We start from the raw sequence: 115,343 nt of genomic DNA, 5'->3' as shown, positions 1-115,343 counted from the left end.
ACTACAACGATGTTCTGGTATTTGTCGTGCTCTGATACAAAATTCGCCAGATCTGTTAAACTGCGCAATACCGCGTGAAAGGCTCGCAATCCCCCGGCACGACTCGAACTAAGCTGAGATAAAGCGGGATTTCCGAAATGGATTTCTCCCATCCATTGTCCCCGCGTAATTGTTCGCCCAGTGGATAACACCGTAGGTTTAAAAGGATATTTTATCAAACCTAAACGTAATACAGGATCACCACCTAAAGAAGACGGAATCGTATCAATATCCCACTGCCGTGTAAAGCGGATTTCCCACCAGGTCCACCAACGCCGGAGTTCGGATTTTTCTCGGTCCATCTCGGATATCGTGACCGGATTGAGTCCTAGGTTGCGTACATTATCAATAATGGGTCCCAAAGCTTGAACCGTGGCTTCACGGTTTCCACCAGCATCATGCATCACGACTATGGCGCCGGGATGCGCTAATTGAACCACATCATGTTCAATCGTTTGTGCCGTTTTTCCTGTTTTCCAATCATCAGGCGCAATGGTCCACAAAACACGCCGCAACCCTAGGCGTCGAGCGATTATCCATGTCATCAAATTGTGATGTCCCCATGGAGGACGATAAGACACCGGGCGTACACCCGCAATGGACTCTATCGTATCTAATCCATGCTGGATTTCACGGTATACGTTCCATGGCCAAAATAAATACATGGACCGGTGTTGATAGCCATGTAATCCAATTTCATGACCATCGCGAACCATTTCGTGTAGTAACTCGGGATAATGTCGGGCACGCTCCGCTACCACAAAAAATGTCGCATGAGCATTATGATTCCGGAGGACTTCAAGAATTTTTGGAGTATCTGGACCCGGACCATCATCAAAAGTCAATGCGATTTGATGATGATCACGGGTACCCAACATGGCTTTCCATTGTAAATGGTGCCAAATAAGATCAGGCACCAGGTAGAAGATTACCCATAGAAATACAATGACTCCAAGAATTCCCCACATACAGCTTCTCCTTCATCCACGGTTTTAGCTTTGTATTTTCTCTTTTAACGGGAAAGATGCGTAAAAAGAACCCATAATTAATAAAATGACTGCTGAAGCCACAAACGGTAACCAAATTCGTACGGAAAAGAGGCGGGTTCCGACAATAGGGCCGACCGACATTCCCAACCCTTCAACGGTCATAAAGACGCCCCATAGCCACCCTTCAATTTCTTTAGGAATCAATCCGGCTAAAAAGGCGTTCCATGACGGCAGAATCATCGCGTAAGACAAACCTAGTATGCCCCCGAAAATAGTAAGTTCAAAGAATTGCCGAAAGAAAGCAATCCCCAACAACGCGATACCCGCAATAAAAAAACCTCCTACTAAAGGAACGCGTAATCCAAAACGATCTGTAATTTTCCCCATAGGTACCAAAAGCAACACGGTAAAAGCACCACTTCCGAGAAGTAATTCCGCGAATTGTAAATGACTTAAGTGTAAAATGCGTGTGGTAAAAGGCTGCAAAATCGGAAGCATGAGGCCTAAAGTCATATTTTGCACAAACGTTCCGGGAATTACCCAACGAAACCGCCATAAGGTGTGCCATAAATGTCGAGCTTTCGGTTGATGGTGATGCACTTGAATCAACCGCGGATCCGCTATCCAAATGGTTACAGCAAAAGCAACCACATCCGCTGCAATTAAGACTAAAAAGGCTGTCCGGTCTCGCCCGCCTAAGACAAAATTGATGAGTACAGGACCTAATCCGGAGCCAGTTAGCCATGCTGCAAAGACCAATCCCATCATGGATGCCCGTCGTTCGGGCTCTGTAAGACGATTTGTGCCAGTAACCACCGCGGGCCAGTGAGTTGCTGTACCCACGCCTAATAAGGCAACAAACACAATAATCATGGCCGGATGCTTCGTATTCATTGCCCCAATCAAAGATAGACATTCAATCGCCAAACCCATGGTCAAAACACGAGGCACCCCAATATGATCGACAAGCCATCCCGCTGGGCCACGAAAAACTGTATCTAAAAAATAATGGCTCGATAAGGCCCATCCAACGATGGTCAAGGAAGCGCCTAAAGGCCCTGTGACATAGGCAGGCAACAACGAAATGATTAATGCCCCTCGTGCAAATTCAGCGAGTCCCAATGCAATTAACAATAAAGACTGAGGAAGCGACAAATGATTACGCTGGAGCATTGGCTTCCTCAGTTCGCAAGGCTAAATAGATATGTTTTGCCACAATTTGAGCCGCATCGGGATGACCTAAACTTCTTGCTTGGTGGGCCATGGCCTTAAGTTCCCATGGATGTTCTAACAAATGCGTAACAATCTCCCCCAAATCCTCTTCCGTGTGCGCCCTTCGGCCTGCACCATTTCGCACCAAAAATTCCGCATTAGCATCTTCTTGACCCGGGATGGGACGATAAATGACTGTAGGTAGTCCCCGGCATAACGATTCGGTAGTTGTTAGTCCTCCTGCTTTACTAATTAGGAGCGATGATATCGCCATTAGTTCGTGGACGTTATTAACATAGCCCAATACCACCATCGGATTACGGGCCTCTTGTTCGTATTGTTTAGCTAATGTCAAGCGCAATTCTTCGTGTCCCGCAATCACAATCGTCGTATGCCTTGCCGGAACATGATCAAGAATCTTTAAAACTTGAATGTATTCCGCAATGGGCATATACGCGCCACCCATAAACAAGATAATGGGTATATTGTCATCGATATGGAGGCTTTGCCGGACCGCATGCTCGTCAACAGTTTCTTGAAAACGTTCATCAACAGGAATACCCGATACAATAATTTTACTAGGATCAATATGACGATCTAATAATTCCTGGCGCATATCTTCACTACCGACAAAATACATATCGACTGCCGGGTGTATCCATTGTGTATGCACACTGTAATCGGTCATAACCACGTAGTTAATGGCATCAAGTTTACCTTGCTGTTTAAGTGTCGAGACGACACCCGCGGCAGTGGGATATGTGGAAACAATAAGTTTGGGCGGCATATCTTTTAACGCCGAATAAAACCGTTTGATGCCAATGTGGTTAATCATGCGCTGAGTTCTCGACAACGGATCAATATTCTGTGTTGAGGTATAAAACCACCGCCATAATGATGGCGCACGCCTAACGCTGGTTAAATAACCCCACCGGATTAGATTATCGAGGCCAGGGTTTACAAAACGGTAATAATCCAAAATCCCTAACCGTAATTGACTATCCATCATCAATAATTGCAAAGCAATAGCCTTTGCCGCACGTAAATGGCCATCCCCGTATCTGGCCGCCAATATCATTATTTCGGGATGGAGGCTCAAAGTTGCATCATGGTGGTTTGCTAACCAGTCAATCCAGTCGGCAGACTGTTTAACATCTGTGCCTGAAGCGGGCACCATGTCCATCCATTCACCTCCAGCCTGCGCTCGTAAGCGACATAATGTGTTCCATCTCAAATGTACGATACCATGGACGCCAAAAAGTGGCTAGTCTGCCACAAACTCGATAGCATTTCCATAGAATATGTGTATGCGGCTTCTTGACCCAGGTTGTCAGCCATTTTCTCCCGCCATCATGCTCAACAATACGGATTTTTTCGACTCTCCTATAACGTCATCATGTTTTTCTCCCTTGATACTTTCGCGTGCGGTCCCAAATTTCATATACTACCACAAATATTTAACAGATTCCTAACATCCCCTATCGGTGCAAGGACCTAACAGCTACAAAAGACTTTTTCTTCACATATTCTCGGCCTAATAGTGGGGCAGAGTCTCTCCCATAAAAATATTTCTATACACTAAAATGAAAATAAAATGAGGTGTGCGATTGCGAATGATGATGGCCAGGCAGTACGATATGCCGGTACGCAATTTGGAAGTCATATGGAAGGCGGTAAACATCAGAGCATGAATGCAGTCATACAAGGAGAATGGGCAGAGATCACTGTGCGCCATTCACGATTTATCAGCCGCGCATTTTCCTGTCCTTCTTCAACAACGTTTGAGCAAATCCTTCGTTATGCCATAGAACACTGGCCGAAAGCCACTCATTATGTCTGGGCCTATGTGATCAGGCCCGGGGAGGAGCGAATGACCGATGATGGTGAACCGACAGGTACCGCTGGTCCCCCGACACTTAACCTGATTCAAAAGCGCCATTTGATTCAAACCGCAATTGTCACTGTCCGCTACTTCGGCGGCACCAAGTTAGGCACGGGGGGCTTGGTTCATGCCTATCAAGACGCTGCCGCCAACGCATTGTCCCATGCCCTATTGGGCCACGAAGAAGAAGTAGTAACTGTCATTCTTGATATTCCATATTCCGAATGGGGGCGGACGGAAAATTACCTTATGACAAAAAATATTTCGTACAGTGCTGATTTTCGAGGCGATGTTCACGTGCAGTGTGAGATCCCCATCGCGATATCAACCTCCGTCCTTAACACATTACGCAATGATCTGGCTCCCCATCTGCGTGTCCATCAAACCAAACAACAAAAAGCCATTGTTCCCAACATCATCTGAACACAAAATATTGGACAGTGTGCCAATATTTATTGATTATGATACTTATCCGGAGCCAATAGCTGTTCACACGCTTGTTTTTTATCAGTGGCCTGTATGACTGCAGAAATCACCGCAACGCCGCTAATCCCGGTGCGCCAAACCTGATCAACGTTATTTTGATTTATACCGCCAATAGCTACCACAGGAGCCATCTCATTGGCGACTTGAGTCAATTGTTTCGTTTGGTCTACTCCTAAGGGTTTTCCAGCATCACTTTTGCTTAATGTTGCAAATACTGGTCCCAGTCCGAAGTAGTCAGGAGGACAATTTTTGGCCCCCAAAATCTCTTCCAAGGAACTGACAGATAATCCAACATGCATTAACGGTGCGAGTTTGCGCACAATTTTCACCGGCATATCATCTTGTCCGACATGAACACCATCGGCTTCTAAGGCTAAAGCAACATCAACACGATCATTAACAATAAATGTTAAACCAAATTGCTGGCAGAGTTTTTTTACAACCTGTCCGTAATCCAATAATTCTCGGGTTGTAGCCGACTTCCCCCGCAATTGAATGACGCTTGCTCCTCCCTGTGCCATTTGCTGAATGTTATACGGTAAGGATTCAAGCGACATTTGCAGAGGATCGATGAGCACATGTAACTGAAGATTCATAGACGATTCCCCGGAAAATGCCATAATGGACCATGTCCATGGCCCAAAGATGGAGCCTCTGAAATTGCTTGAGTCACATAGTTCTTAGCTTGGATTACGGACTGGGACACATCGTGACCTTGGGCAAGACCCGCAGCAATCGCACTAGATAATGTACAGCCGGTACCGTGAGTATTCACCGTATTTAGCCGGGGCGCTTCGAGCCATAATTCTTCATGCTCAGACAAGAGCAAGTCATTGGCAGGATATCCCTCGAGATGTCCTCCCTTAACGAGCACATAAGGAACACCATATTGGAGCAATGCCGTTCCAGCACTACGCATATCTTCAGGAGAACGAATCATCCGACCCGTTAACGCTTCCGCTTCAGGAAGATTTGGTGTAATAACGGTAGCAAGTGGGAGCAATTGTTCACGCATTTGATTTTCCGCCCCAGGACTTAACAACGATGTCCCTCCCTTGGCGCGCATGACGGGATCTAAAATGACCGGAATGTTTGGATAATGGCGCAATCGATCGACAACCGCATCAATTATTTCCGCAGAAAAGAGCATGCCAATTTTTATGGCGTCTACTCCTAAGTCGCGAATTACGACATCAATTTGTTGTGCGACAATGTCGGGATCAATCGCGACAATTCGATATACCCCCATCGTGTCTTGAACCGTCACCGCTGTAATCGCTGACATGCCATATACTGAAAAAGCGGAAAATGTTTTTAAATCGGCTTGAATACCGGCTCCTCCTCCGGAGTCCGATCCCGCAATAGTTAGAGCTCTGGCAACCATTAGACGTGACCTCCTTGAGCCAATCGGCCAAAGGCAGCCCAAAACGGATCAATCCGCGGGTGCTCCAACGGTATTCGTTTGCCCTGCTTTTCCCGCCACATGCCTTCTGAGGCATCACGCATTTCGCCAATGACCGATACGTCAATATGACGTGCTGCCAATGCAGCCATTACCTTATCAACTGCATGAGGTTTCACGGTTAACAGTAATGTGCCTTCACTAATCGAAATCAAGGGATCAATTCCTGTTAAATTGCAAATGGCTTGTGTCTCAGGCCGGACAATAATCTTATCGTCTTGCAAAACAACGCCGAGATTCGACGCTTCGGCAATTTCGTAGACTCCCCCTATCACCCCACATTCGGTAGCGTCATGCATGGCGGTCACACCTTCTGCACGAACCCCTTGTTCCGCTGCAATTCGAGCGTCTTCTACCACGGTCATTTGATCAAACAGCGCATCGGCTTGTTTCCAAATGTCCTCTCCAACCTGTTGTCGGATATAATCGGGAAAAGTTGCCGCAAAAAGACCGGTGGCTTCAATGGCTGCCCCTTTGGTGCACAATACCATATCGCCCTTTTCCGCCATACCGGTGGTTATATAACGCTCTTCCGGACCGATACTCATCACGGTAGCGCCTCCCACCATGGGATATGCGCAGCCTTCATAACGAGCTGTGTGTCCGGAGATAATGGCAATTCCCAGTTGTTGGCACGTACGAGCAAAGGCTGTCCACAGCTTCTCAAATTCGGCTGTGGTGATACTCAAAGGAAGATTCAAATCCACAGTCATTAATGAAGGCGGCAAGCCTGATGTAGCCGCGTCCGAGGCCAGAATATGGACGGCAAACCATGCAGCCCGTTCCCAGCCATAAGCGGGTACAATAAAGACTGGATCAGTTGTTGTCGCCATCACCGTGCCCGGGGCAACTCGGGTAATCGCAATGTCCACACCGGACTGTGGTCCGACAAGCACTTCAGGTCTTTTCTCGCCTAAATTCGGATAAACATAATCCCGAAATGCTTCCGGCGATATTTTTCCAATAATCGGCAGTTCTGAGCTTGGCAAAAACAGCCCTCCTTTAACGCGCGAAAAACAAGACATTCTTAATAACACCTCGAATGCCTTGTTCCTGTGTCATTAATAATATAGTGTTATCATATCACCAATTTCGTGGAACCTATTTTTGATTTTCCAAAGTCGAGTCATTCACTCAAAACAGGATAAGTCCCCAACCGTCTAAACCATTCCAAGTCAGACAGGCCACTTTCCCAAGCCTGATCGAGGCTTGGGGCATCTCCCACAACATCAATCCAAAAGCGGTATGCAAATGGTGCGCCAGGTCTTGGCCGCGATTCGACCTTCGAGAGATTTAGCCCAAATTTCTTATACCATAGCAAATAATTCACTAAAGCCCCTGGTTTATCTGGTAAATCAAACACCGCACTTGTCTTCATCCGATTCAATGGGGATGTGAGATGAATCGGTCGCTGACTCAATAGCCAAAATCGTGTACGGTTATCCGGATGATCCTGAATTCCTCGTCGTACAATATTGAGGCCATAAATTTCAGCAGCTCTGGGACTAGCAATTGCTCCAATATCTTCTCTCCGGGATTCTAACAATTCCTTGGCGCTGCCAGCAGTGTCTAACGCCACTTCTACTATAAGTCCATGCTCACGGCAAAACATTTGACTCTGCATTAAGGCTTGGGGATGAGAACGAACCTTTTTAATACGGGACAAATCGGAATGGCCATACGCCATTAATGCCAATTCAACGGGTTGAACCGCCTCAGCCCAAATGGACAGGGTTGAGGCGGTTAGTAAATCTAACACATCGTAGACAGGTCCACGGTAGGCATTTTCAATGGGCAATAACCCCACCGCATTGGGATTGTCTTGCAATGCCTGGAATGTCTCGGCAAACGTAGGAAACCCTTGAGGAATCGCATGGGGCCAATGCGACAGAATGGCCGCCTCACTAAAGGCGCCCGGAGACCCCTGATAATAAATGACTGTTCCGTCAATCATGCAGTCGCCACATCCGTGTCATATACCGGAACACCCGAAGACCGAGAATAGTCCCGAAAGGCGGTCAGCACTTTAGCCGTTATGGGGCCCACATGGCCCGTGCCAATGACACGTCCGTCACACATCACAGCCGGAATTACTTCCGCAGCCGTTCCAGTTAAGAAACATTCATCGGCCGTATATAAGTCATGCAATGTGATGTTTTCTTCCCGGCAAGTTATCCCCATCTCTCGCGCTAAAGCGATCACAACCTGGCGGGTTATTCCATTAAGAATTCCTGCATAGGTTGGGGGAGTAATCAAGACCCCTTGGCGAACAATAAAAATATTGTCGCCCGTTCCTTCCACCACGTAACCCTGGTGATTAAGCAGTACGACTTCGGGAAGTCCGCGCAAATTAGCCTCAATCTTGGCCAAAATATTATTTAAGTAATTTAAAGATTTTATGGAGGGATTTAAAACATCCGTAGCCGGACGCCTCGTCGATACCGCCGCTAATTCTAAGCCACGTTGATAAAGTTCCTCGGGATATAATTTAATGCGATCAGCGATAATAATGACGCTGGGCTGAGAACATTTCGTTGGATCCAAACCTAAATCCCCCGGACCGCGGGATACGACTAGACGAATATAGGCATCTGTCAGACCGTTCTCGCGAACGGTCTGACAGACAGCTTCTGCAAGTTCTTCGCGTGTATAGGGAATATCTAATAGGATACTTTTCGCGGAATCAAATAAACGGTCTAAGTGTTCTTCTAATTTAAATACACGGCCTTCGTAGGCCCGAATGCCTTCAAAGATGCCGTCCCCATAAAGAAACCCATGATCGAATACGGACACACGTGCTTCCGCGGCGGGTACCATGGCCCCGTTGAAGAAGATTTTTAGTTCACTCATTGTGCGCGCCTCCTGTATATGCATCTCTTGCGATATCCCATCTTAACCTTCTAGCACCATCGACAATGGTTGCCCAGCAGGGACCATGGGAAATACATGCTCATCTTTGGGGACCATTACTTCCAACAATACCGGGCCATTAATGGACTCCATAATGCGCAAAGCTTCGTCTAACGCCTCTTCAGAATTCACACTAAATCCATGAATACCGAAGGACTCAGCTAATCGGACAAAATCGGGATTCACCAAGTCCACACCAATACGGCGTTTGCCATGAAAAAGATCTTGCCATTGCCGTACCATACCGTGACCCTCATTGTTCAAAACAATCATCCAGATAGGAATGTTGTATTGAACGACGGTAGCTAACTCTTGGAGATTCATTTGGAAGCTCCCATCTCCAGCAATTAAAATGACGCGATTATTGCCTGCAGCAAATTGCGCACCCATAGCGGCTGGAAACCCATATCCCATGGTTCCCGCACCACCCGAGGTAAGAAACGTGCGAGGCTTTTCCCGGCGGAGAAAGAGCGCTCCCCACATTTGATGTTGTCCCACCTCGGTTACCACAATGTCATCGGGTCGTAAATGACGGTTGATGACCTGCATCACCGCGGGAGAGGCAATGGTGCCTTCGGGCGCCGGATTAATCCGTAACGGGTGAGACGCTTTCCACTGATTAATAGTATCCCACCATTCAGAATGCGTCGTATTCGGTACGATTTTCAGCATTTTCGGTAAAACGCGCCGTAAATCTCCATGAATAGCAACGTTGGGCCGAACCAACTTGCTTAATTCGGCGGCATCCACATCGACATGAATAATCCGTGCGTTAGGCGCAAACTCATCTAGTTTACCTGTGACCCGATCATCAAATCGCGCCCCTAGCGCAATAACTAAATCGGCATGTTGCATAGCATTGTTAGCATACCAGGTCCCATGCATGCCTAACATCCCCAATGCCTTGGGATGTGTACTAGGAAAGGCTCCGATGCCCATTAAGGTGTGTGCAACCGGGCAATCATAAGTTTCTGCAAATTGCATGACATAATCTTGCGTGCCACTAGAGACGACTCCTCCACCCACATACAGTAACGGCCGAGAAGCCGAACGCAAATAGGACTTCGCTCGTGCCCATGTAATCGGCTTTTCTTCCCATTCGATTTCAGATGCGTTGGTTGCAGGCAATCCCTTCCATTCCGGGCATTGCATGAATTGAATATTTTTCGGGAACTCGACAACAACTGGCCCCGGACGTCCGCTACGCGCCGTCTCCCATGCTTGCAGCAGAACATCGGCCACTTCTTGGGGTTCCGTAATACGCCAACTGTGTTTAACAACGGGCATCGTCATACTAAACAAGTCAGCTTCTTGAAAAGCATCAGTCCCGATTAACGTTGTCGGTACTTGCCCTAAAACCAGGACTATCGGCACGGAATCCGTCATAGCCGTGACCAGTCCGGTAATGACATTGGTGCCGCCAGGTCCAGAGGTTGCCAAAACGATAGCCGGTTTTCCTGTTACTCGTGCATAGCCGTCCGCTGCATGGATGGATGCCGCTTCATGGCGAGAAACCACAAATTCAATGGGATCATTTTGACGTGTCGCTAACGCGTCAACCAACGGCAAAATTGCACCACCAGGAACTCCAAACACAACCGTGGTACCTAATCGTGATAACACTTCCCAGGTTAATTCTGCTCCAGTCATGATATCTTCCTCCTTTGCCAAATGTGTTCAAGACGTTGTATGACCGAATCGGTAAATTCTTCGGTGCTGGCACTCCCTCCCAAGTCAGGCGTATGTGGTCCTTCCGCCAAGCTTTCAGCCACCGCTGATTCAATCAACTGTTGGGCTTCTGTCTCTGACCAACTCCACCCTACGAGATAGGCTAGGGATAACATTGCACCTGTCGGATTGGCGATACCTTTTCCCGCAATGTCCGGTGCCGAGCCGTGTACCGGCTCAAATAGCCCCCGTGTTCCAGGCGTGCCAGCCACGGATGACGAACCGAGAAGTCCTAATGAACCCACTAAGCCTCCCGCCAAGTCGCTAAGGATATCGCCAAACAAGTTTTCCGTCACGATGACTTGGTACCGGTCGGGGTTCAAAACTAAATCCATAGCGGCGGCATCAACATAACGGTGAACAACCGGCACATCGGGAAATTGCTTGGACAATTCATCAGTCACTTCACGCCATACCCGTGAGCTTTCTAAAACATTAGCCTTATCAACAGATGTTAAGGTCAGGTGATGGTCTCGTGCATACTCAAAAGCCAATTTGATAATGCGCCACATTTCCGAGCGCCGATATTGCAAGGTGTCAATCACTTCGAGATCGCCCGGCAAAAACCGGCGCCCTCGGGGCTCACCAAAATACAATCCTCCCGTGAGTTCCCGAAAAATGATGCCATCAACATGGGTCTTGCGTAATGGCGAAAGATGCTCTAACCCTTTAAAAATGTGATAGGGACGCAAATTTGCCCATAATCCCATGTATTGACGCATCGCGAGGAGACCAGCCTCAGGTCTTTTGGGGGCCTGATCCCATTTGGGTCCACCGACGGCTCCTAACAACACTGCGGAGGATTTGTCGATAGCCCGTTGCGTTTTTTCTGGAAATGGATCCCCATAAGCATCTATCGCAGATCCGCCAATATCGGCGCGTTCGATTTCAACAACCCATCCCCCAATTTCAGCCACCCTCTCGAGCACTTGTAATGCAGCGCCTGTCACTTCTGGTCCGATACCGTCTCCCGCCAAAACTAAAAGTTGGTGATTCGCCATAGTATCCTCCTAAATACGCTCTGTTTTTATGCCACGACATTTTGGGCCCGCTCAAAGAGATAAGCTAAGGCCTCATGAAGCGCCACAGCGGTGGCCTTCATCACATCACTATCTGCGGCTTGACCCCGGGTTTCGCAATCATATCCATGAATTTCGACACGTACTGAGGCGAGTCCCGCTTCTCCAGGTGAAATCGGTGCCAGATGATAAGAAGTTAATTGCACATGATCCAGCGACAAGGCACGAGAAAAAGCTTGAAAGAGAGCATGTACAGGCCCATCGCCACTCCCAGAGTCCTCTCGAATTTCTTGGCCAACGCGGACGGAAACATAGGCCACAGGTCGATTATGACTTCCTGTACTGACTTGCCAATGAACTAATTCCGTATGCCGTGATCGGCGAACTTGCCCGACTTCTTCTTGCCAGATTGCTTCCAAGTCCTGATCGTTAATATCATTCTTCAGTTCTCCTAACGCTTTCACGCGCTGCTGGATCTGGTCGATTTGGCTGGGAGTGGCATGAAGTCCTAATTCTTCTAAACGTTGACGCAACGCATGACGACCTGAATGCTTGCCTAACACAAGTTTGGTCATACCCCAACCGACGGCTTCAGGCGTTAAGATTTCATAAGTAGAACGATCTTTTAACATGCCATCTTGGTGAATACCGGATTCATGGCGAAAGGCGTTCTTGCCCACAATGGCTTTATTGGGCTGTACCGGCATTCCCGTTAACTGACTTACTAACTGACTTGCCCGGTAGATTTCTTGTGTCTTGATGTGATGTTGGACATGATATTGGTCCTGTCTCGCGGTTAACGTCATGACAACTTCTTCTAAAGAGGCATTCCCCGCCCTCTCACCAATTCCGTTAACCGCCACTTCTACCTGCCGACATCCTGCTTCAATTCCCGACAAGGAATTCGCAACGGCCAAGCCCAAATCATCGTGACAATGAACAGACAATGTAATGCGAGGATCAGCTATGGCCTTTCTGAGATGCGTGATGAGCTGAAAATATTCACGAGGGGTGGTATACCCTACGGTATCAGGGAAATTGAGTGTGGTCGCTCCCGCGTCCACTGCTAATTGCCCCGCTTGCACCAAAAATTCGACTTGGGACCGGGTGGCATCTTCGCATGAAAATTCCACGTCGTCCACATACATACGGGCAACCCGCACCATCTGGTCAATGCGTTCTAGCACCTGTTCGGGCGTCATCCGTAATTTCGCTTGCATATGAATCGGGGAGGTTGCAATAAAAACATGAATCCTGGCTTTATCTGCTTTTTCTAGTGCTCGTGCAGCTTGCTCGATGTCCTGACGGTTACACCGGGCCAATGCTGTAATGGTAGGGCCTTTAATATTTTCCGCAATCCGCGACACCGCTTCGAAATCGCCTGGAGAGGCTTGCGGAAAACCCGCCTCCAAATAATCCACGCCTAAACGCGCCAATTGTTCAGCAATCGCTAATTTTTCTTGGGTACTTAACGCCACACCAGGGGATTGTTCTCCATCTCGTAAGGTTGTATCAAATATCCTGACAGTATCTGTCATGGTTTGACCTCCTTTTGAACCCTATCCTCCTCTACTACTGACGGTTTCAACCACGACATCATCGAACGCAAGTCGCGTCCGACGGTTTCGATGGGATGTTCACGGGCATCTTGTCGCATCCGGTTGAACTCCGGGCGTCCTTTGGCATTTTCGGACATCCAACGTTCCGCAAAGGTTCCATCCTGAATGTCTTTCAGAACCTGAGCCATTTCTTGCTTCGTCTCCTGCGTTACAATCCGTGGTCCCACACTTAACCCGCCATATTCCGCCGTATCGGAAACCGAATACCACATGGCTCCCATGCCGCCTTCATAAATTAGATCAACAATCAATTTCAATTCATGTAGGGTTTCAAAATAGGCAATTTCGGGCTGATATCCCGCTTCTACTAATGTCTCAAATCCGGCTTGGATGAGTTGGGACACTCCGCCACACAACACCGTTTGTTCACCAAATAAATCTGTTTCAGTTTCCTCAGCAAAGGTGGTCTGAATCACTCCGGCGCGTGTAGCTCCAATGCCCTTCGCATAAGCCAGAGCGATATCAAGAGCGTGACCCGTCGCATCTTGTTCCACGGCCACGAGTGCCGGAGTTCCCTGCCCTTCAACATATAACCTTCGGACCAAATGTCCTGGCGCTTTGGGCGCAACCATAAAAACGTCAACATCATTAGGTGGAACAATTTGTTGAAACCGGATAGCAAATCCATGCGCAAAGGCTAAGGCCTTACCTGGTTTGAGTCCTGGTTTAATGCATTCCTCATATAAGGGCCCTTGTAAATGATCTGGCGTTAAAATCTGAATGACATCAGCGGCCTGGGCTGCATCTTTAACATCCATGGTTTGAAATCCTTGCTCATTCGCCCGGTCGCGGGATCGTCCCGGCCGAATTCCAATAATCACGTTCACACCAGACTCGCGTAAGTTTAATGCATGGGCATGGCCCTGACTCCCATATCCGATGACTGCAACGGTTTTACCGGTTAACCACCTCAGATCGGCGTTGTCGTCGTAATATAATTTTGCGTTCATGATTCCATCCTCCTCGAGTGTGGTAGACTGATTTTTTTGGCATTTTGTCACTAATCTTAAGTGTCAAACAACTTGGAAATAGTGCGAAAACATGGGCATGATTGTCTTCAATCCACTGTTCTATGGCATGCCTTGGCCCTGCGACTGTGTAATATCCCGCGTGGGAATCAATGGGTGTCGCGGATACTAAAGGAACATGCGCCGGCTTTTGTGTCGGCACTGCAGCAACAAGCACTGTATGGTAACTATTTTTAACAATAAAGGTGCGGGTCACATCTTGATGCCGGGTCATTTGCCGACGAATCCATTGCGCTCGTTCGTGCGTGCCTGCAATCCCGATCATAACAGTTAGTCGTGATGTGTCCCGGTCCTTTTTAATGGTCATTTGTTCAATATCTACGTTCCGTTGTCCAAGCATTAACAGCAACCGTTGAATTGCGCCTGGCTTATCTTGCAATTCCACACCGATAAATGGATTCATAAGTGCAAACCCCCTTACATCTCAAATAAAAAATCCCTTTCGCCGTGACGGCTGAAAGGGACGCGGTTGCGTGGTACCACCCTTACTTCTCCTCTTCGTTCAAAGAGGACTCGTGCGACTGATAACGGAATTCATCCGGCTTCGTCTACCTCCGGTCAGTGCCGGTCTCGGGAAGCATGCTCAGGGGTGAGACAATAATCCGGCCAAAGCCCGAGCTTCCACCGTCCTCGGTTCGCTGTCAGTGGTTAACGGATTATAATTCCCCGTCATAGCAGAAACTTTTCTCTGGGTAACACAAAAAGACCCAGAGCAAGTTCAACTACTGCCGAACCTGCCACGGGTCTTTTATCCCCATGGTGTAGCTCCTAAAAGGAGCCTGTACCGCTTGGTCCTTCCCACTACTATGGGCGGATCCCTAGGTACACTCCGACGAAAAATGTTATACAAGCACTATACCATTCGTGATAAAAATAACAAGTGCTAAATGCCGAATTTTACATAATTTTTTTCGACTAAATTCGTCAACCTTGCACTGTTATTTCTCTATCATTGTTATGATGTCAATTCAAAACATAGTACATTATCAAATACTCTTCCGAAACATTTCGATGGCTTGTTCTACGTCTTGCACGTGTCCATGCTCAAGACCATGTAAAATCGTGTGTAAGAACTTCACTTGTCGGTAAAACCATCTATGGCCTTCCGAATCGATTTGATGAGCATAAGCAGCCAATTCATCTTTTTCCCACTGGGCAGGAATGCCTGCTAAATCGTATGCAGGATCTCCCACAGTCATGTCACCAAAATCGATAATGCCTTTGATTAATCCATTCTCCGCAATGATATGTTCTGGGGTCAGATCTCCATGAATCAGGGATACCGGCCATGAAAGTTGGGAGATATCATAAAGAAATTGTTCAAAATAATGGCTAGTGCGCCGCTGTTCTTTAATACTGAGCAAAGGATAAATTTTTTCTTGGGTATCCCGGTATAAAAGGTCAAAGCGCTTTGCCCATCGATGGCGATGATGATTGATAACCATTTTTTGAGGCAGATATGTATGCTGATGCAATGTGCGCAAAAACTGTGCCAATTGTTGAATTACCTGATTCGTGGGTTTGGTTCGCCGCAGATCCTTCCCTGAAATGAATGGATAAACTCCTAAAGCCCCGGATGTTTTGATGTAATGAGGAATGTCTAATGGAAGTGATAGGGTATGGAGTTTTGCCATTTCATACTGTAAATGCGTTTGGGACCACGGATTCTTGGGAACTCTAATGACCATCTCTGAGGACGTAAGGTAAATTCTGTAATCCCATCCTTCGCTGAATAACGTAATCTGACCACTGATTTGTGGATACATTTGTGTCAGATATTGTTCCACCAATAATTTCGTTTGCAATCCCCATATTTTGGACTCCACGCCAAAAACCCCCTCGAGATCTTTCTCTCCAGAATCATATGCATTCATTGATTTCTTGGCCATACAGTCCTATTATGACAATATGAACACGCATTCAGTTGGTACGGAATTAAATATTGAGCATGTTCTGACAGAACGATACGAACAATGTCATGCAGGTTATCCTTCGTGTTTTTATCAATACGATGTCAAATGGCCTGGGTCGGATCTAACCACTCCTTTGGATGCGGTTAAGGATGGTTGGTATATCCGCACCAATGATGGAGACGAATTTCTGGGCCTCGGCATTGCCAAACAATGGGACTTTTCAAGTCTTTCGGCTTTACAGTCATTTGATCGTGAGAGATTGAGCCTCATCGAAATGGGCTTGCGGCCCAACACACTCATAGCCGGAGGATGGTCTTTTAGTTCATCTCGGGTTCACGATGACTTATGGGATGCCTTTAGCTTTTCTCATTGGACAGTGCCAGCTCTTTTTATCCAAAAAACTGCAAATGGCGTTTTTGCACAGCTTACGCTGTTTATTGATCGCAATCAATCATTGAACGAAATTCTTGATTATTATGCAAGAATTTTTGACAGCGTTACGCACCCAATTTCTACGCAGTCCCTTAAACCAATCAGGTCTCAGTCTTATCCCTCAGCCCAAGAATGGATAAAACGCGTTGAGGATGCCATTACGACCTTAAAGTCGGGCCATCTATCCAAATTAGTTTTAGCTAGGCGTGTGGACACCACTTTTGCCACATCCCCCAATGTGGGGAATATTCTAAAACGATTACAATATCACAACCCTTCCACTACAATTTTTGCCATAAAATCACAAGGACATACGTTTTTAGGGGCGACTCCTGAACGTTTAATTGCTGTGCACAATCATCATCTGCGCACTATGGCGTTGGCGGGTACGGTACCGCGCGGTAAAACAACCGAAGATGATCGGGCTCAAATCGCTTTATTGTTATCCAGTGAGAAAGATCAGCGGGAACACGCAACAGTTGTCACACGCATTACCGATACCCTGAGCCCGTATGCTGATTTAACAATGCCAAAACGACCACAAGTTCTCACGCTGTCTAATGTCCACCATTTGTGGACCCCTATCGAGGGCCAATTGCGAGAAGACGCCAGCCTATTATCCTTGGCGACTCTTCTCCATCCTACCCCAGCAGTAGGCGGTGAGCCACGGGAAGCGGCTATCGAATGGCTGCAAAAATATGAAGGATTAAACCGAGGTTGGTATGCCGGCGGTGTCGGCTTGATGGATTTGCAGGGAAATGGAAGCATTTGGGTTGCTCTGCGTTCCGCCTTAATTCGAGATCGCACAGCGCATTGTTACGCGGGATGTGGCATAATGCAAGACTCGATTGCTGAACGCGAACTGGCTGAATCGGAATGGAAATTGCAAGCTATGTTAAACGCTTTAGGGGTGAACGACTAATGTCTCAAATTCATGACGTGACCCAATATTTATCGTCTTTTGTCAATGCTCTTTTTGCTAGCGGAGTTACCGACGCGGTTATCTGCCCGGGTTCTCGATCAACACCCCTAGCTTTGGCTCTTCAGCGACAGGGGAACATCACTCCCTATGTTTTAATGGACGAACGATCGGCGGCTTTTTTTGCTTTAGGCATGGCCAAAGTCAGTGGCAAAGCCGTGGTTCTAGTGTCCACGTCAGGAACAGCAGCCGCCAATTTTATGCCAGCGGTTGTTGAGGCCTATTGGTCACATATTCCCCTAATCATATTAACCGCCGATCGTCCTCCTGAACTACGTGATTCAGGTGCTAGCCAAACCATCGACCAGGTACGCCTATATGGCAGCCATGTGAAATGGTTTCAAGACATGCCCATTACTAATGGTGACGCGGCCCTCGACCGTTTTGCAGCTATTACGGCAGAACGGGCTGTCTATTATGCCTTAACCCAGCCTCGCGGACCCGTTCATCTTAACTTTCCGTTTCGAGAACCGTTACTGATTGAAAATACCGTTAGCCAATCCACTATTATGCCGACACCGCGAGTGATTCCCAGTATTGGATCACCTCATCCGGTCTTCATTCAGGATGTGGTCCAGTCTCTGGTATCTTATCGCCAAGGACTTATTTTGGTGGGAGCTGGATTGATGCGTCCTGCTTTGGAACAGATCTTGCGATTGTCTGAAAAGCTAAAGTGGCCAATTTTTGCTGATCCATTATCCAATATCCGGGGCCTAGATCCACACATCATCGGCACTTATGATGCTTTTTTGCGAAATCGCACCGACTTACCAATTATTGACTGTGTCATCCGATTAGGAGCACCAATGACCTCGAAGGCATTAAATCTCTATATCGAAAACAGCCACGTAATTATTGTGGACGGCGAAAATAGTTACAGAGAACCCCAATTACAGCCCGGCCAAGTTATTGAGGGCGATCTGAACGAGGTTCTTATGGCCCTTAATCGACAACTGGAATCGATACCGCTCTCATCCGATTCACGCTGGTACACATTTTGGATGCAAAAACATCACGAGATGTTGACCCGTATTGAAAACACAATGCGAACCCTGTCTGAAAGTGCGGAGCCATTTCTGTACTATCATCTAAATCAGTGGCTCACTCCTCTGGCTCCGGTAGACGTTTTTGTCAGTAATAGTATGCCTGTACGTGATCTTGATACATTTACCCAAAATCCTGATGAATCCATACAATTCTGGGCAAATCGGGGAGCCAATGGCATTGATGGCATTATATCCACCACTATGGGGATTGCAGCCATAAAATCACAAGCCGTCTTGATAACTGGAGATTTAGCATTTTATCACGATATGAATGGCTTATTTGCAGCCAAAAAATATCATTTGGACGTCTTGATCATTGTGATAAATAATGATGGAGGCGGGATTTTTTCTTTCCTTCCTCAAAGCCGTCTCAATCATGAGGAATTTGAAACTTTATTTGGCACTCCCCATGGTCTAACATTCGAGCATGCAGCACTTTTATATGGAGCTCACTACCGTCTTGCCAAGACCCGTGATCAACTTCAAAGGACCTTCTCGGAATTAGTATCCCTTAAGGGTTTGCGCATTTTAGAATGGCAAACCGCTGGTCGGCCAGAGAATGTGGTCATGCATTATGAATTCTGGAAAGATTAAGAGCCATATTCCAGATAACTTCAGATAAGAAACGCTGGCAAAAAGGCAAGAGAAGCAAAAGATCCCGAAGAAGGTTAGAAAAATGGTAAACCAAACGTCGCAAACGCTAGTGATAAATCATAACCGTGTCTACCATATTTCTATGGCAGGAAATCCGGCCTTACCTGTCCTCTTATTATTACATGGTTTTACCGGAAGTCATGCATCCTGGGATGATCTGCTCCCCGATCTAACACAGATGTTCAGGGTTGTCATGCCCGATTTGCCCGGCCATGGCCAAAGTTTCTATTCCTCAGATCCTCATGATATGTCTCTTCACATAACAGCGGGCGATCTCCAAAAGATTTTGGAGCGATTAGGAATTACCAAGGCGGGTGTGTTAGGTTATTCAATGGGAGGACGACTTGCCTTACATCTCCCACTATACGCTCCAAACCTGGTCGATTTTCTTGTCGTAGAAAGTGCTACAGCTGGCATTGATAATCTTTCTGAGCGGATCCTTCGCAAACAACAAGATGAGCAATTGGCTTCATACATTGAAACCCGAGGCCTTGATTGGTTTGTACCCTATTGGAGCCACATTCCCTTATTTGCCAGTCAAAAGACATTACCGATTGCGGTCTTAGACCACCAAGAAGAAATTCGGTTTGGTCAGGATCCTTATGGGTTGGCTCAAAGCCTAAGGGCCGCAGGGACTGGCCATCAAGCATCCTTATGGCCGATTTTGCCCTATTACCGAGCTCCCACACTCATTGTGACAGGCCAAAAGGATGAAAAATACCAGAGTATTGGTCAAAAACTTCATCATACAATGCCAAACAGTCAATGGGTGAATATCGCCCATGCTGGGCACACCGTTCACTTAGAACAACCCGAATCTTTTTTGTCGGCAATTAAACATTTTTACTTAACAACTTTATCGAGGTGATTAATATGTCAATTCAGTGGACCCTAAAAAAAGAGTATTCCGATGTCTTATTAGAAGAATATGAAGGCATAGCCAAAATTACCATTAACCGTCCAGAAGTTCGTAATGCGTTTCGTCCTCAGACTCTTTTTCAACTATCCGATGCCTTTAATATTGTCCGTGATGACCCCAACATCGGTGTGGCCATTCTTACTGGGCAAGGGGACAAGGCATTTTGTTCAGGAGGAGACCAGCGCATTCGCGGTGAAGGTGGATATGTGGATGATGAAGGCGTCGCCCGGCTTAACGTACTCGATTTGCAAAAACAAATTCGGGCTTTGCCTAAACCTGTTATCGCGATGGTTAAGGGTTATGCTATAGGCGGTGGACATGTTCTTCATATTGTCTGCGACTTAACGATTGCAGCCGATAATGCGGTTTTTGGACAAACAGGTCCCAAAGTGGGGAGTTTTGATGCAGGCTATGGGGCCACTTTGCTGGCTCGGATTGTTGGCCACAAAAAGGCCCGCGAGATCTGGTACTTATGCCGGCAATATTCCGCACAAGAGGCGTTAGATATGGGGCTCGTAAATACGGTCGTCCCGTTGGAACGCGTTGAAGAAGAAACGGTACAATGGGCCAAGGAAATCTTAGAAAAGAGCCCGATTGCTATCCGGTTCCTCAAGTCAGCCTTTAATGCCGACACAGACGGATTAGCTGGTTTACAAGAATTAGCGGGTAATGCTACCATGCTTTACTATATGACCGAGGAGGCTAAAGAAGGGAAAAACGCGTTTTTAGAAAAACGGAAACCCGATTTTTCTAAATTTCCGCGTTTACCCTAACCCATGGTAATGAACCTCATTCCTGATTGGCTATCAATGCGCGCCCAGCTCACTCCTGACCGTTTGGCCTTAACCAATGGTCAGGAGCACTGGACATTCGTACAATTGGATCAACTTGTTCGCCGATTGACTACCAGGCTCTCGCATTTAGGTCTCGCCGAAGGCGCGCGAGTAGCTATCTTGGCAGAGTCCTCAATGCCCATTGTGGCTGTGATTCACGCATTAACAAGGCTGCATGCCGTATTGGTTCCGCTCAATCCCCGTCTGATGCCGACCGATCTAGAGATATTGTTGAACGATGCCGAACCGCAAATCGTGATTGGCTCATCCGCGATGGCGCCATCATTTTCTCACACCATTACGCCTGAAGAATTATGGGATCATCTAGACGATGAACCATTGGCCGAATCCTCTCCCATCAATCTGGACCAAGTGCAATGTTTAATGTACACATCTGGAACCACAGGGAAGCCCAAAGGCGCTTTATTATCGTATGGCAACATTTTTTATAGTGCCAGCTTTAGTGCCATACATAATGGCACTTTAGCTTCGGACCTCTGGTTACATGTGATGCCTTTATATCATATAGGCGGTCTGTCCATCGTTTTTCGCAGTGTAATCACCGGAACTGGTATCGTTCTGCTTCCTCGTTTTGATACCGACGAGGTCTTTGAAATGATGAGTCGTTATCCAATATCCTTAATGTCTTTAGTTCCCACTATGCTTTACCGACTCTTGTCGGTCAACCAATCTTTCCCTCCTAGTTTACGATTAATCTTGCTCGGGGGGGCACCACCTGCTCCGAGCCTCATTGATGAGGCTCTGACCCGCCAGTTGCCGGTTGTGCAAACGTATGGATTAACAGAAACGAGTTCTCAAATCGCCACCCAACTCGTTCATGAATCGCGCATTCACAAAAATGCAGGCCATGCCATTTACCCAACCGACGTGGCCATATTATTCGATAATCACGTAACCCATGAGCCTCATCAAACCGGGGAGATTGTCGTCAAAGGTCCGACGGTGTTTCAGGGCTATTGGCGTGATCCGGCTCAAACGAAGGGAACATTTTGGCAAGATTGGCTGAAAACCGGTGATGTTGGATTTCTCGATGAAAATGGATATATTCACGTCATAGACCGACAAAAAGATCTCATTATTCGCGGGGGAGAAAATATTTCGCCCACCGAAATTGAAAGGGCTTTTCTAGCTCACCCGAAAGTCTTAGATGCGGGCGTATTAGCCATGGAGGACGCGGAATGGGGACAGGTCCCCCTGATCATGTTAGTGACAACGGCCCCTATCACGTTAGCAGAATGTAAAACGTGGGCTCATTCACAATTATCGTCTATCAAGCGGCCTGTTAAATATTATCATGCTAAAACGCTACCACGAACCGCAAGCGGCAAATTACGACGCATAGAACTCCGTCAAATGTGGCAAAGCGGGGCGTTTCATGAAATATTATGATATTTAATATCGATTAATATCGAATTAAGCGAGGGTATTAGCCATGACATGGCAGCAGTTTCTCAAAGTTAGTCGCCCGCCGACGCTGATGGCAACGGTTGTTCCGTTGTTGGTTGGGGGAGCTTTGGCTCTCAAATCTCACCATTTTGTTTTGTGGGCATGGCTTGATATTTTTCTCATCGCGCTGATTATGCAAATTGGCGCCAATATGCTAAATGAGTATTTCGATTATAAACGAGGCTTAGATGATCACGAGTCACTTGGCATCGGTGGAATTATCGTCACCGGAGAAGTCCGCCCTGAAACCGTGTGGTATTCAGCATTAATCATTTATGGTATCGCCTTGATCCTTGGCCTTATTCTTGTCGCCTTTAGAGGTCCCATATTGTTGGCGATGGGTTTAATGGGAATCATTGCCGGATTTTTATACACAGGCACATCCCATCCTATTTCGTCGACACCTTTTGGAGAGGTATTGGTCACGATTATTATGGGGCCGATTGAAGTACTCTCGACGCAATATGCAGCTGCAGATATTATGACCCGTCAAGGCGTTTTATTATCGATTCCCGTGGGCATCTCCGTCGCCACTATTCTTCTCGCTAACAATTTGCGTGATTATGCTAAGGACCGGAATCATGGACGAAGAACCCTTCCCATTGTTCTTGGTCAACAAGGAGGTTACTTCGCGCTCAACATCATGATTGCCATCATCTTAGGATGGATTACGGTGATGGTTTTCTTTGGTTCATTGCCCATCAGTGCGCTTTTAGTCTGGTTGGCTCTTCCTATCGTGGTAAAAAGTCTCACCGCATTGCACAAGCCGGAAGTCTTACCGAAAGCCGTCCCATTAATAGGGCGCATTCATGTGCTTATTGGCATTTTATTAACCATTGGGATATTGTGGTGAACAAAGGAAAACAAAGGAGCAGATAAATGGCAAACAACAATTCGTCTCAACTGGCCAGTTTAAAACTCAATGTGATGATTATGCGCATCGCCTTTCTCATTGCCTTTCTACTTGGTCTGGGCAGTTTATTCAACATTTTTCAGTTTACGGCAACTACGCTAGACGTCCACATCGCTGCCGGGATTATTGTGGCAATTGTCATGTGGTTTTTAGCTATTTCTTTGAGCCGGGCCAAACAACGCGGAAGCGGCGCCATGTGGGCTGCCGCTATTCTCATTGTCATCGGAGGGTTTATTGGTCTCTTTTTCTCCATAAAGAGTAATGCGCTGGGAATTGCCCATTTAGTGATTATGATTGTCGCGATGGGTCTTGCCGAAATGGGTTCGTCTCTGGCCAAGAAGACCTCATAAGGCGTTAACCATATTGATGGATGAGATGAGTGAGCTCGGGGGGCATTTCTCCGGGCTCACACTGCTTTAAGGTGTTTGCATTGGCTAGTGTATCAATCTGCAGCACACCGCCCGGCAAATGCGATATTGGAACCGAGCCTGGAGGAATGTTGGGTCCTCCAAATTCATCCGGATTTATATGATCTTTTGCCAGTTGTTTCAACATTCCCGCGCTGTAAGATACCGGATTGCCGGGAAAGGGCGTCAATGGTGTAAACACATTGTTGCGAGTTCCTAGGGCTTGATCGACCAGATGAGGGTCAACCGCTAAGGCCGCCCGCATGGGCGCAATCGCGTCCACAGGCGTAAACCAATCCATTCCCTTATGAATCGAAAAGTCTTTCATCGGCAAGGGTTTCATATTGATAACGACCGTCGTTTGTGGTGTCCCTGCCTCCACACGAAGTTTAAACGCGTGAATATCACTTTCGTATTCCCCTTGCCATCCCGTGACATGGGCTTCTGTAATATTTTGACCCAGTGACGTTGTTTGCGGAATAAATAGCCCGCCCACCGTAAGCAGTGCAGCGACCCCGATGATAAAACCCATGCTTTGTGTATTCACAAAATTTCGCGGAATCCCTTCGCTTTGAAGGTCAACACAAGATGACATACTCATCAAATGTCATCTTGGAATCCCGCTCCTCCTTTCATCCTGTACCAAAATTGTGCGTTGTAAAAGGCGAACGACAAGTCTTTTCATATCACACGATAATTTGTCCCGCCTCAACCGCTCATAAAACTCCAGCTACTTCATAGAAATTAGTCCATTATCATAGTAATGGACTAATCATCTTCAAAATGCCGTTTCTCACGTTACGTAAACTCTATCATGTGAAAAAACTTCCCAAAATTTTGGGATTAGACCCAATAACCACGTCTAGTACTCTTCATCGATTGAGCCGATCATTCGTAACGACTATGTCATAAAAATTATAACATGACAATAGACCATGCAACGCTTCCCATGATTTGGTTTCTTGCGTCTCCTGGACCAATGACGCGTGTGAGATAGTTTGTTGAATCGATGGACTCTTCCATAGACACCGTGCTGCACAGTACGTAGTCAAATTAAATGGATCCTTAAGGAGTTTGATGCGGCCTAGCCTACTCACCAAAGCCTCTACGCGGTCAGGCTTTTTTCGGAGGCAAATAAAAAAACCCGCAATCGCTTGCGGTGTCATAAAATGGCTGGGGAGGCAGGACTCGAACCTGCGAATGCGGGATCCAAAGTCCCGTGCCTTACCAACTTGGCGACTCCCCAATATGAATTGAATAATGGTGGAGCTTAGCGGGATCGAACCGCTGACCTCCTGCGTGCAAAGCAGGCGCTCTCCCAGCTGAGCTAAAGCCCCGACACTGGAGCGGGTGATGGGAATCGAACCCACGTAATCAGCTTGGAAGGCTGAGGCTCTACCATTGAGCTACACCCGCATATCTGGCAGGCCAGGAGGGACTCGAACCCCCAACCCGCGGATTTGGAGTCCGCTGCTCTACCAATTCGAGCTACTGGCCTAATTTTGGTGGGCCATGAAGGATTCGAACCTTCGACACTCCGCTTAAAAGGCGGATGCTCTAACCAGCTGAGCTAATGGCCCAATTTGGTGACCCCAGCGGGATTCGAACCCGCGTTACCACCTTGAAAGGGTGATGTCCTAGGCCTCTAGACCATGGGGTCTTTGGTGGAGATGAGGGGAATCGAACCCCTGACCTCTTGAATGCCATTCAAGCGCTCTCCCAACTGAGCTACATCCCCATTTGCCACTGTCCACTGCGAACCGCGCTTTCTTATTATAAAGACCTCATGGTCTTCGGTCAAGACTTTTCTTTCGGCTCGTTTGTTGGCGTCGCAACAAAAGCAATTTTATCATCCCCATGGTCTATGGTCAACATTCAACCAGCGGCTACGCGATTTTTTCCTTGACGTTTTGCTGCATACATTGCGCGGTCCGCTGCAGCAAATAATTCCTCTGCGGTCATCGGCGGACGGAATTCCGCCGCCCCAACACTTATTGTTGCGCCAATCATAGAATCTTTCCAGGCAAACTTTCCATCCATTTCGCGACGAATACGTTCGCCCACGCGAACCGCTTCGTCCAAGGCCGTTTCCGGTAAAATAATCACAAACTCATCGCCTGCATAACGGCAGGCCGTGTCCCGATCACGAATACTTCGGCGAATAACGTTCGCCAACATTTGGAGATGCGTGTCACCAGCAACATGTCCATATCGATCGTTAATTTGTTTTAGGCTATCTGAGTCGATCAGAAGAAGAGACAACGACGTATTTGTTGCTACTGCGTAGTCGACTGCGGAACGCAAAACGAGGGAAAAATGACGAGAATTACCGAGATTAGTGAGATAGTCGGTTAAAGCAATCGACTCGGTTTTTTGGTACAATTGGGCATTTTGAATAGCTATAGCGGCTTGCGAGGCTACAGACGACACAAACTCCATATGGTCGTCATCATAATCGATGCGATATGATTGCACCGACATGGCTCCGATTATCCGCCCTTCATACATTAACGGCGAAAAAATCGCACTTTTGGGAACGCGGAACGATCCCGTCAGTTGCGAGGCTCCCATATTATCTCGCAGTAATAAGGGTTCATTCCGTAATAAGACCTGTTCCGTCGGTGTTCCAGGGCCAATCGCGAGAACTTCTGGAGGATATTCTTTCCCCTCATCAAATAAATATTGCATCAGAATATGGCCGGGATCATTGGGTATCGTTAAAGCCACAAAAAAGAATCGGTTTCAAGTTCGTCAGCCACGGCTTGATGCAAGGAGCGCAAGAGTGTCCCCATTTCTAAGTTGCGGTTAACAATCCGCCCGACACGCTCCAAAACTGCCAGTAGTCTCCCCCGTTTGAGAGAATTGGCTTGCGCGCTTTCAAAACGAATTTGATTCACGACCATATCCGCAAGTCCTTCAAGAATAACGCGATGATCAATTAAAGGATTCTTTTTTCGTATACCAGCAAAAGCTAAAACTCCAATAATTTGATCGCCGTCCTTTAAAGGAATCAAAGCTAATTCCCGATAGCCACGGGCTAACAGACCATGTCCCACCTTGACCGCCTCGTGGCTGGATAAATTTTTAAAATACGTAATCTCTAAAGATGTTAACGCGGACAGTTCATAGCTTTCGCGGGGATCCCATTCCCCTTCGGTATTTAATCCGATTTGGGCAATCAATTTGAGTTTTCCTGATGCGGTCCATTTGGCTGCATAACCCGCTTCGGTATCGAGGAGTTGGAGTCCTGTTTGTAAAATCGTCTGTACCACGGCTGGTAAGCTTGACAGTTTAACGACCGACTCCTGCAAACTTTTTAAGGCTTGAATTTGTTCCATGGGCAAACTACTGTTATACAGTGCACGTAGTGTTTGCCGCAGTGACAAGCCTAAGGCAGTAGCCGTGATGCCTAAAAAGCCAAGGATTAATTCCCGCCACCAAAATTGCCAATTGTCCCAACCATGAGACGCTAACGCATAGGCAATTAAGATGCCGAGAGTTCCCCATGTGGCCCAAAGAATAGAAGAATAAACCGCCAAGAATAATAAATCAAGGGTATATAACAAAAACCCTTGACTAGCAAATCCGCCGGTAACGTGAATTCCCACCGATATAAGAACAACATCGATGGGAATCATCACCATATTAAATCGGCTAAGCATATTCTTGTTGTGACGGCCTTGTCGCACAATTAAAGACGTTGCCCAATATAATCCCACGATAATCCAAACAATCCATCTAAATGGCATGGTCACAGCAAATATTGCTGCTAACGTCCATTCTAACGAACGAGACGCCCATATCACGTCATCGGTATCAAAACGTTGCCATATTGAACCTTCGCGCATCGTTATCTCCCAGTACAGTCCAATTTATCCTGTACTGTTCGCGATCTGATTAAAAAAATCCTTTTAAATTGTGAAGAATTTTATGCCAACTGTTACTTAATTTGGGCGCTCAGGCAATATTCTCACATCTGCATAACCTCGAAATGGCATTTTGACTTTGGTGATAGCGCCAATATCATTCACTAACAAGTCCGGGACTTCCCGAATGATTTTAGCTGTGACCGTATTGCCTATTAGCCAATAAAAATCTCCTAAATCAATCCAGTCATCAATCCAGCATTCAAAATGTGCGACAGCGTTAGCCCATAGAGGCACTCCCGTATGTTCGCCATAAACAATCTCATTGAGTCCTAGTTTCTCCGGAGTCTGGGCTCCTTGCAGAAAACGTATTAACAAATCTTTTTGGTCTGCGGCCACTAACGACAGACCTATGCGGCGTCCGCGTTGAACAATTACTGCTCCTTCCATTTCTTTGGCCATAGCAATACCCATACGCGGAGGTTTATGCGACATAGGGCTAATCCAGCACCCATTATGCATATGACTTTTTTCTCCATCCGATGTGGAAATGATAAACGTTCCACGACGCCGAAAATCATAAACCGGTTCTGTCCAGTCAAACTTCGCGCCTGTATCCATTCACATCTCCTTCCTATGTTTTAGAACTCGTTCTTATATCATTGGGGAATATCTTGATAAGCCCACGGTGTGATAGTTCGCACATCCATCCCACGACTTTCAACGCGTCCTCCCACCATAATAACCGATGTAGTTGGACCAAATAGCAAATGACCAAACTGTTGATAACCTTGAGGGGATAACCGCGCTTCCAAAACTCCCGTTTCATCTAGAACAGAAAAAAATACGACAGTCTTCCCACTCCGTGTTGGCGGACGATGAGGGCGAATTAATAATCCTACACAACGAGCAAAACGTCCAGTTTTCATCTGGCGTATATCTGACGTCGACAGAAATCCTTGACGGCGAAGATATTTGCGCCACGGTGCCATCCATTGCTGATGTTGTCCAAACCCGCAATATTGATAGTCCCATGCATTTTGTGTGGTCAAAGAAGGCGGGTGAACCGGTTTGACATGACGTGCCCTTAAATAGAGACCCTGCGGTAACAATAAATCCTCTATTAAAACATCCCGGGGAACATTGAGGCTATCCCACGCGCCAATATGAATGGTTATTGTCGCTTGAGCCACCGTTAATCCCATATCAAGCAATTGTCGTGGTGAATGAAATCCTTCTTTTGGCCGGTTACTGACAATTCGCTTAGCTAAATTCAATCCTATATGCTTAATAAACCCAAGCCCGATTCGCAAAGCCTTTTCTCCCACTTTTGTGACGCCGACATCACTCTGATTAATATCAATAGGATAAATTTCAATGCCACGACGCCTAGCTTCTACCAAAAGCACATCAATAGGATAATAACCGAGTGGCTCCGCATTAAGTAATCCCATAAAATACTCTGTAGGATAATGCCTTAAAAGATAAGCCGTACGGTACGCCGTTTCCGCAAAAGCTGTGGCATGTGCTTCATTAAATCCATAACTGGCATATCCCACAATTTGTTGAAACACCGCCTCAGCAACATTTATTGGCACACCTCGTTGTTGGGCTTTTGCTTTGAATTTTTGTCCGAGTTCTTGCATATCTTCAACCGACCGGGCATGAGTCATCACCCGTCTTAAGGCATCGGCTTCTCCGGGAGTAAATCCGGCTAAAGTGCTCGCAATGGCAATCACTTGTTCTTGAAAAAGCACAACACCATACGTTTTAGACAAAATCGGTTCCAATGCTGGATGCAAATAGGTTACAGGTTCTCGCCCTTGTCTTCGGGCAATAAAGGGATCCACCATATTCCCCTTAATAGGTCCCGGCCGAATTAATGCAAGACTCGCGACAATATCCTCCCAACGATCAGGCTGCAATCTGAGAGCTAATGACCGTTGAGCTGGACTTTCAAGTTGAAAAACCCCAATTCCCTCTCCTTGTTGCAATTGTTCATAGGTCTTTACGTCATGTAATGGAATCGCATCATAAGAAAAATCCGGTGTATCTTGCAAGATAGTTTGTGTTGCAATATCAATAGCCGTAAAAGTTCTCAATCCCAATAAATCTAATTTCAGCAGTCCTAATGTCTCCACATCACGTTTATCAAATTGAATAATTTGTACACCTTTTTGCGAGATTTCGCGCGGGCTAATGGCGGATAACGGCCGATCACTAATCACAACACCTCCTAAATGCGTTCCAATATGACGAGGTAACCCTTCAATTTTTGCTGCCCATTGCAAGAGAGTTTGGAGTTTAGAGTGTTCTGGATATTGTCTCAGCTCAGGAATCTCATTCCAATGAGCAATAATATGGGATAGAGAGCCTTCGGGAAGTGATTTCGCCACGCGGTCTAACTCTTCAGTGGGAAATCCTAAGACTTTTCCCACTTCACGCAGAGCCGAACGTTGACGAAAAGTTTGATACGTGGCCACCCGCGCCACATGTTCTTCTCCATATCGGCTGTGAACATACGCAATCACCTGATCCCGGTAACGCGCATCGAAATCTATATCAATATCTGGCATTTCTTGACGTTCCGGACTCATAAATCGTTCAAATAATAAATTGCGAGAAAATGCATCAACCTCTGTAATTCCTAAACAATACGCGACGACAGAATCAGCAGCCGATCCACGTCCCGCAAATCGAATGTGATGTTCTCTGGCAAAACGCGTAACATCCCAGACCACAAGAAAATATTCGGTAAACCCTGAGGCCTCAATAATTTTTAGTTCGTGTTCAATACGTGGCCATACTTTCGTAAGGCGATCCTTATATCGCCATTGGGCACCTTTTTTGACTAATGTCCTAAGATATTCCTGAGCACTCACATTTGAGGGCAAGGCAAAATGAGGGGCATAACGCTGGTTTAAAATATTGGGTGTTTCTAAGCGTTCCGCTAATTGTAACGTATTAGATAAGGCTTGGGGCCAACGACTTAATGCCGTTTCTATTGCCGACCATGGCTTAATATAATTTTCGGCATTTAAATATCGTGATGGATCAATCTCTTCAATCTTTTGCCCAAGTCGGATACATGTCAATAAATCAAAAGTCCCAAAATCTTTTTTCTCCGCATAGTGAGCAGCAGAAGTTGCTATAGTCGGGATTTTTTTCCAGGCAGACAAATCCGTTAACGCATGAAAAAAAGCACCGTCACCAGGAAGATAATTAGCAGCCATTTCAATAAATAGATTAGATTTTCCAAAAATCGCTGCCAATCGTTCAAGAATCGCAGGCATTTGCGCCTTCTGTTGTTTAAACCATGCCTGTCCCAAAATTCCTCGGCGATCTCCCGTTAAAGCCACAAGCCCTGCCCCATAATGCTCCAACATGTCCCAGCTGACACGAGGATTCAAGCGGGGCGATGTAAGATGAGCCTCTGATAATAACGACACTAAAGCGGAATAGCCCTCTGTGTTTGGCACAAGCAAAACGAGACGTCCCAGGTTCTCTACCTCAACTTCTGCGCCGACTATAGCTCGAATTCCGAACTGTTTCGCTTCGTTTAAAAATGTCACAATGCCGGATATGCGGTGCGTATCTGTTAGAGCAATAGTCGTAATATTTTCTGCGGCCGCTTGCCTAATCAAATCACGCGGTAATGATGCCCCTTCGAGAAATGAAAAGGCCGAATGTACATGCAAGTGTGCTCCCGGACGCGTCAATGTCATGATGGTCAAGTCCTCTTGATCCTAGGTATTATGCTTATTGACTTTATTGAAGAGCCATTGCCTGCAGTTTTTTAATGAGGGGCAACGCACGAGTGTAAAGATGATCCAAAGGAGAATTTTTTCGAATACGAAAAACATGATGACCGATACGAATAGGAGCTGAATGCGTCGTGGCTGTTGGAAAGACAATAACCTTCCCCATAAGAGTTACACCGCCTTTCTAATCGTAAACACGATAAATCCACCATTGATTACTTTGAGGGTAACAGACTAATTCATAAACTCCTTGATTCTCCGTCAACACTCTCCAAAACCAAAGTTCAGGTTCTCCACGCCACCACTCCGAAACATCTCGCCAATAATCAATAATGCGAATAATTTTATGAAATTGACCGTGCCACCAGAACCGGTAAGGCACACGATCTTTTAGTTCGACTTTAACCAGAGATTTTGGTTGATCTTCTAATCCCGAATAAGTTCCATTCATAACAAAACCTCGTAAATTCCTTCTTAAACTATCGGCAACTATCGGTGGTAAAGCCTCGTCTTTCTTAGCTTGAATGATCCAGAACCAGGTCTAATTTAGCCGATTGAGTTTTTAGTTCTTCCCGACGACAGTACGGCGCCAGGGATCCCAATATTGCAGTAATTGATCACGTCGGGAAATAGGCGATAAGCCAGGTATCATTTCTATATGGTGTGTCGGAATAGAGCCCCACCACATTAACTGGTCCGAATCTAAAGCCTCGGGATGATGGGCTTCCAACGTCACACGTTCCAGATAAACGGAAGGAAGACGCAAAACGAGAGACAAAAAACGCGTCACGACTTGCTGAATATTTTGAGTAGGCAAAGGCCATTTACGTTCTCGAACTTCGATCCCTTGATCACCTTGCCAGATAATACGAAAATACCGGCTGCCTTGATGATTTTTTTGAAGAATCTCTCCCACTTTCGATGCCAAGTCGCGAATTAATTCTAGAAATCCCTGCTGAAGAGGTTCTTCAAAACCCATTGTGACACGAATAGGTTCCCGAGATTTATAAAAAGCCAATGAGAACGAGTTCTTCTGCTCTTGCAAAAGCTGATGGGCATGGGGAACATCTCCGACTTTGTCCCATCCACGTCGTTTCCATTCCTGGATTGTTCGCATAGGCAGAAGAGGAAACCATTTTAAAGGTATTTCTTCCCACATTTTCTCAGTATTCTGTAATGGAAGAACATAGGCAATTTGTGCATCCTCTTGCCATCGTTCCACCCACTGCGGATATTTTTCCCCAAATAAGGAAATCCACCGCGAAAGCAACGGGTGAATAGATATTCCCATTCGAATACGTAAGGCCCACCGTGGTACTAACTCTTTAATTAATTGACGCCATTCATCATAACGGATTTCCGGTTGTTGCCAATAACCTTCTCGGACATCTTCCAGTCGGTAAGAAATCGTGTGTTGTTCCAGCCAAGATGATAGGTAATTATAAGTCTGTTGATAATCTTCAGGGCGCCAAGGGATCCATTTAGCTTGAGGATAATGCCATTTAATTTCTTCAACCGGCATGTTGGGTTGAATTCCCAGATCCCATCCTTGTCTATCGACATCAAATACAACATGATCACGGACGACAATATAAGGTTCTTGAAGGATATGGCCAGACCGGACAATATGTCCTAAATACCAATAAATAATCATCTTGATCTCTCCATGGAACATTTGTTCGCTTTTCTGCTTTTATTATACCCACCCCATCGGGGTTTATCAATCAAAAAGGGTCTGGAACTTTTCGTCAAAGTTCCAGACCCTCGAAAAATAGCAGCATCACCGGGAAGACTGTGTAGATGACCATTGGGGAGGACGTTTTTCTTGAAAGGCTGTAATCCCCTCACGGGAATCTTCAGACATGGCAACGAGTGATACCATATTTTTAAGATATTCAACGGCTTTATGATATTCCAGATCCTGAGCTTGGCTCCATGCTTCTTTGCCCATTCGTGTAATCAACGGGCTACCTAGACTAATCATCTCGGCCATCTCCATGGCCTGACGCTGTACTTCGCCAAAAGGAACTACCGCATTGCAAAATCCCCATTGATTCATTTCGTCTGTCCTCACCAAACGTCCTGTCAGAGCCAGTTCTAACGTTCTCCTGGGCCCAATCAGCCGGGATATTGGGGCCATAACAACCATGGGAAACAAGCCAATTTTCACTTCCGGCAAACCAAAATACCCATCTTCAGCCGCAATGACAAAATCTGCCGCTGCTGCTAGTCCCATGCCGCCAGCTAATGTATAACCAAATGTAGCAGCAATAACCGGCACAGGCACCTGGTGAATGGTTTCGATTAACGTGGCCATTAAAGAAAAATAATGACGAACTGCCTCTACGGTTTTGAGTGTGGCCACTTCATTCAAATCAGCTCCAGCACAAAAGGCTTTTTCTCCTTGCGCACTGAGAATAATGACACGAACTTCCGGGTCTTGCCCCAATGACGAAAATGCGTGAATCAGGTCTTGAATCGTTTCGCGGTTCAAGGCATTACGGACTTCCGGGCGATTTAAAATGATTTTAGCAATGGATTTCCGCTCAATTTGGATGTTCATCCCGGTATCATCCCTTCTTCATCAAATAGCTTTAAGAAAACTCACAACAACTAATTTTTCGCATTCACCGGTACCATTTTGCCGCCAGCATGAAAAACTTTAGACGGCACATCATGCCCTAACTTTTCCACCAAAAACTGCGTCGTGGACAGTAATTGCGGTAAATCAATTCCTGTGGAAATACCCATTTCTGTCAGACAATAAACGCTATCTTCCGTGGATAAATTTCCTCCCGCTCCGGGCGAAAACGGGGAACCACCGATGCCTCCCAACGCCGTTTCAAATCGTGATGCCCCACTGCCGATTGCTGCCAATAAATTGGCCAGGGCCGTTCCTCGTGTATCATGAAAATGCAAAGCCAATTGAATTCCAGGCAATTTCTGCTGAAATGCTTGCACTATTTGCGCCACTTGTTTGGGATTGGCTACCCCTACGGTATCTCCTAAAGCGATTTCTGCAATACCGAGGTCTTGTAAACGTTCTGCCAATTCTAATACCGAAGACAACGGGACAATACCCTCATATGGACAACCAAAAGCCGTGACAATAACCGCAGACACCGTAATTCCGTAAGGTCGAGCCATGGCACAAATATCATGAAAGCCCTTAAGAGATTCATGAATTGAGCGATGCACATTTTTTTGATTATGGGTTTCGCTCGCCGATACAAAAACAGTCATTTCATCAGGTTTCGTCGCAATAGCCCGTTCTGCTCCTTTGGGATTAGGAACTAACACGGAATAAACAACTCCTGGTTTGCGTTCGATAGATGTCATGACCTGTTCCGCATCAGCCATTTGTGGAAGCCACTTCGGACTAACAAATGATGTAACTTCGATCCGGGGTACACCCGCTTGCGCTAATTGATTGACCAACCGGACTTTATCTTCCGTATTTAAAATAACGTGTTCTGCTTGAAGCCCATCTCGAGGCGATACATCCCGAAACCATACAAACTCCGGTTCTTTCCATTGCCATGCCATCTGTTTGCACCTCTTTTCTTAAACGGGATTTACCGGATGCCGACGCATGCTAAAGTCCCGGGACTTATTTTGATATAAATGAAATCGCCGGATAAGTTCGTCTCGAAGATTATGTGGATCAATGACATCATCCACAATCAATTCCGATGCCAATCGCAAGATGTCAATGTCCTGACGATAGGCCTCTTGTTGAGCCCGAATAAACGCTTGGCGTTCTTCACCTTCTAGCTCCTGAATTTTATTGTAGTAAACTGCATTCACAGCAGCTTCCGGCCCCATCACAGCAATTTGAGCTGTCGGTAAGGCTAAGACCGCATCGGCGCCAAAAGCGGGGCCAGCCATGGCGTATAGTCCCGCTCCATAAGCCTTACGAACAATCACGCTAATCTTAGGCACAGTAGCCTCAGACACGGCGGCAATAAATTTTGCACCGTGACGAATAATCCCTTGTCGCTCAACCTTGGTTCCAATCATAAATCCCGGTACATCCGCCAAAAACAGCAGTGGAATATTAAAGGCATCGGCTAAATTGATAAACCGCGCGGCTTTATCGGCGGAATCCACAAATAATACTCCGCCTTTGACCTTGGACTGGTTAGCCACAATGGCAATCGGTTCTCCATGAAGGCGGGCGAATCCTACAATAATTTCGGGAGCAAAGAGGGGTTTAATGGGAAACCAACTGCCTTCGTCTACCAAGCCCCAAATGACTTGGTGCATATCAAATGGAACATTTTGATTCGTTGGAATCACCTGATCCCAATTTGTGGGCACGGGATCTTTCGGCGAACGAATGGGAGGTTTTTCCGTATAATGATTCGGAAAATACGATAAATATTGCTTGCCCCATAAGATGGCCTGCTCTTCATCCGCCGCCAATAAATCGCCATTTCCGCTCACCGAACAGTGCATACGAGCGCCACCCATTTCTTCCAGGCTGACTTTTTCTCCTATAACCATTTCAGCCATGCGCGGCGATCCCAGATACATCGAAGCATTTTTATCCACCATAATGACGACATCAGTGAATGCGGGAATATACGCTCCTCCTGCGGCCGAAGGGCCAAATAGCAAGCAAATCTGGGGAACTCGTCCAGACAATTTAACCTGATTATAAAAGATTCGTCCCGCTCCTCGCCGCCCCGGAAACATTTCCACTTGATCGGTAATCCGGGCGCCTGCCGAATCTACAAGATAAAAAATCGGACAATTCATATCCATGGCTTTTTCTTGAATACGGAGGATTTTTTCAACGGTTCTCGCTCCCCATGAGCCCGCCTTCACCGTGGGATCATTCGCCATTACCACAACAGGGCGGCCTTCAATAGTCCCCATCACGGTTACCACACCATCGGCCGCTAGGTCGTCATCCGCTAGCGCATTGGCAAACAATCCGTCTTCTACGTAGCCGGGATCGAGCAACAGATCGAGCCGTTGGCGCACGGATAATTTATGAGCGGCACTGAGTCGTTCATGATATTTAGGAGGTCCTCCGGCTAACGCTTTTTGCCGTGCTTGCGCCAATTCATCAGCTGTCACAATATCTTCCGCCTTTCACGCAATGACCTTCTGCATTGTCATCCTAAAGGCAGGACAACCACATCAAGGTCTTGACTCTTTTTAATGATGCAGGGCTTAAGAACCTTAGGGGTTAAAAGAATAGTCCCGGTTCTTGAGATCACATCTCATCTTCTAAAATAATCAAGGGATCACTTTCATTAACAAAATCGCCCTCGTGAACAACCACGTCTTTTACGCGTCCACCTATTTCCGCTTCAATGGGGATTTCCATTTTCATTGATTCAAGACGGACCACTTCCTGTCCCGGTGTAATCATGTCTCCTGGTGCAACGAGAATTTTGAAAACGGTTCCAGCTAAACTTGCCACAATCTTTGTCATCTGTTCAATTCCCCTTTATTTCCGATATATTTTTCTGAAAACCACCCATGAAGCGCAGTAATGGGCTGAAATCCCCTATCCGACCATATTCCATCTGTTACAGCTTCCCCACGCCAATACCACATATTTTGGTCATCGCATCTTAGGGCCAAGCCTGGCGATGGTTGAATGATTTCTTGGTCCCATAGGCCCACGGGGCCTAAAATTAACGCATGCCACAATAAAATCCTTGGTCCGCTCTGATAAGCCCAAAATCCCGGTATTGGAGAGGAGCGATAAACAAATACCTGGTTGCCTTTGTGCCGATAAGGCACGTGGTTCATCCAACGGACAAAATATGGCCCTCCTACCGTGTATGCGATATCCCATGCTTGCCAGGCTTCAATCGCCGCCTCCACAGCCCGGTGAGAAAAGAGCCACCTGCGGCCAAAAGCAGTGGCACTCAAGGCCCAAGGATTAGGAAAACGGGTTGGAACTCTTTGCCCATAAATAGATTCTGGCGTGAGAGGCATGCAAGGACCCGGACGGTCAACGGAAAATGTGCTTCCCCCTATCCATCCGGCTAAAATATCGCCCCAACATGAGGGGAGAAACGAAAAATGACTTGTCCGTGTCCAGTAGCGAAGACGGTTCTCACTTAACTGAGCTATCCATTGTTCAAGCGCTATCAACCCTTGTGAAGATTCTGTTGGCATTACCCTTTAAGCTCCAATTGGCGGGCAATCACAATCCGCTGAATTTCGGATGTCCCTTCTCCAATTTCCAGAAGTTTAGCATCCCGCATAAAGCGTTCTACGGGGAAGTCATGCATATACCCTGCTCCACCATGAATTTGTACCGCTTGTAAAGCGGCCCGCATCGCCGTTTCGGAAGCAAATAATTTGGCCATGGCGGCTTCTTTGGCATAAGGCCGATGTTGATCTTTTAACCAAGCCGCTTTGAGAACCATCATCCGGGCTAGCTCTACCTCCATGGCCATATCAGCCAGCTTAAACTGAATCGCCTGGAAATGATCCAAAGTTTTTCCAAATTGCTTGCGCTGACGACTGTAACTTAATGATGCATCTAAACATGCTTGAGCCACCCCGACACTCAAGGCGCCAATGCTAATGCGGCCCCCGTCCAATATATCGAGAAATTGGTGAAAACCTTTACCCACTTCACCCAACACATTTTCTTCAGGAATTTCGACATTGTCCATGTATACTTCGCAGGTTTCACTCGAGCGCATACCCATTTTCTTATAGTTTGCCGTAACCTTAAGCCCCGGAATTCCTTGAGGAATAATAAAAGCCGAGATTTGTCTTTGTTCCCGGTCCGTTCGTGCTGTGGCCACGATATAGCCAGCGTGTTTCGCATTCGTGATGAAAATTTTTGTTCCGGAAATATGATAAACATTTCCATCTTTCTTCGCAAAAGTTTGGGTACCGCCCGCATCCGAACCGGCCTCCGGCTCTGTTAAACCAAAAGCCGCCAAAAATTCCCCTTGAATGGCCGGCACAAGATATTTTTCCTTTTGTTGAGATGTTCCAAAATATGCAATGGGTGAACAGCCCAAAGACACGTGAGCCGCAAATCCGAGTCCCAAAGACGCATCCACGCGACCGATTTCTTCGACTGCCAACGCATAGCTAATAGTACTTGCGCCTGAACCCCCCCACTCTTCAGAAAATGGCAAGCCGTAAAACCCTAACTTGCCCATTTCTTGCATGATATCCCAGGGAAACTCTCCCGTTTCATCCCGTTCATCAGCTCCGGGGCGAACCCTTTCATTGGCAAATTCTCTCACAGTATTCTGAATCATCTGTTCATCCGTTGTTAAATCCCAATTCACATGGACTTCTCCTTTATAGGTCAATTTCAAATTCATTCTACCGCGAATTCCCTGTGAACGACTATAATTGAAGTCAATCTAACAAATTGTCAGATACTAAACGTACATAGTCACAGGTTAGCTTTTTAACATAGCAAATTTGTAAACGGAGGAATGGTATGCTGACTGCACCCGAATTACGCGCCCTCAAAGGACAAAGACCTTCAGTGTGGATTACAGCTTATGATGTCGTACAAGCGCAAGTCGCCGAAGAAGCTCGAGTTGATGTCATTCTCGTAGGCGATTCTTTAGGTATGACAACAATGGGCTATGATTCCACAATCCCAGTAACCCTTAATGATATGATCCATCACGCGACCATGGTTCGGCGCGGCGCCCCAAACACCATGATGATTGTCGATTTCCCGTTTTTAACCTATCCCGACGTTCCAACAGCATTGAGAAATGCGGGACGCATTATGCAAGAAACTTTGGCAAATGGCGTGAAATTAGAAGGCGGTCATGAAATTATTGATGTGGTTGATGCCCTCATCCGGGAAAAAATCCCGGTCATTGGCCACTTAGGATTAACACCCCAGAGTATTCATACTATGGGCGGCTATAAAGTCCAAGCTAAGACGTCTGCGAGCATTGAACGTCTTCTTCGCGATGCCAAAGAACTCAGTGACCATGGCGTCAGCGCTATCGTTTTGGAAGGAATTCCTGACCGCGTGGCAGCGTTTGTAACGCAACACATTGAGGCGCCTACTATTGGCATTGGCGCGGGTTCACAGGTTGATGGACAAGTCCTGGTTTTTCATGACTGTCTTGGATTGAGTCCTAGTCTGCCCAAATTTGCAAGACCCTTTGCTCATGTTCGCGACGCGATGATCCAGGGATTACAAAATTACCGCCAAGCCGTAATGGAGAAATCTTTTCCCAGCGACAGCGAAACCTATCATATACCAGATAGCGAATGGGACAAGTTTGTTGAGGAATATGGACGATGAGATTAGCTATTATTGGCACGGGAGCTATGGCTCGCTATTACGCCAAAGTCTTTGATATTTTAGATCCTGTTATGGTGGGCCGTCACGGCGGCCCTTTTCTTCTCAAACAAGGCGACCAAATAACCCGGATGACGCCTCGATTTTTGTCGTGGCATGATGCCCACGTCTCCTTATTCGACGTGATCATTTTAGCGGTAAAATGGCCCGCGATGCCTCTTGTAAAACAATTTTTGCGAGACGCTCGCCAAGAATTACTAGTCATCTCACTCATGAATGGCATGGGTCAAGAAGAGGCTCTAATCCCTCCCCTCGCACCAGAGCAATTGATGGTTGGCGTTACCACCGATGCAGTGACCGCGTATTGGGATAATCAAGCACAGCTTCCTGCTGCCCGCGTCAGTGCCGTTGGTCAAACGATCCTGCCTTTGTTGCCTCATCCTTTGCTACCGTTGTGGCAAAAACAATTACAACGCCTGAATCTCACATCTTCTTGGAAATTCTTTTCATCTCAGGCAGTATTACGGGAGCGATGGATTAAACTCATTGCCAATAGTGTCATCAATCCTCTTACGGCTTTGGCCAATGTCACCAATGGTGACCTGCCCCAGCTTCCCTTATGGTCCTTGTCTACCGCACTAATCCACGAAGCAACCCATGTCGCCCAAGCTATAGGATTGTCTATTGATGATGACTTGTCTTCCCGTCTATTGCAACTTTGTCAAGCTACTGCCACTAATAAGTCTTCGATGTTGCAAGACATCGAACAGCATAAAGTCACCGAAATCGATGCCATTAATGGCTATATTGTGCGGATGGGCCATGATCATGCCATCGATGTCTCAACCCATCAAGCGCTTGTTCATTTAATTCACACGTTAAGTCAACAAAAATGACACAATTCCCCAGGCCAAAGACATCTGATGGGTCAGACTTAGTGGGATACGTCCATGGATTGAAAAAATCATCACGGTAAAAAGTCATAGAATCTAGACGCGACCATGGATAGGACAAACAACTCGACATCGATCTAAAACCCGTGATATTCCAAAGGAAAAGAGAAAAATGAAATGTTTCTCGACATTTTAAATCATCACGGCAATTCATGACGATGTTCAACATTGCCGGTATAGGCATAAAAACCCCTTGAAAGGAGGTCAAAGCGCGGCGTATTGTCTCAAAAAAAGCAGGCGTAATTCGCCGCGCTCTATTTATGATGACATCTCGAGATCGTCAAACCGAACCACCTTTATGGAGGATTGAGGCTATTGGTATTGAACCGGTTCCCGAAAAAGACCGGTATGGCGGAGCTCCTCAACTATTTTGGGTATGGTTCGCGGGAAATCTTTCGTTTGCTTATTTGGTTATTGGTGCCGTTATTTGGACCTTCGGGCTGTCACTTTGGCAGAGCGTTTTGGCCTTAATATTGGGTTTATCCACGTACTGGATTATCGGATATCTGGGACTTCCCGGACAGCGAACGGGCATCCCGACTATGGCATACTCTGCGCGCTATTTTGGGGCTCATGGCAACCGATTTATGGCCATTATCTCGTGGATTAACATGTTAGGTTGGGAGACCGTGGTTCTCGTTATCGCCACCTATGCCATGGAAACGATTTTCAAGTTACTTTTCGGAATCCCAACGACCATCTTCTGGCTACTATTGTCCTTGATACTCTCAGCCGCTCTAGAGTTAACCATCGCATTTTTCGGCCATGCCTTGATTGAGAGATTTCAGCAATGGTTCTCCTATATTTTTGGCGTATTGACCCTTTTCGTCCTCATGGCATTTATCCCGCATGTCAAATGGCATGTGATTGCCGCCAAGGCGCCTGGACCATGGCTTGACAGCTTTCTTCCAGCGGTCACGATTGTCGTTGCAGCGAGTGTCCTGTCTTGGGTCACAACGGCATCTGATTATACACGTCATTTGCCAAAAACCATACCACCCCAAAAAGTTGTCCGTGCGGCAGCATGGGGCTCAATTGTTTCGACGGGATTAATGATGTTTGCAGGGCTCTTGCTCAGCCAAAGTGCTCCCAACTTATCTTCCGCTGTTAATCCCATTGCGTTATTACTAAAATGGATGCCAGCGTGGGCGGAAATTCCCTACTTGCTCGTGACCACAATTGGCATTATCGCTGGTGGTATCCTTGATGCGTATTCATCCGGATTAAGCTTATTGGCTGCTGGGGTCAAAGTGCCTCGTTCTCGTACGATTGGTGTTGATGCCATCGTCTCTATTGGTGCCAGTCTTTATGTCTTGTTGGTTTCTCAGCAATTTCTCTTTTCCTTTGAAGCATTTTTAAGTCTTATTGCAGGATTCTTGGCACCTTGGGCCGCCATTGCCTTAATGAACGTTTCCCATGCCCCCAGGGCATCCGCCACAGCGGCAATGATCTCATGGATTTTGGGAGCAGGCATTGCCCTTTCTACGACGTCCACGGCCATTTTTACAGGTCCCTTGGCTTTGGATATTTTTCGTACGTCATCATTGGGATACTTCCTGGGCTTTTCCGTCACTTTAGTCGTTTACTGGACGTGGAGCACGCTACATCCACCCATTGAAGCGACTACGTAATCCTCACAATCAATGGTTCTGGCGTATTGGTGTGTTTGCAGTGGGAATTAAATCCATGCCGCAAACATGGAAAAATGGCCAAACGACTTTCAGCTTACACAATAATTACTTGGCTGCCACCGCGAAGAGGGGATCATCTTGATTGATGGCTAACGAAGTGGCTGTAAACAATACCAATCCGTCTTGGGGCACTAGCACCTCTTCTATAAGGGTACCGTACGCGTCTTTGATAGTTCCGCCAATATCGCCTCGGCGGACATTTTGACCTGGCTGAATATTCCGATAGAATAATCCTTGATGCCGTGAGCGTATCCAGACAAATTGACGCATAATTTGAGCAGGCGGAAATGTCATAACCGGCGTATCAACAAAACCTAGAGTAGCCATTAAGTTATTCAATCCGCGTAAATGTATGGACACCGCATTTTCATCAAGCTGACCTACTTGGCCAGCTTCTGTTAAGATAGCCGGGATCCCCATTTGGGATGCTGCAGCATAGCTGCCTCCCACCACCGAATCCGATTCTAAAATTATGGGAATGCCAAAGGCTTCAGCCATAGCCCGCGAGATCTTGACAACCGCATCGCTTCCTCCACCAGAATAGATCGTAAAAGGAATGAGGGCTTCATGAATATCGCCACCGTGAAGATCGACCCAATAATCGGCTGTTTCGGCGACTTGAGTCACTACATGGGCTATACGTTCAGAGACTGTTCCATCAGCTTTACCAGGGAATACCCGATTGAGATTTTTCCCATCAAGTGGAACAATATATTGCGTCTTTTCATAGAAGGCCGGCGGATTAGTGATATGAATTACCACGACACGACCATGAAGTTTTGACGGGTCAAGCTGCTGGGCAAATCGGATCGACGCCTCAATTCCTGGATATTCACCGCCATGTACGCCGCCTGTCACCAGTAATGTCGGGCCATCTTTTTCCCCTTCAATCCGCGTATAAGGTAGGGCAATATCGGTTCCAGGCACAGGAAGTTTATCTTGCGTTTTTCTCATTATTTTCATTACCGTCGTCACAATACGACCCTCCAAAGTATTGGTTCTCTGTTTATGTTTCTTAACTTTTTATCAATTCCTTCTCGTGTAAAACAATTATTTCCCAAAACGCAGCAATCACATTAACAAATTCAGATTTATGATGATACCTTGGTTATTAAATGGTCAAGTATCTCTCTGGTCGGATAATTCTTCTGCATTAGAGCGTTATTGTTAGATTTTTAGTATCAAATAGTGTATCAAAACTAAAAATCCGCGGTTTTTTGTTACAAAATACAAAATTTATTTAAAAACTTTCCGTATTATTTAAGAAAGCTTCCCCATATTTTACATTCTTTGCCATGGAGGTGTTTTATGAATAAACGCTCTCAAAAACGACGATTTAATGCGCTGGTGAATAACCCCGTGATGGAAGATTATGCGTTGCGGTATGCGCCCCAGTCCTTTCGCCGCTGGAGTGAATTTGCCGTGGCCAGTTCCGCCTTAGGTGGGATTGCCTACTTAGCCGACTTTGCGATTGGCGGCTCTATTACCTTAAGTTATGGCTTTACCAACGCCTTGACGGCGATTCTGGTTGTGGCGGTAATCATTTTTCTCACGGGGATTCCCATCGCCTATTATGCGGCCCGCGATAACATTGATATGGATTTGCTCACGCGCGGCGCGGGGTTTGGCTACTATGGATCCACCTTAACCTCGCTCGTGTATGCCTCGTTTACCTTTATTTATTTCTCGTTAGAAGGATCGGTCATGTCCCAGGCGATTACGGCCTACTTTGGCATTCCGTTGGCCGTCAGTTATGTCCTGGCCTCCCTGCTCATTATTCCCCTGGTCATCTATGGCATGACCTTTTTGTCGAAGCTGCAAGTGTGGACCCAACCCGTCTGGTTGGCGCTCTTAATTCTGCCGCTGATGGTCCTCGCCACCAAAGATCCCCACGCCTTTGTCCACTGGACCCATTTTGCAGGGAGCGCGGGCCGTGCCGGCTTCAATGCCTTGCTCTTCGGGTCTGCCGCCGGGGTCGTGTTGTCCTTGATTGCGCAAATTGGCGAACAAGTCGATTACCTCCGCTTTATGCCGAATCTGACCGCGCAAAACCGGCGGGCGTGGTGGTGGGCGGTCATGCTGGCCGGGCCGGGGTGGGTCGTGTTAGGCGCGGCCAAACAAATTGGGGGATCGGTACTCGCGTCGTATATTGCTCCGCAAGTGGGCCCGGTCAAAGCCGATGAACCGATTCAAATGTATTTGCATGCGTTGCATTTGTGGATTCCCAATGTCGCCATGGCGTTAACCCTTGGGACCTTTTTCGTCCTCCTTTCGCAAATCAAAATTAATGTCACCAATGCCTATTCGGGATCCCTGTCGTGGTCCAACTTCTTTTCGCGGATTTTTCATGTCCATCCTGGCCGCGTGGTCTGGCTGGTGCTGAATGTGGGGATTGCCCTGACCTTGATGGAACTCGGTGTCTTTGGCTTTTTGGGCAGTATTTTAGGGTTTTATTCCAACGTGGCGGTGGCGTGGATTGGCGCCGTCGTGGCGGATTTGGTGATTAATAAGCCGCTGTTGAAGCTGAGTCCGAGCTATATCGAATTTAAACGGGGCCACTTGTATAATTTTAATCCGGTGGGATTCGGATCCATGGTCATCGCCTCCGCCGTGTCGATTGCGGCCTATTTTGGCCTCTTTGGCAAGGTCCTGAGCGCGTTCTCCCCCTTCTTATCGCTCGGGCTCGCCTTCGTCCTGTCCCCGATTATTGCCCTTCTCACGCACGGCAAATATTACATTGCCCGCACCAGCCCCACGATTCCCGAGAGTCCCGACGGCGTGGCCTGTGCCGTGTGTGACTTTCGCTTTGAAGCGCACGATATGGTGGACTGTCCCCATCACGCAGGCACCGTGTGTTCGTTATGTTGCAGTTTGGAAGCCGACTGTCATGACCGCTGCAAAGTTCCCGGGAGCTATATTCACATCGCCCCCGCTATGCAGGAAAATATGAGCCCTCGCGTCTAAATAGAAGCCATGTCTTTATCTCGTAACGTGCCTAAGAGACTCACAAACATCAACCATCCATCAATCAATAAGATATGTCGCAAAGTAATTCTATTAGCCAACGCCGCCGATTTCCCGAAGTATTCATGTCTTTCGTATTATATGACCGCCTTGGTTACCCAGGCGGTCATCCTTTAAAGAGTATAGATTACAGCACTCAACTGCTCATGCGACCTTGCGAAATCCAAAGATATAGTGCTTCCTGAAGAGGGATTTAAAGACAACGCCAGTAATGGAGAGAACGCCTTATTTCAAAATATCAATAACTTAAAGGCAAAACCGAAGCCGCTAGCTCCCCATGTTGTTACAAAAAAAGACGCCAAACAATCAGCGCCGAAAGTTTGATATACCTTATGAATTCAAAGCAAAACGTTAACCGCATAAATTTTGGCGGGAGTATGTAGGAATCGAACCTACCGCTGACCCCTAAGGCCAGCCATTGGATTTGAAGTCCATGGAAGGCACCAAGCCCCCAACTACCCCCGAACCTTTACCATCATACGCAAAGCCTATTTTTTTGTCAAAAGGTCGAATCCTTCCTAATTCCTGTTTTTGAGGGCTTTTTCGCTAAGCACTAAGAAGATGACAAATACGGTTCGACCCAATCCGTTGATGTCGGAGGATAGAGACCAGTCGACAGATATCGTTCTCCTGAATCCGGAAAAATTACCGCGATTCGCTTCCCATGAAACAATCCTTGTTCCAAAAGATGTTTACATGCCCAATAAGCCGCTCCTGACGACAAACCTACGACGAGTCCTTCAGTACGCGCAAGCTCTTGTGCCGATGAGATGGCCGCATCATCGGGAACATCGACAATCCGAGTAATCACAGAAGTATCAAGAACTTGGGGAATAAAGCCCGCACCAATCCCTTGAATCTTATGACTCCCCGCCGGTTTGCCATTTAACACGGCGGATCCTTCAGGTTCCACGGCCACAATCTCGATATGAGGATTCACCCTCTTAAGATAACGACCTGTCCCAGTAATCGTCCCACCCGTGCCGACACCAGCCACAAAAACATCAACATCGTGATGCATTTGTTCCCAGATTTCCGGTCCTGTCGTTAATTCATGAATGTTGGGATTGGCTGGGTTTTCATGTTGTCGTAACATGAGCGCATTAGGCAGCATCTGTTCAAGTTGTTTAGCACGTTTGATCGCACCGGCCGTTTTTTCTTCCCGGGGAGTCTCAACAATTGTGGCACCATAGGCCCAAAAGAGCTGTTTCCTTTCAGAGCTTTGCCCCTCAGGCATAAAAACCACCAATCGTAAGTGTTCCATAGCACAAACCATGGCTAAAGCAATACCCGTATTACCTGAAGTCGCCTCAATAATGACCGTATCTGATGTCACTTTTCCACTGTCGATCGCATCTTTCAATAATGACCATGCCGTGCGATCTTTTATCGATCCTCCCGGATTGAAGGACTCTAATTTGGCCCAGACTTCAGCCCCATAATTTTGCAATGATTTTATTTCAACCATAGGGGTATTCCCTATCAAATGCGCAATATCCGCCACACTAACCGTCTCCCCCAAAAAATACTAACGTGAAAACCGTCTATGACTACACGCTAGACGTTTTTATCAAAAAAGCCCTCAGTCATGATCAAAATGATCATGAAGAAGGCTGAATAATTTTTGAAACAAATTATTGTTCTTGAGGCGGTTCGGGCTCTTTCGTCACCGCTTGAACAGGATATTCGGTCGGTTGCGGAGCTTTGGGCTCTTGTACTTGACTATTCATGGATTGTTTGAATTCACGAATGCTTTTACCTAATCCTGATCCGATTTCCGGTAACCGCTTGGGTCCAAAAATTAATAGCGCCACCACAAGCAATACAATAATATGCATCGGAGATAATAGATCCATCGTGGACTCCTTTCTTAAACCGAGCCATCAATTCCGTATAACACATTATAACACGAACGAGCCCTAAACATGCTTTAAGTTTCGCCGTTTTACAATAACTTCATGCGCTGCCATTTCCCAAGAGGTATCTAAGGGCGGCAACTCTACAGGCTTCCCTTCCCGCCATTCTAGCGCCCATGTCAATAAAAGATCGGTTAAATGGGGATTTTTGGGCAATAATGACCCATGAAGATAGGTACCAATCACATGGCCTTGGAAAGCACCTTCGGTACCGTCCTCCCCGTTGTTGCCATGACCTAACTGGACATGAGCCAACGGTTTGGCCTTCTCTCCTAAAAATGTCTGCCCACCATGATTTTCAAACCCGACCAAGGTATTGGGCGTCAGAGGCAATACCGTTTCACAAACCACATCACCAATAGATCGTGTTGTTCCCGCTTTGGTGACCACGTCTAAATAACCCAGACCAACCAAAACCTGACCATCAGCAGTGCGGTATTCATGACCCAATAATTGATACGCACCACACACTGCTAACATAGGCAATCCTTGGGACAATGCTTCGGATAATGAGTCTTTGCGACATAGAAAATCTTCATAAATTTTGGCTTGATGGGAGTCTTCACCGCCTCCCATAAAAACAATATCAACGTGTCGCCAATCTAAGGTTTCACCGATTTCCACGTTAATTATGTGAAAGCCAATTTGACGCTTTTGTGCCCGGTACTGTAACGCTAAAACATTGCCCCGATCCCCGTACAAATTCATGTGTTGAGGATATAAATGTGCTAAAGTGATGTCCACGATTTCGTCTCCGTTCTATTTTTCTTTCTGGAAAATTTTTCACGGCAGGGCTACCGCGTTATTCCATAAATGGCCGATAATGCCTTCACCAGTCGGTCCGAATCTTTTGGACGTTTAACCGCAATACGTATTGCTGGTTGATCTAATCCCTTAAAGGTTCTCGCATCGCGTACTAAAATACCCTGCGTGATTAATCCCTTGATGATATCATCACAGGATTGCAGTTTAGGAAAAAGCAGAAAATAATTGGCCTGTGCTGCATCATCGACCCTGCCAAATGGTTGTAATAAGTCTTGTAATCGCTGCTTTTCCTTGTGAATCCATGACCTGGTTAACTCAAAATACGTTTGATCATGCAAACTCGCCACAGCCATTTCTTGTGCGACCAACGATACATGCCAGGAATACGTGTGCTGAGAGATCTTGGCGATGACATCTTCTTGTCCCACTAAAAATCCGATGCGAAGACCTGCTAATCCATAAAATTTTGTCAAAGACCCTAAGACGACAAGATGATCCGATTGTATGGCTTCTTGCATCACGCTGTGATGATGCCAATTTTCAACGAATTCAATAAAGGCCTCATCAACCACCATGATGTGGCCATGACCATAAGCCCACTCTTTATATTGCTGGAGGTCTTTCTCCGAAAGAAGATGCCCTGTCGGATTGGCAGGATTCGCTATAAACAGCATCCCCGGTCCAGATGACAAGTCCTTTGGACCTGTAACATAGCTGACATTCTGACCATGCAATAATGCACGCGTTTCATATTCACTAAAGGCCGGGATTTTTATCAGAACGTGATGCGGATGATAGGCCTGAAAAAGCAGTTCAATGGCTTCCATCGCACCAGCTGTCACAATCAAATTTCTCGTGTCTACTCTAAGATGCCGGGCCAATTGTTCACTTACCTGGCTTTTGCGCCAATCGGGATACCGATCCAAACGGTCAATCAACGACGGCCACAATAGGCGGGCCCTAGGACCAGGACCGTATGGTGAGATGCTGCTCGATAAATCTAAAAAATTTTTTTCTGCCCACGTGGTGGCATCATAAATAGCCCAGTCCCCGCCATGCACTCTTTTACTACCTCCATAATCCAATGCCCACACTCAAAGAAAGGAGTTCTGTAAAGATAACGGTGGCTCCTAGCACATCGCCATTTAACCCGTTAAACAGCCGTCGCCAATATTCTAGAAATAGTGTGTCTGATACCGCAATGATCCCAAGGCCTAAGATACCCTTCCATCCCCAAAAGCCGGCAACAATAGCTAGTGTGATAATCGTTGCAATCACCGCACCGCGGGCATTGACGTGGTCTTGGGTCCATTTAGCTAATCGACTTTCGGATGACGCGGGAATTCGCGCTAAACCCACGGCAATGGCGGTACGGCTAAGAACAGGAGCCATAAACACAACAAGTCTTGCATCTGGCATCATCTCTAATTGCACCCACAACCCGATAAAAGCAGCAACCGCCAGCACCACCCACAGGACCCCAATGGTTCCAATCCGGGAATCCTTGCGTGCTTGGTCCCGTTTGTCTGCCCTGGCCGCCCACCCATCGAACACATCAGCCCACCCATCCCAATGCAGGCCACCAGTCAAAATGATCTCCGTTGTCAAGGCACCCACAGCTCGTAACGAGATAGGGAGTTCGGGAAATAATTGGAGCCATATCATCCACAGAGCGCCAAATAACGCTCCAACCACAGGAAACCATGCCAGCGCCCACGTTCTCGATGTCCACTCCGATTCTCCTGACAACGGAATGCGGGTGAGAATGCTTAACGCATCAAATAATCCGGTTATGACAACCACCTACCCGTCATTAACACGGCCAAAAACGCAAACACTAATGATACAACTAAAGCCACCCGCATAATGATCGAAACTGCATGAATTATCATGGGCACCGTTAAAGGTTTTGTTCCCCGGCCTATTTTAGGCCGCAAAGAAACCATTCCTTGATAAGTATTAATGCCGCCTAAACTAACTCCAAGAGCTCCGGCCATAGCCGCTTCAGAAATTCCACTGTTGGGGCTGGGATGGCGTCTGCCATCAGTTCGCATAATTTGATAGGAGTCGCGAAATCGCCCATCGACTCCTGCTGTAATGGCAATGGCCCAACCGGAAATCCGCGCAGGAATCCAATTCAACCAATCGTCGGTACGTGCCGCAAACCATCCCAAATCTTTATATTGCGCATTGTTATATCCGATCATCGAATCCATCGTATTGACAGCTTTATACAACCATAACCCCGCGGGTCCTGCTAAAAACGTAAAAAACAAGGGAGCCACAATGCTGTCACAAGTATTTTCTGCCACCGATTCAATCGTCGCCCGAATAATTTCACTTTGATTCAATTTTTCTGTATCTCGTCCAACAATCATCGAAAGATAATAGCGAGCTTCGTCCCAACGACTTTGTGCCAAGGGGCGGTAGACGGCCAGCGCTGCTTCCGCGAGTCCGCGTATCGCAATCCCCCAATATGTCAATAAAACAATCAAGGCCCGAAATAACCAGATCGACAAAATATGGGCAATCACTAATAATGCCGTTACCAAACCTGTTACCCCAATCATGACGATAATCGCTAATATTGTGCCAGCAAGGCGTAATTGCCGAGGCGTATGAGCGACATGGCGTGCGAGACTTTCTAATCCATCAACAGCATGTCCTATCAATCGCACAGGATGATAAGGCCACGGTGGGTCACCGAATAGTATGTCAAGCACGACGCCTAAAAGAATCCAGGGAGTCTGACTAGCCCCGAACCAAGCGAAGAAGAGCTGAGAGGTCGACATGTTCAGCCATCACCTCTTTCCATTGATTAATAACCACATCAAAAGGGTTCTCGGTCATAACCCCTCGACCGCCCAAGAGATGAATAACGGTATGACGAAATGCTGTATTGTGAAAAATTCCATGCAAATATGTTCCCCAAATTCTACCAGAGGAACTCACTAAGCCGTCGGTATATCCGTCTAATGCCACCAGTGGGGTAAACGAAGGATCAGCAGATTGTACTACCGTGGTCTCACCCATGTGCTGTTCATAGCCCGACACCATTTGATTTTTCCAAGGGCGGGCAATCCCAGTCCCGTGCACTTGTTTTGTGATCTTGTCGGGACCTAAAACCGTACGAATAGGTAACAACCCCAAGCCAGAGTCACCCTTCACCATCCCTTCGATACCCAGCGGGTCATCCACCGTTTGTCCCATTATTTGGAATCCGCCGCAGATACCTGCCACCATCGTTCCGTGATTTGCCCAATGTTTTATACTGTCAGCCCATCCGCTCTCTTTCACCCAGGCTAAATCCGCTAAGGTATTTTTGCTTCCGGGAATAATGATCATATCCGGACGCGAAGGAGGTGGTGTCGAGGAAAACAGTAAATTGACGGCAGGTTCAAACCGGAAAGGATCAAAATCGGTAAAGTTGCTCATATAGGGCAAACGGACCACCCAGATGGTGATCTGATTTTTCGGAGTTATGTGCTCTCGGACCCCTAAACTATCTTCTTCGGGAAAAGCCAAATCAACATAGGGAATAACCCCAAGTACGGGGACAGCCGTAAGCTCTTCCAATATACGAATGCCATCATCGAATAAGGTGAGATCCCCGCGAAATTTATTGACAATCAGCCCTTTTAACCGGTGACGTGCAAAGGCAGGCAGGAGCTTTGTTGTACCGTATAAGCTTGCAAAAATTCCGCCGCGATCAATATCACCCACGAGAATCACAGATGCATTAGCATACTCGGCCATACGTATGTTCGATAAATCGGTATGCATTAAATTCAGTTCCACGGGACTTCCCGCACCTTCGATGATAATAACATCATATTGCTGCGCCAGCTCATCATAAGCTTGCTGAACGATTTTGAAGAGTTCATCCCGGTTATCCCGGAAATGGCGACTTTCATAGGGGCCTTGTACTTGTCCCCGGACAATTAATTGGGAACGGGACGTCGTTTCAGGTTTGAGAAGAATAGGATTCATTTCCACGCGTGGCGATAGCCCGGCGCTCCACGCCTGAATGGCTTGGGCATAAGACATTTCGTGCCCATCGGCCGTAATGAAAGCATTCAAGGACATATTTTGTGCCTTAAAAGGAGCGACCCGGATGCCTTGATCAGCAAGAAGACGGCATAGTCCTGCCACAACCCAGGTTTTGCCGACATGAGAACTTGTTCCCAAAATGCTTAAAGCCCTGGCAGTCATGGGCATGCTCCTTTAAGCCACATGGGGAGTCCCGCCACCACCAGAATGACGCCTTTAGCGCAAGACGATGCCACTTGATTAAATTTCCCGAGTGCCCGGACAAAATCTTGTGTAAATAAGTTCAAATCCAATATACCAAGTCCGGTTTCTTCACTTACAATCACAGTGTCTGCAGAGCGGTGGTGGATCTTGACTAAAAGATCTTCCCAAGTCTTCATGATAGTATGCAGGGAATTTGTTGACGACCATAACCCATAATCATTGCTCGCATGGCGATTTTTAACTGGCTCATCGCCACGATCATCAAGCATATTGCGCACAATATATGGACCAACGCCATCCCAAAGCACACCGTGATCACCAGGTAATGCCAAAATCCGATGGATGGGATTTACGGGTTCAGTCCACACCGTCCATTGTGGCGGTCGTCTCATTTGATGTTCTTTAATTTTTTCGTGCACCGTGGCATCATTCAACGCGTGATAAGATTCATCAAGCGTAGCAATATAATCAACATCGCGGTAGCCTAACGTCTTTGCCATAAAGTCCTCAGCCCATGCACTTTTACCTGAGCTGTTTCCACCGATTACTAGCCACAAGGGCATTATATGACTCCAATCTTTAACCGTTTGAATTCATTATAATAATAAGCGAGCAGTGATTCATCAGGAATCTAAAATCTAAATATACCTGATTTGTTGATATAACGTCATCGAGTATCAATGAACCGGTGCACACGATATCGCGTCTGGTTAGCGTTTAGGATGAATTCCCCTATTCATGATATGAACCCACAAAAAACCCTTCTCATGAGAAGGGTTTTACAGCAGGCGATTCCGTTTTATTTTTTAGCCAGATTCCAAATATATGCCGAAACATTACGAGATTCTGAACTAGACAATGAACCGGGATTAGTCGCAGGCATATTATGGGCTACAAACGCCTCCAATGCTGTTTCCGTGCCAAACCGCGAGACCACGGTGGGGGAAGCCGCCAACTTCGGACCTTGACTCGTTCCCGCTCCCGCTTTTCCATGGCAAGACTGGCATGTGGAGGCATACAGTTTTGCGCCTTGCGCAAGACTCACCCCTGACGCATCGTTATGAGTGGTCGTGTGCCCACTCGATGGATTATTAACTTTCCGATTCACCGTTTTGGTGGCGTGACGCGTATTCGATTCGGTTTTACGTGCCCCGTGATGACCTTGATGTGCGGGAGAACTAGACTGGCTCCCGCACCCACCGAGAAAACCCGAAAAGATTGCGGACAACACCAAAAGGGTTACAAGTGGCTTTTTCATGATTCTCCCCCTTTGCTTGTATGGCTAGCGTAGCCGCCTTCTTAAAGACTTATGCACTCAAATGAACATCTCCTGGTGAAATATAAATCCCGGGCAGTTGATTCGAATCGGTTTATCAAATCCGTTATAATAGTGCCAATACGCGGCATATTCGGCGTTCAAATCCTTGGTGATGGGTCTTTTGTTATGATCCTCTCAAGGATTTCAGCTGGCGATCACGAAGAACACTGCCGAATGATATTTGGCACCAAGAACAAACGAGGAAAGAGCCTCCACGCAAAGAAAGGTAGGACCTGAATGGAAGACAAGGCAGAATTGAACTTCGGACTGGACAATGAGTTAAAATCGCAAATTGATACCCAACATCTTACAGAGGGTGCCTTATTTGGAACGGTTCCGCAGAAGGTCCTCAACCCCGATGACACCAGGCAACTGGAAAGGCTGGGGTGGGTAAAACGTGATTACCGTGATCAACCCGTGATGGAACCGCCCCAAGCCACACTCGATTGGGATCATTTAAGTGAACGTCACCGTGATGAAGTCCTCCACGCCCTCAGTCGTCGTCTTCTTGGGAGGACACCTTGGGTAGACAATCAACATGCGATTTTAGAAGAACTGATCGATTCGATTTGGGAGCAACGCCAGGAGGAAATTCGTGTACTACTAAATGCATGGGCATTCGCAGCGGCATGGGCAGGACATCCTGATCATAACGATCGGGTGGTAGAAAGTCGACAGACCTTCTACTTTTATTCAGCATCCATGCGCGATGCCGCGGAGAAAGCTGTAGAATTAGCCGTTACCGCTCCGGATGATGATGACGAATTTTGGAAATATATACAGGCTTTAGGGGACTAAGTCCCTAATGGCCCTAGGTATTTAGCCATAAAAACTTCTGCCACCATTTTTCCGTCAATAACAAATTGATTAGGACGCATGGCCTCTATCACAAATCCGTGGCGTTGGTAGAAATGTAGAGCTGGACCATTGGTTTCAAAAACGGAAATCGCTATTTTGGCGATTTCATGCTGCCGCGCCCACAGCTCAAGGACTTTAATCAGTCCCGATCCTCGTCCTTGACCACGAAATCCCTGACGAAGAACCATGCCCATGGTAGCCACGTGCCGATTTTTCGTGAATGTGCCCCGGATTGCTTCCAGTGTGCCAACCACACGGTTATCGACTACCGCTACCAAAATTAGCTGAATCGCCGGATTACGATTTTGTAAAATGTGACGTTGCTGTTCGAGGGTGTAGTACTCTCCTTCATTGGCAATATATTGCCCTTCCGTCCCGACTTCCTTTATGACGGTGATAATATCTAATGCGTCCTCTACAGTCGCTTCTCGAATCACATAGGGGCGAGAAGCGCGGTCAAAAAATGTTACGGCGTCGACGGCCATATGTTGTTAATCTCCTTCTATGCTGTCTGACGCTTGTTTCGCCGCGGTGTCCACAATATCCTTCTTTACATTCTCCACAATAATGGGAATGCCGATAATGTCTTGGCCGTGACCGCCTCGGTGAACTGCCTACAAATTCTATGCTCTTAATCCATGCCAAAGGAATTAAATAAGAATGGGATGTCCCATGCCGGTTCCATCGTCCCCAAACACGGATGCCGTAAGCCTCCCACTGAATGTGACTAGCATAAAAAGTTTTGTCATTCCCTAGCTTCATCACATATTCTATACGCATACACACAGGATGAACGGCGCCGCGAAAATCTATACTAATTCACCATGGCATGAGACATCACTTGTAAAAACCGTCGTAATATTTTGCCCATGGGAACAATATCCACTAAGAAACTATCATGACCCCAGGGAGAATGTAGTGTTTCAAAGCGCACATTAATCCCTGCCTCTCGAAGGATATTGGCATGTTGCCTTATCTCGTCATAGGGATACAATTGATCACTGGTTATACCTACCATCCATACAGGCACATTTCGGAGTTTTGACAGATCTCCTTCACGCAAATCAAACCGGTCCATGGCTTCAGTAATTCGAATATACGTATTCGCATCAAACCGTCGGACTAACTTTTGTCCTTGATATCGCAGATACGACGTAATTTGGAATTCATCGCGTTCCGGTGTCTGATATAATCGGCCAAACTTTGTATCCATAGATTTGGGGCTCTGATAGGAAATCATATCCGCCATCCGCGCCAGGGCCAATCCTTGACTCGGATAGGCACCAGTCAAATAATAGTTGCCATCATTAAAAAAAGGATCTGACATGATAGCTTGACGCCCCACCGTATGAAAGGCAATCGCCCAGGGTGAATGCCAAATAGGGGATCCAATAGTCAAAATACCTCGAAGGGTCTCCGGATACAGCATGGCGTAGGCATACGCCATCATACCACCCATAGAACCACCAATTACCAGGGGTTTGTCACGGTCGCCTAATATAGCATCTATCAGAATTTTAGCGGCACGGGCCATATCGAATAAGGAGAGTTTAGGAAAACGCCCTCCATAAGGATGTCCATCTTCCGCAGGAGAATGCGGTCCTGTGGACCCCATGGCTCCTCCCAACACATTTAAAGAAATAACATGATATTGGTGTAGGTCAATGGGCTTCCCAAATCCAACTAAGTTATCCCACCAGCCTGCATTATCTTGATAGGTATGACGGGTCACATGACTGTCGCCAGTTAAGGCATGAAAAATAATGATCGGGGTCCCCTTTCCGATTTGTCCCCATTCTTCAAAGGCGATGAGTAATTCAGGCAACACTTCGCCACTATCTAACCGGAAAGGATCCGATATTCGTAAAAACTGTAGGCGTGGCCATGGAAATCCTTGACTTAATTGCCAAGGCCATATAGGATACGGATATTTTGTCATTTTCATAGACACTATGCTAACAAATTGGCGTTAGAAACCAAAGCCTTGCCTACAAAAAATCTTGACAAGGAATATCTCACCCTTTAGAATTTGTATAAAATTTCATAGTATTAGCGATGACTGAGACTAAGGATTGCCTCTTACGCCCAGCGAACGGTGATTAGTGTAAGGCCGTCGTAAAGCAGTCTGTCCCATCTCATGAGTTCCCAACCAGACGGTTCCCTCCCGTTATCGAGGCATGAGATACACACTCGGGTGAGGGTTGAGTGTGTAACTAAGGTGGTACCGCGACTCCCGTTCGTCCTTAGGACAATGGGATTTTTTGTTTTCTAAACAGTGTGCACGGTATGACCTATTTTTCATCAGATAACCTTCGGGAATCTTGGAGTGGAAAGGCAGGAAAAACGGATGTCCAAAAAAATTGTTGTGGTAGGACCGGGAAATATTGCACATGCTATTGTTTCAAGATGGCTACGCGTCGCACATGCTGATATCTATGTATTAGCCCGTTCCAAGACATATTTAACTAAAGGTTGGAGTGCTGAAGAACAAAAGGTTGTGACATTTGATCCGCAAGTGGTTATTGATGCCGATTTAGTCGTCTTGGCCGTGAAACCTAAGGATATGATCGCGACCATTGCTCAATTGAAACCCTTTATTTCTCCATCCACAACCGTGTTGTCGGTCGCTGCAGGCATTGCCATTGCCCAAATTCGCCAATTATTGCCGGACCAAGGTATTGTTCGCACCATGCCAAACATCTGTTCAGAAATCGGCACCTCAGTAACTGGCATTAGTTTCGATCAGGTATCCGAAGAGCGTAAAGAATGGATTTTATCACTTTTGAATTTATTAGGGCATGTTGTGGAAATGCCCGAACACCTGTTAAATCCCATGACGGCCTTGTATGGAAGTGGCCCGGCTTACGTCTACGTATTCTTACAATCCATTATTCAGGCTGCGGAAGATCTTGGAATCCCTGCCGATCAAGCCCGTGAACTGGCTGCGTACATGGTACAAGGTGCTTCACAATTAGCCTTAGTGGACAGCAATAAAAGTTTGCAACAATTGGTAGAACAAGTTGTTTCTCCAGGTGGAACAACAGAAGCCATGTTGAAAGTTCTGGATCAATCCGGGTGGCAGGATATCATGCATCAAGCCCTCAAAGCGGCCGGCGAGAGAGCCACCCAATTGGGCAGCATCCCTACCCGTGCTTAGACTTGACTCGTAATGGCCGTTGCCAAGGCACCTTGCAATCCCGAATCCTTTCCGAGTTTCGCCAAATTTATGGAAACAGCTTGAAACAAATCTTTCATACTATAGTCCGCCGTAAATGTTTTGATGGTGTCCAACCAGTTAGGTTGGTTCACCACTACACCTCCCCCAAGGATTAAAGCTTGAGGATTAAAAAGATTCACGAGATATGACAATCCTAATCCCAAATATTTCCCGGCCTCAAAAAGAATGGATTGACAGGTCTCATCACCTTGTCGTGCTCCCTCAAATACGGCGGACGTATTTATTACCGAAAGACTTTTCAGATATGGGCTGTGGTTGGCTTGTTCTAATGCAGCCTTTTGTATAGCTGTTCCCGAAGCTAATGTTTCCAGGCAACCATGACGGCCGCAACGGCATAACGGACCATCAGGTTTCAAAATAATATGGCCGAGTTCCCCTGCGTTGCCTTGAATTCCAGCATAACGAGATCCATTAGCTACGATACCAGCACCAATTCCCGTCGACACGGTAACGTAAACAAAATGCTGTAGACCCTGTCCTGCCCCAAAAAGCCATTCACCAATAGCTGCTGCGGTCGCATCATTTTCTACCGCGGTGGGACGTCCCGTGCGAAGTGTTAATCCAGCTTGTAAATCTAGACCTTCCCAGGAGGGCAAATTCGCTGTTTTTAACAACTTTCCGCCATCGAGGGGCCCAGGCGACCCGACTCCCACACAGGATATCGATTCTAACGAAATATGTGCTCGATGACACAGCTGTTGAATTTCCTCGGCAATGGCATCTAATGCATCACTACCCGAATGCAAATCTGCTGTTACTAGGCGACTTTCAAATAAAATTTTCCCTGTCTCGGTTCCAATGCCTATCGCAATTTTGGTGCCGCCAATATCGACACCCGCAAAATATGCCAACAGGAAACCTCCTTAATTAAGCAACCAAAAACGGCTGCATAACGACGTTGCGTATTCTTAAAGTGTGAACTGCTTCCAAGGTCTGATTATTTCATCATCTATAATGGGGCAAGTTGCCAATCCCTGCAAGGACTACTAAAATGATTAAAAGATGAACAGCCTACATACCGAGCCCATTGTCTTCACAAGTTCAGGCACACATCGCAACACCACTAATAAAGGAGCGTTGTCATGACCCCCACGGAGTTAGATTTATTATCCATTAACACAATTCGAACTTTAGCAATCGATGCCGTTGAAAAGGCCAAATCTGGCCATCCCGGTTTACCTATGGGTGCTGCGCCCATGGCTTATGTTTTATGGACAAAATTTCTTAAACATAATCCCCACAATCCGCAATGGTTAAACCGTGATCGATTTATTTTGTCGGCCGGGCACGGTTCCATGTTACTGTATGCTCTCCTGCATTTAACCGGATATGACTTGTCTTTGGACGAGCTGAAGCATTTTCGCCAATTAGGATCAAAAACACCTGGCCATCCTGAATATGGTCACACCCCAGGGGTTGAAACCACTACCGGACCGTTAGGACAAGGATTTGCCACAGGTGTCGGAATGGCGATGGCCGAACGGTATTTAGCAGCCCGTTATAATCGCCCAGACTTTCCTATCATAGACCACTATACTTATGCCATTGTATCTGACGGCGACTTGATGGAAGGCATCAGTTCAGAAGCTGGATCTCTAGCTGGCCACTTAAAATTGAACAAATTAATCTACTTGTACGATGATAACCATATTTCTATTGAAGGCAGTACGGATATTGCTTTCTCCGAGAATGTGTTAGAACGCTTTGATGCCTACGGTTGGTACACTGATCGCGTTGAAGACGGTACTGATGTTAACGCTATCGAACAAGCCATTAAGCGCGCCCAACAACAAGATCGTCCGTCTTTAATTGCTGTACGAACCCACATTGGTTACGGCAGTCCCCACAAGCAAGACAAAGCTTCAGCTCACGGCTCACCTCTTGGTGAAGACGAAGTTAAACTCACTAAGGAAGCCTATGGTTGGCCAGAAGACAAGACATTTTATATTCCTGATGAAGCTTTGAAACATTTCCGCGAAGCCGTGCCCAAGGGCGAACAAGAAGAAGCTCGGTGGAACCAACTGTTTTCCGCCTATCAAGAACGTTTTCCGGAATTAGCTCGCGAGTTAACGCAAGCGTTTGATCATATTCTTCCTGAAAATATTTTTGAAGATTTGCCCTCTTTCAATCCGGGTGAAATGATTGAAACCCGCGCAGCATCTGGAAAAGTTATTAATGCAATTGCACCTCATTTTCCCAACTTAATCGGAGGCTCAGCAGACCTCGGCCCCTCGAACAACACCACGATTAAAGATGGTGGCGATTTCTCGGCGGAAAATCCTAGCGGCCGTAATTTACACTTCGGTGTGCGCGAACATGCGATGGGCGCCGCATTAAACGGTATGTCACTGCATGGCGGATTACGCGTGTATGGAGGAACCTTCTTAATCTTTAGCGATTACATGAAACCGGCGATACGGTTGTCCAGTCTTATGCATCAGCCAGTCATTTATATTTTGACCCATGATTCTATCGGGTTAGGAGAAGACGGTCCTACCCACCAGCCTATCGAGCAATTAGCGGCCTTACGGGCCATGCCCAATATTCTGGTTATTCGTCCCGCGGATGCCAATGAAACCAAAGAAGCATGGAAAGTCGCATTAACCACGACGGATAAACCCATTGCCTTGGCACTCACACGCCAAAAAGTTGCCACGCTGCCTGCAGACAAAACCGCCTCATTACGACAGGGCGGATATATCTTAGCAGAAAACTCGCCCCATCCCGAACTTATTCTTATGGCCACGGGTTCCGAAGTGGGCATTGCTTATGCCGCCTATGAAAAACTCGCTCAAGAAGGCGTCTCAGTTCGCGTTGTCAGTTTACCCTCATGGGAATTATTTGCTACCCAGTCCAAAGATTATCAGGACCATGTTTTACCACCTCATGTTACCAAACGCATCGCCATTGAAGCCGCGTCTGCCTTTGGTTGGGAACGTTTTGTGGGCGCAGAGGGCAAAATTATTGCCATGACAACTTTCGGGGCATCCGGCAAAATTGAGGACCTTATGGAGCACTTCGGCTTTACCACACAACACATTGTCGACGAAGCGCATCAGTTACTGCACCGTTAAACTAAGGGGGATGGTTATGACCACAGCAATTCATCGTCTCAACGAGTTGGGACAAAGTATATGGTATGACAACATTCGGCGCGGCATAATTGATTCCGGAGAACTAGCCCATCTCATCGCTCAAGGAATATCGGGCGTGACCTCTAACCCAACGATTTTTGAAAAGGCCATTAATGGGTCCAACGATTATGATGATGCCTTAAGAAAATTGGTGGCAGAACGCAAATCCCTCCAGGAAATTTATGACACTCTCGTGCTCGAAGATATTGCCCGGGGAGCCGATTTATTACGACCGGTTTATGAAAGGACCCATGGTGTCGATGGTTATATTAGCGTGGAAGTCCCGCCGACAATGGCCCAAGACACTGATAAAACTATCGAAGAAGCGCGGCGCCTCTTTCACACATTGGCACGGCCCAATGTGATGATTAAGGTTCCGGCAACTCCCGAAGGAATTCCTGCTATCCGACAATTGTTGTCTGAAGGCATCAATATCAATGTGACCCTGATTTTTAGTCTTGATGCTTATGAAAAAGTCATGGATGCCTATTTAGCCGGACTGGAAGATCGTTTAGCTCAAGGTCAACCGATTGATCGTATTGCATCTGTGGCCAGCTTTTTTGTTAGTCGGGTCGATACTTTAGTCGATCGTTTAATAAAGGAAAAGGGATTACCGGAATCCTTATTGGGGAAAGCAGCCGTCGCCAATGCGAAACTGGCCTATGAATTATTCTTACAATACTTCAATAGTTCCCGCTTTGAGGCCTTAAAGCAGCACGGGGCCATGGTTCAAAGGCCATTATGGGCATCCACCAGTACCAAAAATCCTGCCTATCCCGATTTATTATATGTTGACACGTTAATCGGGCCGGACACGGTTAATACCTTACCCCCACAAACAGTTTCGGCTGTTCTCGATCATGTTAAAGTTGCGCGCACTGTCGATAAAGATCTTGATGAAGCTCATCGCGTTATTCGGGAACTCGAGTCCCACGGCATATCGATGAAAGCTGTCACTGACCAACTTTTGCAAGAAGGTGTCGACAGCTTCTCCGCCTCATTTGTTACCCTATTTCAAGGTCTTCGCCGCAAGCGGGCTGAAATTACCGGGGAAACTGAACCATTTGATTGGAATCAAGACATTCTTCGGGCGACGGCTTCGGAAAGCGTGTCCCATCTGAATCAAGAAAAAGCTGTGCAACGGGTATGGCAGCACGATGCTTCCTTATGGAAATCAGAACCGGAGCATCAGGCCATTATAAAGAATGCGTTGGGATGGCTCTTAGTCCCAGAAGCCGTAGCCAAAGACGCCAAGAATCTCAAAGCATTTGCTCAACAGTTAATCGATGAAGGTTATACCGACGTTGTTGTGCTTGGAATGGGCGGAAGCAGTTTAATCTCCGATGTGCTCCGGCACATCTTCCCAGCCCCAGCCCCCTATTTAAAATTGCAGATTCTCGATTCGACCAACCCAGACGCTGTGCTTGCTTTGAAAAACAACTTACCATTGGCCACAACCGTCTTTATTGTTGCCAGTAAGTCAGGCACGACCACTGAACCTCAGGAATATTTCCGTTACTTCTGGGAAGCCGTCAGCGAGGTCAGCAGCAAACCGGGAGAACATTTCATTGCCATTACCGATCCGGGTACGGCTCTCGTATCCGAAGCCGAACACTATCAGTTTCGTAAAATCTTTCTCAATCCCGCAGATATTGGCGGACGCTATTCAGCCTTATCGTGGTTTGGCATGGTTCCTGCCGCCTTATCTGGCGTCGATATCGATGCCCTCTTGTTAAATGCGCAGGAGATGCAGCAAATGTGTAAGGTGGACGACGTCGTAGAAAATCCTGGCGCACTCTTAGGCGCTTTGATGGGCTCGTTTGCTAACAACGGGCGGGACAAAATGACCCTGCTCATGCCCAAAGCACTCAGTGCTTTCTCTGACTGGATTGAACAATTACTTGCCGAGTCCACCGGTAAAGAAGGCAAAGGCCTATTACCTATTGCACACGAACCGTGGTTACCCGTTGAAGACTATTCGTCAGACCGGTTGTTTATTGCTTATCAATTTGATAGCGAACCGGATAACGAATTAATGGACCACGTTAATGAGCTACGCAAGTATGGTCATCCTGTTATTATTTTGCCTATGGCTAACCGCATTTCCTTGGGCGGTGAATTATTTAGATGGGAATTTGCCACGGCCATTGCCGGGTCAGTCCTAGGAATTGACGCGTTTGATCAACCCAATGTCCAGGAAAGCAAGGATAATACCAAACGGGTTCTTAAGCAGTTTGAGACCGAAAAAGTGTTACCAGCTGTGACAGAACTTGGCCAACTTGACCAAATGCACTGGTCTGCTGCGAATTTGTCAACGACGCAATCATCACTCGGTGATGTACTCAAATCGCTATTAAATACCCATCACGACGGCGATTACGTTGCCATCATGGCTTATGTCAATCCCACCGAAGAAAATTGGTCGCAGTTACAGGAAGTACGCGCAATTATTGGTCGACATTGGAAGCTTCCTACAACGTTGGGATTCGGTCCCCGCTTTCTCCATAGCACGGGACAACTTCATAAAGGCGGGAACGACCATGGTCTCTTTATCCAACTCGTTGCGATGAAAGGTGAACAAGTGTTGATTCCTGGGGAACCTTTTGATTTCCTCACCTTAATGCAGGCGCAAGCCATTGGAGACTATGAAGCGCTCCAGACTCATGGAAGACGGGTTGTCCGCATTTTGATTGATGGGGAATTGTCTGCAGGATTGGCACAACTCGCCGAATTTCTTCAAACCATTAGCGTAAAGTGAGGCGATGAATATGAAAATCGGCATGATTGGATTGGGACGGATGGGTGGAAATATGGTAAAGCGGTTATTGCTAGGCGGCCACAAAGTGGTCGCCTACGACCGCAATCCTGAAGCCGTCAAGGAGTTACAGGAACAAAATGATGTCCAAGGCGCTGCGTCAATTCCTGAACTGGTTCAGTTATTAGAACCGCGGCGCGTCGTATGGATGATGGTGCCAGCGGGTGATCCCACAGAGCAGACCCTCGAAACATTACTCAGTCTCTTATCTCCTGGCGACATTATTATTGACGGGGGAAATTCCAATTTCCGCGATTCGATGCGGCGCGCCAAACTCTGTCGCGCCCAGCAAATTGAATTCATTGATTCCGGAACCAGTGGCGGGATTTGGGGACTGGCTAACGGCTATTGCCTTATGGTCGGCGGAGAAGATGACGCGGTCCACTATTGCGAGCCGGTGTTTAAAACATTAGCTCCCGAAAATGGCTATCTTCACACGGGACCCGTTGGTTCGGGCCATTTTGTTAAGATGGTTCATAACGGCATAGAATACGGCTTGTTGCAAGCGTACGGAGAAGGATTCGAAATTCTAAAGGAAAGCCAGTTTCCTTTAGATCTTCCCGCTATCGCCGCTTTGTGGAATCACGGTAGTGTCGTGCGCTCGTGGCTTTTGGAACTGCTCGAACAGGCTTATGCTCAAAATCCTGATTTAAAGAATATCCGCGGTTATATTGAAGATTCCGGGGAAGGCCGATGGACGGTGGAAGAAGCCATCAATGAGAACGTTCCGGCTCCTGTCATTACCGCCTCATTGTATGCCCGGTTTGCATCACGACAAGAAGAATCCTATGGTGCCAAAGTCATCGCCGCTTTACGAAACGCCTTTGGTGGTCATCCTGTAAAAACCGAATAATTTCGCGCGCGAAAGGATTGAATGCCCTCATGACCGATGCTCACAATGTGACAAATCCGCTACGCGAAGGGCTCGTAGAAAGCCGTCGTCCCCAACCTTTCACCATGATTATTTTTGGTGCAGCAGGTGATTTAGCTCATCGCAAATTATTTCCGGCTCTGTATAATCTCATGGTCGACCATTGGCTCCCGCATCAGGTCAATGTTGTAGGATTTTCTCGACAACCCTTTGAGGATGATGCCTTTCGTGCTGAAGTGGAACAATCTATCAAACAATTTTCTCGGCAGCCCCTTGACCCAAATATTTTTCAACACTTTGCAAAAGGCATGCACTATATTACCGCTAATTTCAACGATCCGGAAGCCTATGTCGAGTTGCGCAATGTCTTAAATCACTTGAATGAGGAACAGCATTTACCAGGAAATTATCTCTTTTATTTAGCCACCCCACCGGCATTTTACCCGATTATTGCGGAACAAATTGGTCGAGTGGGTCTTAATGTCTCGCCCAGTCCCAACGGATGGGTCCGGATTATCGTTGAAAAGCCTTTTGGCCATGATCTTGCCTCCGCTTTAGAACTGAATGCGCAACTGCACAAAGTCTTCGAGGAAAAACAAATTTTCCGTATTGACCATTATCTCGGAAAAGAGACCGTGCAAAATATCTTAGTCTTTCGATTTGCCAATGGAATATTCGAGCCCCTATGGAATCGCCAATATATTGACCACGTACAAATTACCGTGGCGGAATCACTCGGCATTGAAGGACGTGGAACGTATTATGACACAGCAGGAGCCCTACGAGACATTGTCCAAAATCACATGATGCAACTCTTAGCCATGATTGCCATGGAACCGCCCGTGGCGTTTGAGGCCGATGCCGTCCGTGATGAAAAAGTCAAAGTTTTGCGGGCCATTCGGCCCCTATCCACCCGGGATATAGCTATGCACACCGTTAGGGCCCAATATGACGAAGGCTATATTGAAGGAATCAAAGTGCCTGGATTCTTAGATGAACCGGATATTCCTTCTGATAGCCGGACCGAAACCTATATTGCCATGCGCCTTCTCATCGATAATTGGCGGTGGGCCGGAGTCCCCTTCTATTTACGCACCGGCAAACGTCTCGCCAAACGGGCCACGGAAATTGCCATTCAGTTCAAAAAGGCTCCGCACCGGTTCTTTAGTCAAACCGCTACACCCGATTTAGAACCCAACTTACTCACCTTAAAAATTCAACCCGACGAAGGCATTGCACTCCGCTTTGGCGCTAAAGTGCCAGGACCGATAGTACGCATTCGCACCGTCAACATGGATTTTCTTTACGGAACATCGTTTGCCGATCAGGCTCCGGAAGCCTATGAGCGTTTGTTGTTAGATGCGATGATTGGGGATTCCACGTTGTTCACCCGAAAAGATGAAGTCGAAGCCGCGTGGACCCTCGTCAATTCGATTCTTAACGGCTGGGCCCGTGCTAAAGGTCCGATCCCGACCTATGAGGCGGGTACATGGGGGCCTCCCGAGGCCGACGAATTGATCGCGCGCGACGGATTTCGTTGGCGTCGACCGTAAAATTTTCAATGTGGGGGAATTCTTGTGGAGAGTCAAACACTGCACTGGGATCATCCAAATATCAAAGGGCCTGAGCTTTTAGAACTGTTGCGGACTTCTGTCCCGCAGTCATTGGGAGGCGTAATTCCGGTGACAGCGACCGTTCTGACCTTAGGACTCTATGTGAAGGGAATCCCAACAACGGACTGGATCGGCTTTGCCGGAAAAATAGCCCGGGTACATCCTGCGCGTGTTTTAATTATTAATCCCCTATCTGCGGACGGAGATGAAACTTCTACCCAAGTAGACGCTCAGATTTCCGCGACCATTACGTACCGCAGGCCCAATGACCCGCCCATTTTATTTTCGGAGTGTGTGCAAATGAATCTGAAAGGAGGCTTAGCCAACCACTGGATTGATTTGGTTCAGTCTTTGATCAAATCCGATCTCCCAGCCTATCTCTTGTGGCTCGGCGTTCCTCCCCTACCCGGATTTCGTTGGGATCTTTTGAGTACCGGGTTTACGCATTTGGTCATCGATACAGAACAGACGGGTCTCGGTCCATGGAAAACAGCGATTCTCACAGGAAAACCGTTGGGCATGCTAGTGGATGACCTTTATTGGCAACGCCTGGGCTTATGGCGTGCCCATTGGGCTAACTTAACAGATTATCCCGAAGGGCTATGGACCCTGACGCATCCTGATAAAATCGTGATTGAGTGGCCAATATCCAAGGCTACAGGCTGGCGGTTATTAGTGGGATGGCTTATGGACCGGTTGCACTGGCAGGTTGTCGATGTTGAACCCTCTTATATGACTGTAACAACCGAGCAGGGAAATATTGTGCCGATCGAAATCCACAACGCCGATGATCCTGCATTTTCCTTTTATCATGGCCCATATATCTTATCCTCGCAAGAAATCGAGGATGAACTGCAATCAAAACTTCACCAGGGGTCGGATGTGTTATATGAGATGGTCGATCCCTGTAATCTTGCCGATCCGGTTACCGACGTGGTCAAGTTACTCAACCGCGGTCACGACCAATTATTCGATCAAGCCTTGACAGCGTTAATTCTAAATGAGCGGGTATAGACTATTTCTATCATGTGCACGCCATAATGCTAACGTATAATTTGTTAAAGGGAGATTATATGACGATGTCACGAGGCCAAATCCATATTTCCTCTTCTCTTGAGGAGGTTGTTGCCAATCTTACGGGTTGGCTCATAGAAGAAGCACATCATGCCATTTTAGATCACGGGCGTTTTCGTCTTGCCCTATCAGGAGGCAGCACGCCTAAAGCGCTCTATTCCTATCTCGCCCAGGAATCGTATCAAAATCAAATCGATTGGTCACGGACAGAAATCTTCTTTAGTGATGAGCGCGACGTTCCTCCGACTCATCCGGATAGTAATTACCAAATGGCTAATAAGGCTTTATTAGCCCATCTAAAAACGCCCCCGTGGGCTGTTCACCGCTGGTATACGGAATATTCTCCACCTTTGGCTTTAGCCGATTATAGGACTCACCTCACAGAAAATGGCACTACATCCTATCCCCCATCATTGGATGTGATCTTGCTCGGACTAGGACCAGAAGGACACACGGCTTCATTGTTTCCCGACCAACCTGTCCTTCTAAGCCATGATATTGTCGCTCATGTTTTTGTACCTAGCCACCAATCCTGGCGTTATACCTTTACCCTTCCGCTTATTAATCAAGCACACCGGGTAGCGTTTTTAGTAACAGGAGAAAGCAAACAGGCGATTATTTCCAATCTATTTTTAGAACACGGTGATGTCCCCGCGGCACACGTAAAGCCTGTGCATGGTGAACTGCACTGGTTTCTTGATAAGGCTAGTGCTAAAGCGATATCTAAGTCTTAAACAGACAGGGTTTTCCGTGACGCGATCCTTGAAATTAGCACTTTGGGCCTACAAAATTTTTTTCGGGAACAAAGAGCGTGTATAGCGAAGGCGTCGTTCATATTCTTGGTCGTCTGGCACCACAGCCCAACGCACCATGGCGAGGTTGTTCGCTATCAATGGAGAAAAGGGAACTGGAACCGATTGCAGCATTTTTCGCGACTCTATAAAACGAAGAAATGACTCTACCCAATTATTCTTGGGTCGTAGAGAAATTTGGATCGTTCGTCGATCAATATGATCGAAGTGCATAAGTCACCGCCTTAACTATAGACTCCCGCAATTCTTTAGCCCACATTTGCATCCGAAACACATTTTTCATTACATCCTCTCACATTACATTATAGGCTGATGGCTTTAATAGTGATGAGATGAAATCACGAAGGCCAATAGCCGCCTTTCTCACTCTAGAAAGTGAAAACCCGAGCCATTGCCTTGACTTGTTCCCTCACATTGTGACTCACGCAGACGACTGGACTGGGGCATGGAACAAGGGCTGAGGTTTTCTGAGGACGCTCAAGTTGACGGCTTTAAATCATATCCATTATTCATGGTAAAAAAGTGGGCAGGAATTCTCCCGAAAAATTCTGATATTCTTCAAGTGCCGCAATTTCCACGGTGCGGCGCGATTTTAAAGGGGGGTCAGATGTGAAACAATGGTGGAACACCTGGACAAAAAAACTCTTCGCCAAATTGAGGGATCCAAAAGGAAATGTCTTTATCGAAAATGGCATTTGGAGTATCATCGTGTGATTAACGTTATCGGGGCACAACAAATCTACCAGTTAACAGAAGTGCTTGAGATTAAGGGAGCAACGCGGCGGGGCCAACCACCAGATGAAAATCCGTTAGTCATCGAGCCCCTTCCCCCAGTGTCATTGAATGCCACAATAGCCCAATGGGTTGCATGACGTGCATTAGGTAGATATGCCATTACATCGACCGATCTTCATGCGTTTAGGCTAGAAAGCCTTTCGGGGATCTCACCCCCAAACGCCATGGTCTCCGAGAGAGGGGCAACGTAACAACAGGCATTACCCCCTATCCTTCCTGCTTGCTTAACTTAGCATGTCCGGCTTTCGCCCACCGGGGCGTTTTGAGAAACGCATGATCCCACAACAGGTGCTCGGGGTGACGCACACGAGCCCACATGCGATTAATCAACAAGGAACTCTCCATCAGTCGCATAAAAACGTCTGAAATCCAGTTGTTTTGGGTGAATTCTGGGTGACTCCACTGGTCTCGGAGCCTAAAATAATGAGAAATGCTGTCCTGTTCACTCTCAGACAAAAGCTCACGCCGATATGCCCAATCGCGCAAATGTCCCTTAGACCGGGGAAAGGGATTTCCATTCACAAAAATCTTAAGGTTCTCGGCTTTATGGGAATATTTTTTCAAAAGTTTGTGTGCATTATTCCACAATATGTTGTATGTCGTGGGGCTTTGGTCAAATTCTTGAAATGCCACCCGTTGCCCTGTTCGCGTCGTCAATTCCAATGTAACTGGTGACGTTAAGGATTCAAGAAAGAGATATTTTAGGCTCGTTTCCAAGGCCATGACTGCATGATGTTGAGACATGGCAAAGAATTCCCAATCCAAATATCCGTAAACATAAAGTTTGACAGCGCGATTGAAAACAGACCAGATTGATTGCGGGACGAATTGCAACAGTCGAAGGTGCTGAATGTCATCAAACAAGTCTTCTACGGTCACGGGCATACTGTCACCGTCTCTGAAACGCCCAACGGCGCGCACCTCAGAGCACGGAGAAACATTCGAAGGATATGACGGGATAGACCACTCGCGCCATCCAAACTCGGCCCACTGGCGTAATTCTTCTGTTCTCCAGTCGCGAACTAAAACTTTCGCCTTATGGTTTAATAAATCCGTAACATCCTTGACAAGCCAACCAACTAGTGCCCCGTCAAATTTCTGGTGAACATTATACACACTAAAAGTCCAGACCAAATAAGCGAAATTGGGGCCACTGGTCCCCAAAAAATTCTCACCCCCTTCAACGAGCACATGGTCTATCCATTCGGGCAATGGGGCCCATTCGACCTCCCACCGAGAATGCTTCTGTCCCAACTCAAACCACAATACCCGTTTCTCGCCAAATTTTGCTATATGCAAACGGGCTGGTGTGTGTTGTCCCACGACCCACCGCAATGCCAGATCATCTTCCCACGACTCCAGATTGCGGCTAGCTTGCGGCAGTTTCATTACCTGCTCGCGATATGTGGTAAGTGCCAATATTAGCGCGTCCCACGAGTCCTTACTTCCTAATGAGGCCATGTGACATAGCTCCTACCCCACGAAAAGTCCATTGCACTGTCAAATGATTTTTTCGTCACCACGATGCGTAATTCCTGCTAGCACGCTTGCGGTTGAGGACAAATCATTCGACATGATCCGTCTTGGGGTGGATTGATGGCCTGTTACGGGACGAATTGTTTTATGTCTGCCGGGGCAAGGGGGCGTGGGGGCAACGATCAGCCGATCAGCGTCTCGTCCGCATCTCGTTTGACCCAGGCTTTCATCGCAATGGGGGTCTCCATGCACTCCACCGCTCCCTTGTGACCGGTGTGGCAACGGGTCTTTGATGCCGTCCAAGATATTCGGCGCAGTGGATCTGCCGCCTGAGATTTGGCGTGGGTGGCGTGTGGGAGACTGGATGGCTACTGAGAAGCAACGTTGAGGATCGGATTCCCCCGTCTGTTTTAATGAGATGGCACGATGTTTGAACTGGCCATTTACGTTTGTCGTGGTATTATGAGTCATGCAATTCCTGTTTATCAAAACCGTGTGGAACGGAAGGCACTAGCTGGGGTTGCCGGAGTGCAACCCCCTCAGTCAGGCAGGGAGTCAGTTTTGTGTTTAAGATGGAGGTGTCGTTCCTGCACTGGGGTCCGGGAACCATTTGGCTTGATAGTGTGACAAAATCTCGTAGTAAATCAAAAAGGAGTTAAGAACTCAATGCGTTCTGAATTTCAAAGACCCCGTGGCACCCAAGACATTCTGCCGCCCACATCCTACCGGATGGAACAGATCCGGCGTATTGCCATTGATACGGCGGCTAAATTTGGTTATGACCTCATTGAAACCCCGATATTTGAACAAACCCCGGTTTTTCTGCGCGTGGGAGAATCCACCGACATTGTCCAGCACGAACGGTATTCGTTTACCGATGCCGGGGGTATCGATCTCACGTTGCGCCCGGAGGGAACGGCGGCGATTGCCAGAGCTTACGTCGAACACGGCATGTTTAATCAACCCCAGCCGGTCAGGATGTGCTATTACGGCCCGATGTTTCGGCGGGAACGGCCCCAGGCGCTGCGTTACCGGCAGCACACGCAGTTCGGGGCAGAACTTTATGGTTCGAGCCAACCGGAAGCCGATGCCGAAGTCATTTTGTTGGCCTGTGACGTCGTCGAGCAAGTCGGCTTAAAAAATCCTCTCATCCGGCTCAATTCGATTGGTTGTTCCCAGTGCCGCCCTGCTTACCGGCAGCGTTTGATTGCGTATTATCAAGGACGGCAAACAGAACTCTGTGAAGATTGTCAAACACGCATTCACACGAATCCTTTGCGCCTTCTCGATTGCAAAATTGATGTAGCGATTAGGCAAGAAGCCCCGGATATTCAAGATTATTGGTGTGAAGACTGCCGTACGCATTATCAGCAGTTGACCCGGTTGTTAACCGAAGCGGGGCGTCAGGTCATTCGCGATCCCTTCTTAGTTCGGGGATTAGACTATTATACCCGGACCGTTTTCGAAATTGGTCATCCCTCTTTAGGCAACCAAACCGCTTTATTTGGCGGCGGACGGTATGATGGGTTAGCCACCACCCTAGATGGCCCCGAAGTGACCCCGGCTGTGGGATTTGGTATGGGAATTGAACGCATATTATCTGCGGTGGAAGAGCAGTTTCCGCTGCCAGCCAAGCGCTCTGTCTATGTGGCGCATCTTCCGGGATTTGAGGAGGCCGCATTTGTTTTGGCGGAAAACCTCCGGCGGCAAGGACTGAGTGCGGAACCAGATTTGTTGCGCCGCAGTCTCAAAGCCCAATTACGGGATGCGAACCGTCGCAGCACGGTGGTTGTAATTGTCGGTGGCAGAGAATGGGAACAAGGACAAATCGCGGTAAAGCGTCTTGGGGAAAGTGAACAACTGACGCTACATCAAGATCAGTTGAGCGAGTTTTTGCGCCAAGAATTAACCCAAAACCCATGAACAAGAATGTTTATGTTGGGCCGCACACATTATGTTGCGGCTCAGCTTGGGGTTTATCCGAGTTAGCGTTGGGATAACGGAATGAAAGGTGAGGAACGCTGTTAGCAGGAAAAACCACAACCTATCGCGATGCCATGCTCGCCTGTGCCGATCTACACGTGGCCCGTGATCACGCCATCCAACAAGGTCATCAGGTCATAGCGGATGCCTTGTCTCATCGCATCGAAGGCGCCCTGCGCGAGAAACGGCGACAAGTGACGTTATTGGCTCCCCACATCGCCCAAGATCCTGCTGTTCTTGGTGGGACTCCCGTGCTTTTGAACACCCGATTACCCGCGTGGATCATTCTGGCACGTCTGGCTGCTGGCGAAACGCTGGCCAACATCCAACAAGATTTTCCTTATGTAACGCAAAATGATATTCGTGATGTGTTGCAAGTGGCAGCGAATGTCTTGCGAGGGGATGATGTGTGAAATTACTGCCGCATGCCAATTTTGCATGGAACGGATGGTTCGTTCTAGGCCAGTTGGTAATCACCACCGAGAGAGATCTTGGGGAAGATATATACCGAGTGATTCCATATCTATGATCCCTCTGTCCGAGTGTGTTCAGTAAATCCCGCAATCGTTGATACCCCTATGTATCCCCGATAGGCGAGCCATGGGAACCCTTTTGGGAATCCCCCGGAGCGGACACGGTGGTCCCCCCGGCCCGGAACGTGATCGCCACGGTCCATCCCGCATCTGGCGATGGGGTGACGGTCACATGATCGAGGAGTTCCACCACCACATCGCGTCGCACATCAAAGGGCACGGCCTGCCAATCGGTGCCCCAGGTGTCCCGTAATCGGGCCGCCATCGCCGCCCAGGTTTCCGTGGGATCTGGAGGCGCGGGAGCATCCGCCAACCCCGTCCAGTGAGCTTCTTCCTGTTTGAGCGCGTGAAGTTCCTGTTCGGCGTCCGCCGCCTCAATCAAGCCTTGGCGGACAAAGTGCAAAATTTGTCGGCGTGCCCGAGCAATGCGCCGTCGTTCTCGGGCAATCTGGTCGGGCGAGGGAATCGCAGGATCGGGGCGTGCAGAGGTCAGGTGCGAGGGCCATTGGGTGGGGTCTCCCAAGATTTGGGCGACCGCTGACCACACGGCCTCGTCCAAATCACGCCCCGAGACCCACGGGAGCGTGCAGGCTGGTTCCACGGCCTCCCCAAATTTCCGGGGATAGCGATGAGGGCAAAAATAGTAGGGATACGTACTATGCCGATAGGTTCGCATATTGGTACTGAGCGCGTGGCCGCACAACCCACACACGGCGAGCCGGCGCAAGAGCATAGGAAACGTTTGTCGCCCTTTCCAAAATTTTTGGTAGCGTTGTCGCACTGCCCGGGCTTCCAACCAGGTCGCCTGATCGACTAAGGGGGGCACATCCAGCGCAATCCACTCGTCCGATCCCGTATCCTGGCGGGAGTGCGGAGCATCATACCGATGGACATACGCAACCCCCATATACGCCGGATTGCGCAAAATTTTGCTTACGGTATCGCGCCACCACACGCGTCCGCGAGGGGGCGGAATGTGTCGGTCGGCTAAAATCTGGGCAATCTGCCCCGTGCTCCGATGCTCTTCAACGGCCAGTCGATAAATTTCTTGCACGACCGGGGCCGTAACCGGGTCTGGAGTAAGCGTCTTGGTCTCTTTATCATACTGATAGCCATACCGTTGCATGCCCGCCACCAGGTGCCCTTGCTCCGCTTTGGCAATCCAACCCCGGCGGGCCCGTTCGCGAATTTTTTCGCGTTCAAACTCAGCAATGGCCCCCCGCAACGAATAAAACAAGCGTCCTTCCGGGGTATCCTGCCAGGCAAAGTTCACAAATTCGAGGGTCACGCCCGCCCGTTCAAATTCTTCGGTCAGCACTAATTGATGCACCAGTTTGCGGGACAAGCGATCTGGATCAAGAATCACAATCCGGGACACCTGCCCGGCGGCCACGGCAGCTCGGAGGGCCATCAATTGGGGACGGTCCAGGTCGGCTCCGCTTTCCCCCCCGTCCACGAATTCCTGCACCGGTTCCGTGACCGACCCCAGATGGTGGCGACACGCCGCCACTTGCGCAGCCAAACTCGCCCCATGTTGAGCTTGTTCTTCGGTGCTAACCCGAGCATAAATGGCAATCATGAGGACACCTGGCGGGACGATGACGGGGCAGCCGGAGCCGGAGTCTGCCGCAGATGATCGTGCCACGCGGCAGCCACTCGTTCCCGCGCCCATTGAATCCGTTGCGTGTCGGGGGCATTCGTCCAGACAATGTGCATGGCTTGACGCATAAACCTATTCCTCCTGTGATCAGGGATTGGCCACGCAGAACGTGGCGAGTGGAATGCTTCACGAGAGATCGTTGGCGTCCGGCATCCAGGCGGTGGCGAGAATCTCCCACAAGGCTTCGGGGGCCATCGGGGTCTGCACCCGAACCACATCCCGCCCGTCTCCCGCGCGAAAGATGGCATCCCCTTTGCCCAGCAAGTTTTCGGCCCCGGGTTCATCCAAAATGACTTGCGACGCGGACGTGCTGGCCACAGACAAGGCACATCGCGCGGGCAAGTTGGCCTTGAGCGTCGACGAAATCGTTTCGGCCAAGGGGTGTTGGGTCGCAATCCACAGAAACAACCCCGCTCCCCGTGCCTTTTGCCCCAACCGGCCAATATTGCGTTCCAAGTCTTTGAGCGTGTCTTTGTCCAATTGGTCTTTAAGATCTTTGTACTCATCCACCACGAGCAATCGATACGGCAAGGTGCGATGTCCCTGTCGCCGGGCTTCGGCTAAATCACTCACACCCCAGTCCCGAAATTGCACGTACCGGCGTTCTTGTTCTTCAGCCCAATCGCCCACCAGCCCCACCACTTGGTCGGGAGTGGTCAACGTCGCATCGACATGGGGCACCGTGTCGGCCCACGGAAACTGCGATCCCGCCTTGGGGTCCACCAACGTCAGGCGTAAATCGCGAGGAGGCACGGTCAGCATGAGACTGGCTAACCAGGCAACGAGGGCGGTAGTTTTGCCGCCCCCCGTCATGCCCCCCACCAGTAAATGCGGCCATGTGGCCGCATCACTCCACACCACCTGGCCATCGGGCGTCACCCCGATACACACGGGCAATGCCATCTCGATCAAGTGGTCTCGCACCTTCCGAGGGGTGCGAGCACACGCCGTCACCACATCCACGAACCGTCGATCCGGGCGGGGGCGTTCAATGGCGATGACCCCGGGTTTCCCCGTGACATAATGGGTGCGTAACGGGACGTGTCCATGCCCCAATTGTCCGGCCAAATCCGAGGCCACCGCCGGACTTAAGACCCGGGCGGCTAAGGTGGGGGTAGGACGCACTTCCACGACATCCAGGGCCAGCCCCCGTTGCCCCCCAACCGCCACGGTATCGGGAATGCCCAATTGGGCCAGTACCTGTACCACTTCCTCGGCCCGACGAGAGGGTAAAGGCCCTGCCAAGACGGGGAGCGTGCGTCGTGCAATCGGACGCAATACGCGCCACGGCAAGCCTTCGGCTCCCCACCGCGCATCCTCGGGCACATCCCCATCATCGGAAGGCGCAGGCGGGACTCTCGATGCCATGGTGTTCGAGAGGCCCCGCCCGTCTCCCCCAAGAATCCGAGGATGCACGACTCCTTCCGCATTGACCACCCAGTCTCCGGGAATGCCTGCGTGGTGGAGCGCGATTTCCGCCCATTGCGTCGCCCACTGCACCCAGGCCTGCATGGTGGAAGCGTCGAATCCTTGAGGCCATGATGGGTGAATCCCCTGAGCATCCGTAATCACCGTCATGCGCCGGAGAGGGGCCCCATCGGGCCCGGTCATCCAGATGGCATCTCCGAGGCTTTGGGCAAACCCGGCATCGAGCACCCGGGCCGCCGCCCGGTAAAGGGAATCTCCCGATGGCCCATCCCCCGTGCGGCCCCGCCACGTTTGTTGATACCGCCGAAGGACATCGGTGATGCCGGCGGGATGATGCTGGAGCAGAGCCCACGTCATGACAGGCCATCGCCAAACCATCCAATCGCCCCACGTCTGCCAAGACCGTACCGGACGTGGGGTGTGATAGAGCCACGCCACCGTGCCTGCCAAGATCCAGAGACCCAGCACGCCGGTCAGCGTGGCTAACCCAATGCCTTCGATGGAAGCCCACACCCCCTGACCCCTCCACGGCATCCCGGATAGGCTTGGCTGCCCGGGTTTCGATGGAGAGGGGGCGTGCAAGGGAGACCATAACGCCTGCCACGCCGCGGCTCCGTGCCACGGGATGGCAGGCACCCAATGATGGGATGCCAAAAGGGTCCACGCCACGAGGAGCATGACTCCAAAAATAATCCACGCCCAAATCATGGAATCCCTCCTTGTTCTACCCACAAAAAAAGCCTCTCGGTGTCCTCCCCAAATGACGCGGGACACCGAGAGGGGTTGTGCATATGCTTCTCATCGAGGACATCATATTCCATGCGAATCGCCAAGGCGTGGGGGCGCGCCCCATTTCTCGCAACCGCAAGCCATGCCCCCCCACGCTGAGGAGAGCCATCCGCGCGGGGGGCAGACCGGTGTATACTCTTTATGACATGAAAAATGTCCGGTGGCCGGACATTCCGCAGAACAGAATCAGGACTTGTTTCCGATTGAACCATTGCACTAAGGAGGGATGGGATGTTACCAACCGTTGTCCAAGTCTATGCGATTCACAATACGTTAATTGTTCAGTTTGATGACGGGAAGATCGTGCAATGGGATGCCGGGCCTCTGCGGAAATTGGGAGGGGTCTTTGCTCGGCTTCGGGATGACGCGATATTTTTCAATGAATTAACGGTCCTCAATGGAACGGTCGCGTGGAGCCGAGATTTCGATCCCGAACACTGTCTAGATCTGGATCCCCTCCGCATTTATTACGCAGGACAAGATATTACGGCCATAGCTTCTGATTAACGGGGATCACCGTACCATGCTCCGATGCACACGGCGCCAATGCCACCCCGCCAGAACCAGCGCAAACAGCGTGCTTCCTCGCACAATCCAGGGCGTCCAATGCAAGAAGCCCAGCCCCACGATGCTTAACCAGGGTACGCCCCCGATGCCCATCATCAAGGGCACACTACACACTCCCACCCCGCAGGTCGTCCCTAAGAGGGTCAAGACTCCCGTCGTGGACGTAGTAGGCCCTATCCACGTCCATCGGGAAGGTCGCACCCATGCGGTTCCCCGAGGAATTGGCAAAACCAGCCACGCCCCGCCATTCAGCAGGCCCACCATCCCCCAACGCATCAAATGGCCCCACGGCCAGGAACCCTGCATGATCTGGTGTCCCCACCACCACCCGATCACCCCGCACCCCAGCAATCCGGTCCCTATCGCAATGCGCCACGCTCGGGGCGGAATTCGTTGTAGCAGGAACATGGGCATCACCCCCTGTAAGCGAAAGTCCCAACCCATTCATCAACTTACAACACATCCGGTGTCTGATTGACAAACCGTTGAACCGCATCGGCGTAATGCCGGTGATGAATGTCGTCCGCGTCTCCAATGAGGTTCACCGTTCGCACGGCATCCGCATCATGATGTCCCGGAATCACCATATCCACGAGAACACATCCTGATGGCGGGGTGCCACACGCGGCTTCGATAGCCCGGCGGGTCAACGCCAATGTATGCCACGGCAATCGGTGAGCATCAACGCTCCAGAGCACACGAGGCATCACGGATCATCCTTTCTTTGGGTATCTCGGGGATTGTTGCTTCCCCGTGGGATCCTTCCTAATCAAATCCCGCCAGACAAGTGACCTCATCTGGCGGGTCCAATCGGATTCCCGAGAAAACTGCTAAATCCTACGGTAGGGCGTGCGTTACCCGTCACCTGGATACCTCGTCACCCGATACCTGTCATGCGGGAGGGATCGACCTGATCGAGTCGAGCGAAAGTCTCCTGTACGCCGGAGACGATGCGAAGGGAATCGAGACTGGGCCAAGGGCAACCCCTGGCCCTGGGGACTGGCTCTCCGCCCACAAAACCCAGGCTCCAGGGCCCGGGGCTCCCAGGGGATTAGGAATCCCCCTCGTCATCCCCCGCCATATATTTTGAGGCTGCGGGGAAATCCACCACAATTTGCTCATTCGCTTGATCAATCCGTCGAGACAGCCGGGTCACTCGCCGTTCTAACCGTTCGGCCTCCCGTTGATACCACGTGGGATCATATTGTGCCACCTCAAGCAAATCCGTGGCATCACGCAGGAGATGGCGGGTCATCGCCCGGGTCACTCGGGGGCGTTTGCCCAAATCTTTGTATTCGCTAATGGTTTGTCGCCAATCTTTTGCCAATTGAATGGCTTCCAACAAGGACAATGCTTGGCCATCCCATTGGAGCACGTGGGCGAGATTCGCTGCCGCCATCACCCGATCCAACTGGCGAAAATCCTCGCGGGCTTTCGCAATGCGCGTGGTGTACTCATCCACCGAGATATCGGGAGCATTGGGCGTTTCCCCCTTGGCCACCACCACGACCGCCGCCCGGTCCCGGGCTCCGACTAGATCCCGAATCCGTTGTTGGATCACAGCCCGCAAAGGCACGGCATCTGCTAAGGTTAATCGCATCATCCCATCATCTCCTTTCGGATGGTCGTCACGGGAAGGGTATTTGAGAGGCTTCCTATCCATTATATCCCGGAAGCCCGTTTTGTCCGGATCCTTACGCGATTACTCAGCATCACCCCCCACGTCCGGAGCCAAGGTTCTCCATTCCGTTCCGCAGTTTCGACATCGCCACTGTCGCCACTGGTTGATGTGCCCCAACAACACCGGGGACCCCGAACACACGGGACAGAATTCGGCTCCGCACGATAGACATTGCCACCGTCGATACCCTGCGGTTTCATGCACCACGACCATTTCTGTCCCACACACAGGACAAGGATGCGGGATCTCCATCGAGACAGGTCACCTCCCAGTGTTTGTCAGAAACCCAAGCCACATGGGATGCCTAGGCCCGAAAACATCTGGCCATATACCCATTACTTGTGATAGAGCGGATGTTGATACAATACCCGGCCCCCGGCACTTTCCGTTATTTGCACAATGCAATCATCGAGAACGTGAACGCCCCCCCAGTGACCGGTCATTATAAAGCAGAATAGGGATTTTGGAATCAGGACCCGCAGATCGTCCAATATATCCCGTGACATCATTCGTTTCGTGCCAATCGGCCCCCGTCACGGTATCTCCGTAGGCCAAACGCACCCGAATACGGTGCAACCGACACCTTTCTAAGACCTCGATGACTTCCATCGGGGTATCCTCTTGATATGCCGTCCCGTTGACGATGCGCATAGCGGGCCTCCTTCTTGCCCTAATGGGCTATCATAATGATCAAACGGAAAGGGGGAAAGAGCTTGACGATAAAACCTATTTCCTACCAACCCGAAACGTTAGCCAGCGCATGGAGTCGCGTCATCACCGGGGAAACATCCTCCCATGTGGTCATTGGGAATTTCCTCGATGATTGGCGCCGTGACCCCGATATCTCCGGGCGCACTCGGCTCATTCAGCACCCCATCCCGGACTCGGAGAACCCGGAATTGCATCGATGGAGCGCGTTTGTCGCGGCCCTCGTGGAGTATCTCACCGTGCGAGATGGCATCCCCACGCCGTTGTGGGTGTTTGCCGATCAATGGACTCTGCCGGAACCCTGGTTTCTCAATCCGTACTGGAAATTGCGGGCCTGGCAACTCATCATGACGCCGCCGCCTTGGAAGCGCCGCCGCATTTTTGGAGGGGATGAAACCACGATGATCGGCAGAGTCTGAATCGGGCACTGGGGGCATCACACCCATCGTGATTCCCCAGTGCCGCTCACCCGAAGGATATCCGCCAACCCCCCGTATCATTCTCCTTGTGTCAGAAAAAGCATCTTCGAGGGGCTGCCAGGGGTTATCTGCCGGCCCGGATGTCTCCGGACAAGTGCGTCAGAATATCCCGATATCGGGCATCAAAATCCGCTTCGGCTTCGGGCAACGTGGCAAAATAGTGCCCCAAAAATACGGATCCCGAGGCACTTGCGTATTGCAAAACCAGGTCACATACCGTTGCGGATGGTGAGGCGACAATTCCGCCAGCACGAGGGTTACATGCGCATCCCGAGGATGGGGACATTGGCGCAAAATTTTCATCATCACTCCTCCTTGTCTAATGGGAAACACCTGACCACAAAAAATCCCGCAACCGTAACTCCCACGCGAGGGCACAGGACGGGCACAACGTCACCCACCATCCCCGCACGGCTTGACGCATGCCAGCCTGTCCACACCGAGCACAAATCTTTTGAGATCGATACCGGGCCGCCCGCACACTGCGGTGCCACGCCGCCCGATATTCCGGAGCATCGCACGGCAGGGTCCATGTCACGTCCAAACTCCCCCAACGATCTTGGAGATTGGTAATGGTCGGGGGCGGGGCGGCATACTGCATCGCCAGCGTGTGGCCCCGTTGGCACACCGCCACGATAAGACGCGCCCACCCCGGTCCCCACATGCAACCTCCGCCATTCACGAGCATCGCTCCCCCAAACTGATGGGGGTAGCGGGCTACCAGATCCCGCCAGGCATCCGCACACGGGACACGACAACAAGGATCTCCCCTTACCGGATCGGGGGGGCCGTGCTGGGCATCGAGCCCACGGGTATCGCTCATGGCATTAAGCCGCCAACGGCAGGGCTTCCAACGCCGATTCGCCCACTTCAACGAGAATATCATCCAACTCTCCGGTTAAGGAATTAGCCGAAACGCCCGCCGGTAGTGCCGGGGCTGCTGGGAAGAAGTTCGGCAAATTCGATGGCAAGGCCAATTCGGTTTGCCAGGTGGCGACTTGTTTCATCGTGGACATCACCTCGTCCACGTATCCGGTCATCGTTAACCCATCGTTCGCTTGATAACACGATGCATAATAGGGACCCGTGGGACACGGAACGATATTCAGAGCCACCGATGCTTGCGGCCACGAGGCGTTATAGGCCACATACGGGGTGACGTATCCCGGCCCGCCATAATACGCTGCCGTTGCCAAAAGCCAATTGCCCGTGGCCCGCTCGTTTTGGGCCAGGAGTTCCGCCCCGAGAATCAAGTTTTCCCCCGGATTGGCCCGGGCTCCGGGATACCATCCGGGCAGGTGTTGCGCCGTACCCGGCTCCAGTTGCATCAAGCCATACGCTCCCGAGGGCGATCCCGCGTTGGGAATCCCCCCGGATTCGTGCAACATGATAGCCGCCAGCAGGATCGGGGGCACCTTGGCTTGTTGGGCCGCGATCAGAATATCATCCCACCATCGCCAGACCCGCCCTTCCGCGTTCGCGGGTAACGCATAATGCGCCGCGGCTGTGGCGGTAGCCGATAAAGCGGTTTGCGATTCCCAGTCCCTCCACCATTGGGCCGATGGGATTAATTGCACGAAGAGCCACGGAAGCAACAGAATGAGCAACGCCCACCATCGGCGGTGGGAGGAACGTCGGGGGTGCCATTGGATCTGCACGCTATGAAATTGCTCGCTCCCGTGCATGCCCATCATTACGCCCCCTCTTCGGATGACTCGGCCACGGACAAAGACCAGACGATCCGCCACGTGAGTCCCGGAAATCCATGCGCTTGCAAAAACTCCCGGATGGCCGCCTCTCCCGTTGCCACCACGGATACCGGGATGGGCACGAACACTTCCAACCCATCCATCGCTGCCGTCCACACACAGACCCGGGGATCACTGTCCGGCGTCATCGGTCTCACCTCCTTTGAGTTTGTCTTGTCCCGATGCCCCGTCTCCCGGGTCATCCGCTGAGGACAAAGACCAGACCACTTGCCACGATTTCCCCGGAAACCCATGTTGTTGCAAAAACGCCCGCACCTCGGAATCGCCTGCTCCCAACAGGGATAAAGAAACAGGGACTACCACGTCAAGTCCCTCCGTGGTCGGGGTCAACACTCCCGTCCACAAAATCCCCTGAGGACCGATTTTCATGATGAACCCTCCTTTGGCATAATGTCTATCATCGGGGCCATTACAGTCCGCCATCCGTCACCCGCCGCCCCCGCGTGCGATACCACCGCTCTTCTTCGGGAGGCACCTTCGCGTGCACTTGCGTCCAGGCATCCCACTGGCCATCCCGCATCCGAAACAGAATTTGTTGGGCGGGGAGCACGGTTAAGGCGTCCGCCACCCGTTGCGGCATGTGCAGGGCTTGCGTGACCGCCTGCACTTGTTGGGATTCCAGTTTCAAAAACGCTTTCATGGGACAAGCGTTCCACATCCCCTGCCCCGTGGGAGTGTCCCACAGAGCTTGCGGTTGATTGGTGGCTAAGGCCAAAGCCCCATTCCATTTCCGAATCGTCGTGGCCAAATCGACAATGGCCGGCCCCAACACGGATTGACTCAACAAGCGTTGCCCCTCATCCGCTAAAATCACGGTCCAATCTCCGCGCATTTTTCGGATGCGGAGCCATCCCCATGTCGTCTGCATAATGAGCCAATACCGCGCGGCAGTCGCGGGGGGCAGATCCGCTTGACCCCACCCCCCTTGCGTGCCAATGTTCCCGAGATGCCACACCACCAGAGACCCGGGCATCGTAGGCCATTCCCCTGTGGCGTTTCCCAAGACTTGTTGATCGGCTCCCCGCCAGTAGGTCCACAAGCGGGTTAAGGCATCCTGCGCCGCCGGGGAATCATGATTCGTGAGGGCATCCCACACCTCCGCCATCGTTGGGGTAGGACCCGCGTCGTCCCATGTGGCTGGGTCATCCAACAATGCTCCCCGAGCGGCCCACACTTGTAAAATGGCCTGTTGCACGGTGGCGTCGGTGCGAGCATCCCAGCCTCCCAACATGCGTAACAAGGTACTGGCGGTGCGCAACATCATGGGCATCCGAAAGCGGTCGGTGGGAGGATGCCCCGTGCGAGGAGGCAAGGCAAAGGGATTGGGCAAGGTTCCCGCTTGGGTGTCGGACAAGTCAATCCATGTGCCTCCGATGGCATCACACAACGCGGCATACTCCCCATCCACGTCGAAAATGACGAGCCCCCACCCTTGGGCGAGCCACCCTTGCACCAAGGTTTTGAGCCAAAAACTTTTCCCGTTGCCCGTCGCCCCCACGACGAGCAAATTCGCCGCCAACCCGCTGACATCTTGATAAAAATCGCAAAACACCGGTTGGTTTTGCGGCGTGTGCCCCACGTAAATGCCCCGCTCGGGGTCATCGCTCACGTGCCCCCACCCTGGCCAAATCATTTGTGCAACGCGATCTGCGGGCACAATCCGGGGATTCCACCAGGGAGTGGAAGACGGAGATTCGCTTATCCACCGCATCCATCCCGCGGGAGCATCGGACGAGTTCCCCACGCCTCCATGCCAAATCCGTCGCAGGGCTTGCATTTGTTCCCAGGTTAACGGGGCGACTTGCACCCCCAACGATTCCCACCGCGCTTTAATCATTGCCACATCTTCGGCCAACGCATCGGGGGTACTGGTGACCACCACCACGCCATCCATCGTGACCAAAGTGTCCGCGGCAAAAATCACGCGATCCCGCAAGAGGCGCAAGCCTTGCAGGGTCATCCATTCCTCGCGACGGGGGCCTAATTCGGTGGTGCCCCGATCTCGCACGGCCCATTCCAACCGCCGAATCTTGCGTTCTAAATCCCCGTTGAGCACCAACCCGTTCGGTTCGGTGCGCCAAAACCACGTCACCAGTGGCCACGCTCCCGGGCGCAGGGGGCCCAAGATTTGCACCAGTTGATCCCCGGTCAACCGCGACGGCCACGTCTGCACACTCCAGGCTTGATGGGCCACGGTCAATGCCCCCCCACGAAAGATCACGCCTTGGGGGGTTTCCACCCATTCTCCCCCGACCCAATCCTGATCGGGGGGCGTAAATTCGTGCTGCTTGTCCCGGTCTTCCCACCAGGCCCGCACGGTATGCCACAACGACACGATTCTTACCTCCTTCGGGAAAAGGGAGTCACCCGGGTTCGCGGGGATTGAGATGGCCCCCCGCTCCGGGGAGATGGTTCTTGGCGCCGAATGAGGGCGGGGCCTTGCACGCGATCCAGGACCATCGCTTGCCACGTGGCGTAATCTTGCGCAGGATGTCCGAGACTGGTCATCATCCGTTCGGCCACGTGCGCTGTCACCCAATGCCATTCTCCCGGCCCCGCAAGGCTGGCCCACGCCTGTTCCACCGCCAAGAAATGCGGCACAACGGGATCTCGCTGGGTTCCGGGCCGACTGAGCCGTACCCACACGAAACTGGCAATGCTTTGGGGCCCCGCGTGTTCGGCCCACCATTGCCATCGGCGCTGCAAAACCGGAGACAACCGCTCCGGGGGGATAGCCCGCATCCCGGGTCCCTGCACACTGCCCAAATCAATCTCGCATTGATGCCAAGCGGCGGCTCGTATCACCGCACCAGTGCGTTGATGCCATGCGGATAAGTCCGCAGGATCTAAAAACGCGATGGGAGGGATGGTGAGCACGGCCATCCCCCAAACCCGGTCCCCATCAATCCAAAACGGATCGGACCGTTGAAACGCAGGCACCGACCAAGGACCCCCAGGCCAAACCGTCCACACATGAGGAGATCGTCGATACCGGCGACGCAATTGCCATTGGTGGGGGCCGTCAATCGCCCCCCACGCCAATAGCCCTCCGGTCACAATGAGTCCTCCCAATCCCCCCCATGTCGTGGCATGGAATGCACTGGTAACGATCAAGAGTCCTAACGTGATCCCCGCGCCCCCGCCTAACAGGGTCAAAAACGTGGTCCACGTGAGTTGTCCAATGAGGTGGGCATCCACCCGAGGATCGAGATCGGGGATCTCAATCTCTGGCATCTCATGATCCGCCATGTGATCCCCTCCTTGAGGATGTTGTGGGGTCATGCGGGGGAGTCAGGGAAGAAGCGGGAGGTTCCGATGAGGCATCGCCTCCAAACCAGCGATCCACCGTCCACACTCCTTGGCGATAGGCTTCTCGCAATCCTTGGCGGGTGCGTTGGGGCGTTGACGAGTTGCTCCCGGTGTGTTCCCGTAAAACCGTCTGCCATGATGATGGTATTGCCGTGGGACGAGGAACATCCTCGGGCCACGGGCGCGTCCCGCTAAGCCATTCTTGCAATCGCTGACGGGCCGCCGCCACTCGGCGTTGCCCCCACGCAGCATCGGATTCCCCGTCTTGGCGAGTGACCTGGGATGCTGTGTCCTCCGCAGCCCGTTCCCACCATACTTGATAATCGGCAGGGGGCGCGGTGGCCACTCGCACATCCGCCCCCTCGGTCCAGACCAGCGGAACCTGATCCACGGGAGCGTTTTGTGGGTTTTGCTGCCACTCTCGGAGCAACCGGTCTACGCGCCGGGTGACCCACGCGGACTGTTGCGAGAGGGGCACCTGTTGGGCTGTGGCTTCTTGCCACGCCTGTTCCATCGCGGCCTCCCGCCGCGCCGTGGCTTCGAGATTTTGCGCTAGAGTTTGCATCGTTTTGCGGGCATCTTCCGGCGACGAGGTCGTGTGCTCCCATACGTGGGGAATCTCTCCGACTCGCCACCCATCCTGCACCCCTCCCCCCCCTACCTGATCGGGTGAGATGGTGGGCAAGGGATTCCATTCGGGACGTGTGGTGGACCCCCATTGAGCCCCTTGGGCTTGCGCTTGATCGGTTGCGGTCCATCCTCGAGTGGAGAGCCAGGCATCCGCCCTCTCGTGGCGTTGTTCTCCCCACGCCGTCAGTCGCTCTCCGGTTCGCGCCATCCGAGAACCCATGGAAGCCGGAGACCACGTGGCGGACCGACTCAAAATTTGTCCCACTCCGGCGGACACATCGGCCACGTGATGTTGCCATTCGCTCCACCACGCCACGACACTGATTTCCATTTCCCGGCCCCACAACCGGAGCGGAACGAGAACCCACCGCCATCCCGCTACTAACCCGACTCCGGTGACGAGACCCGATAACCAGGGAGTGAGACCTGTTAATGCCACCGGGGTTCCCAAGGGCCCATGATGACTGCCTCCGTCCAGAGCCACGATCACCGTCACCCAGACCCATGTCGCAGCTTGAAGCGCGAGCACTCGCAACGTTAACCCCGCCATGCGCCGTGTGGTGTCCATTGACCAGGGATCTAGGGCAATGACCCACACCCATAAAGGGCTCAGTCCCAGCCATAACGTCCCGAGCAAAAGCATTAAGGTCCAGAGAGCTTGAATCGTGGTTAATGCCACGGTCAGGGTCACTCCGATATGGAACACTCCGTATAACCAAGACCCCACAGCCCCCAGCAAGGACAAGTTGCCCCCCGCCACCCCCGTCAGCGTGGCCAGGCTATGGGCAATGCCTCCCATCACCGCAACAGTGACCGGAAATCCCAACAAGAGCGGAGCTTTATCGAGGTACGCGAATCCATGGGTGCCCGATAATCCCCACAACGCTCCCCACAACCAAAAGGGATTGGTGAGCCACTGCGTGCTGGCCGAGGCGGATAATCCGATCATGTGCCCAATCGCGGGAATGAGACTCCGCACGCTCACCAGATGCCACCACTGCGTTACCATCCAGGGCACCGCGCGAGGCGTGACAAACAAGATGCCTCCCGTGAGAAAGGGCATGCCCAAGGTGGTCAGGGTCAATGGTTTGCGCCCCGCCATCAGACGGGCAATGCCTCCCAAGACCCCTAAGACCCAGATCATGCCCACCAACACCGCCCACGCCGGAGACCATCCTAACGTGATGGGCACCGCAGACCCCACGGCTCCTGGAGTCCACAAGCTATACGCTAACGTGGCGTGGGGGGACGTTTTCGCCAAGGCCATCAGTGTCCGCGAGGAACTTCCGGAGAGTTGAAGCCACGCCGCCAGATCTTGGAGCATGATGCCCCATTGCATCCCAAACTGCATGGCTAACCACAACGTTGCCGGGAGCGCAAAGAGCCACATATTGACGGTGTGATCCAATCCGTTAAACCCGCCCTGAATCCCCTGGCTGACCGCTGATGTAATCGCTGATAAAATTTTTCCGCTCGTGCCCCTCACCTCGTTTGGCGTCCGGTTTGTGTCATGATGATGGAGTGGGATGCCCCCACGCCATAGTTGCCTCTCCCGCTGAACCGGGCCACTCAATAGCCTGCCACTCGGGGCCTCCCACCCCTTCCCACCCCAACGGCTCATCGGGCAACATCACGTCTCCGATCCCCGGAGCCCCCGAAGCATGACGCCACGCGAGAATGGTGCCTTGGGGCACCGGGGGGCGCATCAGTCCGGAGACCACACAAATGGGCCAACAGTCTCCGACCGGAGGAGGCATGATCCCCCCATCCACGACAATGATGGTATCCAGAGGAAGTCGTTGCCATAAGGTGCGCCACCGGTCGGCTTCCCGAGGAATTTTCACCGGTAATGCCATAGCCCACAAGGTCAACGTGTCACGCTGGACGACTTGCGGAGGGGCACACCATGGTTGCCCCGCAATCCATTGCGCATCCCACCCCAACCCCGGACGAATGGGGGGCGTGCCTCCCGGAAAAAACACCTTGAGCAACCCGGGATGTTGTAAGTGACCATCTAAGACCAACACCATCTGGCCCCGAGCCGCGAGACTGCGGGCGAGAGCCACCGCTGTGGTGGTACTGCCCCCCCGCCGTTTATCGCTCCACACCCAATACCGGAGAGGTTCTGTGGAAGCCCGGCTCACCGGGGTGGGAGACGCGCGCCCCGCAAATGCTCCCCGAAACGTGGTGAGGTGCGACGGGGGACTTTCCGGTGCGGACAATCCGGATGCTCCGCGAGGACGAGAAGGCGGTATAGACGGGGGCGGTTCCGGGGGGGTGCCCCGTGATGGAGACTCCGAAACCGTTGGGGGAGTCAAGCGGGAATCAGCAGCAGGCGATGCTTCCGTCACGGGGCGCACCCGACGCGGAGGGGCCACTGGGGCGGTGTGATCCCAATGGTGGGGAGCACTCCGCCGCCATGGGGTGGGAATGACCCGCGGCAATGGCAACGCCGGGTTTCCGAGATCATCTCCTGTGGGAGATGCGGCTCCCGATTCGGGGGACGCTTCTTCGTTGACGAGATCCGAATCCTCGGACGGGATTTCGGGGGTCTCGGGGGATACCCCGAGACCTTCCACCACCTTCACGGAGTCATCGGTCGGTTCCTTCACCACACGTGGAGATGATGGCTCAAGTCTTTCGGCACCGTCTGCCCCCACCGCCCCGGATAATCCATCGGGAGTCCCGTTGACGGAAGGCGTGCTCACGGGAACTTCGCCCTGACGTGCAGACGCCGCGGCATCGAATGATGCATCTCCCGCATCACACATCCCCGGAGTCTCCACCAACTGCCCGGTCGCACTATCCGGCACGGGCTCGGAAGGGTGGTCCGATAAGGAATGGTCGGATGCCTCTAGTGGGGTCGATGCCTCGGGGAGACGATGGCTGACCTCCCAAATGTGTTGGCGCAAGGCCGCCACTTCGTGGGCTGATTGTTCGACCCGTGCTTGCGCTGCGGCGAGTTCTTGCTTCCGCAAGTTTTCCAACGCCCGTTCGAGTTCCCATTTTTCCGCTTGTAGCCGAGCTTCTTCCGCCGCGGCTTGAGCTGCCGCTTCTTCAGCCCGCCGTTTGGCGGCTTCTTGGGCTTCAAGATCCCGTTGGCGAGCGGCTTGTTCCTGGGCAATCGCATCCATCCGGGTGCGTGTGGCTTCCCGAACCACGTGCGCTGCTTCGGGGGATAAGCCTTTCACCCGACTGGTGGGGGCCGAGCTTTTGGCATTCTTCGCTTGACGCCACGCTCGCTCCCACGTGGTGGGGTCTCCCGTCACCAAGCTACTGCCCACCGCGACCGGTCCCAAAGTCGCCCACATCTGTCGTTGCCATTCCGCCCCGGACAAACTGTCTGTCGTGCGGCGCCAAGCACACCACCACTCGTGGTGATCCACTCGGACGCGCGCTGCATCCGGAGGGAGTAATGCGGCTAAAGCCCGGGCCACATCTTGGGGAGCGCCCTCCCAATCATCGGGCGTATGGACGACCCCTAACACCCACGGTCCGGTTCCAGTTTGCCGAGCCCACCACACCGCCCCAACATCTCCCGTTAAACAGAGGGTGTCGGCATCCCAAGCCCCCGGAGTATCCAGAGGCCACAGCATGGGGTTGCCCACCGGCCACGCTAACCGCAACGGGGTCTCCGGATCCCAGGGCGTATCCTCTAAGAGCACTTGGGTTCCGTGGGTGGCCAACACCCGACAGGCTTTTTCCCATTGATCTCGTACCTCGGGCACCGTGGGCAGCATGGCTCCAGGAATTTGCAGGGTCTCGGGCCACAGCTGCACCCGTTCGGCCATTTGTACCACGGCCATGGGGGTGCGAAACGCCGTTTCCTGGGCTTCGCGAGCCACGGTATCGGTTATGCGACAAATCCACGCCATTTTTGCGTCACCTCCCCATTCTGCTCCTGGGCTATAACCAATGGATGCCCCGATACACGACCCAACTCGTGACCGCCACCAGCAGACCGACCTGGGGCATCCACCACACCATCATGCCTAAAATCGCCCACCGCACCACATCTTCGGGCCACGTCCCCACCGTAATGTTGGGGATGGGACTATGCACCCAGATCCGGATCGGCCAAAACCACTGGACTCCCGAGGTGTTCCAGGTATCCACGAGCATGTGACTGAGATACCCCGCCCCCCACCCCCAGAGGCCGTCGGATCCCCACCATCGCCAGAGAGCTAAGGCCCATGCGGGATGTCCCACGCCTACCGCCAAGGCCCACACGCCGTGGGCCCCCAGGTCTCCTGCCATCGGAATCAGGAGTAACGTGACCGCCCACAGGAGCACCGAATGCCACAGTCCTCGGTGACGCCACCACCCTGTCCCCTGACCCCATCGGGCCAAGGTACGCCATCCGGGAATCCGGCGCGTGAGCAAGGCTTCCGGATGATCCAAATCCGGAGCCAGTCCTCCGAGCCCTCCCCATACCAGTAATGCCGGGGTGATGGGGTGATGGGTGATGGCGGCGACGCTGGCAGCCGCGGCGACTCCAGCGACAATGTGCGTGTGCCCGGTCATGCGGATCCCCCGTGAGGGAGAGTCCATCGGGCACTCCACCGCACCAATCCGGTAATCAACGTCGTCCATTCGCCTCCCGCCAGCAATCCCACCAGCACAATCCCCACGGCAATGACCATCACCTGTCGCCAGACCGGGGGGAGCGTTTGTCCCCATCCCGATGGGAAACTCTCTGAGGCTCCTTGGTAATGTCGCCACAACGTGCGGAGCAATTGCCCCATGCCCCACGCAATGACGCCCAACCCCATCACCCCAATGACAAAATTCGCCAGACGCACAACAATGATGAGCATGGTCTGCCTCCTTGGAGGGATGATCCTCGTGGGATGCCACCCTCACGCCCCCGTCTGTCGCGGAATGTATGATCCTGCTACGCAGGGGGAACCCCCTCCGCCGTCTAGGGCGTGTTTTGTAAGTGACTGCCAATGGTGTTGCCCGCATTTGCCCCAATGTGCAACAGACCATTGACGATACTTACCCAATCGCCGTTCAGAAAAATGCCCGCCAACACAATGCCCCCGAGAATATCGAGGCCTGCGGACACAACAGGGGGCATTTGGGTGATCCCGCTCCCAAGAATCCCGTGCTTATACCCCAAATCCTTACCTCGGTAATGCGTTATGAGCACCTGCACAAAACGCCAAATCCCCAACGCAATAATGACAAACCCCATAATGCCCAAAACCCATCCCAGTCCTTGAATGAGGACTTGCCCGAACGCTGTGTTCGCGGGGTTCGTGGTCGGAACGTTGGGCACCGTAAATCCCCCGCCAGTGCCGTTGGTGCCTCCGCTTGCAAACCACATGGAAAATCACTCCTTTTCTTGTTCTGTGAGCCTGATTGGTGTGAAGCCAAGCGCGAAACCGAGTTACGATTTTTTCGTGGTTGAGGCGTGGGATGAATGAGTCGAAGACGATGGGGTTCCGTTCGATGACGGAGACGATGGCGTGGACGCCATCGTCCCGGTTCCTCCGGTGTACCAGATCGCCGGAGCCCGCGTGGTCATGGGAGCCAACACCAACGTTTGCCCCACCAAGCTGGCCCCCACGCCCACCGGAACGGCCAACACCACCACCTCATCGGTTTGCGGATTCGGGGTGCCCGGAGGGGCTAACACCTCTAAGACGGGTACTCGCGCCCCCAAGAGTTCTCCGGCGCTGGCCGACCCGACACTAGTGCGATAAACGGCCACTCGCCCCCCCGCCACGACGCCCGTGGCCGCGCCTTCTTGCAGAGTCACGGGTAAGGCCACAATACCGGGGGGCAGGTGAAATCCCGCGCGATTGCCAGCGGGTAATGGCACCCCGGCCGGGAGCGGAGTCCGGGACTCAAACCCTACTGCTTGCGAAGGCGTCAGCAAATGCTCTTGCTGAGCCCACGAGGCCGGAACCGACTCAGACGCAATCACCGATGTTGTGACCGGAGTATTGGCCGGTAAGGGGTCTCGCAACACCGCCACGGTCACTTGATGGGGAGGCTTCGCGGCAGCCCCGGCTATGACGAGTCCCCCTACTGCTAACCCTCCTGCTAATGCCAATCGGACAATTTTGGTATTCATGCGTCGGGATAGCTCCCTGTATGGGGCCATCCCATCCCTCCTTTGTTTTGAAATTATGGGGTGCCCGGCTAGGGCACCATCGTCCCCCCAGGATTCATGCCCATGCCTCCCATCCCACCTCCGGCACTACCGCTCGATGACTGGCGTTGCACGGAGATGCTGTTTCCAAGATTGATGGTCGCGACTTGGGATGATCCCAAGGGCACTTGAATGCCCCACACGGGAGGTGGATTCATCACCATCGCCACCGTAAAACTATCGGCACTGGATTGAGCCACCCCCAAGTCAATCACCCCATTTTGGGCCAATGCCGAGGACACCGGAATGCCCACCCAGGTAGCTCCATTCGTTGCCGAGCACGTGGCCGGAACTCCGGGCACCGGGACACAATTCGTTACCGAGGATGCCGTGCTCATTTCACTGAGGGCGGCTTGTTCGAGGTCTTGTGTAAATTGGGAGGCATTGACTTGCAATGATGTGGAGGACTCGGTGGCGTAACTGTAGGCCACCGCTGTGCGCACCGCCGAGGTCAACGCCACGTGAAGCTGAGATTCCACGCTTTCCCACCGGGCCGCCACGCTAGTAATAAATGTGGCGGCCCCCACCGCCGCACTAAACCCCACCGCCACCAGCCAGATGGCCACCCCGTCCGCGCGCCACGACCGCCTTCGCATTCCGAACAAGCCTAGAGCGAACGGCATTCCACATCCCTCCTTGTGCGTAGGTTATCCCTGAAATCCGGGCGGGGTTTGGCAACTCGTACTCAAATCCACGGTCGGGGCCAAACTCACAGCCTGGCGTGTGGCGGTTAACGTAATGGTGGAAGATCCGTTCGAGGTCTGCTGCCCCAACCAAAATGGCACCGACACTTGCGCTTCCACCGTCACGAGTTGCCCGTAGCCGGTGTAGCTGAATGTCGTCGCCGGTAAGGTATGGATTTGCGAGGCCACCGTGGACAAGGGATACACTCCCACCGCCCGATTCCAGGCTTGCATCGCGGGCGCATCCCAACATCCATCGGATGCCACCGATTCCACCGCCGCGTGCACCGCTTGTTGTAATTCGATATCCACCAAGAGTATCCGGGCGGCCCACACCACAGCGGTCATAAACACCACGACAATGAAAAACGCCAGCAGATTTGGAATGCTCACGCTTCCTCCCGCAGACCTCCAGTCCCTAGGCCTGGGGACTGGTACAGGATGCGTTGCCCGCTGGCAAAGTCGCTTGGGCATTGTAATACGCATCGCTTGTCACCACCGCCCGTCCTTGCATGGTAATGGGCATCGTCGGAATGCCCATCCATCCGCCAATTTGTACTGGCACGTCTACCGTCACGACCATGGCCGGATCATAGCCACTGGTCAGTCCCGATCCCCCCGATGACACAAACAATACCTGGTGGGTAATCGGAGATCCCTGCGGAGTGGTGAGGGACACCGTGACCGACCGTCCACTAGGCAGAGTGATGGCTTGCAAATCGGTTTGGACGACTTGCGTCACTGCCGATGTCCAACACCCATACGCCGCCACGCCTTGTGCGGCGTCATAGGCCGCCGTTTGAGCGACTTCCCACCCGCGTCCCACTTGCACCAAATCCACCATCAGTAGCAATAAAATCGTCCAAAAGAAAAACGCCGCCACGGTATCCAACAGGGAGGATGTCGCTCCGGTCGCGCCAGGCAAACGTCGCCGAGTTTCCCGCCGCAATGTGATCACTTCCTTTGTTCGCCGAGTCATGTTGCCAGACATTGCATCCAATGCCCCCAGCTCGTGAGAAAAGGGCCGATCGCTGTCATGCCGCCAGTGGCAAGCCACCAGATAGCCCCACTCATGATCACGACGGCGAAAACCGAAGGTGTCCGATTCATTCCTGTCATCCCTCCCTCATCCCCAAAATCCAAAAACCCCCCAACCCGCGGCGAGTTGGGGGATGAGCTTACAAGGTTTGAACAGCCGTGTTGAAGAGATTGGTAATGTTAGTGAGCAGGTTTTTAATAGCGGTTATCCCGCCTCCGGCGGTAAGCCACAAAATGGCTCCCCCACCGATTAAGAGCCCGAATACCACCCACAAAATTTGCGGCAGATTAACGCTCCCCCGGGCTTGGGGCATCCGAGCCACCCACCACGCCATGACGTGTGCCATTGCAGGATCTCCTTTCTCTCGAAGTCACTCCGAATCCGGAGCAATGAGCCGCGGCTCATCAAAAAACCCTCATCGGGGCGAACTCCCCGATGAGGGCATACCAGACGTCTTGACGAAATCGCCGGGAGGCTGAGGCGGATCATGAAACGGCACCCACACCACCCACCACTGCGCAGGATCTCCCACATCATGCCCCGGAGCTAACGGAATGGCTCCGCCAAACATCACCCGTTGCACCCGTGATAATTCGCGTCGCTCCCGAGACGCCAGCCTCCGAAACGGAGTGCCTTGCCGGACTCGACCCGCGTGCAGAGTAATCTGACCCACGGTGGAAAAGGTGTGGCTGAGGATGACGCCCCGAGGATGCTCCGCGTCCTGGGCGGCCAGAGCGTGCCATTCGCGCCGTCGAGCTGCTTGAAACATTCGGGCCGCTTCCGTGGGAGTGGCCCCCGGCCATGCAGTGATAATCGTATGGCGTTCCCAATGCGGGACGGTGGGGGCCGGATCCACTCCCAAAACACGAGCGGTCTGGTGCCACACCGCCCAACTGGTGGGAACCCAAAAGACCGTCCGCCAGCCTTGGCGTTGAGCCCGTGCCATGCCCACTCCATTGACGAGCACCGGAATCCCTGCCGCGACCACCAGTGCCAGCCCACCACCGATTGCCCCTCCGAGCCAGAAGTGACCCTCTCCCCAGGCTCCCGCCACGGCCATGCCGCCCATCACTCCGGGCACCATCCACGACCACACCATCTGCCCGAGCAAACGCCCCGGTCCTAGGCGATCCCGCTCCAAATTCGACCACAACCAGGCCCACGGTTGCAGATACCAGCGATCCCAGATCATGCGGGGTCTCCCATCACAGTTGTAACCCGTGCAGCCCTGTGAGAGCCTGCGCGATCAAAAAATACACCCCAATGGCCATCGCGCTAAACACGGATAAAATAGGGATGGCACTCATCGTTTGATCGACTTGGCCGGTAATCCGTTCTTCCTCCCGGTACTGGATCGCATTCAACATGGTGACCAGGGGTTCGAGAGCCTGCCCCGATAAACGGCGCCCCGCTGTCGTACTTAAGATGGCCGCGAGCACCATCGTTTCCATTCGACGCACCCGCTCTGCCATGTTCAAAAATGCCTGGGACACGGGATACCCCCGTTGCAAGTCAAATAACACGCGATCTAATTGATCCCCCAAGGGGCCATACACCCGGTGCCGGGCTTCCTCAATCGCCGGAATGAGGGGCAATCCTAAATCCAACAAAATTTGCAAGTGATGCAAAAACCCCGGAAGATTTGCCACCACCCGGCGTTGCCATCGGGCAAAACGACGCCGAATGACCAGATTGGGGAGCCCCGCCACGATGCCTATGACCCCTATCCCCACAACAATCCAGGGCACACCCGACAACCCAAGTAATACCCCAACCCCCCCAGACAACAGGAGCACCATCACAAACCATTGCGTCACATTCATGCGCATGGCCGTGGCATCTTGGCGAATTCGCTCCATCGTGACCCGTTTCCACACCCACTGTCCGATCTGGCGAATCCGCTCTTCGAGACTGGGGCGAGGGGCGGCAAAATACGACAAAGGGCGAGGGCGAGGGCCGAGCATCCATCCGATCCAGGCCCCCGCACTAGCCACACTCATCATGGCAATCCATCCTGTCATATAAAGCCTCCTTCTAGGCTTAAGCCGCCGTTTTTTGTAGCTGTTGCGTAAGCAATGCCCATGCTCCCAACGTCATGCCGCTGGCAATCGCACCAAAGATGGCAGCGATAACCGACCGATCCAGTTGCGCAATGGTTTGAGAGACCAAGGGCCATCCGAGTTGCACCAACAACGTAGCGACCAACATAACACTGGCCAACCGCCGACTTCCTGCGATTTTCCCCGCCCGCTTCTGTTCGACTTGCAACCGATCTCCCCACAGCATCGTGAGGTTGGTGAGCAATTCACTGGCTTGCACGGTTTGAGTGCGCACTTGGGTCAGAATGTCGCCAAAGAGTTCCACTTCCCCCAGACCCAAATCATGCCCCACTGCCCGCAAAAATTCGGTGGCGGCCCCGGTTTCCCGGGTTTCGCGGCGCAGGGCCACGGTCAGCACATCCGCCAACGGGTTATCCGAGGTATCGCGCACATCCCGCAAGGCGTCAATCACATTGGACGTAATCGGGAGCAACAACCGGAGCGTGTTGGCCAGCGAATAAAACTGGGTATCCAATTCGATCCGGCGATGGCGTCGTATGGTGATCCACATGAGCCGAGGCAACATGCCTGCGATAATGCTGAGTCCCATCACTTCTCCAACGTTGTGGGTAATCTCCCAGACGACGGCGGCTCCGATCACCCCACTGGCAATGGGAGCCACTCGCATGACCCAGGATGGCCAGTGAGGACCAATGTCCCACGCCAGTTCTCGCCGGGGGCGTGATGATGGGGTTCTCCATTGCAACAGACCCAGTATCCACCCGATCCATCCGAAGCCTCCTCCGGCTAACGCCATTCCCATAACCGCTGCCGTGTGCATGGTTCTCCTCCTTCTCCGGATGTTTCGCTCTTAGGCATTCAAATACCGCTGAATGCGTGTCATGAGATCGGCAGATGGTAAGGCTTTGGAAATCCAATCGTGCCCGTCCCAATCCCATAAGGATACAATGTCTCCCGAATCCAAAATTTCCGAGATATTCGTAATCCGCCGCACCAGTTCTCCATCCTCATTCACCCACCGGGTAATGTGCACCACGATGTTAAACGCCGCTTTGACTTGTTGCACCACTGTATCCCAGGGCATGCCCAATCCAGCCCCTAACAACATCCAGTAAAAACGTCCAAACAACATTGAGGGATCTTTGAGATGCACCGTGAGCATTAACCCTCCGGCTTCGGTCACACCAGCTTCCAATACGTCTTTGGTCTCTGCCCCCCGAATCTCCCCCACAATAATGCGGTCAGGCGTCATCCGCAACGCATTGACAAACAGAGCGTGAAGGGACACATCGACATCCGCTGCATCCGCATCGGACTTTTCATGACCAATCATCGACACGGCCTCGGGGAAAAAGTCCACCAGTTGCAACTCGTCAATATCTTCAATCGTGACAATCCGTTCCGTGAGCGGAATCGCGGCCCGGGCCACCGCTCGGAGAATCGTCGTTTTGCCGGTGTTGGTGGCACCCGCAATGATGACGTTGGCGCGCCCCCGCACGACCTGAATCAAAAAATCTTCCATTTCGGCATTTAACATGCCCCGGTCGATCAAATCACCCAGATCCATGGCTTGACCCCGGGCTCGTTTCCGGATGGTCAACAACGGCCCCCCATTGCCCGAAATACTTTCGTGCACCACGTTAATCCGGGCCCCGTTGGTCGGCCACATGATCGTTTGCAGTGGACGAACGGGCTGATAACGGGCTCCGGCTCGCGTGCATAGAAAGTCCGCCAAGGCCGAGGCATCTTGCGGCGTGCGTAACACCCCCGGCACGACATCCCACCGGGGGCCTTCGGGAGTCTGATGCAAAATCCGCACCCGGGTGCCACTCACCGTGATTTCTGTCACGGTAGGATCATTCATCCAGGGATCAATCGCTCCCGCTCCGATAATCCGACTGCGTAGCTTTTCGGCAATGGCCGTGCGGACTTTGGGAGCCGCAATGCCTAATTGCGCCACAGCCCGAGACACCACATCCGCCACGAGCGCGGCATCGACATAGCCCGAACTCATGGTCATGAGTTGCGGATAATGGGCTTCGATCCAATCCCACGCGGCACTTTCATAGCGGTCCACCGTGGGATCTTGCACATTGTGCTGTAGATTCGCGCGGAGAGCTTCCCGTTCAGTGCCCCGCCGCAAATATTGATTGACGTTTGCCATACATTCGCCTGCCTTTCTCGTTCGCCTAGGATACCGCCTGGTCCCAATCGTTACTGTTTTATGTCTTGGCCTTACGCCCGCTTTCGAGCCCGTTTTTGTGCCCGGGTATCGGGTTGTCGCCCCGTCAATGTGGTTAAGACCCGATCCCAATGGACTCGCCGGGGCCAGGGAATTTCGCGTTGGTGCATCAACGCAGCGTTGGCGGCTTTAGGCACCCATGGCAGGGTGCCCACTAATTCGAGGCCGGGTAAATGCGTGGTCAGAATTTCTTTGACCGGCACGGCGGCATGCGGGCTGCCCCGATAATTCAGAAGCAGCACGATGCGCTCATCCGGGATGCCTAACCCCTGCACCATTTGTTGCCGCACGCGGTCTGCCTCAGCCAACGCATCGTATTCTGGCGTCGTCACCAACACGATGACACCATCCTGCCCCGCTCGATTCAAGGCGGTTTCCGCCGCTTCGTCTAACGCCGGGTCTGTATCCACCACAATCACCGGATCGTTCTGCGCCAATGCCCAGTCCAGCACGTATCCCGGTGCGCGTTCCGGAGGCAACGTCACCCGGAGGCGGCGAGTGGGTCCGGGTACGACCAAGATCCCGGGGTCCGGGGGGCGGAGCTGGCCGATCCATTCCGCCACCATGCGCCGCTCGGTTTCTTCATCAATGCCCGCGTCTCCCGCCGCTCCCCGAGCGATATCAATGCTGTCGAACAATTCATCAATGTTTGGCATGCGGGCATCGATGGGCCAAAAGTGCAATGCCAGATTGGGCTTCAAGTAGTCAAAATCGATTCCCATGGCACTCCCGTATCGCCGAGCCGCTTGCCGAATGAGCGATGCCACAACGGTGGTTTTGCCCACGCCTCCTTTGCCTCCTACCACAACAATTAAGCGACTGGGAGGTAACACAGTGCGCATCACCACAGGGGATGACAAAACCTCATTCCCACGAGGAGGCGAGGATGCGCTTTTCGGAGTTTTGGCTTTTTTGCGAAACCACCTTGATTGGGATGCTGGGGCAGTTCCCGAGGCTCCATCTGGGGTCGCGGGTTCATGCCACTCCGATGACTCAGTAGGACTTTGTGCGGGCAACACTCGGAGCGTTTGGGCTCCTGTCCCCGCTGGTCCCGAAGCCGTGACCACCGGAGCCTGGGCTGACCATAAGGCTTCACCAATTGCCGCGTAATTGTAGACTAATTCATTGGTGCCGGTTTGCTGGGTGGGTCGAAAAATGGTGGCCATGGCCACCAAGGGCGTGGCCGCAAGACTTCCCAGGTCTCCCGCCACCCCATCGGGAGTTCCTTCGGCCAGCAACACAATCCGAGTCGGGGCGGTACGGTGTTGAACGAGCGTGGTGATCACCTGCGCCCACTCCGGCAATTGTGGGCATACGGTGGATAACCACAGGGCAATCGGTTGATCCGCCCGCAATGTCAACACGTTGGGGATTTGCGAAGCATGGGCAGCTTCTAAGACCTCCGTGACAAAGTCCCGTCCTTCTTCCTGCACCCACTGCAACAAACTGGTATTGGCGTCCGGATCCACGGCCACCAACACCGTCCACATTTTATTGGATTTGGCCACTCTTGCTCTCCTTTCTTTACGCCCGCTATGCGGCCAGATTCTCGGGCCATGGGCAACCTAGTCCGTGGGGTCTTCGGAACGCGGAGACCATGATGCCAGAAACGCATCCATTGCGTCCGATTCCCACTGATTCGCAGAGCCATTCTCGGAAGAGTCCGTCCGCATTAACCGAGCCATTTGTTCTTCGAGGCGGGTGACACGTGCTACGAGATCCCCCGGGGCCCGAGAGTCTTCGGCAATCGCCCGGCGGATGCACGCCTTGATCCACGCCGAGCGCTGGCGCGGAGGAATATGGGTGGCAATCCACTCTCCCAATGCGGCATCGGGGCCTTCCCAATACAGCGTCAACCGGGATCGATGTGCCATTACAATCCTCCCGCTTCCACCCGCCGGCTCATGGCATTCCAATATCCCGTGACATTCGCCCACCGGGCATCCGGCAAAATTGTTAAAGGCATCCCGTTGACCGTAACCCCGGATAGGGCATCCGCTCCGCCCCCCACGACCCAACACGCGGCCATACGGGGCAAGGTGTGGTGCCACACGGCATCCAAATGATCTTGCAGGACGAGCTGCCACCACCGCACCGCGTCTTGTCGCCAGTCTCGGAGATCCAGATCTTCTCCCCGGATGGTCAGCGTGTCTACATGATCCACGTCTTCGGGATCGACCATCACCCCAGTCTGTTGAACCACGCGATTCGCAACCCGTTGGGAGATGGTTCGCATGCCCATTTCCCACGTTCCAGCGGGATCTGCCGTGACTCGCACCCGGCCTCCGGGTTGCACTTCCACGATGAGATATTCGGTCGTGCCATACCCGATGTCGATCACCCCGTATAGTCCGGGGCGGTCAGGTGGGGCGTTCGCTAACACCGCGGCCATCCCTTGCGGGAACACTGCCACTTGTCGCACTGTCACCGGAACCCCCATGACCTGTCCTTGCCCCCGCAATGCCTCGGCCAGGGCATCCTTTTGCGAGGAATACCACCCCAAAGGCACGCCAATGGCTAAATCCCAGGGTTCCCGCGCCGGGTCATCCCCCGCCGATTGCACGGTCAGCACACCACTAATGAGGGTTAGGTCCCACGTGCGGGGCGTATGCCCTTTATCCGGAGCCAGAATGACCCGAGCCCCCCGCCGGGCATCGGAACCCCACCAATAGGATCGGGGAGCCGCCCCGTTCCACGCCACGGTGATGGGGCGGGGGGTGCCCAAAAACTCCATGGACGCCACCATGCCATCCCCCGTATCGGGCACCAGCCAGCTGGGAGCCGACCAACGGGAGCCTCGGGGGCCCATGCCTTTGCAATATCCATGACCCGTATCAATAGCGATGAGCATAAGAGCAGAAACTCCTTAGTTTATTGTTTTATCGTTTAATGACCCAGGCATGCACCATCACCCATCCATCCGGGTGGGCCGGGTCCTGGGCGACGACTTCCCACAACACTTGCCCGTGACCCACATCAATAGCTTGCGGGTCTTGATCCAGATGATATTGCTGAGCTAACTCCCGACACCGTTCCCGAGCCTGGTCGGTCGGATCAATCCCCGTGGCTAGGCATCGGGGCTCCTCGTGACTTGTACGCTGGGCGTACACGGACCATTCAACCACGCCCTTCCCCCCTTCGTCAGTGAACTGGCCAATCTGCACCGCAAAAATCCAACCGCCCCGGTTGTCCTCGGGGCGGTCTTTGATCTGTTATCCCACCATCTGCCCGTGATCCCAGATACACCGGTAACGACACGTGGTTTCATAGGGGCGCGAAGCCGTGGTCATCCACACCGCCTCGTATTCGCCCGCTCGCTCATTAACAGTCACGATGAGTCCACTCGCTTCGCCTGTTAAATCAGACCGACCAAGGGCTTCGAGAATCTGTCCGATCTCAAAAAAATCGGTGATCAGGTTCCCAGAAATCGTGTCTGCCGCGGCCACCCGCATACAGAACGCCTCCTTATGGCAAGTGAATCCCCTGCGTTACCAGATGGCCCGGCAAGGGAATGTGGGGCGGCGGGAAAATCGGAAAATGGAACAGTAACGGAAACATCGCGTGCAAAAACTCCATGATTATCACCTCGATACGTAGTGGTGGGGAACCATCCCCAAAACGCAACGCCTCCGAGCGGGGAGGCTCGGAGGCGTGGGGACTCTAACTTTCGCGAGGAAAATAGCAAGCAAGGCAAGTGCGAGGCGTTTCTTTAAGACCAAACGATACTAAAATATTTATCACGAATGGTTTGTTCCACGGCAAACCACACTAAAAGTTTTTGATTGTGTGGGTTGCTCGCCGTAGGATCATCACGGTCCCATTGATCCCCAAAAAAGATCGCGGGATTTGATCCTAAATGATTGGACACCACCATCCCAATTGCGTTCCGATTTCGCCGATAAAAACCAGCGGCATCATCATCCGCCACCAGTTCGGCTATAATCCCCGATTCACACCCACGTTGCAAGACCTCATCAGCAATCTTTTGGAGATTGTCCTCGTGGGTGTTGTTCCGGAGCAATTGAATCACTTATTGAGTCAGCGTCACGATATCACCAGCCCTTTTCGCCCCCGTTAGTCCCCCGCCCACAATCCGCCGGTCGCGGGATCATACGTGGCTCCGTACACCGCCTCGCCCAATTGCGCTCCCGGGCACTTCTGAGCACACACCACATAGGGATCTTCGTCCTCATAAACCATGACTGAACTCTGCCGCCCATCCGGATATCGCACCGCAAAAATCCGATATCCTCGGGGCCGATGGGTAATTGCCATAGCACTCCCTCCTTAGCCTTAAACCAGGGGCCGGTGACACCGCTCACACCGGGGTACTCCGTCCGGTTCACCGTGCCACTCAATGCGATGGGGTCCATCCACGCGACCCACGGGAACCTGTTCGGCACATCGCGCACAGAGCACCCACACGCCATCGAGATAAAACACCGGGTTTCCAGTGTGAGGATCGTGCGAAATCAGTTGCATAGCCATCCCTCCTTCGGACTCTATGGCATGGGAGCGTCCGGTTGATCAGCAAGACGATACGAATCCAAAGCCGCTTTCCAGGTTTCGGGAACCTCGTCCGGAGCCACGCGGCGACACCGTTGATGCAGATAGTCGGGCGTCACTTCGGTCCAGCCCACGGAGTACGGATTGCCCGCAATGGCACTCGCGGCCACCCCATACTTGACGATGCGGTTCGTATCAGGATCCCGCAACGCCACGAGAGCCAACAGATAATCCGGATGGTCTCCGGTGGACCCAGCGCGCACTTGGTAATATTTCGCGTCAATCACCGATTCGGTTAACATTCCGTATCCTCCTTGCACTCCTGTGATGTCACCGGTTGACGAGAGATATGGCGTGTATGGATAGCCGCCCCCAACACGATTACCACGAGGATCACCCATATCCAGTCCCATAGGGTTCGCACCCGGTTCCCTCCCTTCATCGCAGGGCGTATACACAACAAAAGCCCTCGAAGCTCAAGGCTTCGAGGGCTTTTGACCACCCCGAATTACGGGGACACGGCTCCGGGTAAGGTTCCCAACCACACCGGATGCCCAATGGCCGCTCCGGGCAAGACACCCATTGGAATCAAGTGATGCACCGGAAAAACAGGAAGGCCATGCCCTACCGGGGGGAAAGGCAAAATGACAAGATGGGCAACGAGAAAGGGCCACATACGCGTCCTCCAGACATTTTTTGAGGGACCATCCCATATTCCCTCAAAAAAAATTCCCCACCACGCGGGGAATGACTGAAACACACCCCAAAATCTCGACTTTTTAAGCGATGGGATGCCGGTTTTTTGCGGTTTTGTGCACTTCATCCAGGGAATTTCGTCTTTCAAGAGGTACTGACCCATACATTAACCTAAGTATAAAAACTCCATGCCCCCGTGTCAACATTCGTCCCGGGTTTCCCTTCCGGAGACATTCGCGAACTCCCCCGAAAATAATCGGTTCCCCGCCCATTCTGGCGGGGAACCTGAGTGCTAGAGTGGATTGAACGGAATGAGCATGGTTCAGGGATCTCTGACCTGGTGCAACAGGCCCACTGCCTGGATCCTCCATGTTAGCCTGATGGCACAGGCATCCCGATCTGCCATCATCGGGAATCTCATTCCGAGAGCCTATTGCTAGCGTACACTTCAGGTCTTGCTCCGTCAAGGATTATCCCCAATTCGTTGAAACCTCTTGTCCGCCTGAACTGGACCCGTGGGCCCCACAAAACCCTGTGCGACACACCACACATTGATACCGAGCCTCGCGATCACACTCATCACAGAGCGGGGCGTGAGAACGGGGTTCCATTATACCACCTCCTTTCCCCACTCAATCCCTCCCCAGGGTTCATGAGGATGAACGGTCCCCAACGGAGGATTCGCCAGGGTTCTCCGAATCCGGAGAATGCCCTTTCATGCGGTTCCGATCCACATATCTCGCCCCAATCAAATCCTGATACTCAATGCCCTCGCCACAATGCGGACACACGGGGATCAAATTCTGGGTGCCTTTTTTCGTCATGGTATCCACCAGTTCGCGGGCAGCCAGACGCCACGGTTGCCAGTTGAGTAGCGCTTGGCGTTCTTCCAGCAATCGTTGTTGTTGACGATTGACCTCATCCCAGTGCAATGCTAGTTTCTTTAAGGCGTCATAGGCATCCATTTGCGCCCCGCAATTCCGACAATACACCGTGCGTGTGTCTTCTTTGAGGAGCAAGCGAGGCGTTACACACGTGCACCGTGTTCCCTCTGCTTTGAGAATGCGTATCAGATCAATATCTGCGACCCGAGGAGGCAATCCCCCGGAATGATCCTTCACCAAGATCATCCTCCTGTTATCTATCCCCCGACGCTTGTTCCCCCGCCATAGATCGGCCTTCGAGCATCGGGAACGACCATTGACTACTAGTGCACAACCCTATTGAGGAACCTCTCACGAGGGATTCGCGTCCCAGAATGACCGGGTACCTCACAGAGCAATCAGAACCAGTCACACCGTATTCGGGGTTCGAGCCCTGTCTGCACCCACACGAAGGTCGAGGCGTGATCCATACGCACCCGAATTAGAAAGACAGTAACCGTTTACATTCCCGAAAAGGATAGAAGAAGAATGAAGAATGAAAAATAATGAAGAATAATGAAGAATGAAGATCCTTGGTGATTGTGATGCCGCAAATTCCCTAGCCAACAGAATCGTCGTCTGGTGCCCATCCGTGATGCTGTAACCACGTGCGGGCGATAGCCCAATTGTCAGTCGGATACATGACTTCAAGACCGACCACCCAACGATCAAACGTTTCATCGAGAAGAATATCCGGGGATAGCGCGACCGAACGCACCACGGGTTCCCGGCGCAAGGTGAGATATAACGCATCGGCGACAGGACCATAGTGCTGTGCCAGAACACGAAGGGATGGGTCGGGCGGGCAACGATAATATTACGCTTTTCTATCGAATGCTAGGAACCTCTACCTGGACTGAACTTGGCGCACCGCAATGGGTTACGCGGTTCAAGGTTGAAAAGTGTTTGCACAGGTGATATCGGGGCTAATTCGTATAAAACCTCCCCAGTGGTGGGAACGCGCCATCCCTTGCTTACGCAGAGGAGACAACGGAATGGGTCGTAGTGGAAATTCATCCCATGTACGTCAATATAAAAAGCTGCCCCATTGCTTGAGGGAAATGGTAGCCTCTGACATGAACTATACGGAACACCACTACCCAATTCCTTCGTTAACTTACGAGGATTTCTTTAAGACGCTCTCGATAGTCCCATGGAACGACTGTGGAAACTTCTTGCAGTTGTTCCACAACAATGTTGGGCAGAATCATACCAGAATGAATGACCGTAATTAACTTTACTGTATTATCAACTTTAGCGATTGACCACTTCCCCAAAACGTGTAAGCTAGCTTGCTGAGCAAATTTCGGCTGAGCATGCATAGTTTCCAAGTATGCCGGATGGGGTTTAGAGACATAGAAGTCAAAGGTTAATTGAATGTCTTGCAAAACAGCCCGATATTTCGACACAAATTCGATTGGAAGTGATGATAGGTACGCTTTAACGTCTTCCCGAAACGTCTTAGGCTTTCGGGGAAACCTAGCCATTTCAAGGTCCGTTAATCGAATGATTGTATTAATTAGACCAGCCAATGCAGTTGGCCGATCAAGTGTTTCGATAAATAACTCACCTGAATCATAATGAACCTCGGGATCGAGTAGTGACCGTCGTAGCCACGTTTTATTTCCCTCAATAGAAATCCCTTGAGAGGCAAATCGATGCACTGTCTCCCCTAAATCAGACAAGCGACCTGACTCAGGGTCGAAAAAAATCGTTAGCATATCTCCGTCTGGCAAATAAAACGGGGTTTTTAGAACATATTTTTGGATATGCTTTTCATAGTCACAACTAAATAACGCAGGGAATGTATCTAGCAGACGCTCAATTTTATCGCACGTCACCTTAAATCCACCTCCCTTGTACCTGCAACGTTCCCAATTGGGCTGGTTCGTATTCAATATTACATTCAGTCAGGAAATTGCCAAGCGATCGGCGAAAATCCCATGGATCTTCAATGTCTGTAGGTTCATAGGCCCATGTGTCCCCATAAGCATCTGTCCACTTATGTTTGTGCAATTTACCAATATGTTCACGAGATCTCCCGGGGTTAATATGGGGCTTATTAAATTCGAGTCGCCGAATGTTCTCACGATGCGCGTACCTCAAAACGAATACAAAAGTTCTCGCTTTGGAATTATATGTTAACACTAAATCCAATAATGATGCATTCCCAGATTGCGTTAAAAGCACCTTTGCCACCGCTTTATAGATGAATTGAGCATCAGATACTGTGTTCCATGCTATTTTACCTAGGAGTGTCTTAGGTTCACTAAGAAAAGCCTCCGCTTCGGCTTCTGTTAAACTCATTATTTTGTCCAGCGCGGAACCTTTGATCCGCGTAGCAACCTCCCCACAGTAGTGTTTTTTACAAAATTTTTCATGATTGACATTTTGCCGAAAATATCGGCATCTTTCAACTCTTCTTGCTCACGTAATGGGTGAACGAATCGAAATTCTACGCAAGGTTTTCTTTAGAAGAACTTGGAAGACAGGACCTCACGTAATCAACTGACGGAATTGCGCACCTCTCAGAGATCAATCTCCCACATAGCCGCCCAATCTCCAACGCGCCATTGGACGCATCATGCCAGGGCTGGCTGTCACATAGGCCATTCCACCATCCCAGAAATTCCCAGACCCATTCACCATAACGAGGGGAAGCGACGAGGACACAGGACTATATGGTGTGTAAGGTGATGCCGCCTCCGGCACTCAGGCACCACGTGTGATGGGACCCGGGGCGTTGGGTGAAGAGCCAGTGCTCAAGGTGACCCTCAATCAGGCCGCTCGTTGTTAAGGCAACGCGGGCGGTCGGAACAATCGTGGGCGGATTCGTTTTCAGGGGTAGTGGTGACAACAAGTTGCAGCGTCAGGCGGGAGACAAGAGGCCAATAAGCTCAATAATCGGTTAGACGAGACCAATCCCAATAGCCGCCGGTTTCCACTTGGTCAAGGGATTGGGGAAAAGGGGGTCACAAACCCCGGCGAACTATTCCAGGTATACCCATGAAGGTTTTGCAATTGAGCGGGCGATAAGGAGACGGGCGGAGTAAAACAGCGGCCCTGATGACATGCAATTGGCGGAGACAGAGCAAGAAACGTATAGTACGAAAGGTAGACATGGTTATTCGAAAAGTACATCATCTCACCATTACGTGTTTTCCGCTGATTAAAGACCTCTATTTTCTCACCTTCACGTACGCTATCCTGATCTTACGTATCTTCCTGTTCGACGAATAAGTATCGCCCTTTTCTTCCAGAAGATTCACGGACGCTCCTGAAATCAGGTGGGGCTGACATGTTCGTCCTGCACGACAACGGGAAAATTCGATCTGGTTAGCAGACCCGCCGCACGGCAAACGACCCCATAATGGCGAAAAGTAGGGGCAACGCGAGCCCCGATGTAAACACCACTCCAAATGCAGCTAGGCCCAAGGGACCCGTGGCAAGCATGAGGCCTCCGAACGTGCTGAAAACGCGGCCACGCAAAGAAGCAGGGGTTTGTTGCACAAGATATGTTCCCACCCAACTATTGAATAAGGCATCGCGGAGACCCGCCGCGCCCATACAGCCGATCGTCCATAACGGGTTTCGCATGACGCCCATCATCCCAATACACACTCCAAACCCAAACATACTCAAACGGGATATTGCTAAAGGAAAGCGTCGGGCGACCACTTCGAGCCGACACCCCCGATGATGGAACCTATCAAAAATGCCCCGGAAGCTAAGCTCAAGAGCATCACTGTGCCATGGTTCCGAACTTTCACCCATGTGGTTAAGACGATAGTCAAGGAGGAAACACCAAAATTTACGAGTATCCCCGACCACATAAGGCGCGATGACCCAGGAGACTTCCAAATTGTTCTAAAGCCCATCGCCCCCTCGTACCGAAACCTAATGAGCGGATCTCTCGGCACAGTAGGCTGTTTCACCTTCACGCTCCATAAGCTCACTAACGAGACCACAAAGGAGGCGGCATTAACCAAAAAGAGTTGTGGTGCACCCAGAAGCATCAAAAGCGGGCCTCCCAAAAGTTTCCCAGCCAACCCAGCGGTCGCCGCACTAGATTGGTGAACGCCTTTGGCCGCCACGATATCCTCTGCTGGAACGACCAACGGCAGTAGTGCGCTTTCCGCGGGAGAGAAGAACACACCTGCCAACTCGAACAGCATCACACCGACCAGTAGAACGCTGAATGGGGTATGCAGGACTGCAGCCAAGGCTAGACTCGTGGCTAAGAGCAAACGCACGCTATCGGCGGACATCATAACCGTTTTTGTTCGGCCACCGATCCAATTGGTTAACGAATTTGCGCAAAATCCGCTGACGACTTTTACTCTGTAAGTGAAGGAACCAAGGTTCAAAGCAAGCGAATCTACGAATCCTTTCCCAAGGTATCACTGGCTCTGTGGGCCCCCCGAACTCAGAATATAAAGGTGCTGCGGACCAATACTGCCATTGCCGAGAATGTATCTTCAATAAGATTGTCCAGACCAATCGTTTTAGTTTTCCTCATCATGCAAAAACCGGCACTGGTGGGAATCGACTGGACGCCTTAATCTGCGCTATTACCTCGGCCCAATGCGTCCGATGCCGACGGATACGTGTTGACAGTGAAAGACCGCTGGGCCTATCTGGGGATACCATACCTAAAGAATCTGTCAAGTCACTCATAAGCTGTGGAACCGAATACCGCAACGTAAGCTGTTTACCAAAAGAGTCATCACGAACTAATGGACTGGCCGACTGAAACCACGAATTTGTAAGCTCAGCAAATAAGCTCGTCGTCCGATTAAGAATGCTCGGGCATGGAGCATGGCTGATGCGAGCGGGATGTCGCAACAACATTTGTTATGCGACATGATTCCCCATCCATAACGTTAAGTTAATCTTATAGCCCTGTTTCTAGTACGCCGAGACATTCGGGATCACAAACGCCCGTAAAGACTCTGACGACCGGCCCTCGAATCCAGACGCCCGTATTCGGATCGTGCCGCACCCACAATATACCCCCGGGCATCATGACACGCGTGGGTGCCTGAACCCCGAGTTGCCATGCAACGGCCGCGGCCGCCGCCGCGCTGTTGCCAGACGATAAGGTATACCCGGAGTCCCGTTCCCAAATCTCTATACGAATTGTGTCAGGTCCGACGATGTTCATAAACTGGACATTGGTGCGTTGCGGAAATGTCGGATGCTTTTCCAACAAGGGACCCCACTGGTCAAGGATGTCCCGGGACACATGATCCCGGGTGATTACAAAGTGAGGATTGCCCCACGATAGTCGAGTCCCTTGCCACGACTGCTGGTTGACCATGATGGTCAGTGGTTCGTGTTGTTGGGGTTCACCTAAATTGGCATCCACCATGATGCTGCCGTCCATAGCGGAAATCGTCACGGATACGGGAATTCCGTGGGCCCAGACAGTAAAAGACTCCCTATCCGCTTGGTGCGTGTCCCACAAATACCGCGCAAAAATATGAGTGCCGTTTCCGCTGTTTTCGGCCCAGGATCCGTCGGAATTGAAAATCCGAACGGTATTGTGCGAATCCGCGGGTCCCCATAATAGGCCATCCCCGCCGAAACCGTGATGCCGGTCGCATAAACGTGCAATCACAGGCGGTGTTAAACTGTCCACTCCCACGTACCGCGAATCGACAACGAGATAATCATTACCCAACGCATGATACTTCACCACCGACATGGTCATCGGCACACAGTCTCCTTCCTTCGGGATTCTCACTTGGATGCGTGTTCCCGTCGAACGTCTAACGCCTCTTTACAATTAGTCTCCGCCCTGTTTTTCATCACACCCAGCAGTTTGGATAGCCCTGCCTGCTCCTGCTTTTGCGAGGGCCGACATTCCGACCATTATCCCTCAGGGCACGACACCAGGCCCGCATCCGAAACGACGCCGCCTAAAAAGGTTGAGACAAGCAATTCCCATTCGTTCAATAACTGGCGCACGACCCCGAGATCAATCCCCGGCGCACCGTCCACGATTAACACCGCGTTTTTCGTATCCGCGGTCACTTGGGTCGGCACTGCATCCCGATGATTATAGTGACGACACAAAACCTGCTGGGTATCAGCGTACACCAAGGTTCCTTCCGGTAGGGTCACTGGTTCCGTATCCCCGATGCCCCAATGAGGTTCATCCCGCCGTGCCAGGCGTAAGACGATCGGGGGCGTACAGCGATCCCAGTCGTAGAGGGCGGTCGACACCCGATATTTTAGAGACAACACATGTGTAAGGTCCACCAAAGGATGGATGATCGGCCAGACAGATGTTGCGCGGATACGTTTCCATAACGCTTCGACGCTGCTGCGTTTTGACGTAGGATCCACGCCCATTTGGCGCAAAAGTCGCCGATACGCCTGGATGTGATTGTCGCATGTCGGCAATTGCATCAATTGGGGCTTTAAGCTAGCCTGAGATTGGGCTATCCAGCGCGTCAAAAAAATATCTGGTTCCACGGCCCCTAAACTCCGCACTAGTCGCCACCCGATATGCAGCGCCCCATAACGGCGACACACTTCCGGATCGATAAGAATGGGGTCCTTCAAACTCACGATGACACATCCTTTCCGCCTGCACCAGCAGGGTCCGGAGACTGGACTAAATCCGCCAGGGTTGCGCGAATTCCGTAACAATGCCGGCCGCCATACCGATATAACGGATACGCCAACAATGTCCGATGAGCCCGGGCTAGGGGATGGTGCGGTGTTTTCGGGTACAGGTGATGAATGATATGATAACCATCCCCATGGGGATGAATCGTCCACTCTTGTAACCAACCTAAATTGTTGCGACTGCTAACGACTTCGGATGCACACCCAGCCGCCGCATGTTCCGATAACTCTCCGAAGTAGCGGATGACGGGTAACAGCGTAACGGCCGGAACCACCCAAAACACGATCACTGGAATAATCAGATGAAACATCGCGGCCACCGCAATCACTCCGAGCCAATAAACTATCCGAATGCTGCGCATCCACCACGGTTCACCGAACGGCCAGATAAAGGCCCGCCAGGCTCCGCGCACATAAGAGGGAAATCCGGTGGTCATCATGCGGAGTAACGCACCGTAATTGGCAGCCGGCAACCGATCGGCACCAAACGCCTGATACCGCTGAAAATCCGGGTCGTGCTCACTCCAAAATTGTGCCAGTGATGGCCTTGCACATGGTTTTGACGTTCTACCGTCAGGTTGTGCCCCAGTGGTAGGCATGCCAAAACCCAAGCTAAACTATCATTTACCCATGGTCGTGCGCTGAGGTTTGCATGGGTAGCCTCGTGAATAAGATTTTCAAGTCCGCGTTGGCGGGTAGCAATGGCGCAAAGGGCACCGCACAGAATCAGCATTGACCATATATGCCACCCGGCATGCCGGATGATACGCCACGTAACGGTTCCGATTCCTCCAATGACGATCCAATCCCACACAAGTACGATCACACTTTTCATGGTGCTCGGGACCATGAGGGATTTTAGTTGCTGCCGAATAGCAGGATCATCAACCTTCCATGTCATGACCGACCACCTCCCTTCGTACACGCGAGCTGAACTCTTCGCCGTTACGGCTTCGGTTCAGCCGCCACCGGCTGACGACGTTGTTGAGGGACCAACCACGCTAAACTGAGCAACGCGAGAGGATATAGCAGCATCCACGTAAACACCGCCATAAACACTGCCGTAATCATTAAGGTCACGATCCCTAGCAGTCGCAGGCTCCACGCGGTATTCACCTTGATATATGCAAGAATGCTGAGTAAATAGAGAACCAAGAAGTTCTGGCTGAAAATGAGGATCAGGGTCGTAATGGAATAGTGCCACAACGCCATTCCCACGTAATTGAGGGTATACAAGACTAACAAGGTTCCTAATGCGGAACGCGGCGCTCCCGAGGATGCATCCACCCAGCTCAAATAAGCCGGCAACACCCGATCGCGCCCCGCGCTGTAATACAGGCGTGAGCCGCCCCAGACCCAGGCGTTGGCATTGATAAGGGTAATTAAGAAGGCTAAAACTGCCACGGCCTGGCCGCCAATCCCCCCCATAACCCGACTAATCATCCCGGCGATCGGGGCTTGGGCCGTCACGGATGCGGTTTGGGGCAAAATTGTTACCACGGTAAAGGTAATCCCTAAATACAACACCAAAATCACAATAAATCCAAGAAACAAACTCAAGCGAAAGTCTCGCCGAGGATTATGGAATTCTTCCGCCGTAAACGACATGTTCTCCCAGCCCAAATACGCCCAAAAAATCAAGGCCATGGCTTGCCACAACGGATACCCGGCCACATGCCAGCGGATATGTGTCAGCTGCGCATGTGGCAGGGCCAACAAAACCGTGACAGCCAGCAGAACGGTTAGCGTGGCGACCGTTAGGTTTTGCAGGCGCGTGCCAGCTTTCACTCCCAACCAATTCGTGCCCACCGCCAACAAGACAATCCCGTATCCCAGTGCCATGGTTGCCCAATGGTTCAGCCGCAGCGCATACGCCACATAATTGGCACCAATCAACGATAAGGCCGGAATGCCCACCGGAAAAGTCCCGGCTAACACATACGTCACGCCCCGGGACCACCGAGGCCCAAAGGCTTGCGCAACGTACCCAGCAATACCGCTGGCGTCCGGGTGACGATGGGTGAGGTTCGAAAAAATCAAGATAAACGGAATCGCCAGTAGCCCCATAATGAGCCATGCCAATAATGCACCGCCGGACCCGACTTGGTGATAGGTAAGGCCGGGCAATAACAATAATCCTGATCCTAAGACCGAACCGATCGTCAGCGCGACCGCATCACGGATGGTGACCGTTTTTTTCAGCATGAAGTCCTCCTTCGGTTAATACAGGCCGGCTCGTTCGACCGGAATTATGCGGCTGTCAGGCACTTCGCCGCCGACAATCAAAACATGACCCTTGAATAACTCCACGCGTAATTGGCCATTGATCCGATAACGGATCGGCCAGGCGCCCGTAACGAGGTCCCGCGCACGGGGCGAATTCCAGGCTCCGGCGTATACCAGCTCGGCCCATGCCCGATCCCACTGGGACTTTTCATCACGCTCGTGTTTGGTCAACACTAAGGATTCTAGATGACGGTGAGTAACTTGAATGACGGTGGCCGCCGGAGCTTCATAGCAAGTGCGGATCTTATCGCCTAATAACGTGTCCTCGATCGTTATCCGGCGCCCGATTCCATGCACGCCGCCGACCGTGTTCAACGTCTCAATGATTGTGCGTAACGGCATGCGCTCCTGATTTAGCGCCACGGGCAATCCCTGTTCGAATTCAATCATTAAGGACTCCGGTTTGTCGGGTGTTTTGGACAATGGGCGGGTCCACGAGAAGCACCGCTCATCGGGATCGCGGCTCAAATCATTCATGGCGTGCGACTCAATGACTCGCGTCCATATATTCTCGTCTGTTGAAAAATGGTCCTCGTGGTGAATGGTGATTCCGTGTTCCATTAAATATCGCACTTTATCTGACCGCGTCATGAGCGCGTCAGCAATCGGCGTCCAAACAACCGTATGAGGATCATCGCTAAATGCTAAATCCGCCCGAATCCGGGTGTTTTGCCGCCGCGTCGATCCGATAATGAGGACCCGACGCCTACCGAGCAGGTACCGCCGCGATGTCGCGAACATTAATGCGCGGGCCAGTGGGGTCCCTAATGGGAATCCTTGATAGTCAGCATTCATATGAATGGCGACTGTGAGGTACTCATCAACAAATGCATCGCGCCCATCCCAGAGCACGTGCTGCAAACCGAGTTCCTGGGCCCGTGTCAGCGCCTTTTGCCGATCGGTTGCGCTCATTCCGATGTCAATGGTCAGCAACGTGACATTGTTACCCCATTGCATTTGGGCGAGAACAGCGCACACCATCGAATCCGTGCCGCCGGAAAACAGGATGACCGCCCCGTCAGCAACAGGGGGATTGACCGGGACTAAATCAGATGTCGTCTCCCATGGCATACAGTTCACCTCCTATTGAATGGCCCCGCTCGTATAAAGGGCCGTGAGGTGCTCGACATAATCTAGAGAGGTATTTAACCGATAAAACCCGCCGTACACGATATCCCTTGCAATAGACGGATCCTGTTCGATTAACGGACGGATCGCTCGGTGTAACCATCCATGACCATGCCGGGCATCAATGGACACATGAAGCGCATGGTATTGTTGTGCTCGTGACGACAGTCCGATCCGGCCAAAACCCTTGACTAGCCGACGAAAGCGCTGAGGCGAAATCATTTCTAACACGCCCAACGCCCCCAATCCCTTCCACGCATTACGGCGATGCAAGATGGTAAAAGACAGAACATTACCGCATGCCAACGCTTCACTCAAGACCGGGATATCGTCGCCAGGCTGCACTGCCAACTCTTCCAAAAGCTGATTGAACATAGTGGTATGCACGAGGGCTGGATTCCCGTTGCCCATTTCGTCCCAATAATTTTGACCCAGTTCCATTTTGGGCGGGCCGTCCATCCCCACTTGCGCCAAAGCGACCAAGTCATCAAAACGCGTATCAATTGTGGTTTCTTGTACGAAAAAATGCGCCACTTGGGTGCGCGTTGCAGAATCTTGCAGGTAATGATAGAGAGCGTGATCGGTCGCCGGATGACTTAAAACCAACTCTTTAAACCACGCAATAAACTTGCGGGGATCCTGTGGAATATCTAAATGTGGGATCCGGCTTTGCTCATACATCTCCCAAGCGTCTTCCAACCTCCGCTGGATACGGACGATATCGGGATCCCACTGGTTGTTGACGTTCTTGGTGAGTGGCGTGGCAAAATGCACACTATAAATAGCGGCCAGTGTTTGGTGTAATTCACGATGAGCGCTGGGGTCTCCCTGTTGGTAATCCCGAATGACGCGATCGACCGTATCCCCTAAGACTTTCCGAATTCGGGCATTCGTATCGCACAAGCGATACACCTCGATCTCGTATTGCAATAGCCGCGTCACAAGCTCGTTTAAGGGCATTGCTCCATCCATCGTGATGACATCCGTGTCGCGAATCACCCTTATCCCCCT

Annotated in this window: 119 protein-coding genes and 8 tRNA genes (1 of these 127 cut by a window edge); 25 read left to right on the top strand and 102 right to left on the bottom strand. The window is 50.8% G+C overall.

All coding sequences use genetic code 11. The features are described from left to right. The 3 genes in view from AOA63_RS03940 to AOA63_RS03930 are tightly spaced (at most 24 nt apart) and all read right to left on the bottom strand, a layout consistent with a single transcriptional unit that may run on beyond the window. Positions 1–1,007, bottom strand: the 5' portion of a protein-coding gene (locus AOA63_RS03940) for a polysaccharide deacetylase family protein (RefSeq protein WP_053958501.1). Its footprint begins 244 nt before the window's first position; only the first 1,007 of its 1,251 coding nucleotides appear in the window; the start codon lies at positions 1,005–1,007; its stop codon lies off the left edge, out of view. Between the two features lie 24 nt (positions 1,008–1,031). Then, positions 1,032–2,201, bottom strand: coding sequence for an MFS transporter (locus AOA63_RS03935; RefSeq protein WP_053958500.1), 1,170 nt, complete (start codon positions 2,199–2,201; stop codon positions 1,032–1,034). Next, on the bottom strand, positions 2,188–3,423 hold the full coding sequence (locus AOA63_RS03930) for an MGDG synthase family glycosyltransferase (protein WP_053958499.1): 1,236 nt from the start codon (positions 3,421–3,423) through the stop codon (positions 2,188–2,190). Before AOA63_RS03930 ends, AOA63_RS03935 begins: the two co-directional genes overlap by 14 nt. A gap of 504 nt (positions 3,424–3,927) precedes the next feature. Here AOA63_RS03930 and AOA63_RS03925 point away from each other — a divergent pair. Beyond that, positions 3,928–4,545: a YigZ family protein gene (locus AOA63_RS03925; RefSeq protein WP_171822605.1), complete on the top strand. Its 618-nt coding sequence runs from the start codon at positions 3,928–3,930 to the stop codon at positions 4,543–4,545. A gap of 29 nt (positions 4,546–4,574) precedes the next feature. Here the strand turns inward: AOA63_RS03925 and thiE are convergent, their stop codons facing one another. The 11 genes from thiE to AOA63_RS03870 form a co-directional block, all read right to left on the bottom strand. Further along, positions 4,575–5,204 (bottom strand): thiamine phosphate synthase, encoded by a 630-nt coding sequence (gene thiE / locus AOA63_RS03920; RefSeq protein WP_053958497.1) that lies wholly within the window; start codon positions 5,202–5,204, stop codon positions 4,575–4,577. Next, positions 5,201–5,992 (bottom strand): bifunctional hydroxymethylpyrimidine kinase/phosphomethylpyrimidine kinase, encoded by a 792-nt coding sequence (gene thiD, locus AOA63_RS03915; RefSeq protein WP_053958496.1) that lies wholly within the window; start codon positions 5,990–5,992, stop codon positions 5,201–5,203. The genes thiE and thiD overlap by 4 nt, the downstream gene beginning before the upstream one ends. After that, positions 5,992–7,059 (bottom strand): AIR synthase family protein, encoded by a 1,068-nt coding sequence (locus AOA63_RS03910; RefSeq protein ID WP_197648377.1) that lies wholly within the window; start codon positions 7,057–7,059, stop codon positions 5,992–5,994. Before AOA63_RS03910 ends, thiD begins: the two co-directional genes overlap by 1 nt. Before the next feature lie 137 nt (positions 7,060–7,196). Further along, positions 7,197–8,024 (bottom strand): prephenate dehydratase, encoded by an 828-nt coding sequence (locus AOA63_RS03905; protein WP_242848268.1) that lies wholly within the window; start codon positions 8,022–8,024, stop codon positions 7,197–7,199. Further along, a complete protein-coding gene (ilvE, locus tag AOA63_RS03900; protein ID WP_053958494.1) occupies positions 8,021–8,920 on the bottom strand; it encodes a branched-chain-amino-acid transaminase in 900 nt (299 codons plus the stop codon). The genes AOA63_RS03905 and ilvE overlap by 4 nt, the downstream gene beginning before the upstream one ends. A 42-nt stretch (positions 8,921–8,962) precedes the next feature. Then, the gene (ilvB, locus tag AOA63_RS03895; protein ID WP_053958493.1) at positions 8,963–10,630 is read right to left on the bottom strand and encodes a biosynthetic-type acetolactate synthase large subunit; all 1,668 of its coding nucleotides are present in this window, start codon (positions 10,628–10,630) and stop codon (positions 8,963–8,965) included. Further along, entirely contained in the window at positions 10,627–11,709 is a 1,083-nt protein-coding gene (leuB, locus tag AOA63_RS03890) for a 3-isopropylmalate dehydrogenase (protein ID WP_053958492.1), read from the bottom strand. Before leuB ends, ilvB begins: the two co-directional genes overlap by 4 nt. Before the next feature lie 26 nt (positions 11,710–11,735). Next, positions 11,736–13,265, bottom strand: coding sequence for a 2-isopropylmalate synthase (locus AOA63_RS03885; RefSeq protein WP_053958491.1), 1,530 nt, complete (start codon positions 13,263–13,265; stop codon positions 11,736–11,738). After that, positions 13,262–14,296, bottom strand: a complete 1,035-nt coding sequence (gene ilvC, locus AOA63_RS03880) for a ketol-acid reductoisomerase (RefSeq protein ID WP_053958490.1) — start codon at positions 14,294–14,296, stop codon at positions 13,262–13,264. Before ilvC ends, AOA63_RS03885 begins: the two co-directional genes overlap by 4 nt. Continuing rightward, positions 14,241–14,777 carry a hypothetical protein gene (locus AOA63_RS03875; RefSeq protein ID WP_053958489.1) on the bottom strand — a complete coding sequence of 179 codons (537 nt, stop codon included), beginning with the start codon at positions 14,775–14,777 and terminating at the stop codon, positions 14,241–14,243. Before AOA63_RS03875 ends, ilvC begins: the two co-directional genes overlap by 56 nt. 583 nt (positions 14,778–15,360) lie before the next feature. Continuing rightward, entirely contained in the window at positions 15,361–16,200 is an 840-nt protein-coding gene (locus AOA63_RS03870) for a phosphotransferase family protein (RefSeq protein ID WP_053958488.1), read from the bottom strand. Positions 16,201–16,282: 82 nt separating this feature from the next. Here AOA63_RS03870 and AOA63_RS03865 point away from each other — a divergent pair, with 82 nt between their 5' ends. From AOA63_RS03865 to AOA63_RS03835, 7 genes are all read left to right on the top strand, one after another. Next, the gene (locus tag AOA63_RS03865) at positions 16,283–17,641 is read left to right on the top strand and encodes an isochorismate synthase (protein ID WP_053958487.1); all 1,359 of its coding nucleotides are present in this window, start codon (positions 16,283–16,285) and stop codon (positions 17,639–17,641) included. Then, on the top strand, positions 17,641–19,338 hold the full coding sequence (gene menD / locus AOA63_RS03860; RefSeq protein WP_053958486.1) for a 2-succinyl-5-enolpyruvyl-6-hydroxy-3-cyclohexene-1-carboxylic-acid synthase: 1,698 nt from the start codon (positions 17,641–17,643) through the stop codon (positions 19,336–19,338). Before AOA63_RS03865 ends, menD begins: the two co-directional genes overlap by 1 nt. 82 nt (positions 19,339–19,420) lie before the next feature. After that, on the top strand, positions 19,421–20,266 hold the full coding sequence (gene menH, locus AOA63_RS03855; RefSeq protein ID WP_053958485.1) for a 2-succinyl-6-hydroxy-2,4-cyclohexadiene-1-carboxylate synthase: 846 nt from the start codon (positions 19,421–19,423) through the stop codon (positions 20,264–20,266). Positions 20,267–20,271: 5 nt separating this feature from the next. Then, positions 20,272–21,090, top strand: coding sequence for a 1,4-dihydroxy-2-naphthoyl-CoA synthase (gene menB / locus AOA63_RS03850; protein ID WP_053958484.1), 819 nt, complete (start codon positions 20,272–20,274; stop codon positions 21,088–21,090). Positions 21,091–21,093: 3 nt separating this feature from the next. Further along, positions 21,094–22,560 carry an o-succinylbenzoate--CoA ligase gene (menE, locus tag AOA63_RS03845; protein WP_082343729.1) on the top strand — a complete coding sequence of 489 codons (1,467 nt, stop codon included), beginning with the start codon at positions 21,094–21,096 and terminating at the stop codon, positions 22,558–22,560. Positions 22,561–22,603: 43 nt separating this feature from the next. Then, the gene (menA, locus tag AOA63_RS03840; protein WP_053958482.1) at positions 22,604–23,470 is read left to right on the top strand and encodes a 1,4-dihydroxy-2-naphthoate octaprenyltransferase; all 867 of its coding nucleotides are present in this window, start codon (positions 22,604–22,606) and stop codon (positions 23,468–23,470) included. A gap of 26 nt (positions 23,471–23,496) precedes the next feature. Further along, on the top strand, positions 23,497–23,880 hold the full coding sequence (locus tag AOA63_RS03835; protein ID WP_053958481.1) for a hypothetical protein: 384 nt from the start codon (positions 23,497–23,499) through the stop codon (positions 23,878–23,880). Between the two features lie 4 nt (positions 23,881–23,884). On the opposite strand, the gene AOA63_RS03830 is transcribed toward AOA63_RS03835, so the two are convergent. From AOA63_RS03830 to AOA63_RS03735, 21 genes are all read right to left on the bottom strand, one after another. After that, positions 23,885–24,469, bottom strand: a complete 585-nt coding sequence (locus AOA63_RS03830; protein WP_139061494.1) for a hypothetical protein — start codon at positions 24,467–24,469, stop codon at positions 23,885–23,887. Between the two features lie 638 nt (positions 24,470–25,107). Further along, positions 25,108–25,183 (bottom strand) — tRNA-Gln (locus tag AOA63_RS03825). Positions 25,184–25,198: 15 nt separating this feature from the next. Beyond that, positions 25,199–25,274 (bottom strand) — tRNA-Ala (locus AOA63_RS03820). Between the two features lie 5 nt (positions 25,275–25,279). Next, positions 25,280–25,353 (bottom strand) — tRNA-Gly (locus AOA63_RS03815). 5 nt (positions 25,354–25,358) lie between these two features. After that, positions 25,359–25,435 (bottom strand) — tRNA-Trp (locus tag AOA63_RS03810). A gap of 5 nt (positions 25,436–25,440) precedes the next feature. Further along, positions 25,441–25,517 (bottom strand) — tRNA-Lys (locus AOA63_RS03805). A 4-nt stretch (positions 25,518–25,521) separates the two neighbouring features. Further along, positions 25,522–25,597: transfer RNA gene (locus AOA63_RS03800), tRNA-Glu, on the bottom strand. Positions 25,598–25,599: 2 nt separating this feature from the next. After that, positions 25,600–25,675: transfer RNA gene (locus tag AOA63_RS03795), tRNA-Ala, on the bottom strand. Positions 25,676–25,812: 137 nt separating this feature from the next. Further along, positions 25,813–26,664 (bottom strand): sensor domain-containing diguanylate cyclase, encoded by an 852-nt coding sequence (locus AOA63_RS03790; protein ID WP_053958479.1) that lies wholly within the window; start codon positions 26,662–26,664, stop codon positions 25,813–25,815. After that, positions 26,655–27,785, bottom strand: a complete 1,131-nt coding sequence (locus tag AOA63_RS03785) for a GAF domain-containing protein (protein ID WP_053958478.1) — start codon at positions 27,783–27,785, stop codon at positions 26,655–26,657. The genes AOA63_RS03790 and AOA63_RS03785 overlap by 10 nt, the downstream gene beginning before the upstream one ends. A 96-nt stretch (positions 27,786–27,881) precedes the next feature. After that, positions 27,882–28,424, bottom strand: coding sequence for a flavin reductase (locus tag AOA63_RS03780; RefSeq protein WP_053958477.1), 543 nt, complete (start codon positions 28,422–28,424; stop codon positions 27,882–27,884). A gap of 38 nt (positions 28,425–28,462) precedes the next feature. After that, on the bottom strand, positions 28,463–31,528 hold the full coding sequence (locus tag AOA63_RS03775) for a DNA polymerase III subunit alpha (RefSeq protein ID WP_053958476.1): 3,066 nt from the start codon (positions 31,526–31,528) through the stop codon (positions 28,463–28,465). A gap of 43 nt (positions 31,529–31,571) precedes the next feature. Further along, positions 31,572–31,730, bottom strand: coding sequence for a hypothetical protein (locus AOA63_RS19675; protein ID WP_171822604.1), 159 nt, complete (start codon positions 31,728–31,730; stop codon positions 31,572–31,574). A gap of 18 nt (positions 31,731–31,748) precedes the next feature. Next, positions 31,749–32,015 carry a DUF6504 family protein gene (locus AOA63_RS03770; protein ID WP_053958475.1) on the bottom strand — a complete coding sequence of 89 codons (267 nt, stop codon included), beginning with the start codon at positions 32,013–32,015 and terminating at the stop codon, positions 31,749–31,751. Positions 32,016–32,126: 111 nt separating this feature from the next. After that, entirely contained in the window at positions 32,127–33,218 is a 1,092-nt protein-coding gene (locus AOA63_RS03765; protein WP_053958474.1) for a hypothetical protein, read from the bottom strand. A 126-nt stretch (positions 33,219–33,344) separates the two neighbouring features. Next, positions 33,345–34,127: an enoyl-CoA hydratase/isomerase family protein gene (locus tag AOA63_RS03760; RefSeq protein ID WP_053958473.1), complete on the bottom strand. Its 783-nt coding sequence runs from the start codon at positions 34,125–34,127 to the stop codon at positions 33,345–33,347. Positions 34,128–34,177: 50 nt separating this feature from the next. Next, positions 34,178–35,110 (bottom strand): hydroxymethylglutaryl-CoA lyase, encoded by a 933-nt coding sequence (locus AOA63_RS03755; RefSeq protein WP_053958472.1) that lies wholly within the window; start codon positions 35,108–35,110, stop codon positions 34,178–34,180. Between the two features lie 18 nt (positions 35,111–35,128). Continuing rightward, positions 35,129–36,649: an acyl-CoA carboxylase subunit beta gene (locus AOA63_RS03750; RefSeq protein WP_053958471.1), complete on the bottom strand. Its 1,521-nt coding sequence runs from the start codon at positions 36,647–36,649 to the stop codon at positions 35,129–35,131. A 139-nt stretch (positions 36,650–36,788) separates the two neighbouring features. Beyond that, positions 36,789–37,010, bottom strand: a complete 222-nt coding sequence (locus tag AOA63_RS03745; RefSeq protein ID WP_053958470.1) for an acetyl-CoA carboxylase biotin carboxyl carrier protein subunit — start codon at positions 37,008–37,010, stop codon at positions 36,789–36,791. Beyond that, positions 37,007–37,705 (bottom strand): hypothetical protein, encoded by a 699-nt coding sequence (locus tag AOA63_RS03740; protein WP_053958469.1) that lies wholly within the window; start codon positions 37,703–37,705, stop codon positions 37,007–37,009. The genes AOA63_RS03745 and AOA63_RS03740 overlap by 4 nt, the downstream gene beginning before the upstream one ends. Further along, a complete protein-coding gene (locus AOA63_RS03735; protein WP_053960600.1) occupies positions 37,705–38,844 on the bottom strand; it encodes an acyl-CoA dehydrogenase family protein in 1,140 nt (379 codons plus the stop codon). The genes AOA63_RS03740 and AOA63_RS03735 overlap by 1 nt, the downstream gene beginning before the upstream one ends. Positions 38,845–39,002: 158 nt before the next feature. On the opposite strand from AOA63_RS03735, the gene panB reads away from it, so the two are divergent. The 3 genes from panB to AOA63_RS03720 all read left to right on the top strand — a co-directional run bounded on the left by panB (position 39,003) and on the right by AOA63_RS03720 (position 42,414). Continuing rightward, positions 39,003–39,833: a 3-methyl-2-oxobutanoate hydroxymethyltransferase gene (gene panB, locus AOA63_RS03730; RefSeq protein WP_053958468.1), complete on the top strand. Its 831-nt coding sequence runs from the start codon at positions 39,003–39,005 to the stop codon at positions 39,831–39,833. Then, positions 39,830–40,726: a ketopantoate reductase family protein gene (locus AOA63_RS03725; protein ID WP_053958467.1), complete on the top strand. Its 897-nt coding sequence runs from the start codon at positions 39,830–39,832 to the stop codon at positions 40,724–40,726. The genes panB and AOA63_RS03725 overlap by 4 nt, the downstream gene beginning before the upstream one ends. Before the next feature lie 317 nt (positions 40,727–41,043). Continuing rightward, complete coding sequence (locus AOA63_RS03720) at positions 41,044–42,414, top strand: purine-cytosine permease family protein (RefSeq protein ID WP_053958466.1); 1,371 nt, start codon at positions 41,044–41,046, stop codon at positions 42,412–42,414. A 105-nt stretch (positions 42,415–42,519) separates the two neighbouring features. On the opposite strand, the gene AOA63_RS03715 is transcribed toward AOA63_RS03720, so the two are convergent. After that, positions 42,520–43,449, bottom strand: coding sequence for a M14 family metallopeptidase (locus tag AOA63_RS03715; protein WP_053958465.1), 930 nt, complete (start codon positions 43,447–43,449; stop codon positions 42,520–42,522). A 333-nt stretch (positions 43,450–43,782) separates the two neighbouring features. Between AOA63_RS03715 and AOA63_RS03710 the strand changes: the two genes are divergently transcribed. Next, entirely contained in the window at positions 43,783–45,438 is a 1,656-nt protein-coding gene (locus tag AOA63_RS03710) for a purine-cytosine permease family protein (protein WP_053958464.1), read from the top strand. Between the two features lie 427 nt (positions 45,439–45,865). Here AOA63_RS03710 and AOA63_RS19470 read toward each other — a convergent pair. The 10 genes from AOA63_RS19470 to AOA63_RS03665 all read right to left on the bottom strand — a co-directional run bounded on the left by AOA63_RS19470 (position 45,866) and on the right by AOA63_RS03665 (position 53,691). Next, a tRNA-Sec gene (locus AOA63_RS19470) sits at positions 45,866–45,961 on the bottom strand. 90 nt (positions 45,962–46,051) lie between these two features. Beyond that, the gene (cysK, locus tag AOA63_RS03705; protein WP_082343728.1) at positions 46,052–47,002 is read right to left on the bottom strand and encodes a cysteine synthase A; all 951 of its coding nucleotides are present in this window, start codon (positions 47,000–47,002) and stop codon (positions 46,052–46,054) included. Positions 47,003–47,132: 130 nt separating this feature from the next. Beyond that, entirely contained in the window at positions 47,133–47,354 is a 222-nt protein-coding gene (locus AOA63_RS03700; protein WP_020374469.1) for a twin-arginine translocase TatA/TatE family subunit, read from the bottom strand. A 63-nt stretch (positions 47,355–47,417) separates the two neighbouring features. Continuing rightward, entirely contained in the window at positions 47,418–48,158 is a 741-nt protein-coding gene (locus tag AOA63_RS03695; RefSeq protein ID WP_053958463.1) for a type 1 glutamine amidotransferase, read from the bottom strand. Between the two features lie 50 nt (positions 48,159–48,208). Then, on the bottom strand, positions 48,209–49,240 hold the full coding sequence (locus tag AOA63_RS03690) for a pyridoxal phosphate-dependent aminotransferase (protein WP_053958462.1): 1,032 nt from the start codon (positions 49,238–49,240) through the stop codon (positions 48,209–48,211). 7 nt (positions 49,241–49,247) lie between these two features. Continuing rightward, on the bottom strand, positions 49,248–49,982 hold the full coding sequence (locus tag AOA63_RS03685) for an adenosylcobinamide-GDP ribazoletransferase (RefSeq protein ID WP_053958461.1): 735 nt from the start codon (positions 49,980–49,982) through the stop codon (positions 49,248–49,250). Further along, positions 49,970–50,971: an adenosylcobinamide-phosphate synthase CbiB gene (gene cbiB / locus AOA63_RS03680; RefSeq protein ID WP_053958460.1), complete on the bottom strand. Its 1,002-nt coding sequence runs from the start codon at positions 50,969–50,971 to the stop codon at positions 49,970–49,972. The genes AOA63_RS03685 and cbiB overlap by 13 nt, the downstream gene beginning before the upstream one ends. Beyond that, positions 50,931–52,391: a cobyric acid synthase gene (locus tag AOA63_RS03675; RefSeq protein WP_053958459.1), complete on the bottom strand. Its 1,461-nt coding sequence runs from the start codon at positions 52,389–52,391 to the stop codon at positions 50,931–50,933. Before AOA63_RS03675 ends, cbiB begins: the two co-directional genes overlap by 41 nt. After that, entirely contained in the window at positions 52,388–52,996 is a 609-nt protein-coding gene (locus AOA63_RS03670) for a bifunctional adenosylcobinamide kinase/adenosylcobinamide-phosphate guanylyltransferase (protein WP_053958458.1), read from the bottom strand. The genes AOA63_RS03675 and AOA63_RS03670 overlap by 4 nt, the downstream gene beginning before the upstream one ends. 236 nt (positions 52,997–53,232) lie before the next feature. Beyond that, the gene (locus AOA63_RS03665; protein ID WP_053958457.1) at positions 53,233–53,691 is read right to left on the bottom strand and encodes a c-type cytochrome; all 459 of its coding nucleotides are present in this window, start codon (positions 53,689–53,691) and stop codon (positions 53,233–53,235) included. Between the two features lie 297 nt (positions 53,692–53,988). On the opposite strand from AOA63_RS03665, the gene AOA63_RS03660 reads away from it, so the two are divergent. Further along, a complete protein-coding gene (locus AOA63_RS03660) occupies positions 53,989–54,549 on the top strand; it encodes a hypothetical protein (protein ID WP_053958456.1) in 561 nt (186 codons plus the stop codon). Here AOA63_RS03660 and AOA63_RS03655 read toward each other — a convergent pair. Then, a complete protein-coding gene (locus AOA63_RS03655; RefSeq protein ID WP_053958455.1) occupies positions 54,546–55,094 on the bottom strand; it encodes a GNAT family N-acetyltransferase in 549 nt (182 codons plus the stop codon). The two genes, AOA63_RS03660 and AOA63_RS03655, sit on opposite strands and share 4 nt — an antisense overlap. A gap of 329 nt (positions 55,095–55,423) precedes the next feature. Next, positions 55,424–56,548 (bottom strand): homoserine O-acetyltransferase MetX, encoded by a 1,125-nt coding sequence (gene metX, locus AOA63_RS03650; protein ID WP_242848267.1) that lies wholly within the window; start codon positions 56,546–56,548, stop codon positions 55,424–55,426. Between the two features lie 408 nt (positions 56,549–56,956). Here metX and proC point away from each other — a divergent pair, with 408 nt between their 5' ends. Beyond that, positions 56,957–57,766 carry a pyrroline-5-carboxylate reductase gene (gene proC / locus AOA63_RS03645; protein WP_053958453.1) on the top strand — a complete coding sequence of 270 codons (810 nt, stop codon included), beginning with the start codon at positions 56,957–56,959 and terminating at the stop codon, positions 57,764–57,766. Here proC and AOA63_RS03640 read toward each other — a convergent pair. After that, a complete protein-coding gene (locus tag AOA63_RS03640) occupies positions 57,763–58,698 on the bottom strand; it encodes an ROK family protein (protein ID WP_053958452.1) in 936 nt (311 codons plus the stop codon). The two genes, proC and AOA63_RS03640, sit on opposite strands and share 4 nt — an antisense overlap. Positions 58,699–58,929: 231 nt before the next feature. Here AOA63_RS03640 and tkt point away from each other — a divergent pair, with 231 nt between their 5' ends. From tkt to AOA63_RS19670, 7 genes are all read left to right on the top strand, one after another. Beyond that, the gene (gene tkt / locus AOA63_RS03635; RefSeq protein ID WP_053958451.1) at positions 58,930–60,921 is read left to right on the top strand and encodes a transketolase; all 1,992 of its coding nucleotides are present in this window, start codon (positions 58,930–58,932) and stop codon (positions 60,919–60,921) included. Positions 60,922–60,937: 16 nt separating this feature from the next. Further along, complete coding sequence (locus AOA63_RS03630) at positions 60,938–63,739, top strand: bifunctional transaldolase/phosoglucose isomerase (protein WP_053958450.1); 2,802 nt, start codon at positions 60,938–60,940, stop codon at positions 63,737–63,739. 10 nt (positions 63,740–63,749) lie between these two features. Beyond that, positions 63,750–64,649 carry a phosphogluconate dehydrogenase (NAD(+)-dependent, decarboxylating) gene (gene gnd / locus AOA63_RS03625; protein ID WP_053958449.1) on the top strand — a complete coding sequence of 300 codons (900 nt, stop codon included), beginning with the start codon at positions 63,750–63,752 and terminating at the stop codon, positions 64,647–64,649. A 47-nt stretch (positions 64,650–64,696) separates the two neighbouring features. Beyond that, positions 64,697–66,220 (top strand): glucose-6-phosphate dehydrogenase, encoded by a 1,524-nt coding sequence (gene zwf, locus AOA63_RS03620; protein ID WP_242848266.1) that lies wholly within the window; start codon positions 64,697–64,699, stop codon positions 66,218–66,220. Between the two features lie 24 nt (positions 66,221–66,244). Beyond that, positions 66,245–67,294 (top strand): glucose-6-phosphate dehydrogenase assembly protein OpcA, encoded by a 1,050-nt coding sequence (locus tag AOA63_RS03615; protein ID WP_053958447.1) that lies wholly within the window; start codon positions 66,245–66,247, stop codon positions 67,292–67,294. Between the two features lie 59 nt (positions 67,295–67,353). Then, on the top strand, positions 67,354–68,088 hold the full coding sequence (gene pgl, locus AOA63_RS03610) for a 6-phosphogluconolactonase (protein ID WP_171822603.1): 735 nt from the start codon (positions 67,354–67,356) through the stop codon (positions 68,086–68,088). 773 nt (positions 68,089–68,861) lie between these two features. Then, on the top strand, positions 68,862–69,038 hold the full coding sequence (locus tag AOA63_RS19670; RefSeq protein WP_206742807.1) for a hypothetical protein: 177 nt from the start codon (positions 68,862–68,864) through the stop codon (positions 69,036–69,038). A 130-nt stretch (positions 69,039–69,168) separates the two neighbouring features. On the opposite strand, the gene AOA63_RS03595 is transcribed toward AOA63_RS19670, so the two are convergent. Further along, the gene (locus AOA63_RS03595) at positions 69,169–70,422 is read right to left on the bottom strand and encodes a hypothetical protein (RefSeq protein ID WP_053958443.1); all 1,254 of its coding nucleotides are present in this window, start codon (positions 70,420–70,422) and stop codon (positions 69,169–69,171) included. A gap of 681 nt (positions 70,423–71,103) precedes the next feature. Between AOA63_RS03595 and hisS the strand changes: the two genes are divergently transcribed. Then, positions 71,104–72,360 (top strand): histidine--tRNA ligase, encoded by a 1,257-nt coding sequence (gene hisS / locus AOA63_RS03590; RefSeq protein WP_053958442.1) that lies wholly within the window; start codon positions 71,104–71,106, stop codon positions 72,358–72,360. Positions 72,361–72,518: 158 nt separating this feature from the next. Further along, entirely contained in the window at positions 72,519–72,833 is a 315-nt protein-coding gene (locus tag AOA63_RS03585; RefSeq protein WP_171822602.1) for a DUF433 domain-containing protein, read from the top strand. A 163-nt stretch (positions 72,834–72,996) separates the two neighbouring features. Here the strand turns inward: AOA63_RS03585 and AOA63_RS03580 are convergent, their stop codons facing one another. From AOA63_RS03580 to AOA63_RS03575, 3 genes are read right to left on the bottom strand one after another with little or no spacing between them, the layout of a single operon-like run. Continuing rightward, positions 72,997–74,532: a recombinase family protein gene (locus AOA63_RS03580; RefSeq protein WP_053958440.1), complete on the bottom strand. Its 1,536-nt coding sequence runs from the start codon at positions 74,530–74,532 to the stop codon at positions 72,997–72,999. Further along, entirely contained in the window at positions 74,529–74,681 is a 153-nt protein-coding gene (locus AOA63_RS19665) for a hypothetical protein (RefSeq protein WP_171822601.1), read from the bottom strand. The genes AOA63_RS03580 and AOA63_RS19665 overlap by 4 nt, the downstream gene beginning before the upstream one ends. A gap of 58 nt (positions 74,682–74,739) precedes the next feature. After that, a complete protein-coding gene (locus tag AOA63_RS03575) occupies positions 74,740–76,749 on the bottom strand; it encodes an FtsK/SpoIIIE domain-containing protein (RefSeq protein WP_053958439.1) in 2,010 nt (669 codons plus the stop codon). A 312-nt stretch (positions 76,750–77,061) separates the two neighbouring features. Here AOA63_RS03575 and AOA63_RS03565 point away from each other — a divergent pair, with 312 nt between their 5' ends. Further along, positions 77,062–77,337, top strand: a complete 276-nt coding sequence (locus AOA63_RS03565) for a DUF2442 domain-containing protein (protein ID WP_053958437.1) — start codon at positions 77,062–77,064, stop codon at positions 77,335–77,337. Between the two features lie 6 nt (positions 77,338–77,343). Here the strand turns inward: AOA63_RS03565 and AOA63_RS03560 are convergent, their stop codons facing one another. From AOA63_RS03560 to AOA63_RS03545, 4 genes are all read right to left on the bottom strand, one after another. Beyond that, entirely contained in the window at positions 77,344–77,805 is a 462-nt protein-coding gene (locus AOA63_RS03560; RefSeq protein ID WP_053958436.1) for a hypothetical protein, read from the bottom strand. A 44-nt stretch (positions 77,806–77,849) separates the two neighbouring features. Further along, the gene (locus AOA63_RS03555) at positions 77,850–78,104 is read right to left on the bottom strand and encodes a hypothetical protein (RefSeq protein WP_053958435.1); all 255 of its coding nucleotides are present in this window, start codon (positions 78,102–78,104) and stop codon (positions 77,850–77,852) included. Between the two features lie 344 nt (positions 78,105–78,448). Further along, positions 78,449–79,000: a hypothetical protein gene (locus AOA63_RS03550; RefSeq protein WP_242848265.1), complete on the bottom strand. Its 552-nt coding sequence runs from the start codon at positions 78,998–79,000 to the stop codon at positions 78,449–78,451. Positions 79,001–79,483: 483 nt separating this feature from the next. After that, complete coding sequence (locus tag AOA63_RS03545; RefSeq protein ID WP_053958434.1) at positions 79,484–79,729, bottom strand: hypothetical protein; 246 nt, start codon at positions 79,727–79,729, stop codon at positions 79,484–79,486. A gap of 62 nt (positions 79,730–79,791) precedes the next feature. Between AOA63_RS03545 and AOA63_RS03540 the strand changes: the two genes are divergently transcribed. Next, positions 79,792–80,205: a hypothetical protein gene (locus tag AOA63_RS03540; protein ID WP_242848264.1), complete on the top strand. Its 414-nt coding sequence runs from the start codon at positions 79,792–79,794 to the stop codon at positions 80,203–80,205. 159 nt (positions 80,206–80,364) lie between these two features. On the opposite strand, the gene AOA63_RS03535 is transcribed toward AOA63_RS03540, so the two are convergent. From AOA63_RS03535 to AOA63_RS03330, 45 genes are all read right to left on the bottom strand, one after another. Beyond that, a complete protein-coding gene (locus AOA63_RS03535) occupies positions 80,365–80,571 on the bottom strand; it encodes a hypothetical protein (RefSeq protein WP_139061493.1) in 207 nt (68 codons plus the stop codon). A gap of 13 nt (positions 80,572–80,584) precedes the next feature. Next, positions 80,585–81,088, bottom strand: a complete 504-nt coding sequence (locus tag AOA63_RS03530) for a hypothetical protein (RefSeq protein WP_053958432.1) — start codon at positions 81,086–81,088, stop codon at positions 80,585–80,587. Positions 81,089–81,092: 4 nt separating this feature from the next. Beyond that, positions 81,093–81,959, bottom strand: coding sequence for a lytic transglycosylase domain-containing protein (locus tag AOA63_RS03525; protein ID WP_082343722.1), 867 nt, complete (start codon positions 81,957–81,959; stop codon positions 81,093–81,095). Continuing rightward, positions 81,959–82,162: a hypothetical protein gene (locus tag AOA63_RS03520; RefSeq protein ID WP_053958430.1), complete on the bottom strand. Its 204-nt coding sequence runs from the start codon at positions 82,160–82,162 to the stop codon at positions 81,959–81,961. Before AOA63_RS03520 ends, AOA63_RS03525 begins: the two co-directional genes overlap by 1 nt. Continuing rightward, positions 82,146–82,403 (bottom strand): hypothetical protein, encoded by a 258-nt coding sequence (locus AOA63_RS03515; protein WP_053958429.1) that lies wholly within the window; start codon positions 82,401–82,403, stop codon positions 82,146–82,148. The genes AOA63_RS03520 and AOA63_RS03515 overlap by 17 nt, the downstream gene beginning before the upstream one ends. Positions 82,404–82,443: 40 nt before the next feature. Then, positions 82,444–84,369 (bottom strand): VirB4 family type IV secretion system protein, encoded by a 1,926-nt coding sequence (locus tag AOA63_RS03510; protein WP_053958428.1) that lies wholly within the window; start codon positions 84,367–84,369, stop codon positions 82,444–82,446. A 5-nt stretch (positions 84,370–84,374) separates the two neighbouring features. Next, on the bottom strand, positions 84,375–85,283 hold the full coding sequence (locus AOA63_RS19660; RefSeq protein WP_053958427.1) for a hypothetical protein: 909 nt from the start codon (positions 85,281–85,283) through the stop codon (positions 84,375–84,377). After that, positions 85,270–87,459 carry a hypothetical protein gene (locus AOA63_RS03500; RefSeq protein WP_053958426.1) on the bottom strand — a complete coding sequence of 730 codons (2,190 nt, stop codon included), beginning with the start codon at positions 87,457–87,459 and terminating at the stop codon, positions 85,270–85,272. Before AOA63_RS03500 ends, AOA63_RS19660 begins: the two co-directional genes overlap by 14 nt. A gap of 22 nt (positions 87,460–87,481) precedes the next feature. After that, positions 87,482–89,848, bottom strand: coding sequence for a hypothetical protein (locus AOA63_RS03495; RefSeq protein ID WP_053958425.1), 2,367 nt, complete (start codon positions 89,846–89,848; stop codon positions 87,482–87,484). 31 nt (positions 89,849–89,879) lie between these two features. Further along, complete coding sequence (locus AOA63_RS03490) at positions 89,880–90,566, bottom strand: metal-dependent hydrolase (RefSeq protein ID WP_242848263.1); 687 nt, start codon at positions 90,564–90,566, stop codon at positions 89,880–89,882. After that, positions 90,494–90,790 carry a hypothetical protein gene (locus tag AOA63_RS03485; RefSeq protein ID WP_053958423.1) on the bottom strand — a complete coding sequence of 99 codons (297 nt, stop codon included), beginning with the start codon at positions 90,788–90,790 and terminating at the stop codon, positions 90,494–90,496. The genes AOA63_RS03490 and AOA63_RS03485 overlap by 73 nt, the downstream gene beginning before the upstream one ends. A 104-nt stretch (positions 90,791–90,894) precedes the next feature. Next, entirely contained in the window at positions 90,895–91,302 is a 408-nt protein-coding gene (locus AOA63_RS03480; protein ID WP_053958422.1) for a hypothetical protein, read from the bottom strand. 63 nt (positions 91,303–91,365) lie between these two features. Beyond that, positions 91,366–92,085 (bottom strand): SAF domain-containing protein, encoded by a 720-nt coding sequence (locus tag AOA63_RS03475; protein WP_053958421.1) that lies wholly within the window; start codon positions 92,083–92,085, stop codon positions 91,366–91,368. A gap of 38 nt (positions 92,086–92,123) precedes the next feature. Continuing rightward, a complete protein-coding gene (locus AOA63_RS03470) occupies positions 92,124–92,756 on the bottom strand; it encodes a hypothetical protein (RefSeq protein WP_053958420.1) in 633 nt (210 codons plus the stop codon). Between the two features lie 24 nt (positions 92,757–92,780). Continuing rightward, the gene (locus AOA63_RS03465) at positions 92,781–93,209 is read right to left on the bottom strand and encodes a hypothetical protein (protein ID WP_053958419.1); all 429 of its coding nucleotides are present in this window, start codon (positions 93,207–93,209) and stop codon (positions 92,781–92,783) included. A 25-nt stretch (positions 93,210–93,234) separates the two neighbouring features. Then, entirely contained in the window at positions 93,235–93,795 is a 561-nt protein-coding gene (locus AOA63_RS03460; RefSeq protein ID WP_139061491.1) for a hypothetical protein, read from the bottom strand. Further along, a complete protein-coding gene (locus AOA63_RS20350) occupies positions 93,792–93,926 on the bottom strand; it encodes a hypothetical protein (protein ID WP_278276930.1) in 135 nt (44 codons plus the stop codon). Before AOA63_RS20350 ends, AOA63_RS03460 begins: the two co-directional genes overlap by 4 nt. A 68-nt stretch (positions 93,927–93,994) precedes the next feature. Then, on the bottom strand, positions 93,995–94,201 hold the full coding sequence (locus tag AOA63_RS03455) for a hypothetical protein (protein WP_053958417.1): 207 nt from the start codon (positions 94,199–94,201) through the stop codon (positions 93,995–93,997). Between the two features lie 69 nt (positions 94,202–94,270). Beyond that, positions 94,271–95,047: a hypothetical protein gene (locus AOA63_RS03450; protein WP_053958416.1), complete on the bottom strand. Its 777-nt coding sequence runs from the start codon at positions 95,045–95,047 to the stop codon at positions 94,271–94,273. 13 nt (positions 95,048–95,060) lie between these two features. Continuing rightward, a complete protein-coding gene (locus AOA63_RS03445) occupies positions 95,061–95,876 on the bottom strand; it encodes a type II secretion system F family protein (protein ID WP_053958415.1) in 816 nt (271 codons plus the stop codon). A gap of 19 nt (positions 95,877–95,895) precedes the next feature. Then, positions 95,896–96,735, bottom strand: coding sequence for a type II secretion system F family protein (locus tag AOA63_RS03440; RefSeq protein WP_053958414.1), 840 nt, complete (start codon positions 96,733–96,735; stop codon positions 95,896–95,898). 30 nt (positions 96,736–96,765) lie between these two features. Further along, positions 96,766–98,079 carry a CpaF family protein gene (locus AOA63_RS03435; protein ID WP_053958413.1) on the bottom strand — a complete coding sequence of 438 codons (1,314 nt, stop codon included), beginning with the start codon at positions 98,077–98,079 and terminating at the stop codon, positions 96,766–96,768. Positions 98,080–98,150: 71 nt separating this feature from the next. Further along, a complete protein-coding gene (locus tag AOA63_RS03430) occupies positions 98,151–99,665 on the bottom strand; it encodes a hypothetical protein (protein WP_053958412.1) in 1,515 nt (504 codons plus the stop codon). Between the two features lie 57 nt (positions 99,666–99,722). Beyond that, positions 99,723–100,031 carry a hypothetical protein gene (locus AOA63_RS03425; protein ID WP_053958411.1) on the bottom strand — a complete coding sequence of 103 codons (309 nt, stop codon included), beginning with the start codon at positions 100,029–100,031 and terminating at the stop codon, positions 99,723–99,725. Beyond that, positions 100,031–101,008 carry a ParM/StbA family protein gene (locus AOA63_RS03420; RefSeq protein WP_053958410.1) on the bottom strand — a complete coding sequence of 326 codons (978 nt, stop codon included), beginning with the start codon at positions 101,006–101,008 and terminating at the stop codon, positions 100,031–100,033. Before AOA63_RS03420 ends, AOA63_RS03425 begins: the two co-directional genes overlap by 1 nt. Positions 101,009–101,036: 28 nt before the next feature. Then, entirely contained in the window at positions 101,037–101,282 is a 246-nt protein-coding gene (locus AOA63_RS03415; protein ID WP_053958409.1) for a hypothetical protein, read from the bottom strand. Between the two features lie 87 nt (positions 101,283–101,369). After that, entirely contained in the window at positions 101,370–101,609 is a 240-nt protein-coding gene (locus AOA63_RS03410; protein WP_053958408.1) for a hypothetical protein, read from the bottom strand. 257 nt (positions 101,610–101,866) lie between these two features. Next, the gene (locus AOA63_RS03405; RefSeq protein WP_053958407.1) at positions 101,867–102,187 is read right to left on the bottom strand and encodes a DUF7222 domain-containing protein; all 321 of its coding nucleotides are present in this window, start codon (positions 102,185–102,187) and stop codon (positions 101,867–101,869) included. A gap of 44 nt (positions 102,188–102,231) precedes the next feature. Continuing rightward, entirely contained in the window at positions 102,232–102,432 is a 201-nt protein-coding gene (locus tag AOA63_RS03400) for a hypothetical protein (RefSeq protein WP_053958406.1), read from the bottom strand. Positions 102,433–102,450: 18 nt separating this feature from the next. After that, positions 102,451–102,639 (bottom strand): hypothetical protein, encoded by a 189-nt coding sequence (locus AOA63_RS03395; protein ID WP_053958405.1) that lies wholly within the window; start codon positions 102,637–102,639, stop codon positions 102,451–102,453. 20 nt (positions 102,640–102,659) lie between these two features. After that, complete coding sequence (locus tag AOA63_RS03390) at positions 102,660–103,064, bottom strand: hypothetical protein (RefSeq protein ID WP_139061490.1); 405 nt, start codon at positions 103,062–103,064, stop codon at positions 102,660–102,662. Positions 103,065–103,171: 107 nt separating this feature from the next. Further along, positions 103,172–103,339: a hypothetical protein gene (locus AOA63_RS19655; RefSeq protein ID WP_171822600.1), complete on the bottom strand. Its 168-nt coding sequence runs from the start codon at positions 103,337–103,339 to the stop codon at positions 103,172–103,174. Positions 103,340–104,009: 670 nt separating this feature from the next. Beyond that, complete coding sequence (locus tag AOA63_RS03385; RefSeq protein WP_053958403.1) at positions 104,010–104,480, bottom strand: hypothetical protein; 471 nt, start codon at positions 104,478–104,480, stop codon at positions 104,010–104,012. 361 nt (positions 104,481–104,841) lie between these two features. After that, positions 104,842–105,063 carry a DUF2283 domain-containing protein gene (locus AOA63_RS18840; RefSeq protein WP_082343720.1) on the bottom strand — a complete coding sequence of 74 codons (222 nt, stop codon included), beginning with the start codon at positions 105,061–105,063 and terminating at the stop codon, positions 104,842–104,844. Positions 105,064–105,394: 331 nt separating this feature from the next. Next, on the bottom strand, positions 105,395–106,123 hold the full coding sequence (locus AOA63_RS03380; RefSeq protein ID WP_053958402.1) for a DUF1828 domain-containing protein: 729 nt from the start codon (positions 106,121–106,123) through the stop codon (positions 105,395–105,397). Position 106,124: 1 nt separating this feature from the next. After that, on the bottom strand, positions 106,125–106,589 hold the full coding sequence (locus AOA63_RS03375; protein ID WP_053958401.1) for a DUF6978 family protein: 465 nt from the start codon (positions 106,587–106,589) through the stop codon (positions 106,125–106,127). 1,029 nt (positions 106,590–107,618) lie between these two features. Then, positions 107,619–107,879: a hypothetical protein gene (locus AOA63_RS03370; protein ID WP_139061489.1), complete on the bottom strand. Its 261-nt coding sequence runs from the start codon at positions 107,877–107,879 to the stop codon at positions 107,619–107,621. A gap of 56 nt (positions 107,880–107,935) precedes the next feature. Continuing rightward, positions 107,936–108,553 (bottom strand): MFS transporter, encoded by a 618-nt coding sequence (locus AOA63_RS03365; RefSeq protein WP_053958399.1) that lies wholly within the window; start codon positions 108,551–108,553, stop codon positions 107,936–107,938. 623 nt (positions 108,554–109,176) lie between these two features. After that, entirely contained in the window at positions 109,177–109,995 is an 819-nt protein-coding gene (gene dapF / locus AOA63_RS03360) for a diaminopimelate epimerase (protein ID WP_053958398.1), read from the bottom strand. A 161-nt stretch (positions 109,996–110,156) separates the two neighbouring features. After that, positions 110,157–110,858, bottom strand: a complete 702-nt coding sequence (locus AOA63_RS03355; RefSeq protein ID WP_053958397.1) for a B3/B4 domain-containing protein — start codon at positions 110,856–110,858, stop codon at positions 110,157–110,159. Beyond that, complete coding sequence (locus AOA63_RS20160) at positions 110,855–111,391, bottom strand: fatty acid desaturase (protein ID WP_171822548.1); 537 nt, start codon at positions 111,389–111,391, stop codon at positions 110,855–110,857. Before AOA63_RS20160 ends, AOA63_RS03355 begins: the two co-directional genes overlap by 4 nt. Continuing rightward, positions 111,355–111,819: a fatty acid desaturase gene (locus AOA63_RS20345; RefSeq protein ID WP_053958395.1), complete on the bottom strand. Its 465-nt coding sequence runs from the start codon at positions 111,817–111,819 to the stop codon at positions 111,355–111,357. The genes AOA63_RS20160 and AOA63_RS20345 overlap by 37 nt, the downstream gene beginning before the upstream one ends. A 44-nt stretch (positions 111,820–111,863) precedes the next feature. Continuing rightward, a complete protein-coding gene (locus AOA63_RS03340; RefSeq protein ID WP_053958394.1) occupies positions 111,864–113,123 on the bottom strand; it encodes an APC family permease in 1,260 nt (419 codons plus the stop codon). 15 nt (positions 113,124–113,138) lie between these two features. After that, the gene (locus AOA63_RS03335; protein ID WP_053958393.1) at positions 113,139–114,275 is read right to left on the bottom strand and encodes an argininosuccinate synthase domain-containing protein; all 1,137 of its coding nucleotides are present in this window, start codon (positions 114,273–114,275) and stop codon (positions 113,139–113,141) included. A gap of 12 nt (positions 114,276–114,287) precedes the next feature. Beyond that, positions 114,288–115,331, bottom strand: a complete 1,044-nt coding sequence (locus AOA63_RS03330; RefSeq protein ID WP_053958392.1) for an iron-containing redox enzyme family protein — start codon at positions 115,329–115,331, stop codon at positions 114,288–114,290. Positions 115,332–115,343 lie beyond the last annotated feature (12 nt).

This window comes from Sulfobacillus thermosulfidooxidans (assembly GCF_001280565.1).
GTDB classification, from domain to species: Bacteria; Bacillota; Sulfobacillia; order Sulfobacillales; family Sulfobacillaceae; genus Sulfobacillus; species Sulfobacillus thermosulfidooxidans_A.
The sequence above is the reverse complement of the archived record's forward strand: the minus strand, read 5'-3'. Positions and strand labels throughout refer to the sequence as shown.

Coding starts and splice junctions, on each gene's coding strand:
- AOA63_RS03535 (WP_139061493.1), bottom strand. CDS start 80,571: ATGATGAAAATTTTGCGCCAATGTCCCCATCCTCGGGATGCGCATGTA.
- AOA63_RS03365 (WP_053958399.1), bottom strand. CDS start 108,553: ATGATGTCCGCCGATAGCGTGCGTTTGCTCTTAGCCACGAGTCTAGCC.
- AOA63_RS03580 (WP_053958440.1), bottom strand. CDS start 74,532: ATGATTGCCATTTATGCTCGGGTTAGCACCGAAGAACAAGCTCAACAT.
- AOA63_RS03660 (WP_053958456.1), top strand. CDS start 53,989: ATGGAAGACAAGGCAGAATTGAACTTCGGACTGGACAATGAGTTAAAA.
- AOA63_RS03445 (WP_053958415.1), bottom strand. CDS start 95,876: ATGACAGGATGGATTGCCATGATGAGTGTGGCTAGTGCGGGGGCCTGG.
- panB (WP_053958468.1), top strand. CDS start 39,003: ATGCTGACTGCACCCGAATTACGCGCCCTCAAAGGACAAAGACCTTCA.
- AOA63_RS19675 (WP_171822604.1), bottom strand. CDS start 31,730: ATGGGGAAGGTTATTGTCTTTCCAACAGCCACGACGCATTCAGCTCCT.
- cbiB (WP_053958460.1), bottom strand. CDS start 50,971: ATGTCGACCTCTCAGCTCTTCTTCGCTTGGTTCGGGGCTAGTCAGACT.
- AOA63_RS03340 (WP_053958394.1), bottom strand. CDS start 113,123: ATGCTGAAAAAAACGGTCACCATCCGTGATGCGGTCGCGCTGACGATC.
- thiE (WP_053958497.1), bottom strand. CDS start 5,204: ATGAATCTTCAGTTACATGTGCTCATCGATCCTCTGCAAATGTCGCTT.
- AOA63_RS03655 (WP_053958455.1), bottom strand. CDS start 55,094: ATGGCCGTCGACGCCGTAACATTTTTTGACCGCGCTTCTCGCCCCTAT.
- AOA63_RS03530 (WP_053958432.1), bottom strand. CDS start 81,088: ATGAGCGATACCCGTGGGCTCGATGCCCAGCACGGCCCCCCCGATCCG.
- AOA63_RS03725 (WP_053958467.1), top strand. CDS start 39,830: ATGAGATTAGCTATTATTGGCACGGGAGCTATGGCTCGCTATTACGCC.
- AOA63_RS03565 (WP_053958437.1), top strand. CDS start 77,062: ATGTTACCAACCGTTGTCCAAGTCTATGCGATTCACAATACGTTAATT.
- AOA63_RS03450 (WP_053958416.1), bottom strand. CDS start 95,047: ATGATCTGGGATCGCTGGTATCTGCAACCGTGGGCCTGGTTGTGGTCG.
- AOA63_RS03440 (WP_053958414.1), bottom strand. CDS start 96,735: ATGCACACGGCAGCGGTTATGGGAATGGCGTTAGCCGGAGGAGGCTTC.
- AOA63_RS20345 (WP_053958395.1), bottom strand. CDS start 111,819: ATGACATGGAAGGTTGATGATCCTGCTATTCGGCAGCAACTAAAATCC.
- AOA63_RS03410 (WP_053958408.1), bottom strand. CDS start 101,609: ATGCGGGTGGCCGCGGCAGACACGATTTCTGGGAACCTGATCACCGAT.
- AOA63_RS03885 (WP_053958491.1), bottom strand. CDS start 13,265: ATGACAGATACTGTCAGGATATTTGATACAACCTTACGAGATGGAGAA.
- AOA63_RS03395 (WP_053958405.1), bottom strand. CDS start 102,639: ATGCAACTGATTTCGCACGATCCTCACACTGGAAACCCGGTGTTTTAT.
- proC (WP_053958453.1), top strand. CDS start 56,957: ATGTCCAAAAAAATTGTTGTGGTAGGACCGGGAAATATTGCACATGCT.
- AOA63_RS03905 (WP_242848268.1), bottom strand. CDS start 8,024: ATGATTGACGGAACAGTCATTTATTATCAGGGGTCTCCGGGCGCCTTT.
- AOA63_RS03400 (WP_053958406.1), bottom strand. CDS start 102,432: ATGGCAATTACCCATCGGCCCCGAGGATATCGGATTTTTGCGGTGCGA.
- AOA63_RS03520 (WP_053958430.1), bottom strand. CDS start 82,162: ATGACGCCGGACAGTGATCCCCGGGTCTGTGTGTGGACGGCAGCGATG.
- AOA63_RS03335 (WP_053958393.1), bottom strand. CDS start 114,275: ATGCCATGGGAGACGACATCTGATTTAGTCCCGGTCAATCCCCCTGTT.
- AOA63_RS03545 (WP_053958434.1), bottom strand. CDS start 79,729: ATGCGCATCGTCAACGGGACGGCATATCAAGAGGATACCCCGATGGAA.
- AOA63_RS03930 (WP_053958499.1), bottom strand. CDS start 3,423: ATGGACATGGTGCCCGCTTCAGGCACAGATGTTAAACAGTCTGCCGAC.
- AOA63_RS03785 (WP_053958478.1), bottom strand. CDS start 27,785: ATGCGCGAAGGTTCAATATGGCAACGTTTTGATACCGATGACGTGATA.
- AOA63_RS03835 (WP_053958481.1), top strand. CDS start 23,497: ATGGCAAACAACAATTCGTCTCAACTGGCCAGTTTAAAACTCAATGTG.
- ilvC (WP_053958490.1), bottom strand. CDS start 14,296: ATGAACGCAAAATTATATTACGACGACAACGCCGATCTGAGGTGGTTA.
- AOA63_RS03770 (WP_053958475.1), bottom strand. CDS start 32,015: ATGAATGGAACTTATTCGGGATTAGAAGATCAACCAAAATCTCTGGTT.
- AOA63_RS03765 (WP_053958474.1), bottom strand. CDS start 33,218: ATGATTATTTATTGGTATTTAGGACATATTGTCCGGTCTGGCCATATC.
- AOA63_RS03700 (WP_020374469.1), bottom strand. CDS start 47,354: ATGGATCTATTATCTCCGATGCATATTATTGTATTGCTTGTGGTGGCG.
- menB (WP_053958484.1), top strand. CDS start 20,272: ATGTCAATTCAGTGGACCCTAAAAAAAGAGTATTCCGATGTCTTATTA.
- AOA63_RS03630 (WP_053958450.1), top strand. CDS start 60,938: ATGACCACAGCAATTCATCGTCTCAACGAGTTGGGACAAAGTATATGG.
- AOA63_RS03935 (WP_053958500.1), bottom strand. CDS start 2,201: ATGCTCCAGCGTAATCATTTGTCGCTTCCTCAGTCTTTATTGTTAATT.
- AOA63_RS03525 (WP_082343722.1), bottom strand. CDS start 81,959: ATGATGGGCATGCACGGGAGCGAGCAATTTCATAGCGTGCAGATCCAA.
- AOA63_RS03425 (WP_053958411.1), bottom strand. CDS start 100,031: ATGGCACATCGATCCCGGTTGACGCTGTATTGGGAAGGCCCCGATGCC.
- AOA63_RS03575 (WP_053958439.1), bottom strand. CDS start 76,749: ATGATTTGGGCGTGGATTATTTTTGGAGTCATGCTCCTCGTGGCGTGG.
- AOA63_RS03515 (WP_053958429.1), bottom strand. CDS start 82,403: ATGAAAATCGGTCCTCAGGGGATTTTGTGGACGGGAGTGTTGACCCCG.
- AOA63_RS03555 (WP_053958435.1), bottom strand. CDS start 78,104: ATGCCTCGTGTGCTCTGGAGCGTTGATGCTCACCGATTGCCGTGGCAT.
- AOA63_RS03755 (WP_053958472.1), bottom strand. CDS start 35,110: ATGGCATGGCAATGGAAAGAACCGGAGTTTGTATGGTTTCGGGATGTA.
- AOA63_RS19655 (WP_171822600.1), bottom strand. CDS start 103,339: ATGTGGCCCTTTCTCGTTGCCCATCTTGTCATTTTGCCTTTCCCCCCG.
- AOA63_RS03370 (WP_139061489.1), bottom strand. CDS start 107,879: ATGCGAAACCCGTTATGGACGATCGGCTGTATGGGCGCGGCGGGTCTC.
- AOA63_RS03775 (WP_053958476.1), bottom strand. CDS start 31,528: ATGACATTGACGCGTCCGGGAGCACACTTGCATGTACATTCGGCCTTT.
- AOA63_RS03495 (WP_053958425.1), bottom strand. CDS start 89,848: ATGGCGTGGATTTGTCGCATAACCGATACCGTGGCTCGCGAAGCCCAG.
- gnd (WP_053958449.1), top strand. CDS start 63,750: ATGAAAATCGGCATGATTGGATTGGGACGGATGGGTGGAAATATGGTA.
- AOA63_RS03665 (WP_053958457.1), bottom strand. CDS start 53,691: ATGAAAAAGCCACTTGTAACCCTTTTGGTGTTGTCCGCAATCTTTTCG.
- AOA63_RS03595 (WP_053958443.1), bottom strand. CDS start 70,422: ATGGCCTCATTAGGAAGTAAGGACTCGTGGGACGCGCTAATATTGGCA.
- tkt (WP_053958451.1), top strand. CDS start 58,930: ATGACCCCCACGGAGTTAGATTTATTATCCATTAACACAATTCGAACT.
- AOA63_RS03720 (WP_053958466.1), top strand. CDS start 41,044: ATGATGACATCTCGAGATCGTCAAACCGAACCACCTTTATGGAGGATT.
- AOA63_RS03475 (WP_053958421.1), bottom strand. CDS start 92,085: ATGGCCCCATACAGGGAGCTATCCCGACGCATGAATACCAAAATTGTC.
- thiD (WP_053958496.1), bottom strand. CDS start 5,992: ATGGTTGCCAGAGCTCTAACTATTGCGGGATCGGACTCCGGAGGAGGA.
- AOA63_RS03470 (WP_053958420.1), bottom strand. CDS start 92,756: ATGCCGTTCGCTCTAGGCTTGTTCGGAATGCGAAGGCGGTCGTGGCGC.
- dapF (WP_053958398.1), bottom strand. CDS start 109,995: ATGACCATGTCGGTGGTGAAGTATCATGCGTTGGGTAATGATTATCTC.
- AOA63_RS03760 (WP_053958473.1), bottom strand. CDS start 34,127: ATGAACATCCAAATTGAGCGGAAATCCATTGCTAAAATCATTTTAAAT.
- AOA63_RS03485 (WP_053958423.1), bottom strand. CDS start 90,790: ATGCTCATCATTGTTGTGCGTCTGGCGAATTTTGTCATTGGGGTGATG.
- menA (WP_053958482.1), top strand. CDS start 22,604: ATGACATGGCAGCAGTTTCTCAAAGTTAGTCGCCCGCCGACGCTGATG.
- AOA63_RS03740 (WP_053958469.1), bottom strand. CDS start 37,705: ATGCCAACAGAATCTTCACAAGGGTTGATAGCGCTTGAACAATGGATA.
- menE (WP_082343729.1), top strand. CDS start 21,094: ATGGTAATGAACCTCATTCCTGATTGGCTATCAATGCGCGCCCAGCTC.
- metX (WP_242848267.1), bottom strand. CDS start 56,548: ATGACAAAATATCCGTATCCTATATGGCCTTGGCAATTAAGTCAAGGA.
- pgl (WP_171822603.1), top strand. CDS start 67,354: ATGACGATGTCACGAGGCCAAATCCATATTTCCTCTTCTCTTGAGGAG.
- AOA63_RS03875 (WP_053958489.1), bottom strand. CDS start 14,777: ATGAATCCATTTATCGGTGTGGAATTGCAAGATAAGCCAGGCGCAATT.
- hisS (WP_053958442.1), top strand. CDS start 71,104: ATGCGTTCTGAATTTCAAAGACCCCGTGGCACCCAAGACATTCTGCCG.
- AOA63_RS03675 (WP_053958459.1), bottom strand. CDS start 52,391: ATGACTGCCAGGGCTTTAAGCATTTTGGGAACAAGTTCTCATGTCGGC.
- AOA63_RS03550 (WP_242848265.1), bottom strand. CDS start 79,000: ATGATGCGATTAACCTTAGCAGATGCCGTGCCTTTGCGGGCTGTGATC.
- AOA63_RS03670 (WP_053958458.1), bottom strand. CDS start 52,996: ATGCCCTTGTGGCTAGTAATCGGTGGAAACAGCTCAGGTAAAAGTGCA.
- AOA63_RS19665 (WP_171822601.1), bottom strand. CDS start 74,681: ATGCGTCAAGCCATGCACATTGTCTGGACGAATGCCCCCGACACGCAA.
- AOA63_RS19660 (WP_053958427.1), bottom strand. CDS start 85,283: ATGGCGGATCATGAGATGCCAGAGATTGAGATCCCCGATCTCGATCCT.
- AOA63_RS03865 (WP_053958487.1), top strand. CDS start 16,283: ATGAACACGCATTCAGTTGGTACGGAATTAAATATTGAGCATGTTCTG.
- ilvE (WP_053958494.1), bottom strand. CDS start 8,920: ATGAGTGAACTAAAAATCTTCTTCAACGGGGCCATGGTACCCGCCGCG.
- leuB (WP_053958492.1), bottom strand. CDS start 11,709: ATGGCGAATCACCAACTTTTAGTTTTGGCGGGAGACGGTATCGGACCA.
- AOA63_RS20350 (WP_278276930.1), bottom strand. CDS start 93,926: ATGAATCGGACACCTTCGGTTTTCGCCGTCGTGATCATGAGTGGGGCT.
- AOA63_RS03490 (WP_242848263.1), bottom strand. CDS start 90,566: ATGGACGACGTTGATTACCGGATTGGTGCGGTGGAGTGCCCGATGGAC.
- AOA63_RS03925 (WP_171822605.1), top strand. CDS start 3,928: ATGAATGCAGTCATACAAGGAGAATGGGCAGAGATCACTGTGCGCCAT.
- AOA63_RS03375 (WP_053958401.1), bottom strand. CDS start 106,589: ATGAGTTTAACAGAAGCCGAAGCGGAGGCTTTTCTTAGTGAACCTAAG.
- AOA63_RS03420 (WP_053958410.1), bottom strand. CDS start 101,008: ATGCTCATCGCTATTGATACGGGTCATGGATATTGCAAAGGCATGGGC.
- AOA63_RS03560 (WP_053958436.1), bottom strand. CDS start 77,805: ATGTTCCTGCTACAACGAATTCCGCCCCGAGCGTGGCGCATTGCGATA.
- AOA63_RS03435 (WP_053958413.1), bottom strand. CDS start 98,079: ATGGCAAACGTCAATCAATATTTGCGGCGGGGCACTGAACGGGAAGCT.
- menD (WP_053958486.1), top strand. CDS start 17,641: ATGTCTCAAATTCATGACGTGACCCAATATTTATCGTCTTTTGTCAAT.
- AOA63_RS03830 (WP_139061494.1), bottom strand. CDS start 24,469: ATGGGTTTTATCATCGGGGTCGCTGCACTGCTTACGGTGGGCGGGCTA.
- AOA63_RS03745 (WP_053958470.1), bottom strand. CDS start 37,010: ATGACAAAGATTGTGGCAAGTTTAGCTGGAACCGTTTTCAAAATTCTC.
- AOA63_RS03390 (WP_139061490.1), bottom strand. CDS start 103,064: ATGGGTGATCCTCGTGGTAATCGTGTTGGGGGCGGCTATCCATACACG.
- AOA63_RS03710 (WP_053958464.1), top strand. CDS start 43,783: ATGAATAAACGCTCTCAAAAACGACGATTTAATGCGCTGGTGAATAAC.
- AOA63_RS03480 (WP_053958422.1), bottom strand. CDS start 91,302: ATGTGGTTTGCAAGCGGAGGCACCAACGGCACTGGCGGGGGATTTACG.
- ilvB (WP_053958493.1), bottom strand. CDS start 10,630: ATGACTGGAGCAGAATTAACCTGGGAAGTGTTATCACGATTAGGTACC.
- AOA63_RS03780 (WP_053958477.1), bottom strand. CDS start 28,424: ATGGATACAGGCGCGAAGTTTGACTGGACAGAACCGGTTTATGATTTT.
- AOA63_RS03460 (WP_139061491.1), bottom strand. CDS start 93,795: ATGACTCGGCGAACAAAGGAAGTGATCACATTGCGGCGGGAAACTCGG.
- menH (WP_053958485.1), top strand. CDS start 19,421: ATGGTAAACCAAACGTCGCAAACGCTAGTGATAAATCATAACCGTGTC.
- AOA63_RS03455 (WP_053958417.1), bottom strand. CDS start 94,201: ATGGCACACGTCATGGCGTGGTGGGTGGCTCGGATGCCCCAAGCCCGG.